Genomic DNA, 90,270 nt, shown 5'->3' on the forward strand with positions numbered 1-90,270 from the left:
CCCCCGTCGGGCCCTACACCAGGCCCGGGGTGGGGCAGAGCCCCCCCCCCCCCGTGGCGGCGCCGCCGGGCCCGCCCCCCCAGGGGGCGGGCCGTCCGGTCGTCACCCGCCGAGCTCGACCGGCGGGTCCCGGCTGGAACGGCCGCGGCGGCGTCGTCGGGGGTGATCCCCGGGCGGGGGCGGTGCCACGGCGGCCCGTACACTGTGGGGACGACCTCGCGTGAAAGGGATTATCCGTGTCTGACAACGTGCCCACCGCCCTCATGGACAACCCGTTCGGTTTCACCGGACTGACCTACGACGACGTCCTGCTGCTGCCCGGCAACACGGACGTGATCCCCTCGGACGCCTCGACCAGGACCCGGCTCTCGCGCCGGATCACGCTGGAGGCGCCGGTGCTCTCCGCGGCCATGGACACCGTCACCGAGTCCGCGATGGCCATCGCCATGGCCCGCCAGGGCGGGCTGGGCGTGATCCACCGCAACCTGTCCATCCAGGACCAGGCGGACCACGTGGACCGCGTCAAGCGCAGCGAGTCCGGGATGATCACTAACCCGGTGACCGTGGCCCCGGACGCCACACTCGCGGAGCTGGACCGGCTGTGCGGCTACTTCAAGGTCTCGGGGCTGCCCGTGGTGGACGAGAACCAGAAGCTGCTGGGCATCATCACCAACCGGGACACCCGCTACCTGCCCGAGAGCGACTTCGAGACCCGGCTCGTGCGCGACGTGATGACCCCCATGCCGCTGGTCACCGGCAAAGTGGGCATGAGTAAGGACGAGGCCCACAAGCTGCTGGCCACGCACAAGATCGAGAAGCTGCCGCTGGTGGACGAGCAGGACCGGCTGACCGGTCTCATCACGGTCAAGGACTTCACCAAGGCGGAGCAGTACCCGCTGGCCACCAAGGACGATGAAGGCCGGCTGCGCGTGGGTGCCGCCGTGGGGTTCTTCGGCGACGGCTGGGAGCGCGCCATGACGCTCGTGGAGGCCGGGGTGGACGCCCTGTTCATCGACACCGCGAACGGGCACTCCCAGGGCGTGCTGGAGATGATCGCACGTCTCAAGAAGGAGTCCGCCGCGGACCACGTGGACGTGATCGGAGGCCAGGCCGCCACCCGTGCTGGAGCCCAGGCGCTCGTGGACGCCGGCGCGGACGCCGTAAAGGTGGGCGTGGGCCCGGGCTCCATCTGCACCACGCGCATCATCGCGGGCGTGGGTGTGCCCCAGGTGACGGCGATCAACGAGGCCGCGCAGGTGACCATCCCCGCGGGCGTGCCCCTGATCGCGGACGGCGGTCTGCAGCACTCCGGGGACATCGGCAAGGCGCTGGTGGCCGGTGCGGACTCCGTGATGCTGGGCTCCCTGCTGGCAGGCTGCGACGAGTCCCCGGGGGAGCTCGTGTTCGTGGCGGGCAAGCAGTACAAGGCCTACCGCGGCATGGGGTCCCTGGGCGCCATGCAGTCGCGCGGCAAGAACACCTCCTTCTCCAAGGACCGCTACTTCCAGGCGGACGTCTCCGACGACGAGAAGCTCATCCCCGAGGGCATCGAGGGCCAGGTGCCCTACCGCGGGCCGCTGGCCTCCGTGCTGCACCAGCTGGACGGCGGGCTGCGCCAGACCATGTTCTACGTGGGCGCCCACGACGTCGCGGAGCTCAAGCAGAAGGGGCGCTTCGTGCGCATCACCCCGGCGGGGCTCAAGGAGTCCCACCCGCACGACATCACCATGACGGTGGAAGCCCCCAACTACCGGCGCTGATCCGCCCGTGACACCCCCGCGCCCGGCGCGGTGAAAGGACCCCTCGTGAGCTACGACATCGAAATCGGGCGTTCCAAGCGCGCGCGCCGCACCTTCAGCCTGGACGAGATCGCCCTGGTCCCCTCGCGGCGCACCCGGGACCCGCAGGACGTGAGCACCGCGTGGCAGATCGACGCCTACCAGTTCGACATTCCCGTGGTGGGTGCGCCCATGGACTCGGTGATGTCCCCGGCCACGGCGATCGACCTGGGCCGTGCGGGCGGGCTGGGCGTGCTGGACCTCGAGGGGCTGTGGACCCGCTACGAGGACCCGCAGCCCGTGCTGGACGAGATCGCGGACCTCAGCTCGGAGAACCTCCCGCAGGCCACCCGGCGCATGCAGGAGCTCTACTCGGCCCCCATCCAGCCCGAACTGATCACCGCGCGCCTGGCGGAGATCCGCGAGTCCGGTGCGATCGTCTCCGGCTCCCTGTCCCCGCAGCGCGTGGTGGAGCACTACCGCACCGTCCTCGAGGCGGGCGTGGACCTGTTCGTGATCCGCGGCACCACCGTCTCCGCGGAGCACGTGTCCCGGACGCAGGACCCCCTGGACCTCAAGCAGTTCATCTACGACCTGGACGTCCCTGTGATCGTGGGCGGCGCCGCGGGCTACACCCCGGCCCTGCACCTCATGCGCACGGGGGCCGCGGGCGTGCTCGTGGGCTTCGGCGGCGGCGCGTCCCTGCGCACGGAGTCCATCCTGGGCATCCACGCCGCCATGGCCTCGGCCATCTCGGACGTCGCGGCCGCCCGCCGCGACTACCTCGACGAGTCCGGCGGTCGCTACGTCCACGTGATCGCCGACGGCGGTCTGGGCACCTCGGGCGACATCGTCAAGGCCATCGCCATGGGCGCCGACGCCGTGATGCTGGGCACCCTCCTGGCCCGCGCGGAGGAGGCTCCCGGGCAGGGCTGGCTGTGGGGCGCGGAGGCCCACAACCCCCACTCGCCCCGCGGGGTTCGCACCCACGTGGGCACCGTGGGTCCCCTGGACGAGCTGCTCAACGGGCCCGCGCGGCACGTGGACGGCTCCTCCAACGTGATGGGCGCGCTGCGCCGCGCGATGGCCACAACGGGGTACTCGGACCTCAAGGAGTTCCAGCGTGCGGACGTGGTGATCCGCAGCTGAGGCCGCTCCCGGGGGTTGGGAAACCCTCAGGACCGACCAGTAGTGTTGAGGGGTGCTCAGAACCGCGCTGCGTCCCCGCTCCCTGGCCTTCCTGGCGGTAGCCCTGCTCGTGGCGGTGCTGTTCGTCTCCCTGAGCCGCTGGCAGCTCAACGCGTCCCTGGAGTCCACCACCGTGGCGGACCCCGCCAAGGACCGGGTGAGCGCCCTGGAGAAGGTCGTCGTCCCCGGGGAGGCCACCTCCGCGCAGCAGGCGGACCACGTGGTGGACACGGTGGGCACCTACCGTGCCGATTCCACGGTGCTGGTCCCCGGGCGGCTGCAGGACGGCGTGTCCGGGTACTGGGTGGTCACCGAACTGGTGATCCCGGACTCCCGGAAGCGCTGGGCCGCAGCGGACGGGGACCTCGGCATCGCCGTGGCCCGGGGCTGGGTGGCCGCCGCGGACCGTGTGCCCCGCGCCCCCGCGGGGGAGATTCGCGTGACCGGTCGCCTCATGCCCACGGACTCCCCGGTGCCCAGCCAAAAGGTCCCCGCCGGGCAGGTGGCCTCCGTGTCCTCCGCCCAGCTGGGCAACCTGTGGAACGCCCCCCTGTACTCCGGCTATGTGGCGGCGTTCGCCGAGACCCCGGCCGCGGACCCGGCGCCCGTCACCGGAGACGGGACCGTGGCGGCGTCGGCCCGTCCCATGGGGGAGGGGCTCGCGCGGCTGCAGATCGAGCAGCAGCCCACCGACACCTCCATCCACGCGCTGAACCTGTTCTACGCCGTGGAGTGGGTGGTCTTCGCGGGCTTCGCCTTCTTCCTGTGGTGGCGTTTCGTGCGGGACGAGCACCTGCGTCGGCTGAACCCCGAGCAGTACTACTACTTCGACGGCGCCTACTTCTGGGACGAGGACGCGCAGTCCTACTACTACTGGGACGCCCAGGACCGGTGCTACTACTACTTCGACGACCAACCCGCCGTGGCCGCGCGCTCCCGCACCGAGGAGGCGCACCCCGCGCAGCGAACCGACAACGGAGCCCACGATGACTGATTCCACGCCGCAGCACGATCCGCAGCCCCGCCCGGTGCGCCGCACCGACGGTGTGCGGGTCACCGCCCCCGAGGACGCGAGCCCCGAACGTGCCACCGTCCCGGACAGCGTCCGTGCGAAGGCCGCGGCCCTGAAGCCGCGCCGTCGCTTCGGCGGCACGGAGGCGCAGATCCGCTCCGCACTGAAGCTCTACAAGGTGTGCGCGTGGGTCTCCGGCACCTTCCTGCTGCTGCTCGTGGCTGAGATGATCACCCGCTACGCCCTGGGCTTCGACCTCATCGCCGGCGGCACGGACAAGGCCACCGGGCAGAGCGTGGCCCTGGGGTGGCAGAACCTGGACCTGGAGAACCTCTCCGGCGGGGTGAACCTCTCCACGTGGGTGCTGATCGTCCACGGCTGGTTCTACGTGGTCTACGTCCTGTCCTGCCTGCGGGTGTGGTCCCTCATGCGCTGGCCCTTCCCGCAGCTGGTGGTCATGGCGCTGGGTGGTGTGGTGCCCTTCCTGTCGTTCATCGTGGAGCGCAAGATCCACCGCTCCACCGAGGCGGAGCTCGCGGCCAATCCCAAGGCCGCCAAGCGCTACTGAGCCCGGGCGGGGGCTGGGCCCTCGTGTCCTAGACTTGGGGGCGTGACTGAAACCCCTGACAACCTGAGCGAACTGGAGCAGCGCCCGGTACTCGTGGTCGACTACGGTGCGCAGTACGCGCAGCTGATCGCCCGCAGGGTGCGCGAGGCCAACGTCTACTCCGAGATCGTCCCGCACACCTGGTCCACCGAGAAGATCATGGCGCGCAACCCCGCCGCCCTGATCCTCTCCGGCGGCCCCGCGTCCGTCTACGCCCCCGGCGCCCCGCAGCGTGACGCCGAGCTCTTCGAGGCCGGGGTGCCGGTGCTGGGGATCTGCTACGGGTTCCAGGTCATGGCCAGTGCGCTGGGCGGGACCGTGGAGCGCACGGGTGCGCGCGAGTACGGCGCCACGGCGGCGGCGCTCACCGGAACCGGCACGGGCAGCGTGCTGGACGGCACGCCCACCGCGCAGACCGTGTGGATGAGCCACGGCGACTCCGTCACGGCGGCGCCCGAGGGGTTCACCACCCTGGCAACCACCGAGGGTGCTCCCGTGGCGGCCTTCGAGGACCGCGAGCGCCGGCTCTACGGCGTGCAGTGGCACCCGGAGGTCAAGCACTCCGCGTACGGGCAGAAGGTCATCGAGAACTTCCTGTTCGAGGGCGCGCAGCTGAGCCCCACGTGGTCCACCGGCAACATCATCGAGGAGCAGGTGGCCGCCATCCGCGCCCAGGTGGGCGACGGCAAGGCCCTGTGCGGTCTCTCCGGAGGGGTGGACTCCGCGGTGGCCGCGGCACTCGTGCAGCGCGCCATCGGGGACCGCCTCACGTGCGTCCTGGTGGACCACGGGCTGATGCGCCAGGACGAGGTGGCCCAGGTGGAGAAGGACTACGTCGCCGCCACCGGCATCAAGCTGCACGTGGCCCGCGAGCAGGACCGCTTCCTGGGTGCACTGCGCGGGGTCACGGACCCGGAGGCCAAGCGCAAGGCCATCGGCCGGGAGTTCATCCGGGCCTTCGAGGCCGCGGAGGAGAAGGTGCTGCGCGAGGAGGCCCAGGACGGCGAGCCCGTGCGGTTCCTGGTCCAGGGCACCCTCTACCCGGACGTCGTCGAGTCCGGTGGCGGCGAGGGCGCGGCCAACATCAAGAGCCACCACAACGTGGGCGGACTGCCCGAGGACCTGCAGTTCGAGCTCGTGGAGCCCCTGCGCGCCCTGTTCAAGGACGAGGTCCGTGCGGTGGGCCGCGAGCTGGGCCTGCCCGAGAACATCGTGGGCCGCCAGCCCTTCCCCGGCCCCGGCCTGGGGATCCGGATCATCGGCGAGGTCACGCAGGAGCGCCTGGACGTCCTGCGCCGCGCGGATGCAATCGCGCGCGAGGAGCTCACCCGCGCGGGCCTGGACGACGAGGTGTGGCAGATGCCCGTGGTCCTGCTCGCGGACGTCCGCTCGGTGGGCGTGCAGGGCGACGGCCGGACCTACGGCCACCCCATCGTGCTGCGCCCGGTCAGCTCCGAGGACGCCATGACCGCCGACTGGTCCCGCCTGCCCTCCGAGCTGCTGGCGCGGATCTCCAACCGCATCACCAACGAGGTGGAGGAGATCAACCGGGTGGTCCTGGACGTCACCTCCAAGCCCCCGGGAACCATCGAGTGGGAGTGAGCCCCACCCCCTGAGGACCACCGTCAGTCCCGGTGCGCCGGTCCGCTCCACCCCCGTGGCAGGCAGACCGGCGCACTCGTGAGTAGGAGCACCATGTCGACACCCGCACCCCAGGACAGCCCCCGAGAGACCCCCCAGGAACCGGGTGCCGCACCGGGGCCGCGGGAGCACCCGCGGGTGTCCCTGCGGTCGTGGACCCAGCAGATGGACGCCTACACGGGACCGGACACCCTCCTGGACTTCAACCAGGTGGACAACGTGTGCATCGACCTCACAGAGGCGAACTCCTCCGGTCAGGCGCAGCTGCTGATGCAGCGCCCCACGCGGCTCTCCACGATGGTCCACCGTGATTCCCCCGCCTACGAGCGCGCCGTGCGGGCCGCCCGGGCGCTGCGGACCAAGATCCACGAGCTGTCGGTGGGCCACGGTCTCGACGCCGCCTACCTGGCCGCGGGCACGGCATCCTGGCTCGCCGACCCCGTGGCCGACGGGCTGCGCCGTTTCATCGCCCCGGTCCTGCTGGCCCCGGTGAGTTTGAAGCTGCGACCCGACCAGCAGGACTTCGAGCTGCACATCGTGGGCCCGGCGCACCTCAACCCCGCCCTGGTGCGGCGGCTGCGCGAGGACCACGGGGTGGAGCTCGCCACCGCCGAGATGGCCCGGCTCGCGTACGGCACCCGCAAGCTCGACCCCGCCCCGGTGCTGGAGACCCTGCGTCAGCTGGCCGTGGACGTGCCGGGAATGCACGTGGAGCACCAGCTGGTGGTCTCCACCTTCGCGGACCTCCACGACCGGCCCGCGGACGAGCACGTGGTGGCACGCACGCAGCTGGTGGAGGACCTCGCCCGTCTGAAGAACCCCGAGGTGGGCAAGCTGCCGGTGGTGCGCGAGCTCACCAGCCGGGCCCCCGCGCTGGACTCCCGCGACCCGGCGGACGAGCTGCTGCTCACGGACCTGGACGCGAACCAGCAGGAGGTCGTGGACCTCGCCGAGCAGGGGGAGAGCTTCGTGGTGGGCACCCCCGTGGGCACCGCCGCGGTGGACACCGTGGTCTCCACCGTGGGCGCCCTGGTCCACCGGGGCCGCAGCGTGCTGGTCCTGGGTGAGTCCCGCACCACGCTCGCCGCGTTCACCCGGGCGTGGAACCGCACCGGCCTGGACACCCTGGTGCTGCCCCTGGGCTCCCACCTCAGTCCCGACGACGTCGCCGAGCGGCTCGTGCGCGCCGTGGCCCGCAACGAGCGGGCCGGGGAGCCGAGCACGGAACAGGTCTTGGACGCGCTGCGCCAGGCCCGTGAGCAGCTGCGCGCGCACGAGGACTCGCTGCACGCGCCGCGCCCGCGCTGGCAGGCGTCCCCGTACGAGGCCATGCAGGCGCTCGCGGAGCTCACGGCCCGGGAGCCCGGTCCGCAGACCACGGTCCGCTTCCGCCGCTCGGTGCTCGACGCCGTGTCCCACCGCGGCGAGGTGCTGCGGCGGCTGCAGCGGGCAGCCGCCCTGGGGGGCTTCGACGCGGGCACCCTGGCCAGCCCCTGGCACGGCGCCCGGCTGGTCAACGACGACGAGGCCCGCCAGGCGCACGACCTCGCCAAGTCCCTGCTCCTGGAACTGACCACCCTGAGCACCGCCATGCGCCACGTCCTGGGGGTCTCCGGGCTGCGGGTGGGGACCACCGTGGCGGAGTGGGAGCAGCAGCTGGAGCTCGTGATCGACGTGGGCAGCTCCCTGGAGCACCTCACGCCGGACATCTACGACCGGCCGGTGACGGACCTGATCGCGGCCACGGCCTCCGCGTCCTGGCGGCGCGAGCACGAGATCGAGCTCAGCGGGCTGCAGCGCTCGCGGCTGCGCAAGGCCGCCAAGGAGTACATCCGCCCGGGGGTCCACCTCTCGGACCTGCACGCCGCGCTGGTGAAGGTGCAGTCCGAGCGGGACCGGTGGCGCCGGTGGGCCACCACCCTGGAGCAGCCGGCCGTGTCCGAGCGCGCCGAGGAGTCCCTGCGCACGCTGCGCCGCTTCTCGGAGGACCTGGAGGGTCTCGCGATCGCCCTGGAGGGATCGGCCACTGCCCGGCGGCTGGAGACCGCCACCGTGGACGAGCTGCAGCAGATCCTGGACGAGCTCATCAACGACGAGGCCCACCTCACCACGCTCCCGGAGCGCACGGTGCTCCTGGACGACCTGCGGGCCCGCGGTCTGGGGGAGTTCCTGGAGGACCTGGAGGCTCGCGGCGTGGGCCCGGAGCAGGTGAAGGACGAGCTGGAGCTCGCCTGGTGGCAGTCCGTGCTGGAGGCCATGATCAGCGGTGACGACTTCGTGGCCATGCCGGACGGCTCCCGGCTGCGGGCGGCGGAGTCCGCGTTCCGCCGGGCGGACTCGGCGCACATCGCCTCCGCCCCCGCACGTCTGGAGCACGAGCTGGCCACCCGCTGGGCGCGCGACTCGCGCCGCTTCCCCCGGGAGGCCCACCAGCTGCGGGACATGCTGCGCGCCGGTCGCGTGCGGACCGAGGAGCTGGACCGGGTCCAGCACCTCACGCCGTCCCTCGTGCCCGTGTGGACCGCCAGCCCGCTGGTGCTCAGCGCCACGCTGGGCGAGGAGCTGGACGTGGACACCGTGGTGATCCTGGACGCCGAGTCAACCCCCCTGGCGGCGGCCCTGCCCGCGATCGTCCGGGCCCGTCAGGTGATCGCCTTCGGCGACCGCCACGCCGGGGGTCCGCAGCCGTTCACGGTGGCGCCCCACGCCTCCCTCCGTGAGCTGCCGCACCCGGTGGCGGAGGTGGACTCCGCGTACGAGGCCCTGTCCCGGGTGGTGGACTCCCGCACCCTGACCTCGGTGCGCCGGCCCCTGGACCCGCGCCTGTTCGCGTACCTGAACGAGGCCTTCTACGACGGCGCGCTCACCCGCGCGCCGTTCGCCTCCGAGCTGATGAGCGCCACCACGGGGATGTCCGCCGAGTACGTGGTGGACGGCGTGGGAGTACTCACGGCCGGCGGTGAGGGCGTGCAGGCCCCTGTGGCGGAGGTCCAGCGCACCGTGGACCTGGTGTTCGCGCACGCCGCCCGCCACCCCGAGCGCTCGCTCGCCGTGGTCACCGCGAGCGCCATGCACGCCGCCCGGGTGGCGCAGGCCGTGCAGCGGCGGCTGCGCGAGACGGGCGAGTCGGCGGAGTTCTTCGCCCCGGGCCACGAGTCCTTCCGCGTGGTGGAGCTGCACCGTGCGGCAGGCATCGAGCGGGACACGGTGATCTTCTCCCTGGGCTTCGGGCGCACGACCTCCGGGCGCAGCACCCCGCAGCTGGGAGCGCTGTCCGAGCGGGACGGCCGCCAGGCGTTCGTGCGGGGGATGACCCGTTCCCGCCGGCACACGCACATCGTCACGTCCATCCACCCGAAGGACACCGAGCCCCGGCGCCTGCAGTACGGCGCGAAGGACATGTACCACATGCTGGAGGTGCTCTTCGGGGACGAGACCACCTCGGAGCGTGCTCCGGCGCAGGACGTGACGGAGGCTCCGGACGCGCTCGTGGCCGATCTCGCACGGCGGCTGCGCGAGGCCGGTGCCACGGTGCTCACGGGATACGCCCACGCAGTGGACATGGCCGCCCACGCGGAGGCGGAGTCGCTGTCCGCGGGCGCGGTGGTGCACGGGGGTGCACCCGACACCCCGGTGCGGATCCCCGTGGCCCTGCGCTCCGACGGCTCCGAGCGCAGCCGCGCCCTGAGCGTGCGCGAGCGCTCCCGCCTGATCCCCCAGCAGCTTGAACGCGCCGGGTGGAACTACGTGAGCCTGTGGTCCGTGGAGGTCTTCACCGATCCGCAGACCGTGGCCGGACTCGTGCTGCGCTACCTCGGACTCGGGGAGAGCTCCGGTGCCGGGGGTCCCGTGTCCGGCGGGGGTGCGGGTCGGGGCCGGGCCGCGCACACCGGTGTCCCGGAGGGCCCGGGCTGGGAGGGCGGCGCCGGTCGTGGCCGCTGAGCGCGGCGGACCCTGGGACGGGACCGTCGGCGACGGCACGACGCACGGGCCGGATTCCGCGGTCGACGGCGAGCGGGCGGCGTCGTCCGCCGGCGGCACCACGGGCGCGGGACGCACGGCGTCCGGTCGGCAGGATGCGGTGTCCCCCGAACGCACCGGCGCGCGGCCGTCCGGGCGGCGTCGTGGCACCCGCCGCCGCGCCACCGGTGGCACCGCCCCGGACACCGAGCGGGCCCTGCGACCCGCGGAGTGGGACGCCACCGCCCGGCAGCTCGGTGCCGACGCCCCGGAACCGGGGGACGGCGGCGGGGGAGCGGGCCACGAGCAGTGGCTGCGGGAGCAGCGCCCTCCGCACTGGGGCTGAGAACAGGCCGGAGTCACGTGCACGGCGCTCACCGCGAGACCAGGACCAGGGAGACCCGGCCAGAGCCCTCCAGCGTGGCCAGCTCCGCCGCGGTCTCCCGCGGGGCCGCGAGCACCACCAGACCGGCGTCCGTGTCCGAGGCGCCGGTCCCCAGGACGGAGGCGTCCGCTCCGGAGGGTGTGGCGGCCGCCCACAGGACCGTCACCGCACGGGCGGCGGTGCGCCCCGGGGCGGAGCGGTCGTCGTCCGCGTGGTGGACCACGTCCACGGCGTCACCCGGGCGCACGTGGCGCAGCGTGGCGGGATCGCTGACCCGCACGGTGGCGGCCGTGGTTCCGGAGGGCTGGCCCGTGAGGACCCCGGGACCCAGGACCGTGGAGGGTGTGACGGGCTGGCCCGCGGTCAGGCCCACCGTGGTGGTCTGACCCTCGGCCTCCCCGGTGCTGGCCAGCGCCCCGGCAGGCGCGACGTCCACGGGAAACTGCACCACGGTGAGGTCGGCGGCCGAGAGGGGTTGTCCGGCAGGGACGTCCGCCGCGGCGGTGACCACCGGCGACGTGCGCTCCCCCGGCGGGGCGAGGCGGAGGACCACGAGGGTCAGGGCCAGCGCGCACAGGGCGGCTGCCACGAGACGGTGGCGCCTGCGCACCGCGGTGCGCAGGCGCAGACCCAGGGGATAGCGCGGGCGGCGTCGGGAGGACATGCTCGGACGCTACGCACCGCGCGGTGCTCTGCCCGGACAGTCCCTGCGCCGGTGGAGATCGGTGCGGCTCCGGGGACCGGTATGTGGGCCTGTGCAGTGCGGATGCCGCGGCGCACCGGAGCGGCGGAGCCTCAGCTCCCCGTGGAGCCCGACCCCGTGCTGGACGCGGCGGAGGAAGTTCCCGACCCGGAGGACGTGCCCCCGGCGCCCGAGCCCGTGCCGGAACCGCTCCCGCCGGAGTGGGAGGCACCGGAGGTCTTCTGGTCCGACCCGCCGGAGGACGACGTCCCGGAGGTTCCGGACCCCGATGAGTCCGTGGTCCCCGAACCGGAAGAGGCGCCTGGGCCCCCGGTGGACTCGGACCGGGAGTCCGTGCGGTAGAAGCCGGAGCCCTTGAACACCACGCCCACGGAGTTGAACTTCTTGCGCAGGTGGCCGCCGCACTCGGGGCAGACGGTCAGGGCGTCGTCCGAGAAGGACTGGCGGATGTCGAAGGCGTGCCCGCAGTCCTTGCAGGCGTAGGCGTAGACGGGCACGGTGGTGCTCCTTCGGAGTGGGTTCGGGTGGTGGATGACCGGGGCCTCATGCTACTCGCGCCCCGCGGGCGAGCGCGCACGTCCCGCGGGGTGGAGCCCTCAGGCCCCTGGCGCTGACGGCCCGGTGGCGGATCCGGGCCCGGCGGCAGCGTCGTCACCGCCCAGCCGCACGGGGCCGCGCTCGGTGAGGGCCTCGGCGAGCACGGCGTCGTGGGGCTCCCGCGGGACGGTCCCGGCCGGCAGGACCTCGTCCGCGAAGCAGCAGGCCACCACCTCGGGCGCGTGGCCCGCCGCGGCGAGCCGGGGGAGGAACCGGTCGTAGTAGCCGCCGCCGAAGCCCAGCCGGACCCCGTTCCCGTCCACGGCCACCACGGGCACCACCACGAGCCCCACGGTCGCGAACGCGTCCAGGCCGTGGCGCTCACCCGCCGGTTCGAGCAGCTCCGGCAGAGTGCCCGGCACCAGCGGAACCTCCGGGTGCCAGCGCACCCAGCTGAGCTGCCGCAACGGCTCCACCACGGGCAGCCACACCCGGTGGCCGCGGCGGTGGGCCTCCGCCAGGGCGGGCAGCAGCGGGGGTTCGCCGGGCAGGGGGAGGAACGCGGCGACGTCGTCCGCGCCCGCCCGCGAGAGCAGTCCGGCGAGGTGGGTGACGAAGCCGGCCTCCGCCGCACGCCGCGCCGCAGCACTGCGACGACGACGCCGCCCCAGCACCTCGGCGCGCAGCCGGGCCTTGGCCTCGGCGTCCGGTGAGTCGTGGGTCACGTCCTGCTCCTGGTCCGGGTGTCCGCTCTTGGGAGTACAACCGGGTGGTTCCCGCCTGCACACGCTGCCGGTGGGGCCGCCGCCGATGCCTCGTCGTCTACCCTAAGTGCATGACCTCACAACAGACTCCGCGCGTCCACAAGGCCGTCGTCCCCGCCGCAGGGCTGGGGACCCGATTCCTGCCGGCCACCAAGGCCATGCCCAAGGAGATGCTGCCGGTCGTGGACCGCCCGGCCATCCAGTACGTGGTGCAGGAAGCCGTGAACGCCGGTCTGGACGACGTCCTCATGATCACCGGGCGTTCCAAGCGCGCGCTCGAGGACCACTTCGACCGTGTGCCGGCGCTCGAGGCACAGTTGAAGGAGTCCGGCAAGGACGCCCTGCTCGCGGAGGTGGAGCACGCCTCGGACCTCGGAGAGATCCACTACCTGCGCCAGCAGGACCCCCAGGGCCTGGGGCACGCGGTGCTGCGCGCCAAGACCCACGTGGGCGGAGAGCCCTTCGCGGTGCTGCTCGGTGACGACCTCATCGACGAGAAGGAGGACCTGCTCGCGCAGATGATCGAGGTGCAGCAGCGCACCGGTGGCTCCGTGGTGGCCCTCATGGAGGTGCCGCGCGAGAGCATCGGCGCGTACGGCTGCGCGGACGTCACCGCGGTGGAGGGCCAGGACCACGTGCGGGTCAACGGCCTGGTGGAGAAGCCCGCTCCGGAGGACGCCCCCTCCAACCTGGCGATCATCGGCCGCTACGTGCTGCACCCGGAGATCTTCGAGATCCTGGAGCACACCGCACCGGGCCGCGGGGGCGAGATCCAGCTCACGGACGCCATGCAGACCATCGCGGACCGTGGCGAGGACGCCCACGGCATGTACGGGGTGGTCTTCAAGGGCCGCCGCTTCGACACCGGCGACAAGCTCTCCTACCTCAAGGCGAACATCGAGCTCGCCTGTGAGCGCGAGGACCTCGGCCCCGGGCTGCGGTCCTGGATCAAGGACTACGCGCAGACCCTCGACGCCTGAGGGACCGCACCGGGTGAGCGCGACGACCGGGTGGCCCGTCACCGTGCAGTGGGCGCAGCTGATGCTGCGTCCACTGTCCACGAGTGACCGCGGGGAGTGGGACCGGGTCCGCTACCGCAACCAGCAGTGGCTCGAGCCCTGGGAGGCCAGCAACCCTGAGCCCCACGCCGGGGCGCCCTCGTTCCGGAGCTTCGTGCGGCACATGCGCGAGCAGGCACGGGCGGGTCAGGCCCTGCCCTGGCTGATCACCGAGCTGGCCCCCGGAGCCCGCCACCAGGAGCTGGTGGGCCAGCTGACCGTCTCGGGAATCACCCTGGGCTCCTCGCGTTCCGCCACCCTGGGCTACTGGGTGGACGGCGACCAGGCGGGGCGGGGGATCGCCCCCATGGCCGTGGCCATGGCCACCGACTACTGCTTCCAGCACCTGCGGCTGCACCGGATGGAGATCAACATCCGCCCGGAGAACGCCAAGTCCCTGCGCGTGGTGGAGAAGCTGGGGTTCCGGGACGAGGGGCTTCGCGAACGGCTCCTGCACATCGACGGCCGCTGGGCGGACCACCGCAGCTTCGCCCTCACCGCCGAGGAGGTCCCCGAGGGGCTCGTGCGCCGGTTCACCGGCAGCGAGGACGGCATCACGGTGCGCCGGGCGCCGCGCTGAGCGGAACCCCCAGAAGCCAGTTCCGGCTCCGCCCGGTGGTCTGGGTGGCGCCGGGAGTGACGGGGAGCCGTGATGGCCCCCGGGACTCCACGGGCAGGAATGCGGCGCTGGTCTTTTCCATCGAAAGTCGATGATTTCCGCAACACACGCATTCCGTCCAGGGAATCCTTCCCGCCTGGCCTACCCTGACAGGGTGGGATTGTCATGGGTGAGCAGCTCGCTGGTGCTGGCGGTGGTCGTCGTGCTGTGCGCGCTGTGGTTCGTCCCCCGGATGGCCAGGCGTTGCGACGCCCCGGTGCAGGCGCAGGTGGACGCCCCGGACCTGCAGCTGCATTCCGCCCTCCACACCACCCCCCACGAACGGCCCTCGCCCAGTAGAGTGGTCAGCGACGACCCCCCACCCCTTCACGAACGGGAGACGACAGCCATGGACACGACGGCACCCGCGCCGACCGCCCTTCCCGTTCAGCAGGGGTCCCTGGCGGGGTTGCGCATCCGGTGGGACCGCACCATCGTCTTCGCCGCCGGGTTGCTGATGCTCGCCGCGGCACTGCTCACGGCCCTCGCGGCGCCGTTCACAGCCGTCACGTGGGCCGTTCCCGTGGTCCTGCTCCTGCTGGGCGCCGGGTGCGTGGCCGGACTGCGCTACCTGGCGGTCACCGACCGCGCCCAGCGTGGCGCGGTCCGCACCTCCGCCCGCCCCACGACGGCCGCCCCTCAGCACGCCATCTTCGACAACGAGGACGAGGCCCGTCAGGAGCTCGCCGCCCAGCAGCAGGAGTCGTCGGCCGTCGTCGCCCCCGCTGAGGAGGCGGAGCAGAAGTCCGGGCAGCCGTCCCGTCCCGTCGTGGAGCCCACGTACACCGTGGCGGAGCTGCGCGCCATGGCCCTGAAGGTGGCCGGGTCCGAGACCGCAGGGGCCAGCACCTGGCAGCCCGTCCCCGTGCCCAAACCGCTCTACACCGAGGCGCCCGTGGTCCACCGCAGCGCACCGGAACCCCTGCGCGTGCCGGAGCGCCCCGCCGCCAGGACCACCACGCTCAAGGACGCCGTGCGCGCCGGAGAGCGGGAGAGCGCCGCACTGAACCTGGACGACGTCCTGAAGCGGCGCCGCGCCTGACGCCCCACCCACCATCCAGATGACAGCAACGCGCCGCGGGACCCGGACAGGGCCGCGGCGCGTTTCACACAGGGAGCACCATGGTCACCCAGCAGGTCGAGATCGAACGCAAGTACGACGTGGCGGGCCGCAAGAAGCCCAAGCTGAAGCTGCACAAGCTGGAGCGTTTCACGGCGGGTGAGCCCGTGGAGCACCACATGTCCGCCACCTACTACGACACCGCGGACCTGGCGCTCGCCCGCGCCGCGGTGGCCGTGCGGCGTCGCACAGGGGGCAGCGACGACGGCTGGCACGTGAAGTACGAGACCGGCTCGGCGCGTGGCGAGCTGCACCTGGAACCGCTGAAGACCGCCCCCGCGCGCCTTCCCGCGGCACTGCGCAAGCTGCTGCTGGGGCTCACCCTGGGGGCGGAGCTGAGCCCCGTGGCCACCGTGGACACGCACCGCACCGTGTACCCGGTGCTGTCCGAGGGCGAGCAGCACGCGGAGCTGTGCGTGGACCGTGTGGCGGCACGCGACGAGCGGGCCGGGGTGGTTCGAGAGTGGACGGAGTGCGAGGTCGAGCTCTCCCGGGACGACCTCACCCCCAAGCAGACCAAGGCCGTGTTCCAGGCGCTGGAGGGCGTCCTGTTCGCCGCGGGCGCCGTGCCGTCCTCCTCGGCGGCCAAGATCGCCCGCGCGCTGGGCCAGGACGGCGAGGACGTGGTCCGCGTGGTCTCGGGGCCGCAGGAACCGGCGGATCCGGCCTCGCACGACGCCGCCCACGAGGGTGCAGTGGCGGCGGCGTCGGACTCTGAGGATGCCACGGCGGCGGACGCCGGGAAGGACGGCGCGGGCGGAGCCCCTTCGAAGGCCGGGAAGTCCTCCAAGACCCCGACGTCCTCCAAGAGCGCCAAGAAGAAGTCGGCGGGGAAGGCCGAGAAGAAGAGCGGGAAGAAGGGGCAGGGGGCCGACGAGTCCCCGGAGCGCACCGGTGCGGACGTGCTGGCCGAGATGGTCTCGGGCCTCACCGTCCAGCTGCAGCGCTGGGACCTGGGGGTGCGGATCGGCGCGGAGGACTCCGTGCACCAGATGCGCGTCCGCTCCCGGGCGCTGCGCAGCGTGCTGCGCGCCTCGCAGGGGTTCGTGGTGGAGGAGACGGCCACGGACCTGGCGCAGCGTCTCAAGGAGCTCGCCCGTGTGCTGGGGGACGCGCGCGACCAGGAGGTGGCGCTCGAGCGGTTGGACGTGCTGCTGGCGGGCCAGCCCGCGGGCGTGCTGAGCGCTGCCGCCACGGCCGAGCTGCGCGAGGCCGCCGGTGAGCTGGGCGCGGACACCGGCCGCGCTGTGCGCCGCGAGCTGGACAGCGCCCCGTACTTCCAGCTGCTGCGTGACCTGCAGGCCCTGGGCCGCGGGGAGGGAGTCACGGCGGAGGCTGCCGCGCTGTCCCCGCGGAAATTCGCCAAGGAGGTCCTCGGAACCGCCCTGGAACGGGTCGTGACCTGCGCCCGGACCCCCCTGCCCGAGCCCGGGACCGAGGCGGAGGTCAGCCCCATGGCCGAGGACGTGGGCCGGCGGATCGCTCTTCCGGGCAGCGATCCGACCCGCACGGCCGCGGCGTTCGACGTGCTGCACGAGACCCGCAAGGCGGCGAAGTCCGCTCGCTACGTGGCGGAGGCCCTCGCGGCGGCCCACGCCACCCCGGGGAAGAAGCGGGTGCGCGCCGCCGCTGTGGCCAAGGACTACCAGGACGATCTGGGCGTGATCACGGATGCCGCGGTGATGGAGGAGTGGCTCGCGCGGGCCGCCCGCTCGTTCCAGCGCACCGGCCGGGACCGGTACGCGGTGGGGGTCCTGCACGGGATGGAGCTCACGGAGCTGCGCACCGGCATGCTGGAGACCCCGGAGATCCTGGAGGACCTGGTCGCGGACCTGCGGGACGCGCTGCCGGCCCAGGACTGACGCACCGACCCGTCACGGGCACGGTGGCGGGCACGGCGGGAGAGTCGTACCCGGCCGAACGACCAGACTCCGACCAGCGCGGGTGCTCACCGGGTGCCGGTGGATCCCCGACCCTCTCTCCGGACGCTGCGAGTACGGCCGGGGGAACGCGCAAGGGGCCGGTCGCGCGGGACGATCTCGTCCCGCGTGACCGGCCCCTTGTCCATCTCCACACGTCGTGCGGAGGGGTCGGCGCCCGTGTCAGGCGCCCCGACTCGGGTGCTCCGGCTCAGGCGCGGTGGCGCGGTGCCCTGCGGCGGCCGTGGCCGGAGCCGCGGTGCCGGTGCGACGCGGCGGCCTCCGCACCGGCACCGGAGTGCGTGGTGCCCTGCGCGGTGGTGTGCGAGGACCCGCTGGCCAGGGACGCCTGGGCGGTCTGGGACTCGTCCGTGGTCAGACGGGCGGGAGCGGGATCCACGGCGGGCATCTCGCCCGTGGCCAGGTCCACGCGGGTGGACAGCGGCTTCTCCTCCACGAACAGGAGCATCGCCAGGGCGATCAGCGCCAGGGGGATCATGTAGAGGAAGATCGGCAGCAGGGCGTCGTTGTAGGACTGGATCACCGGGTCCCGGAACATGGGGGGCAGCGCGTGCACCGTGGTGGGGGTGAACGAGTTCGCGTTCATCGAGCCGCCGGCCGCCTTGCCGGGAACCTTGGGCATGTTCTCCACGAGGAGGTCCTTCAGGCGGGAGATGAACAGCGAGCCCACCACGGCGGAGCCCACCGTGGCGCCCACCTGGCGGAAGAAGTTGCTGGAGGCGGTGGCGGTGCCCACGATCCGGTTGGGCACGGAGTTCTGCACGATGAGCACCAGGATCTGCATGCTCAGGCCGATGCCCGCGCCGAACACGGCCAGGAACAGGCACATCTTCCAGGTGGGGTCCGAGACCTCCAGGGTGGACATCAGCCACAGGCCCACGGCCATGATCACCATGCCCACCAGGGGGAACATCTTGTAGCGCCCGGTTCGCGAGACGATCTGGCCGGAGGCGATGGAGGTCAGCAGCAGGGCGCCCATCATGGGGGTCATCAGCAGACCCGCCTCGGTGGCGTCCACGCCCTTGACCATCTGGATGTAGGTGGGCATGTAGCCGATCGCGCCGAACATGGCCACGCCCACGGCCAGCCCGGCGAGGGTGGTCAGGGTGAAGTTGCGGTCCTTGAACAGGGACAGCGGGATCACCGGGCTGCTCGCGCGGGTCTCGGCCACCACGAACGCCACGGCCCCGGCGAGGGTGGTGGCGCACAGCAGCAGGATCTGCGGGGAGTTCCAGTCGTACTGGGTGCCGCCCCAGGTGCACACGAGGATCAGGCAGGTGGTGGCGCCGGCCAGCAGGATCATGCCCAGGTAGTCGATGCGCTCGCGCTCCTCGCGGGGGCGCTGGGGCAGGCGCAGGAACACGGCCACGGCGATGATGGCCAGGATTCCCAGCGGGATGTTGAAGGAGAACGCCCAGCGCCACCCGGGTCCCTCCGTGATCCAGCCGCCGAGCAGCGGGCCGGCCACGGAGGACACGGCGAAGACGGCGCCCATGACGCCCATGTACTTGCCGCGCTCACGGGCGGGAACGACGTCCGCGATGGAGGTCTGGGCGAGGATCATCAGACCGCCGCCGCCCAGGCCCTGGACCACGCGGGCGGTGATGAGCCAGCTCATGGTGCTGGCCGAGGCACCCATGATGGAGCCCACGACGAACAGCACGATCGCCGCGATCAGCACGGGCTTGCGGCCGAAGAGGTCCGAGATCCGCCCGTACACGGGCATCATCACGGTGGAGGCGAGGATGAAGCCGGTGATGACCCAGCTCATGTGGTCCACGCCGCCCAGGTCTCCCACGATGGTGGGCAGGGCGGTGGAGAGGATGGTCTGGCCCAGGGACGCGAGCAGCATCACGACCATGAGGCTCGCGAACAGGAGTCCGAGGTGGGGTGGTTTCTCTTCCGTGTCGGGGCTGACCTGAGCCCGGGAAGCAGTGGCGGTCATGAAATCTCCTTGAGGGCGGTGCGGAACACGCAGATGGCGTGGTCGAGTGCGTGCTGGATGGCGGCGTCGTCGCGGGACGCGGCTGCCAGGTGGGAATCGGTGCGGAACGCGAACTTGATGACGGAACCGGCAAGCAGGACGAAGGCGTGGGAGGTCTCCTCGGTGCGCGGGCTGGCACCGCGGGAGGACTCCTCCGCCACCGTGGTGACCACCAGGTTCTCGGCGGTGTTCACGTGCAGACCGATGCGGCGCTTGAGCTCCGGGTGGGTGTCCACGAGTTCCCGCCGCTGCTCCATGAACTCGAACGGGCCGGTGGCGTCCCGCAGCACGTCCATGAACAGGCGCACGGTGCGGGCGAACTCGTCCCCCGTGGTGTGGTCCGTGTAGCGGGCGCGGGCCTCGTCCGAGATCTGGGGCGGCGTGATCCCGAGGATCGCGTCTTCCTTGCTCGCGTAGTAGTTGAAGAACGTGCGCCGGGAGATGCCGGCGCGCTCGGCGATGGCGTCCACCGTGACCTCGGAGCAGCCGCCCTCGCCGACCAGGTCCAGGGCGGCCTGGTGGATCTCGGCGAGGGTGCGGGCGCGGTGGCGTTCGCGCAGGGACGGTGGGGTGGTGGTCACCGGGAAAGATTATGCACCTGTGCAAAATTGCACAAGTGCACCCTTTGCCCTGCGGGTATGATTCTGCTCACGTCGGCCTGTGCCCGAGCCGTTCTGCGTGTCCGGGGGCGCCGTTAGAGTGAGTGCGTGACAGCACCGCTCCTGGCCTGCGTGGGCCCCGCCCAGCACGGCGTCCGCATGCACGCGGAGAACCTGGCCTCCCGCACGCCGCAGGCACCGTCGGTGTGCGGTGAGTGGCCCCAGCTGCGCGACGAGCTGCGGCGCGGCACCTCCGCCGTGCACCTGCACGTGACGGACCGGATCTTCGGCACCTCTCCTGCTCTCGCCGCGGAGGCCCTCACGGGGCTCGCTCGCTCCCGGCCGCTGTCCGTGACCCTCCACGACATCCCCCAGCCCTCGGACGGCCACGCCTTCGAGGCCCGCCGCGCGGCCTACGCCGCCATTGTGGACGCCGCGCGCCTCGTGGTGCTCAGCAGCGACTCGGAGCGCGCGCAGCTGCACCGGCACGTCCCCTTCACCACCACCCCTGAGCTCGCCGTGGACCCGCTGCCCGTGGACCCGCCCGAGCCCCGGCAGTGGCACGAGGCCCGGCGCCGCGCCGCGCACCCGGCCGACCCCACGGTGGGTGTCCTCGGCTTCCTCTACCCGGGCAAGGGCCACGACCGGGTGGTCGGCGCGCTCGCAGGCGTGTCCGGACCGGTGGAGGTCCTCGCGCTCGGGCGGGCCTCGGACGGCCACGAGGACCTCGTCCCGGAGCTGGACGCCGCCGCTCGCGCCCACGGGCATTCCTTCCGCGCCACGGGCTTCCTGGACGACGCCGCCCTGACCCGTGCCGCGCAGGCCGTTACCGTCCCGGTGGTCGCGCCCTCCCACGTCTCCGCGTCCGGGTCCGTGGGGCGCTGGATCGCCGCCGGGCGCCGGCCGCTGGTCACCGCCCACCCCTTCTTCGAGGAGCTGGCCGGGCGTGCACCCTGGGCGCTCACGCTCACCGAGGACCTGGAGGCGGCACTTGCGCGGGCGCTCGCGGATCCCCTGAGCACCTGGATCGACCCGGCCGCGTGGCGGACCGAGGACCTGCCGTCCACCGAGCTGGCCGCCGCGGTCCAGTGGGCCCGCGTCACGGGTGCTCACCACCCGGGCGCGCACCACCCGGGGGAGACGGCGTGAGCGCGCCGAGGGTGAGCGTGGTCATCCCCTACTTCGAGAACCAGACGGGACTGGACCGGGCGCTGGCCGCTCTGGCCCGCCAGGAGCTTCCCCCGCAGGACATGGAGGTGGTGGTCGCCGACGACGGCTCCGCCACCCCGCCGCGGCTTCCGTCCACCCCGTTCGCGTGCCGCACGGTGTGGCAGGAGGACCGGGGGTTCCGGGCGGGCGCCGCGCGCAACCTGGGTGCCCGGGCGGCGTCGGGCGCGGTGCTCGTGTTCCTGGACGGGGACATGATCCCCGAGCCGGGCTTCCTCCCCGCCCTGCTCGCGGGGCGGCGTGAGGCCGACGACGGCCACGGTGCCCTGGCGGTGGGCGCACGCCACCACGCGGACCTCGCGGCGTGCACCGTCCCCGACGTGCTGCGCTGGGTGGCCGGGGAGGAGGTACCGGGCGTGGAACGGCTCGCGGACCCCGCCTGGCTCGCGGACGGGTACGCCCGCACCGCGGACCTGCGTGAGGCGGGGGTCGAGGACTTCCGCCTGGTCATCAGTGCGCTGCTCGCGGTGGACCGCGCCCTCTTCGAGCGCTGCGGCGGCTTCGACGAGACCCTCGTGGGCTACGGCGGGGAGGACTGGGACCTCGCGTACCGGTGCTGGCAGCTGGGGGCCCGCTTCCGCCACGTGCCAGGCGCCGGGGCCTGGCACGACGGCCCGGACCTGGCCGGGCGCACCGCCACCCGTGGCGTGAAGGACGCCGAGACCCTCGCGCTCGCGCAGCGGATCCCGCTTCCCAGCACGCGTGGGGCGGGCGTCGTGCACGAGCAGCCGTGGGCCGTGGTGCGCGTGCACGGCCACCGTGAGGACGCCGAGGCCTACCTCACGGCCTGCCACCTGCTGCGGGACACGGACGCCGGGGTCTGGTTCACGGACCGGGCGGACCTGCCTGCCGCCCTCCGCGCCGATCCCCGGATTCGTGCGGGCGCCCCGCCACGGCCCGTGGAGCGGCGTGCGGTGTTCACCGTGGACGTGCACGCGCCCCTCACGCTGGACGTGCCCCTGCGGCAGTGGTGCGACCGGGGGGAGAGCCAGGTGCCCGGACTGCTCACAGTGCGCTCCGTCCGGGCGGTCCACCGGGGGGAGTCCCTGCCGCAACCCTTTTCCGGGGACCAGCAGGGAATCCCCGTGCACGCGGCGCGCACCGACCGACGACTGGAGGACAGGGTGGGACACCATGACTGAGCTGGGCTTCGACCCGCACGATCCGGGCCGCCGCGCCCACTACGGGGAGTTCTACGGACTCGCCGAGCTGCCGGACGTGCCCCTGTTCGCGGTGCACGGCAACTGCCAGGCGGAGTCCCTGAGGGTGCTGCTCCACGGCGCCCTGGGCGGGCACTGGCACGGCGTGCGACTGCCCCCGGTGCACGAGCTGCTCGCGGAGGACCTTCCCCGTCTGCACGCGCTGCTGCCGCGGCTGGACCTGCTGGTCACCCAGCCCGTGGTCGCGGGCTACCGCGGCCTGCCCCTGGGCACCGACGACGTCCAGGCCCTGCTGGGTGCGGACGCCCGGGTGGTGCGCATCCCGGTGATGCGCTGGACCGCGCTGATGCCCACCCTCGCCATCGTGCGGGCCCCGGGCGTGGGGGATCCGCCCGTGGCGCCCTACCACGACCTGCGGGTGCTCACCGCTGCCGCACGCGGCGAGACCCGGGTGCACCTGACCCGTCCGTCCGGGGCGGCCGCACGGATCGCCCGTGAGGAGTCCCTGAGGCAGCTGCGGCTGCGCCAGGAGGTCCACCGCACGGTGGATGCGGCCTCCCTCCTGGACGCCGCCGGGCCCAACGCCGTGCACGTGATCAACCACCCGGGCAACGGCGTGCTGCGCGCGGTGGCGGGTGCGGTCCTGGACGAGGTGGCGCTGTCCGCGCCGGTCCCGGACCCCGGACGGGTGCTGCTCGGTGGCATCCGCGCGCCCATCCACGCGAGCACCCTCACGGCCCTCGGCCACGACCCCGCGGAGCTGGCGGGCGGGCCCCACGACGACTGGATCATCCACGGGGAGCACGTGTCCGAGGAGGACGTCGCCGCGGAGCACCTGCGCTGGTACGCGCACCACCCGTCCGTGGTGGCCGCCGGGATGGCGCGCCACGCGGACCTCATCACCCGGTTGGGGCTGCACGCATGAGCACGGAGGACACTGCCACGGACGTCCGCGGGGGCGCCCCCGCGGACGGGGCGAGCGGGGCGGAGAAGGCGGCGGCAGCGGCGTCGTCGGCCGGCCCGGAACGCACCCCGGACGGGCACCACATCGTGGTGAAGGGGCGCAAGTGGCGTGCCACGGACACCGGGATCCCGGAGAACTTCCGGGAGGAACTCGTGAAGGAGCTCATGGCAGCCCGGCGCGCCGTGAAGACCCGGGACGAGCACGCCCGGAACCGCGTGCAGGACGCGAAGGTGGCCCTGGGAGAGCGTGGTGAGCCGTGGTGGGAGACCCCCTCCGAGGAGGGGCTGCTGGCGCGGGAGGCCGCAACCGTGAGGGCGCTGCTGCGCCACCGCGCGGGGAAGACCATCTGCCCCTCGGACGTGGCGCGCACGCTGGGAGGGGAGGACTGGCGCGATTTGATGCCCCAGGTCCGGGACGTGGCCGCCGCAATGGCGGACACGGGCGAGATCGTCGTGCAGCAAAAAGGTGAGACAGTGGACGTCCGTACAGCCCGCGGCCCCGTCCGGCTCGCACCCGGTCCGGCGCTCGCGGGGATGCCCGCGGACGGGTGAGCCCGTCCGCCCAGACCGAGGAGTCCCCCGTGAGCTTCCTGGAGGATGCCCAGCCGCTGCACCCGGAGCTGGTGGCCCTGCGCCGCACGCTGCACACGAACCCGGAGGTGGGAACCCAGCTGCCGTGGACCCAGCAGCAGGTGCTGCGGGCGCTGGAGGGGCTGGGCCTGGAGCTCACCACGGGAGAGTCGCTGACCTCCGTGACCGCGGTGCTGCGCGGTGGCCGTCCCGGACCCACCGTGCTGCTGCGCGCGGACATGGACGGGCTGCCGGTCGTGGAGCAGACAGGGCTGGAGTACGCCTCCACCAACGGCGCGATGCACGCGTGCGGGCACGACCTGCACACCGCGGCACTCGTGGGGGCGGCCCGGCTGCTGAGTGCGCGCCGCGCGGAGCTGCCCGGCACCGTCACGTTCATGTTCCAGCCGGGGGAGGAGGGCCCCGGTGGGGCGGAGCCCATGATCCGCGAGGGTGTCCTGGACGTGACCGGTGAACGGCCCGTGGCGGCGTACGGGATCCACGTGAACCCCGGACCCCTGGGGGTCTTCAGCTACCGGCCGGAGACCGCCATGGCCGGCGCCAACAACCTCTCCGTCACGTTCCACGGCCGCGGCGGTCACGGCTCCCAGCCGCACACCGCCCTGGACCCGGTGCCCGCCGTGTGCGAGTTCGGCACGGCGCTGCAGGCCATGGTGACCCGCCGGTTCGGGGTGTTCGACCCCGTGGTGGCCACCATGACCAGGCTCAGCGCGGGCGAGGCCGGCAACGTGATCCCGGACAGCGCCTCGATCTCCGGGGACGTGCGCACCCTCTCCCGCGAGACCACCGAACGCTTCCCGCGCCTGGTGCGGGAGCTCGCCGAGGGCATCGCCGCGTCCCACGGGCTGCGCGCCCAGGTGGAGTGGGCCGAGCTGTACCCGCCCACGGTCAACGACCCCGCCGAGACGGACCTTGTCAGCGACACCCTCACCCGCATGGTCGGCGCGGAGCGGGTCACCCGCAACAGGGACCCCCGCATGGGCTCCGAGGACTTCTCCTTCGTGCTGCGCGAGGTCCCCGGCTGCTACTTCTTCCTGCACTGCACCCCGCCCGAGGTGGACCCCGCGGCCGCCGGGTGGAACCACTCGCCCACGGTCCTGTTCGACGACGCCGTCCTGGGCACCCAGGCGGCCGCGCTCGCCGCGGTCGCGTGGGAGCGGCTGGCGCGGGGCTGAGTTCCCGGTGCCCGGGCGGGATCGCCCGGACACCGGGCCCTCGGGACCGGGCCCTCGCCGGACGGGGGAGTGATCAGGCGTGCAGGACGTCCTCGGACTCGGCATCCCGGATCTGCACGGTCTCGATCTGGAACGTGGAGTGGTGCACGGAGACGTCGAAGTGCTCGGCCACGCAGGTCTTCACGTCCTGGAGCAGCTGCGCGGCGTGGCCGTCTCGGAAGCACTCGTCCTCGACCACCACGTGCGCGCTGATGGTGGGCAGGCCGGTGGCCACGGTGGAGGCGTGGACGTCGTGCACGTCCACCACGTGGTGCAGTCCCAGCACGTGGGAGCGGAAGAGCTCCAGGTCCAGGCCCTCGGGCGTGAACTCCATGAGCACGGCCGCGGTCTCCCGCATGATGGCCACGGCGCGGGGGAGGATCAGGGCCGCAATGAACAGGGCGGCCACGGTGTCCGCGCGCTGGAAGCCGGTGGTGGCGATGACCACCGCGGCCACGATGACACCCAGTGACCCCAGGGCGTCGTTCGCCACCTCCAGGAACGCCGCCCGCATGTTGAGGTTCGAGCCCCGCCCCGAGGCGAGCACCAGGATGGCCACCACGTTGCACGCCAGCCCCACGGCGCCGAAGACCAGCAGCTCCGTAGGCGGCACCGCCCGGGGCTGCGAGAGGCGGTGGATGCCCTCCACCACCGCGAAGACCCCCACCCCCAGCAGCAGGGTGGCCTGGGCCAGGGCGGCGATCACCTCCCCGCGGCGGAACCCCCAGGTGCGGCGGGAACTGGCTGGTCGGCGCACCAGGTAGGCGGTCGCGAGTGCCACCAGCAGTCCGAGCGCGTCCGTGAGGGCGTGGACGGTGTCCGTGAACAGCGCGAGGCTGCCGGTGAGCACGGAGCCCACGGACTGCGCCACCACCATCCCGGCCGTGAGGCCGAAGGCGATCCACAGCCGGCCGCGGTGGTCCCCGGCGTCGTGGCTGTGGCCGTGGGAGTGTCCCGCGCCCATCAGCGCCCTCTCCGCAGCGGCGCGATGCGCCGCGCGCTGGTGCGTCCCGCGCGGAACGAGGCGGGCTGCAGGGGACACCGGCCGACGTCGCCCGCGGTGGCGGCCAGCGGAGCCAAGGGTGCGCGGCGCGGACGGATGGGCTCACGAACGGGGGTCACCATGGCCCGATGATATCGCCGGGTCCGGGAGGCGGCATTATCTAGGTAGACTGGTCTAACTAACAACTGGAGGGAGCCTCATGCCCATCACTGCCCGGGGATCCGCCCGGTCCCGACTCCTGGAGGCCGCGTCGCGGCTCTTCTACGCCCACGGCATCACCGCCACCGGCATCGACCGCGTCACGGCGGAGGCCGGCGTGGCCAAGATGAGTCTGTACAACAACTTCGCGTCCAAGGAGGAGCTCGTGGCCGCGTACGTGCAGGAGCGGCACGAGGAGTGGCTCGCCCTGTACCGGGCACGCTGCGAGGGGCGGACCAGCCCCCGGGAGCGCGTGCTCGCCGTCGTGGACGCATACCTGGACCACGCACGGTGCGCGTACGAGCACGGTTTCCGCGGCTGCGGGCTGCTCAACGCCGCCGCGGAGCTGCCCGCGGGTGCGCCGGCACGCGACAGGGTGAGGGAGCACAAAGAGCAGGTGGAGCAGATCCTGCGGGAGCAGCTTGCGGAGGCGGAGTGCGTCGATCCCGCTGCCACGGCGGAGCATGTCTCCTTCCTCCTGGAGGGGGCCATGACCAGGGCCGGGCTGGAGGGCACCGACCACAGGCTGCGCACTGCCCGGGCGATGGTGGAGCAGCTGCTCACCACCGGGAAGAACGCCACGTGAACCGGCACCGCGCCGCGGGTCTCGCGGCACTCACCCTCACCGCCGTGCTGTGGGGGACCACGGGAACGGCCGCCACCTTCGCGCAGGGTGCGGGACCCCTCGCGATCGGCGCCGTCGCGCTGGGTCTCGGCGGCATCCTGCAGGGGGTGATCGCCGTTCCCGGGCTGCGCCGGGACTCAGATGCTCTGCGCCGGGGCGCAGCCACGGTGGCCGCAGGGGCAGTGTTCGTGGCGGTCTACCCCCTCGCGTTCTACACCTCCATGCACCTGGCCGGCGTGGCCGTGGGCTCCACGATCTCCCTGGCCTCGGCTCCCCTGGCCTCGGGGCTGCTGGAGCGCCTCGTGGACAAGACCCCCCTCGGAGGCTGGTGGGCCCTCTCCGCGGTGCTGGGGGTCGCGGGCAGCGCCATGCTGTGCGTGGCCACCCTGCAGGGCGGCGCCACTTCTGCCGGCGCGACCGTCCAGGGCGTTCTGCTGGGTCTCGTGGCCGGTGTCAGCTACGCCGCGTACTCACGGGCGGTGCAGCGCCTGCTCGCCCGCGGAGTCCGCCGCGACGCGGCCATGGGCTCGGTGTTCGGTGCCGGGGGACTGCTGCTGATGCCCGTCCTGGTCCTCACCGGAGCACCGCTCGTGGCCTCGCCCCAGAACGCCTGGGTGAGCGCGTACATGGCCCTGGTCCCCATGTTCTGCGGGTACGTCCTGTTCGGTTTCGGGCTCACCCGCGTGCCCGCCAGCACCGCCACCACGGTCACCCTCCTGGAACCAGCCGTCGCCACCGTGCTCGCGGTTCTCGTGGTGGGGGAAAGGCTCTCCGTCACGGGGTGGGCAGGCCTGGGCGTGCTCGCGGTGGTGCTGCTCATCCTGGTCCTGGCGCCGGAGCCAACGACCGCCGACGCCTCCCGGGGGCCCGTGCGGCGTCTTTGACACGCGGGGACCGCGGTGCCACGCTGACCCCCTGACGACGCGATGACCTGCTCGTTCCCGCTTCCGTGGCCTCGAGGCGTCGTCCCCAGGACGCTTCGACAGAACGAGGACAACCGTGACCGAGCACGCACCATCCGCGGGCCCCACCGGGAGACGAGAGCCCCGCGCGGACCCCGCACCGACCCCGGGGCCCGGGAAGACGCCGGGAACCCGCTCCCGCAACGTCGCCATCTGGTTCTTCGGGGCCCTCGGCGGCATCCTGTGGGGCTACGACACCGGGGTGATCGGCGGCGCGCTGCTGTTCATCCCGGACGAGATCATTCCCACCCCGCTGATCGAGGGTCTGGTGGTGAGCGGCCTGCTGCTCGGCGCCATGGTCGGTGCCCTGGGCTCGGGACGGCTGTCCGACCGGCTCGGACGCAAGAAGCTGATCCTCATCGGTTCCGTCATCTTCGTCCTGGGGTCCGCGGGCGCCGCGCTCGCGGTCAGCTCACTCATGCTGATCCTGTTCCGGTTCCTGATCGGTGTGGGCGTGGGCATCGTCTCCGTGATCGTGCCCATGTACCTCAGCGAGCTGGCGCCCAAGAGCATCCGCGGCGGCCTGGCCTCCCTCATGCAGCTCATGGTGACCACGGGCATCTTCCTGGCGTACCTGGTGGACCTCGCGTTCCAGGACGCCGGGCTGTGGCGGTGGATGATCGGGCTGGGTGTGGTCCCGGCGATCGTGCTGATGATCGGCATCATGACCCAGCCGGAGAGCCCCCGCTGGATCATCGCCTCCCACCGTGGCGAGGAACCGGCGCTGCGCACCCTCGAACGGCTGCGCGGGGACCGGGGCGAGGCGGAGCGCGAGCTGGCGGAGATCAAGGCCTCCGTGGCCGCCGAGGAGGCGGAGCCGGAGCCCCTGAAGCTCGGGGACCTGCTCAGCTCCCGGTTGCGGATCCTGCTGGTGATCGGCGTGCTGCTGGTGTTCTTCCAGAACTTCGGCGGGATCAACACGATCATCTACTACTGCCCCACGCTGCTGTCCAACATCGGCTTCAACCCCCAGCAGGCCCTGCTGGCCAATGCGGCGATCGGCCTGCTCAACATGCTCATGACTCTGCCGGCCATCAAGCTCATCGACAGGATCGGGCGCAAGAGGCTGCTCATCGTCGGGGCCGCCGGCATGTGCGTGGGCATGCTCTTCCTGGGCGTCATGACGGTGCTGGGGCTCACCACCCGGCAGGGCGGGCTGGCGGTCACCGTGACCCTGGTGGGCATCGGCATCTACATCGCGTCCTTCGCGATCTCCTGGGGCCCGGTGCAGTGGGTCATGCTCCCCGAGCTGTTCCCCCAGAGCATCCGCGCGGGTGCCATGGGCGTGGCCACCACGCTGAACTGGCTGTTCAACCTGACCGTGGCGCTGATCTTCCCCACGTTCCTGGCCGTGTTCGGCGCGGCCCCGAACTTCTTCTTCTTCGCTGTGATGACGTTCCTGGCCCTGATCTTCGCGTGGCGGCTGCTGCCCGAGACCAAGGGCCGGTCCCTGGAGGAGATCGAGGCGCAGCTCACCGGCCGCATCCCGGCCGTCCCCGCGGCGTAGGCACGGTGCTCCGGGGGAACGCTGTTTCCCACCTGGGCCTGCTGCACCGTCAACCCCGGCGACGACGAAGGGCCCCACCTCTCGGTGGGGCCCTTCGTCATGGGACCCGCTATCCGGGTCGCAGTTCAGGGGCACTGATCTCCTGGCGGAGCGGCTCAGAACGGTTGTGGTCGTGCTTCCCCCGCGACCGTGCGCACCACGGCCGCCAGCCCACGCACGAGGTCGCCAAAACTCAGCGCTGACTGCGCGGGGGCGCCGTCCGGGTCGGTCTCCGCGCCGATTCCCGCCAACCCACGTGATCTGACCGCGGGCACGTGGATGAAGGCGGCGGTCAGATCCGTTCCGTGCAGCGCGGTCCAGAACACCGCATTGCACAGGAACGCGCCGGCATCGCTGGAGATCTCGGCGGGCACGCCCGCGTCCCGGACGGCACGGGTGAGCGCCGCGGGGTCGATGCGGGACTCGAGGCGATCGGGTCCACGCGTGAGCGGACCACGGCTCCGGACCACGCCGTCGTTGTCCGGGATGCGCCCGTGACCCACGTTCTTTGCCCAGCGCTCGGGGGTGACTGCCGCGCGACCACCTGCTTCCCCCGCCGCCACGACCGCGTCCGGCCGGTGGGCCGCGACGGCTTGCAGCAGCGCGGGGCCCGCCCCGGACCACGTCACGGGGAGGATCGCCGTGACGACCTGTGCGCCGTCGACGACGCCGGTGCCCCCGAGCCGGTGGACGGCGACGCCGCTCGCGTTCTCCCGCTCGCCGCCGAAGGGCTCGAAGCCGGTCACGAGGATCTTCATGGACGCACCCTATCCTCGCACCGGGCACCACGTCGTTCTTGATGCCCGCTCGCGAATGGCGGCCCCCGCGAGGCACGGCAGGAGATGGGAACAGGGGCAAAAGCATGTCTTAGCATCCTCCGCCGGGGTCAGAGCCCGCTAAGGTACAGCCATGTCCCTCATGAACGCTCTTCGACGCGTTGCCGACCTCCCCGGAATTCGCGCGGTAGTGCTGCGGCCGGGAGTGCGCCGCAGGATCGCTCGGGTGCTGGCAGCGCGTTTCTTGGTCGGGGCGTGGTGCACCACGACGCCGTGGACCGTTCTGCGTCGCGAATTCCTGGACGCGGGCACCACACACCTCTACGTGCTGCGCCGCACAGGGTTGCCGATCGCGCTCCAGCATGGGCGGGACATGGAGGCACTGTTCGAAGTCTTCGTCCGTGGGGAGTACGAACCGCCGAGCGAGCTGCGGGCGCGCCTGACGAACCCGTCCGTCGTCCTGGACATCGGCGCGAACATCGGGGCGTTCTCAGCGTGGGCACGTGGCCGCTGGCCTCAGGCCGACATCGTCGCTGTGGAGCCGGTGGCCGAGAACGCTCGCGTGTATCGCGCCTGGGCCACGACTGCCCAGGACACCCTCCGTCTCATTGAGGCGGCTGCCGGGACGGAGCCGGGGCACGCGGTGTTCGTGCAGGGGATGGGCGGTGGTGACCGGCGCGCCTCACCCGATGACATGCAGGGCGACCAGCAGACCGTGGGGACGGGGTTCGTCACGGTCCCGGTCGTGGACATCCTTCCGGTCATGGCGGATGCCGATGTCATCAAGATGGACATCGAGGGCGGAGAGTGGCCCATCCTGGCCGATCCGCGCCTGGCGGACCTGCGCTCCGTCACCCTGGTCATGGAGTACCACCGCCATGGCGCCCCGTTCCTGCCGGCCGCGGACGCCGCGCGGCAGCTGCTCACGAGGGCAGGCTTCCGCACGGGCTTCGCTCGACCGAACCACTGGGGGCACGGGATTCTGTGGGCGTGGAAGGACTGAGCCGCGGTTTCACGTGGCCGGGTTAGGACACGTCGGGCGCAACAGATCCGCCGTGGGCTGGCACCCACGAAAAAGATCCCGTGCCTGGAAAGGCACGGGATCTTCGGGGTGGAGCCTAGGGGAATCGAACCCCTGACCTTTTCATTGCGAACGAAACGCTCTACCAACTGAGCTAAGGCCCCGGACAACAGGCATCACTGTAGTCCCCCCGCCCGGATTTCGCACATCAGCGCCGCACAAGTGCCCGACACATGACCCGTGCGGTCGCCGCGGGCCCGGACCGGCAGCGGTCAGGAGACCTCTAGGGTGGGGGCATGACCTCAGCTGAGCCCGCCCCGCCCGTGCCCGCCCCGTCCGACGACGCCGCCGGCCCCGCCTTCACGGTCGGCTACGTCCCCGGCGTGATGCCCGGCAAGTGGTTCGGGAGGTGGCGCGAGCGCAGGCTCAAGCCCGTTCTGCGTGACGAGCTGCTCCCTGCTGGCGGGTGGCGCGCCGCGCTGGAGGACGCCACCGTGACCGCGTGCTTCGTCCGCCTGGGGTGGGCTCCCGGTGACCCGAGCCCGGAGGAGCTGCGGAGCACCCACCACGCGGTGCACCTCTACGACGAGCGCCGGGTGGCGGTGCTGGGCACGGACGACGTCCTCGGGGTCCTGGACACCCTCACCACCGCCCAGCTCACCGAGGAGGCCACACCCCAGGCCCACGCGGACATCGACGACGCCGCCATGGCCGTGGAGCTCGCGGCCGCCGGTGTGGGTCCGGTGGTGCTGCCCATGTCCGTCGCCCGGCTGCACGCCCGCAAGGACGTGACCACGCGCGAGATCACCGATGCACCGCCGGTCCCGGTGTTCCTGGTGTGGCCCCGGGGTCTGGAGGAGGAGACAGAGGACGCCGTGCAGCGCTTCGTGGGGGTCGTCCGCGGCCGCCGGGAGGGCAGTGGCAGGGAGGCCGGGGACGCAGAGTCCACCGGCGGGGAACCCGCCCGTCGTGACGAGGGGGCGCGGGCGGCGTCGTCCTCCGAAGCGGCGACCCGCGGTGCGGGAACCGGTGCGCGCCCGGCTCAGGAGACCGCCGCCGCGGCGGAACCGGCAACCGCCGCCGCCGGGAAGGGAGCCGCGAAGGGCCGTTCCGGTGGGTGGGCCAAGGCGGGAGCGAGCACCAAGCCCGGGCTGCGGCGCAAGCCCGGGAAGAAGGTCAAGAACGGGCGGAACCGGAAGCGGCGCTGAGCCCGGCTCAGCCGTCCCCGCGGCGCTCGGCGGAGGAGGTGCCCTCGCCGCCGTCGTCCTTGCTGGGGGTGCGGCCGTCGAACGTGTGGGTCTCCGTGGTGGGGGAGGACGGGTGCACGGGCGTGGTGCGCACGCTGCCCGCGGTGGGCACGCGCGGCACGGGGAACGAGGTGGTGGGTATGTCCGCGCGGGTCTCCGGCTCGGAGCCGGCGCGCACGGTCACCTGGGTGGTCAAGGGGATGCGCAGCCCGTCCCGGTCCAGCATCTTCTTGATCCGCACGCGCATCACACGTGCCACGTCCCACTGCTCCAGCGGCGCGGTCTTCACGGCCAGGCGGATGGTGATGCTCTCGCCCGTGACGCTCTCCACGCCCCAGACCTCGGGGTCGGCCACGATGCTGGGGCCCACGTCCGGGTCGTCGCGCACCAGCAGCGCCTCGTGCTCGATCATGTCCGCCACGAGGTCGATGTTCGTGTCGTAGGGCACCGGGATGTCCAGCACGCAGCGGGCCCAGCCCTGCGACTGGTTGCCCACCCGCAGGATCTCGCCGTTGCGCACGTGCCACAGGGTGCCCTTCATGTCCCTCACCTGGGTGACGCGCAGGCCCACGTTCTCCACCGTGCCCACGGCCTCGCCCAGGTCCACGGAGTCCCCGATGCCCAGCTGGTCCTCCGCGACCATGAAGATGCCCGAGAGGTAGTCCTTCACCAGGGACTGCGCGCCGAAGGACAGTGCGACACCCGCGATCCCGGCGGACGCGATCACGGGGGCGATGTTGAAGCCCAGCTCGGAGATGATCATCAGGATCGCGATGGCCCACACGATGACCGTGGACACCGAGGAGAGCACCGCCCCGATGGTGCGGGCCCGCAGCGACTGGCGCTCCGCGGCCACTCCCACGTCCTTGACCCACCGGGCCTGGCCGCGGTCGATCCGCCGCACGATCCGTGTCTGGGTGCCACGGGCGATGCCGCGGGTGACCTTGCGGATCACCAGCCGGATCACGGCGGAGAGGATCGCGGCCCCCACGATCACCAGGACCACACGGAAGGGTTTGTCGAGCCAGAATTCCAGAGTCTGCATCACCCTCCACGATATCTGTGCCGGGTGGGTGTCCGCTCGGAGCCCCCGGTGCGTTCCGTGCGGGACCGGGGCGGGCGACGTCGCTCCCTGCGCGGGCGCGCGGCGTGCCTGCTCAGTGGGCGGGGATCAGAGCCAGTCCTTGCGCTTGAACACCACGTACAGGACCAGGCCCACCAGGACCATGAGCCCGAGGGACATGGGGTAGCCGTACGCCCACTCCAGCTCGGGCATGTCCTTGAAGTTCATGCCGTAGATGGAACCCACGATGGACGGGGCGAAGAGGATGGCCGCCCAGGAGGAGATCTTCTTCATCTGGTCGTTCTGCACCATGGCGGACTCGTTCTGCCGGGCGGTGGTCAGCGTGGAGTCCAGGCTCATGGCGTCCGTGAGGGAGGAGCGCATGGACTCGAGCTTGCCGCTGACCTGTATCACGTGGTCCAGCACGTCCCGCAGCCGGTGCTGGAGCTCCTCGGGGGTGCCGTACTTGCCGAAGCCCGCGAAGTAGCGCTGCATCACGGCGCTGAGGGGCGCCACGCCGCGGTGGAAGTCGTTGATCTCGCGGGCGAGCTCGTAGATCCGCTGGGACACGCTGGACTCCCCGGCGAACAGGCCGTCCTCGATCTCGTCGATGTCGTTCTCCAGCCCCGAGAGCACGGGGAAGTAGTCGTCCACGATCTGGTCCAGGAGGGCGTAGAGGACCCCGTCCGGGCCGAAGCACAGCAGCTCGGAGTCCGCCTCCACCCGTTTGCGCACCCGGCCCACGCCGCTGGACTCGGAGTGGCGGATGGTGATCACGAAGTTCGGGCCGGTGAAGATGTGGATCTCCCCGATCTCCACGGTCTCGGTCTCGTCCTGGTACACGGCCGGGCGGATCACGGTGAACAGCGTCTGCCCGTAGCGCTCCATCTTGGGCCGCTGGTGGGCCTGCACGGCGTCCTCCACGGCGAGCTCGTGGAGCCCGAAGTGCTGCGCCAGCGAGTCGATCTCCGTGGCGGACGGACGGTACAGCCCGATCCACGCCAGCACGGTGTCCTCGCCAGACGGGTTCTCCGCGGGCTGGTCCACCACCCGCTGCAGGAGGGAGTATGTCTCCTCCAGGGAGTCCGGGGACTCCACCTTGGTCCCGTTGCGGTAAATGGCGTTCTCCACGATGCTCACCCGTCCATTATGGGGGTCCGTGCCGTCCCGGCCCCGCCGCGCACGCACCCCCGGCGGGCCCAGGGGGCGTGCGGGCGCACCACTACACTGGCGGCATGAGCCAGCCGTTCGATTCCCGCGTGGGCGCCTACGCCCTGATCACCCGTGACGACCACCTGCTGCTGACGCACTGGAACCCGCGCCACCCGGACTTCGAGGGCGCGTGGACCCTGCCCGGCGGCGGCATGGAGCCGGGGGAGCAGCCGGAGGAGGCCATGCTGCGCGAGGTGTTCGAGGAGACCGGCTACCGCGTGGCCTCCGACGGCCTGGTGGGCGTCCACAGCTACTGGATGACCCCCGAGCAGCGCCTGGACCCCACCACGCGCGGCAACCACGCCTGCCGGGTGCTCTACACCGCGCACGTCACCGGCGGGGAGCTCGCCGTGGAGCAGGACGGCTCCTCGGACGACGCCGCCTGGTTCCCCCTCGCGGAGGTCGGCGCCCTGCCGCGCCTGGACCTGGTGGACCAGGGTCTGCGCCTGGCCGGGCTCGCGGACCGGGTCACCGAGCGCACCCCACCCGCCGCGGTCGCGGAGCAGGACGTCTCCACCGAGCCCGGTCACGAGCGGTGAACCACCCCCTGCGCCTGCGGGCCGCCGCCGTGCTGGCCGCGGGGACACTGGCGCTCGCCGGCTGCGGGGCAGGCGGGGAGCAGGCCAGGACGGACACGACCGGGGCGAGCGCGGCGGCGTCGTCCCCCGGCGGGAACACCGTGACCATCGCCACGGGCGTGGACACCCAGACCCGTGTGCTCGCGAACTACTACCAGCAGCGCCTGGCGCAGGACGGCGTCGCGGCGCGCGTGGTGGACGTGGGCTCCACCCGGGAGGAGATCTTCGCGGCGCTGAAGGCGGGGCGGGTGTCCGCGGTGCCCGACTTCACCGGCGACCTCTACGTCTACGCGCGCGAGCACGAGCAGCCGGCCGGGCAGCCGCCGAGTCCCTCGCCCTCGGCCACCGCGGACACGGACGCCCCGCGCGGGCTGCTGGACTCGCTGGGCCAGCTGCTCGGCATCACGGGGGAGACGGGCCCCTCCGACGACGACGTGTACCGCGCCCTGCCCGACGCCCTGCCCGAGGGGCTGCGGGTCCTGGACAGCTCCGGGGCCCAGCGCACGGACCGGATGGTCGTGACCGCGGCGACCGCCGCCCAGTACGACCTGGGGAGCCTGGACTCCGCGGGCAAGCAGTGCGGGAAGCTGTCCGTGGGCATGGCCTCCGGGTACTCGGACGGCGCCCAGGGCGAGCGGGGGCTGAAGGCGTACTACGACTGCGCGCCCAGGGCCACGCCCGAGTACGCCACCACCGGAGAGCTCGTGGACGCCCTGCTCACCGACAAGGTGCAGGCCGCGGTGCTGCGCTCCTCCGAGCCGGTGATCGCGGACGACGGGCTCGTCACGCTGGACGACCCCGACCGGCTGTTCCGGCCCGAACGGGCCGTGGTGCTCGGCTCCGACACCCTGGAGGACCGGGCGGTCTCCTCCCTCAACGCCGCGTCCGCGGACTTGCGCAGCGAGGACCTGACCACCATCACGCGGCTCACGAGCGGCTCCTCCCCGGCGATGAGCCCGGAGAAGGCCGCGCAGTTCCTGCGGGAGCAGCCGCGCTGACCCGCGGGGGTGTCACGCCCGGACCCGCCGAGGGGGCCCCGAGTACGCTGGCCCCATGGCAAAGGTGAAGCAGTCCGACAAGCTGAAGAACGTCCTCTACGACATCCGCGGGCCCGTCCTGGAGCAGGCGGAGAAGATGGAGGCGGCCGGCCAGCGCATCCTGCGCCTGAACATCGGCAACCCCGCGCCCTTCGGCTTCGAGGCACCGGACGCCGTGCTGGTGGACATGATCAAGAACCTGCCCAACGCGCAGGGCTACTCGGACTCCCGCGGGATCTACTCCGCGCGCACCGCCGTGGTGCAGTACTACCAGACGCGCGGGATCATGAACCTGGACACGGACGACGTGTACCTGGGCAACGGCGTGTCCGAGATGATCACCATGACCCTGCAGGCGCTGTGCAACCCGGGGGACGAGATCCTGATCCCCTCCCCGGACTACCCCCTGTGGACCGCGTCCGTGGCGCTGTCCGGGGGCACGCCGGTGCACTACCGGTGTGACGAGGACAACGGGTGGAACCCGGACCTGGCGGACCTGGAGTCCAAGATCACGGAGCACACCAAGGGGATCGTGATCATCAACCCCAACAACCCCACCGGGGCGGTGTACTCGCGCGAGACCCTCCAGCGGATCGTGGACCTGGCCAAGGAGCACGAGCTGATCCTGTTCTCGGACGAGATCTACGAGAAGATCACCTACGACGGCGCGGAGATGATCAACACCGCGAGCCTCACGGGTGAGGACGTGCTCTGCCTGACGTTCTCGGGGCTGTCCAAGGCGTACCGGGTGGCCGGCTACCGCGCCGGGTGGGTGGCGATCACCGGCCCCAGCTGGCGGGCGGAGTCCTACCTGGAGGGCATCAAGCTGCTGGCCAACATGCGCATGTGCGCGAACGTGCCCGCGCAGCACGCCATCCAGACCGCGCTGGGCGGCTACCAGTCCATCAACGACCTCATCCTCCCGGGCGGGCGGCTCAAGGCGCAGCGGGACATCGCCCACCGCAAGCTCAACGAGATCGACGGCGTCACGTGCGAGCAGGCCTACGGCGCGCTGTACCTGTTCCCCAAGCTGGACGTGGAGAAGTTCGGGATCGTGGACGACGAGCGCTTCGCCCTGGACCTGCTCAAGGAGCAGAAGATCCTGCTCAGCCACGGCACGGCGTTCAACTGGGACAAGCCGGACCACTTCCGCCTGGTCACGCTGCCCCCGGTGGACATGCTGGACACCGCCCTGGACCGCCTGGGCGAGTTCCTCTCCACCTACCACCAGTAGGCGCCGCCGCCCGCTCGGCTCACTCCGTGTCCGACGCCGCCTGGTCCCGGTTCTCCCGCCGGGCCCGGGCGGCGTCGAGCCGTTCCCGGGCGCCGTCGAGCCACTGCTCGCAGCGGGTGGCGAGCGCCTCGCCGCGCTCCCACAGCTGCAGGGACTCCTCCAGGGTGGTGCCGCCCGCCTCGAGGCGGGAGACGACCTCCACGAGCTGCTCGCGGGCCTGCTCGTAGCCGAGCTGGTCCACGTCCGAGAGGTCCGGCGCACTGCGCTGGGTGCCCTGCTGGGAGTCGGGGTTCTGGTGCTGCTGTGCCACGGTGTTCCTTCCGGTGGGTGACTGGTGTGCGGGGACGTGCTGGTGCGGGGCTCGTGCGACCCCCGGCTGCCCGCCGAGCGTTGGGTGCCGAGGTGGGCGGGAGGGCGTCAGTGCTCGCCTGGTTGGCGTGAGCTGGTCTCCGTGACGGCCACGCCGAGCTCCCCGGCGGCGAGCCGGACGGTGAGCGGCTGGTCCACCTCGGCGCGGGCGGCGTCCGTGAGCACGGAGCCGTCGGCGGTCTGCACCACGGCGTAGCCGCGGTCCAGGGTCTGCTGGGGGGAGAGGGCACGGACGCGGGCGCGCATCTGGACCACGGAGTCCTGCGCCCGCAGGGTCAGGGAGTTCGCGGCGGACCACGCCCGGGAGCGCAGCCGGTCCAGCTCCTCCTCACGCATCAGGATCATCCCGTCCGGCTGTGCGAGGGCGGGGCGGGAGCGCACGGTCTCCAGACCGCGCTCCTCCCGCTCGATGAACGCGGCCACCGCCCGGTCCAGGGCGGAGCGGGCCTGCGCGAGCCGCAGCCGCTCGTCCTGGACGTCCGGGACCACGCGCTTGCCGGCGTCCGTGGGGGTGGAGGCCCGGACGTCCGCGACCCAGTCCAGCAGCGGCTGGTCGTTCTCGTGGCCGATCGCGCTGACCACCGGGGTCCGGGCCGCGAAGACCGCGCGCAGCAGGGACTCCTCGCTGAAGGACAGCAGGTCCTCGAACGCGCCGCCGCCGCGGGCGATCACGACCACGTCCACCTCGGGCGTCCGGTCCAGCTCCTCCAGCGCCCCGATGACCGCGCGCGCGGACCCGGCGCCCTGAACGGCGACCTCGCGGATCTCGAACTGCACGCCCGGCCAGCGGTTGGTGGCGTTGCGCACCACGTCCTTCTCCGCGTCCGAGTTGCGCCCCGTGACCAGACCCACCCGCCGGGGGAGCACCGGCAGCGGCTTCTTGTGCGCGGGGTCGAACAGCCCCTCGTCCGCCAGCGCCCGCCGCAGCCGCTCCAGGCGTTCCAGCAGGTCCCCGAGGCCCACGGGGCGGATGTCCCGGCCCAGCATGGACAGCCGCCCGGTCTTGACGTAGAAGTCCGACTTCAGGTTCACGACCACCCGGCTGCCGCGCTCCAGGGGCCGCTCCAGCCGGGCCATCTCCTTCTGGAACAGGGTCACGCTCACCGAGGCCTCCTCCTGCAGGTCCCGCAGGGTCAGGTACGTGACGCGGGCGCGCTGGTTGACCTCGATCACCTGGCCCTCCACCCAGGCGTCCGGGGCCTTCTGGATCCACCCGTGCAGCGCGTGGGAGAGCCTGCTCAGCGGCCAGGGGTTCTCGGGGGAGGTGTCCCGGGCGAGGCGCGGCAGCTCCTGCTGCGCGGGTGCGTTCGCGGGCGCACCGGGGGCGCTCGCGGGGACCGCGGCGTCGGAGGGGAACGAGGTGTCCATGGCACATCAGTATCACCCGCCGGGGACACGCACAGGCGCTCCTCCCTACAGTGGGACGGTGACCTCCTCCGCCGTGTCCCGCCCCGCCCCCCTCGCCCGCAGCCTGGCCGCCGCACTGTGCGCCATCCTGGCAGGGGCCGGGTTCGCCCTGTGGCTGGGCCTGTCCTGGACGCAGGAGCACATCCTCTCGCCCTCGGGCTTCCAGGACACCACGGCCTCCGTGGTGCTTGACAGGCAGTTCCAGGACCAGCTGGTGAGCACGGTGCTGGACCGGGTCTCCGTGGGCAAGGACGTGCACACCGGCATCGGGGCGGTGGACGACGCCGTGCAGCGGGTCCGCGACTCGGCGCTCGACGCCGTCCGCTCCTGGCTGACCGCCACGGAGCAGCAGGGAACGTGGATCAGGATCCTGGACGACACCCACGACGCGAACGTTCCCCTCACGCCCTCCGCCGGGCACGCCCCCGACGAGCTCGTGGTGGACGCCAGTTCCCTGGGGGACGCCGTGGACCGGCAGGTCCAGGACACCGTGGGCATCTCCCCGGGGCTCTCCGCGCAGGAGCTGCGGATCACCGTGCCCGGCGCACACACGGGGCGGGTGCTGGACGCGCTCGTGTGGGCCGCACAGTGGCGCTACGTCCTGCCCTGGCTCGCGGGCGGACTGGCCGTGCTCGCGGTGGCGACGGCGCCGCGTCGCCGGCTCGCGCTCGTGGGCGTGGGTCTGGCGGGGCTCGTGTGCGCGGGCGCGATGCTGGCCGTGGTGCTGTCCGGCGCCCAGGCGGTGGTGGACGCCTCCGCCGCGGACCCGGTGGCCCACCTGGTGACGGACCGTGTGGTCTCCGTGCTGTGGGAGTCCTTCGTGGGAAGCGCCGTCACGGGCATGGTCTGGGCTGCGGTGGTGGCCCTGGCGGGGGTGGTGCTCTCCGTGGTGCGCGTCAGAGCGGTCCCCTACCATGGAGGGCATGTCCACCGTGGTTGATCTGTCCATGCCCACCGTTCCCCGGGTGCGCCGCACGCCGGAGGAGGTCGCGGCCGCCGCTCCCGTGCACGGTGAGCGCAAGGTGCTGCTCGCCGCCCCCCGCGGGTACTGCGCGGGCGTGGACCGCGCGGTGATCGCCGTGGAGAAGGCCCTGGAGCACTACGGCGCGCCGGTGTACGTGCGCAAGGAGATTGTGCATAACAAGCACGTGGTCGCCACCCTGGAGGAGCGCGGCGCGGTGTTCGTGGACGAGACGGACCAGGTGCCCGAGGGCGCCATGCTGGTGTTCTCCGCCCACGGGGTGTCCCCGGCGGTGGTGCAGTCCGCGCAGGACCGGAACCTGAACACCATCGACGCCACCTGCCCGCTGGTCACCAAGGTGCACCGCGAGGCCGTGCGCTTCGCGAACAACGACTACGAGATCCTGCTGATCGGCCACGTGGGCCACGAGGAGGTGGAGGGCACCTTCGGCGAGGCACCCGAGCACATCCAGATCGTGAACTCCCCGGAGGACGTGGACACCCTGGAGGTGCGCGACCCGGACAAGGTGGTGTGGCTCTCCCAGACCACCCTGAGCGTGGACGAGACCATGGAGACGGTGAACCGGCTGCGCGCCAAGTTCCCGAACATGATCGACCCGCCCAGTGACGACATCTGCTACGCCACGTCCAACCGGCAGGCGGCCATCAAGAAGATCGCCCCGCAGGCGGACCTGGTGATCGTGGTGGGCTCCGCGAACTCCTCCAACTCGGTGCGGCTCAAGGAGGTGGCCCTGGAGTACGGGGCCGCGCGGGCCGAACGGGTGGACTTCGCCAACCAGGTCGACGAGTCCTGGTTCGAGGGCGTGGCCACCGTGGGTGTGACCTCCGGCGCGTCCGTTCCCGAGGTGCTGGTGCGGGAGGTCCTGGATCTGCTGTCCGAGTACGGCTACGGCGCCGTGGAGGAAGTGGTCACCGCCCAGGAGGACATCCTGTTCTCCCTGCCCAAGGAGCTGCGGGCCAAGCTCGCCGAGGACGGCGACAACTCTCGCCGACTGGGCGGACGAGGGGCCAAGCCGAACCGCTGACCCTTCCGGAACACAGCCCTCCGGGGGCTCAGTCCCCGGGAGTTCAGCCGAATCGCTGACCCGCCGGGAACTCAGTCCTCCGAGGGCTCAGCGCGGCCGGTTCGGGAGCTCAGTCGTTGAGGAACTCCGCGGCCGTGACCGGGCGGGGGACCGAGTCCACGGGCCGGGTCTCCAGGGCCTCGGAGTCCGTGGCCGTGGGGTCAAGCTCTGCGATCTTTCGGGCCGAGGGCAACACGCGTGACTCCAGGGAGCCCACGAGCTTGTTGTAGCCCTCCACGGAGCGCCGCAGCGAGCCTCCCATGTCCGAGAGGTGCTTGCCCACCGCGCCCATGCGGTCGTAGAGCTCCCGGGACAGCCGGTACAGCTCCCGCGCGTTGTCCGTGAGTGTGGCCTGGCGCCAGCTGAACGCCACGGCCTTCAGGGATGCGAGCAGGGACACCGGGGACACCAGTGCCACGTTGCTGCGGGCTGCGTGGTCCAGCAGGGAGGCGTCCGCGTCCAGGGCGGCGGCCAGGGCGGACTCCACCGGCACGAAGCACATCACCAGCTCGGGGGAGTTCTGCTCCGCGGACCAGTACTTCTTGGTCCCTAGCGTGTTCACGTGGGAGCGCAGCGCCTTGGCGTGGGCGGCCAGCAGCTGGGCGCGGCGCTGCTCGTTCTCGGGAGAGCCGTCCGCGGGGACCGCCTGGGCGTCCAGGTAGGAGGTCATGGGGGCCTTGGCGTCCACCACCACGGACTGGGCGCCCGGGAGGTTGATGACCATGTCCGGGCGCTGCACACCGCTCTCCGTGCTGCGGACGGCCTGCTCCGTGAAGTCCACGTGGCGGGTCATGCCCGCGGCCTCCACCACGCGGCGCAGCTGCATCTCACCCCAGGCACCGCGGGCGGTGGTGGAGCGGAGAGAGGACTCCAGGGAGCCGGTGGCCTCCAGCAGCTGCCGGTCCGTGGTCCGCGCGGCCTCCAGCGCCTGCGCCACGGCGCCGAACTGCTCGGCGCGGTCCCGCTCCAGCTGCGTGAGGTGGCGGCCCACGATGCTCAGCTGGTCGTTCAGGGGCGCCAGGGCGCGCATCACGTTCTGGTCCTGCACGGAGCGGGCCTCGAGCGAGTCCACCCGCTGCTGCAGCTGCTCCTGGGCGGAGCGGGCCGAGGCGGCGTCCTGCACCGCGGCGAGGCGCTGCTCCTGGGACTGGTTCAGCTCCACCTCCAGCTCCCGGGCCTTCCGGGCCGCCAGGATGTAGCCGAGCACCCCGCCCACGACGAGCGCGAGCAGCGCCCACAACCACCACACCTGCGACATCACGGAAGCCTCCATGCGGTCACTGTGACAAGGTGCTCCGACACGCACAAGCTTCGTGGACGGGCCCCTCACCCGAGCCGTGCCTGCCGCCCACTTGCACGGTGGGGGCGCGGCGATGCCGAGCGGCTCAGGCCGAGGGTCGGCATCGTGCAGTGTGGACGCGCGGCTACAGCCACCCGTTGCGCGCCGCCACGGCGACCGCCTCGGCGCGGTTGCGGGTCCCCGTCTTGCCGATCGCGGAGGAGAGGTGGTTGCGCACCGTGCCCGCTGACAGGTGCAGGGCCCGGGCGATCTGCCCCGCGGAGACGCCGCCCGACGCCTCACGCAGCACCTCCCGCTCCCGCGCGGTCAGGGGATTGGGGCCGGCCAGCAGGGACTTCTCTGCCAGCGCGGGGTCCACCACCCGCAGCCCGGCGTGCACCCTGCGGATGGCCTCGGCCAGCTCGGGCGCGGGGGTGTCCTTGACCACGAAGCCGGACGCCCCGGCGTCGAACGCGCGGCGCAGGTACCCGGGGCGATCGAACGTGGTGACGATCAGGCACCGTGTGCCGCTTCCCGCGGCGACGATCTGCTCGGCGGCCTCCAGGCCCGTGAGGTCCGGCATCTCGATGTCCAGCAGGGCCACGTCCACGCGGTCACGGGCGGCGAGTGCCACGGCCTCGTGCCCGTCCGCCGCCTGTGCCACCACGGTGAGGTCCGGCTCCAGGTCCAGCAGGGCGGCGAGCCCCGCGCGCACGAGGGCCTGGTCGTCCGCGACCAGCACGCGGATCACGTTCATGCCCGGAACACCTCCACGGTCGTGCCGCCCCGGGAGTTCCGGGTGACGGTCACCTCACATCCTGCCGCCCGCGCCCGCTCCCTCATGCCGCGGATCCCGTTGCCCTCGCGCAGTTCCGGCGCCCAGGCCTGCACCTCCTCGTCCCCAGAGGGCGACGCCGCGGCGTTGCGCGACGCTGCCCTGCCCGCCCGGGCGCCGTCGTCCGCAATGCGCAGCGACGCGCCCGTGACCGTGACCCGGCAGTGGGAGGCGCCCGAGTGGCGCACCACGTTGGTGACCGCCTCGCGCAGGATGCCCGCGAATGCGGAGCGCGTGGTCGCGTCCAGGGGAGGCGCGGACAAGGGCAGGTGCGGGGTGATGCCCGCGGCGCGCAGGGCGGCGCGTGCCTGGACGAGTTCCACGTCCAGGTCCAGCTCGCGCATCCTGCCCACCGTGGAGCGCACATCGGCGAGGGCTTCTCGGGACAGGGCCAGGACGTCGTCGAGCTCGGCGACGGCGCGCTGCGGGTCGTTCTCCACGAGCCGCCGGGCGAGCTGGGCCTTGACCGTGATGACGGTGAGGGAGTGGCCCAGGATGTCGTGGACGTCCCGACCCACCTCCTCGCGCTGCCGGGAGATGGCGAGCTCTCGGGTGAGGCGTTCGTGGGCCTCCGAGCGCTCCATGGCGAGGCGCGAGGCCAGAATGATGAGCCAGCCCGGGAGCACCCCGACGAGGGGCCACACGACCTGCTCCCTCGGCAGCAGAAGGAGAGCGGGGAGCAGGGCGAGAGCCACGACTGCCACGGAGGCGAGGGCACCGTGGCGCAGGGGCAGCCGGAAGACGAACAGGGCCACGAAGAACGGCGCGGTGTAGGTGAAGCCCCACGGCGAGGCGGGGACCACCAGCAGGAGCGCCAGAACCAGAACGAGGCTCCAGAGCGCGGCGTTGAGCAGTGGGCTCAGCCGGGGAGCCGGGATCTGACGGATCCAGGACGCGGTGTACAGCACCGCGAACAGTGCGAGGCCCGCGCAGCCCAGGGCCCGGATGCCGGGGCCCGCGGGACTCTGCAGAACGGCGGCCGCGGGAAAGAAGAGGAACACGAGCCACACCACGGCGTAGAGCAGGTCGGACCTCTGGTGCTGGGGCTCCGGGGTGCGCTCCCTGCGGGGTCGGTTCGGCAGGGTGCTCACCGGCGGGCCGTGGCCTTCCGCGCGGCCAGCAGGGCGGCCACGCCGAACACGATGGCCCACACCGCCGTGTTGGCGAGCAGCAGCCACACGCTGTCGGTCTGCGGAGTGCCGTCCATCGAGGCCACCGACCCTTCCGTCACGGGGTACCGGACGAGTCCCACGATCCCATACATGGGGGTGAACCGAGCCACCTCCAGCAGCCCGCCCGAGAGCGGCATGAACACGTTGCCGAAGAACCCCAGGATCACGAGGCACCCGCTCGCGGCCCCCACGGCGGCGTCCGAGCGGAAGAGCAGACCGGCGGCCAGGCCGTAGAGCGCGAACACGGAGGACAGCACCACGGCCAGGACTGCGCTCAGCACCCACCGCCAGGCGCCGTCCATCGTGGCGTTCGTGAACAGCCCCACGGCGAAGACGACGACCACGGGCACCACCGCAGTGGTCATGGCCACCGCCACCTTCGTGGCCGCGTACCCGGCGGTGCCCATGGGAGTGAGCGCCAACTGGCGGCCCCAGCCCTGCAGGCGTTCCACCGCGGCGCTGCCCGCAATGCCCGTGGTCGCGGTGATGGCACCGTAGGCGGCCATGGTGACCATCACGGAGGCGGAGACGTTGCCACCGGGCAGGGGCTCCTCGGACCACCCCTGTGCCACTCCGAAGAGAATGAAGAGCACGCTGGGCAGCACGGCCACGAAGAACATGCTGGAGACGGCACGCAGGTGCCGCAGGACGTCGTAGGCGGTGTAGGTCAGTGACACGGGGTGCCTCCTGGGGCGGTCGTTCGTTGTTCGGGGTGGATGGCCCGGCATGGCCCGGTGGCCGGGTCGTGGCCGGGGACGGTGCGTCCGGAGAGCTCGTCGCCGTGTGGTTGCCCTGCACGGTGCGCTCGCGGTGAGGCGATGTGGTGGTGAAGTGCTGCGATGGCGGGGCGCTGCGACGCGGGCAGGGTCACGTGGCGTCGTCGTCGTGGCGCAGCAGCACGGCGAAGGCCTCGTCGAGGCCGCCGCGCGAGATCTCCAGCTCGCTCGCGGCGGTGCCGGTGAGCAGGGCTCGGGTGACGGCGTCCGGGTCCTGCGTGCGCAGCCGCACCCTCCCGGCCGAGCGAGTGGTCTCGGTGACACCCGGCAGCTGCGGCAGCGGCTCCGACCGCGGCCACGCGAAGCTGACCGTGTGGTGGCGGGACGTGCTCCGCAGCTCGTCCACGGAGCCGTCGAACGTGATGCGCCCGGCGTCCATGAGGACCACGCGGTCCGCCATCTGCTCGGCCTCCTGCAGGTAGTGCGTGGCGAACACGACCGTCACGCCGCCCTCGGTCTGTGCTCGCAGCGCGTCCCAGAAGGCGGTGCGGGAGGCCACGTCCATGCCGGCGGTGGGCTCGTCCAGGACGAGCAGCTCGGGGCGGGGGAGCAGGGCCAGGGCGAAGCGCACCCGCTGCTGCTGACCGCCCGAGCACGTGGAGATCTTCCGGCCGGCGAACTCGGCGGCACCGGAGCGTTCGAGGGCCTCGGTCACGGGCAGGGGGTCCGGGTAGAGGGACGCGACCATCGTCACCGCCTCGCGCACGGAGACGTCCGGGAGTAGCCCGCCCACCTGCTGCACGGCACCCACCCGGCCGTGCGACGTCGCGCTCCGGGGCGGCTCCCCGCACACTGCCATGGTTCCCGCGGTGGGGTCCGTCATGCCCAGGACCATGTCCAGCAGGGTGGTCTTCCCCGCGCCGTTCGGGCCCAGCAGGGCGACGACGGCGCCGCGCGGGATATCGAGCGAGACACCCTTCACGGCGTGGACCGTCTCGGAGCGGGTCCGGAAAGTCTTGACGACGTCGCGGACCTCGATGGCGGGGTCAGTCGATTTTCGCGGGGTGGTGGCTGTGCCGGAGCGGTTCATGCCTCCAGAGTCGCCGCCGGGGGAGCGGTGGAGAACTGTCGGTTGTCACGAGTGGGGCGTGACATGTGTCAGGGGTGGGACGTGCCGACGGCCCGCGCGGAGAGACGCGGTGGGGCGCGGAGTCGCGTGGCGACGTCGTCGGGCGGCGCCGGTAGGATGGCGGACCGTGGCTCTTACTATTGGAATCGTCGGTCTGCCGAACGTCGGAAAATCAACCCTGTTCAACGCGCTCACGCGCAACACGGTGCTCGCCGCGAACTATCCGTTCGCGACCATCGAGCCGAACGTGGGCGTGGTGAACCTGCCGGACGAGCGGCTGGACAAGCTCGCGGAGATGCACGGTTCGCAGAAGATCGTGCCGGCCACGGTGTCCTTCGTGGACATCGCGGGCATCGTGAAGGGCGCGTCCGAGGGGGAGGGGCTGGGCAACCAGTTCCTGGCCAACATCCGCGAGGCGCACGCGATCGCCCAGGTGATCCGCGTGTTCGACGACCCGGACGTGATCCACGTGGACGGCAAGATCGACCCGGCCTCGGACCGCGAGACCATCAACACCGAGCTGATCCTCGCGGACCTGCAGACGCTGGAGAACGCGATTCCCAAGCTGGAGAAGCAGGTCAAGATCAAGAAGGGCTCGCCCGAGCAGCTCGCGGCGTACCAGGCCGCGGAGAAGGTGCTGGCCGAGGGCCGCACGATCTTCGAGGCCGCCGGGCCCGAGAAGCTGGACACCGACAACCTGCGCGAGCTGAACCTGCTCACCGCCAAGCCGTTCATCTACGTGTTCAACGCGGACGAGGGTGTGCTGTCCTCGCCGGAGCGCCAGGCCGAGCTGGAGGCGCTGGTGGCGCCCGCGCAGTGCGTCTTCCTGGACGCGAAGCTCGAAGCGGATCTGGTGGAGCTCTCCGAGGAGGAGGCCCGCGAGATGCTCGAGATGGAGGGCCAGGACGAGTCCGGCCTGGACAAGCTCGCCCGCGTGGGCTTCTCCACCCTGGGCCTGCAGACCTACCTCACCGCCGGCCCCAAGGAGGCCCGCGCGTGGACCATCAACCAGGGCGACACCGCCCCCAAGGCCGCCGGGGTGATCCACTCGGACTTCGAGCGTGGCTTCATCAAGGCGGAGATCGTCTCCTACGACGACCTCATGGCCGCCGGGTCCATGGCCGATGCCAAGGCCGCGGGCAAGGTGCGCATGGAGGGCAAGGAGTACGTGATGCAGGACGGGGATGTGGTGGAGTTCCGGTTTAACGTCTAGGGGTCTTCTCGACCAAGTAGGCACTGTTTGTCCATGGCGGTTGACACGGTCGATTTGCAGGGCGGCGCGAGTGGTCGGCGTGGGGTCATAATGCACATCCTCGGCGCAGATTCAGGCGAGGACTGCCAGCTCCAATCTGTGCCCGCGACCGCTGGTCGAATATGGAATCAGTGTTGGCACTATGCGGTGAACGAGAACGCCTCATCGCCACCCGGGGTGCGTAACGTCTCGGATTCTGCTATCAGGGTAGTTCCTCGCCGCAGGCTACGTTACCCGGGTCCGACACGATTCGATGTTGCCGGCTTGCCGCGTGTTCGAGGTTTCGTGTGACAGCATGAAAGGCATGTCACCAACACACCCTGGTATTCGCTTCCCGGATCGCGCCGAGGCGCTGATCAGTTTCGAAGGGTATCGAGTCTTCCTCGATCCATGGGAGCCGATCGCTGACACGTTGCGGTCCCATTGGAGCGGCGTCGCACTTCGGGGTGAATCTGGAATACTTGGAATTTTCGGCACTCAAGGCACAGGGAAAACGCTACTCGCGCAAAAGCTTTGGACTGACTTCAACACGACCAAGAACGCCAAGGGTCAATTCGTGGTTGATAAAAATAACTTCTGGCATCGCGTAGCGGGAGGGCGGTCCCTTGATCCGACCCTCATTGATACGGCCACCAGTGAGACTGAGTTCCATAAGGTCGAGAATCAAAAAAGTTGGACCGAAGATGCGGCGGGCTTCGCGAAGGGACAGCAGCGTTCTCGCGCCAGAGTCCTTATTGCGGATAACGCGGAGCGCGCTTATTTCCGTCAGGGACTTGTTGAGATGAGCGATATCGAATATATGGAAGTGGCAAATAACCCAGCCTTGAACCGCCTCTCGGCTGAGCGTCTCGTCGACAAGCTGCGGACCCAATTGCGAGGCACCCTTTTGGTCGTGCTGAGCAACAACGAGCAATTCCTATTGGGACTGCAAGAGGAAGTGGAGGCGCAACACGCTGGTCTCATGAGTATAGCGAACCTGACTCTTGCAGATCCGCGTACCAAGGAAACAATAATCCGGGTCAATACTAATCGACTGAACCCCGCATCATATTGGTCGGCTATTGATCAGGCTGCCGAAAAAGATAGGTTGGCGCTCAAACGCGCGCTGTCGAGCGACAGCACCTTCCCCGAATCTTTCCGTGCGGTAGATAATGCGTCGATTAATCGAATCGGGCGCCCCGCAAAGAAAAACGTTATCACTCTAGTTACGCTCGCAACTATTGAAGATGCAAGTTGTGTTACCGTTGGGGATCTAGGTAAGATTAAACGAAGAGATCTTGACCACAAATGGATGTCCCTCACTACCTACGAGGAAGGATGGGCTCCTCGGTCACTTGGCGAACGCGAGGCGGGCCTGCTCGAGTCGGAGTGGGTACTTAGGCTCTGCGTTTTAGGCGATCCGTTTGTTCGAAGCTTACTGGAAGCAGAATCGGGCAATGTTACGCAGCAAAACCAGGTTCAGGATCTTCTGGACAAGTTAAAAATTTACCGAGGTCCTGGGACTCAAGAGCAGACTCGCGCTAACGATGCCGTTCAATACACGCGTTGTATTGATGAATGGGAAATTCCGGTGGCCGACTCGAGGGATTTTTGGAGATCTGGGCAGCATCGATCCACCACATATGAGCGCGCGCTCAAATCCATATTGCCCGGATACGATACTGCGGCCGACGGGTTTTTGACTTACCGTCCAGACTTTGTGGTCACAGATTTTACCCCTGCCTCCCTGCTCAGTTCGCTCAGTGACGATCCTGCGGCGATCCGTACCGCTATACGGCGATCTGCGCATGTATTTGAGTTCACGGCTATAAACGACACCAGTACGCAGAAAATCAAAGGGTACCTGGAATCCAAATTGGGGAATTATGTTAGCGTGACCCAAGAGCAGTAGGGATTATTTATCGGGTGCATGGAGTAGCTGCTCGTATTCTTTGTCGTCACTTGGCCCGGAGGGGATCGTCTGACTCTCCTGCAACTACCCATAAGAAGTCATCGTGTCGAAAATTGAATGGCGGTCGGCAAAGGGCCAGCATGTCCCCGAGGACGTGGCCCGGTTGCTGGCCACCGTCCCGGAATGGTTTGGCCAGCCCGAGTCTAATGCCGAGTACATTAATGCGGCCCGCAACATGTAGACGTGGACTGTCCGGGACACCGCGAACAATGCCGTTGGCGTGACCCTTGTGGACCGCCACTTTCCCCACGTAGCCGAAATCCACCTCACGGTCGTGGATCGAGCCGTTCACGGCCAAAGCGTAGGCACTGCCATGATGGCCGCCATTGAACCTGACTCCACAGCACGCGGAGTCAGACTCCTGGAAGTCAAGACACTCGGCGCATCGGACCCTGATCCCGGATACGCGCGCACCAGACATTTCTACGAGAAGTGGGGCTTCTTGCCACTGGAGGAAACCGATCTGTGGGGTGAGGGGACGCCCTGCCTCATCATGGTGAAGCCGCTCAACACCCGGTGAACCGCGGCCCGCACCGCGGAACTGTGCTAGACATGTGACCGTCCACACGGGAGCCCCAGACGCGGGGGCTGAGATCGGGCCAGCGCTGCCCGAGACCGTCGAACCTGAACCGGGTCATACCGGCGTAGGAAGTGAGGAACGGCCATATCTGCACATGCCCCCACACAGGGCACCCCCAAGAACCAGTCCGAGCAGCACGAGTCCCACCACCTCGCCTGGCTGGAGGACACGGAGCACGGCATCCAGGTCCCCGTCACGGAGATCCACCAGGTGGACTCCCCGGACGGCACCCCCAACGAGCCGTTGCGCGTGTACCGCACCATGGGCCCGGGCAGCATTCCGGAGGAGGGCCTGGAGCCCTGGCGCGCCGAGTGGATCGAGGCCCGCGGGGACACCGAGGTCTACGAGGCCCGCGGCAGGAGATTCGAGGACGACGGCCGCGGCGCCGTCCGTCGTGGCGCCCCGCAGCAGCACTGGCGGGGGAGTAAGCCGGAACCCCGGCGGGCCCTCCCCGGCAGGTGCGTGACCCAGATGCACTACGCGCGCCGCGGCGTCGTCACCCCGGAGATGCGCTTCGTGGCCCTGCGCGAGCAGTGCGACGTCGAGCTCGTGCGGGAGGAGGTCGCCGCCGGCCGCGCCGTGATCCCCCTGAACGTGAACCACCCGGAGTCCGAGCCCATGGTCATCGGGCGGAAGTTCCTGGTGAAGGTGAACGCGAACATCGGCAACTCGGCGGTGACCAGCTCCATCGGCGAGGAGGTGGCCAAGCTGGAGTGGGCCGCCAAGTGGGGAGCGGACACGCTCATGGACCTCTCCACGGGCAACGACATCCACACCACGCGCGAGTGGATCCTGCGCAACTCGCCCATCCCCATCGGCACGGTGCCCATCTACCAGGCCCTGGAGAAGGTGGACGGGGACGCCAACGCGCTCACGTGGGAGATCTACCGGGACACCGTGATCGAGCAGTGCGAGCCGCACACGACCACACCGGAGCGCTCATGGCCAGGATCAGCGCCGCCGCCTCGCCTGCACCCCACCTCCCGTCCCCTCCGTGCGGCGGAGACTCCGGACGACCTGACGGCGTTCCGCTCTGATCCGGCGATATGCTGGCAGATTATGGTCACCACCCTGCCCGAAGCGGGGGAGTACGTGCGGGGTGTGACGGGTCCGGACAGCCGCGTCGTCTGGGCAGTGTGCAGCGAGGCGGGCGTCGTGCGAGCTGTGGGGCTGCACGTGGACCGCCCCACCAGGAACGGATGGTTCTGGTACTGAGTGACCACCGGAGCTCGCGGCCGGGGGGCTTGCCTGACTGCTACAACCAGTGGCGGACTGGGCGCTCACCGCGGGAGCGCTGGAGCGGCTGGAGCTGGGACAGCGGGCGAACAATTCGGCGTCCGGCGCGGTGGCGCGCGGCTGATTTTCTAAGGGAGGGCACGGAACGGGGAAGGTTCTCGATCGGCGGTCACCGGGTGGTTGTGCGCACCTACGATTGAATCTGCTCAGACCCCAGTCCCAGATAGCAGCTCTGCTCTTGGGTACGTGAGGGCCGAAGGAGGCGCTCTGGCGGGGGAGGTATCCACGCGAAAACCGCTGCCCAGTATGAAACTATGGTGATGCGTGACACCATCACTTCATGAATACGCATATAGATGGGTGCTTGCTGTGGCCCACTGAAGACGGTCTGCTCCTTCTGGGGGAGTCCGATGACGTGGCGGACATGGCGCGTACCGCACCCCATCTGGGGCAGGAGGTTCCGGCCTCGATCTTGGGCAGGATCGCGGCGGTAATCCAGGGGGTCGAAGGCCTGGAACTGCAGCGTGGGCGATGGTTCAAAGCCGATGCTGAGAGCGCAGAATGGCTTGCCAAGAATGGCGTCAAGAATCTCGGCTCCGGGGTGGTCCGCATCAAGGACATTTCTGGTGCCCCCGGTAATCCCGGCCAGATCGCCAAGCATCTTACCGTGATGCCAGCAGGGCTGCTGACCCCGGCGGCACCGGCAATCCTCGCGGCGGCGGCGTTGCAGCTCTCCTTGCAGTCATCTCTGGACGCCATGCGCATGTACCTGGAATCCATGGACCAGAAACTGGACGATCTACTACGGCAGCGCAAGATCGAAACGGTCGGTCAGCTGAACGGGATCTCGTGGATACTCCAGGAAGCCGCCGAGCTCTGCGAAGGCACCGGTCAGGTGACCGCCATGAGCTGGTCCACGGTCCAGGGCACGGGATTGGCGCTGGCCACTGCTCAGGCCGAATGCCTGGGCCAGCTCAAGGACGTGGCCGTCAGGGTGGGCAGACACCGCGGGGACACGGATGCGCTGGCCGGTGCGATCGCCACTGGACAGCAGGACGTGACGTTCTGGCTCGCCGTCCTGGGGCAAGCAATGAAGCTGCAGGACCAGTACCACGTGCTGCAGCTGGCGCGGATCACCACGCAGGAGCCCATGGAACTGGACGACAGCCGCCGGGCCATAGCCACCAGCAGGACCAAGCGGGGAGAGCAGGTGGTGGATGCCGTCCGGGACATTTCGTCCACCCTCCAACAGCTCTCGGATCTCTCGGACTTGAACAGGGTGGCCAACCCTCTGACGTCCCGGCGGGTGACCCGCGCTGCGAACGCCATCGCTTCCGACCTAGAGAAGTTCGTGGAGTATGCAGATCTGGGGGTTCTGGGCGCAACGTTCCTGGAACCACCATCGTGGGGTGGGTCAGCGAAGAAGGTTCTCCACAAGGGCGTGAACCGGGTCGAAATGGCGGGCACCAGCATGGTGGGCCAGGCCAAGACCATGACCTCTCGTGTGCGCGGACGGCGGGAACAGGCAACGCTGAACAGGGCGGAGAAAATCATGGCGCGCCGTCAACGCGCCCTGGAACGAACGGACAACCCGTCACCCGACCAGGACGACGCTCCCGCACCCTGAACTGGCATCACTCTTAGTCATGTGGGGTCATTCACGGAGCCAGACGTCGTCATTCCCGAGAGCCCTCTCTGGAATCGCGTGGAACACGGGCGCACCGGTCGTGTGATGTCTCGGACACTTCTACCCGGCGGCGCGCCGACCTGTGACGGCGTTGCGCGCCCGCCCTAGGGTTGTCCTTGGCATGTGTTCCACACCAGGACGACTTCCGGAGGCAGCAATGTCCGGCCAACAGGTTGGTTCAGCAACGACATCCACAACCATGAGCCGGGAGAAAATCTCGATGCTGTGGAAATTCGGGCTGATGCTCGTCATTGCCGTGGTGATCTTCGTCATTCCCGCTCCCGCGGGCGTGGACCCCCGCGGCATGCACATGCTCGGCATTTTCGTGGCCACCATCCTGGGCCTGATCCTGCAGCCCCTGCCCACTCCGTCGGTGGCGCTGATCGGTCTGGCGGCTGCCATGATCACGGGCGCCATGGACGTGAGCGGGGGAGAGGCCCTCAGCGGGTTCTCGAACCCCGCGGTGCTGCTGATCGTCGCGGCGTTCTTCATCGCGGACGGCTTCCTGCTGACCGGGCTGGGGCGGCGCATCGCGCTGATGTTCCTCACCGTTCTGGGCAGGTCCCCGCTGGGCATCGCCTACGGCATGGCCGTCACGGACCTGCTGCTCTCCCCGGCCACCCCCTCCAACACCGCTCGCGCCGGTGGTGTGGTGTACCCGATCGTCCGCTCGGTCGCGGAGGTCCAGGGGTCCACCCCTGAGACGGACGAGTCGCGGCGTCGTCTCGGTTCGTACCTGGCGTTCACCGCGGCCCACGTGAACGTGATCACCAGTGCCATGTTCATCACCGCCATGGCGGGCAACCCGCTGGCCGTGGACGCGGCGGCCAAGCTGGGCGTGCAGATCTCCTGGGGCCAGTGGGCCCTGGCCGCCCTGGTGCCCGGCCTGGTGAGCCTGGCCGTGGTGCCGTGGCTGCTCATGAAGATCTACCCGCCCACGCTCAAGGAGACCCCGGAGGCTCCCGCCATGGCCCGGCAGGAGCTGCAGAAGATGGGCTCCATGACCCGCGGCGAGATCGTCATGGCCGCCACCTTCGTGCTCCTGCTCCTGCTGTGGGTGTTCGGCAGCATCATCGGCGTCAGTGCCACCACGGCGGCCTTCGTGGGCATCGCGGTGCTGCTGCTGACCAAGGTGCTCACCTGGAGCGACATGGCCAAGAACGGTTCCGCGTGGAACACGCTCATCTTCTTCGCCGTGCTGGTGGGCATGGCCGAGAACCTGAACAACCTGGGCGTGATCGACTGGATCGGGAAGGTGGTGTCCGGGGCCGTGGGCGGCATGCCCTGGGGCGTGGCGTTCGTGGTCCTGGCGCTGGTGTACTTCTACGCGCACTACATGTTCGCCTCGAACACCGCGCAGATCGTGGCCATGTACTCGGTGTTCCTCGGCGCGGCCATCAGTGTGGGGACCCCGCCCATGTTCGCGGCGCTGGTCCTCGGGTTCATCGGCAACCTGTTCGGCGCCATCTCCCACTACGCCTCGGGCCCGTCCGGCGTGGTTTACGGCTCCGGCTACGTGAAGGTCTCCGAGTGGTTCAAGGTCGCGTTCATCATGTCGGTGGCCATCCTGGTCATCTGGGGCGTGGTGGGCACCGGCTGGATGTGGGTCCTCGGCGACCTCGCCGTGTAGCCCGCCGGCTGTCCCCTCCCCGTACGACGACGCTCGGTGCCCTCCCAGGGACACCGAGCGTCGTCGTACGGGCACCGGCTGGAAACCGCGCCCAGCCACGGAACGGGCGCCGTGCGGTCTGCACGGCGCCCGTCGTCTGTGGAAAGCGGGGTGGCTCAGCTGTCCCGGTCGCGCAGCACCTGCCGCAGCTTCTCCCGGTTGAGCCCGGCGATCGCGGTCAGCGGGATCCCCGCCGGGCACACCTCCGCGCACTCGCCGTACACCGAGCAGGGGCCAAACTCCTCCTCCGCGGCCCGGGTGATGTTCTTGGCCCGACGGCTGCGCTCCTTGGCCCCGGCGGGCAGGGTGGCCAGGTGCATGGTCTTGGAGCCCGCGAACAGCTGCGCGGAGCCGTTGGGGCACGCCGCCACGCACGCCCCGCAGCCGATGCACGCGGCCAGGTCCAGGGCCCACTCGGCAGCCTGGTGGGCCACCGGGATCGCGTCCGCGTCCGGGGCCGTGCCCACGGAGGTGGACACGAACCCACCGGCCTCGATCACCCGGTCCAGGGCGCTGCGGTCCACCGCCAGGTCCTTCACCACGGGGAAGGCCCCGCTGCGGAACGGTTCGAGCTGCACCGTGGCGCCGTCCTCGAAGGACCGCAGGTGCTGCCGGCAGGACGGCGTCCTCTTCACCGGACCGTGCGGCCTGCCGTCCACGGTCACGCCGCACGCGCCGCAGATGCCCTCGCGGCAGTCCGAGTCGAAGGCGACCGGCTCCTCGCCGCGGGCCACGAGGTCGTCGTTGAGCTTGTCGAGCGCCTCCAGCAGGGAGAACTCCGGCCCCACGTTCTCCAGGAGGTACTCCTCGAAACGGCCCTCCTCGGCGCCGGACTCCTGGCGCCAGACCTTCAGCGTGAGCTTCATGAGGATCGTCCTCTCATCGGTAGTCGCGGGTCTCGGGTGGAACGGTGGGGAACTCCAGGTGCTCCCGGCGCCGCACGTAGCGCGGACCGGGCGCCGCGGCGTCGTCGCACCCCACGCGCTCCCAGGCGGAGGCGAAGAGCCAGTGGGCGTCGTCGCGCTGGGCCTCTCCACCCTCGGTCTGGTGCTCCTGGCGGAAGTGGGCGCCGCAGGACTCGTCCCGGTCCAGGGCGTCCAGGCACATCAGCTCGGCCATGTCCAGGTAGTCGGCCACGCGGCCCGCGCGTTCGAGCTCCTGGTTGAAGCCGTCCGGGCGTCCCTGCACGCGCAGGTCGGACCAGAACTCCTCCCGCAGGGCGCGGATGCCTTCAAGACCCTCCGCGAGCCCCTGCGCGGAGCGGGTGACCCCGCACGTCGAGTAGAGCAGGTCGCCCAGTCGCCGGTGGAACCGCTCGGGGCCCTGGGTGCCGTGGATGTCGAGCAGTGCCTGCACGCCCGCCTCGGCCTCGGCAACCGCGGCCCGCGCCGCGTCGTCGTCCGGGGAGAGCTTGGGCTTGCCCAGCAGTGGCGCGAGGTAGTTCGGCACGGAGTAGGGCAGCGTGAACCACCCGTCCACGCACGCGGAGAGCAGCGAGTTGGCGCCCAGCCGGTTGGCCCCGTGGTACCCCCAGCCGGCCTCGCCGCCCACGAACAGGCCGGGGACGGACGTCATCATGTCGTAGTCGCTCCACAGACCGCCCATGGCGAAGTGCGCGCCGGGTGCGATCCTCATGGGCTCCCGGTAGGGGTCCTCGCCGGTGGCGTCCGAGTACATCTCGAACAGGTTGCCGTAGCGCTCCGCGATCACGTCCCGCCCCAGCCGCTCGATGGCGTCCCGGAAGTCCAGGTACACGGAGTTCTTCAGCGGCCCGACGCCGCGCCCCGCGTCGATCTCGGTCCGCGCCGCCCTGCTGGCGACGTCGCGCGGCGTGAGGTTGCCGTACGCCGGGTAGCGGCGCTCCAGGTAGTAGTCGCGCTCGTCCTCCGGGACGTCGTTGGGGGCGCGGTCGTCCCCGGGCCTCACGGGAACCCAGATCCGCCCGTCGTTGCGCAGGGACTCGCTCATCAGCGTGGTCTTCGACTGCCACTCGCTGGAGACAGGCAGCGCCGTGGGATGGAACTGGATGAAGCACGGGTTGGCGAACAGCGCCCCGCGCCGGTGGGCCCGGAACGCGGCGGTGACGTTCGAGTTCTTGGCCAGCGTGGAACGGTAGTACACGTTCCCGTACCCGCCCGTGGCCAGGACCACGGCGTCTCCGGTGACCGCGGAGATCTCCCCGGTGACCAGGTCCCGGACCACGATGCCCTGCGCGCGGCCGTCCGCGACGATCAGGTCCAGCATCTCGGTGCGCGTGTGCAGGTTCACCTGGCCCGTGGAGACCTGGCGCAGCAGCGCCTGGGCCGCGGCCACCTGCAGCTGCTGCCCGGTCTGGCCGCGGGTGTAGTAGGTGCGGGAGACCTGCACGCCGCCGAAGGAGCGGGTGGCCAGCTGGCCCCCGTACTCGCGGGCGAAGGGGGCGCCGATCGCGTTCATGTGGTCGATGACCCGCACGCTCTCCTCCGCGAGCCGCCAGGCGTCCGCCTCGCGACCCCGGAAGTCGCCGCCCTTCACGGTGTCCTTCACGAACCGGGCGATCGAGTCGTTGTCCACCTTCCGGGCGCGGGCTGCGTTGATGCCGCCCTGGGCTGCCACCGAGTGGGCGCGTCGCGGGGCGTCGTGGAACGTGAAGGACTCCACGTTGTACCCCAGCTCGCCCAGTGCGGCGGCCGCACCGGCCCCGGCCAGGCCCGTGCCGACAACGATCACGGTGAACTTGCGCCGGTTCAGCGGGGACACCAGGCGGTAGTGCAGCCGACGGTCCGCCCAGGTCTCGGCCCCGGAGACCTGCGAGTCCAGACCGGGGAGGTCCGGGCCCAGGGTGCGCATCTCCTCCAGCAGGGCCTGCGGGGAGGTGGATGTGGACGCCTTCATCACTGAATCACTCCCAGGAGAACCATGATGGGGATGGAGATGTTGCCCAGGCAGATGGCCACGGCGACCAGTCCGGCCACCCACGCCGCGACCTGACGCAGCCGCTTGCCGGTGGCGCCGAGGTCGTTGGCGGCCGTCCATGTCCCGTGGGCCACGTGGGCGGTGAGCACGAGCATGGTGAGCATGTAGAAGGCGGCCACCAGCGGGCGCTGGAAGCTGGCCACCAGGTTGGCGTAGGCGGAGCCCCGCTCGAACGCGCCGGAGGCGGCGGGCTGCACTCCCAGGGTGAGGTCCAGGACGTGGAAGACCACGAACAGCAGGAGCACCACGCCGGTGCCCAGCATGTACCGCGCCAGCAGTGCGTCCGGGCGGCGCAGCCCCTTCCGGGGGAACGCCCCGCGTGCCCGGCGGGCGCGCGACCACAGCAGGATGCCGAAGCCCACGTGCAGGAGCAGACTGACCAGCAGCACCACCCGCAGGATCCAGAGCACGCCCTCGTAGGGAACCAGGGGCATCAGGATCTCGCGCAGCCAGTGGGCGTAGTGGTCGAACTCCTCCTGCCCGCGGTAGATGTGCAGGTTTCCGTACATGTGGACGAACACGAAACCCACGAAGATCAGCCCGGTGACGGCCATGGTGGTTTTCGCCACGAAGTTCGACACCGGGAGCCGTCTGCGTGCTCGCACGGGTGGGATGGGCTGGCGTTGCGCGGTTGCCGTCATGTTCGTTCCTTCTCAGAGCGGAAAAGAGTTTTTCCCGACCTCGTGCCTGTGCTTTCCAATCTACTACCGGCGGGTAAAAGAATGCGGGAAATTTTCATGTCTGTGCGTGTGGTGTTTGTGCGGGCAATTGCGCCAGGTATTTAGGACACGCACATATCTTTTATTTCCGCGGTACAGCTCTGTGGGTCCGGGGCGCCGGGCCGTGCTCACCGCGTCGGATGCCCCCGGTCCTCCGGGGGGGGCGAGGTCACCGTTGACTGTCATAAGTAGTATTTTATATGCTAAATATACAGCGGTCCGTCCGAGGTCCGTCCGGGAGAACAGGAAACAGCCATGACGCACACCGCACCGGCCCGGTCGCAGAAGGGCCCCTCGGGTCACGGTGAGGGAGCGGAACCCACCGGGGGCACCGCCACCCTGGCGGAGACGGTGGGCCGCAGCGAGCCGCGGCACGGCCATCCGTCCGCCACCACGGTCCTGGACGAGGACGGTGTGCGGATCGTCGCGTTCGAGTTCGGTGCCGGCGACGCACTGAAGGAGCACGCCACCCCTCATCCCGCCCTGGTGCAAGTGGTCCGCGGCCGCGTGAACTTCACGCTTCCGGACGGCGTCCTGGAGCTCGGCCCCGGCCGCGTCCTGCACCTCACCGAAGGCCTGCGCCACGCCGTGGATGCCGTGGAGACCACCACTCTCACGGTCACGCTGCTGCCCAGCGCGTCGTCCTCCACGACACCCACCACCTGCGCGCCGTGACCGTCGCGGCGCACACTCCTGAGCAGCAGAGGAGCACCACGTGAGCATCGTCAAGATCAACGCCCTGCACGTCCTGGAGGGCCACGGGGAGGAGCTCGCGCAACGCTTCGCGGGGCGCAGCGGCCTGGTGGAGACGCGGCCCGGCTTCGAGGGGTTCCAGGTGCTGCGGCCGAACGACGGGCGTGGCACCTGGCTGGTGGTCACCCGCTGGACGGACGAGGCCTCCTACGACGGCTGGTACTCCCAGCGCCCGCGGCGCGACCCCAGCACCGTCACCTACTCGGACGGCTGGGAGCTGTGGTCCTTCGACCTGGTGGAGGATGTGGCCCCCGCCGGGTCCTGACCCGCGACGAGTCTGGGAGCGCGGACCGGGGCCGCGAAAGTGCTGGAGGGCGCTCCTGCGAGCACTAGGATCGGCCACCATGGAAACCGAGAGCACGTCACTGCACACCTTCCTCGTGCGCCTGGAGCACCCGGACGAGGCCGGGTGGAAGACCTGGGTCCGCCCCCACGCGGAGTGGATTTTTGCCCAGCTCGCCGCCGGGACCATCGTGGCCTCGGGGCCGTCGGTGGGAACGCAGGTGCGCCAGGGGTGGCTCCTCATGCGCGCCACCTCCGAGGTGCAGCTCCATGAGGTCCTGGCCACGGACCCGTTCTGGGAGCACGGGATCGTGGAGAACCTCCTGGTCGTGGAGTGGGACCCCATCTTCGGAAACCTGGCGGAGTTCTCCTCCCGCCCCGACGGCGTGGCCGGCTGAGGAGTGCGGGTGGCCCACTCTGATACCTCCGCCCACGGCGGTGAGCCGCCCGCCCCGCGGCTGCGACCCCTTCGCCTGGCCGACGCTCCAGACGTCCTGGCCGCCTTCCTCTCAGATCCCGCCATGGCGCGGCAGGGAACGGCGCGCACGCTGGCGGAGGCTGAGACGTACGTGCGACGGGTGAGTGAGCCGCCCCGCGGCATCGCCCGTGCAGTATGCGTGGAGGACCGGGCGGTAGGGCTGGTGGGGCTCACCGTGGACCGTGAGAACGCCAGCGGCTGGTTCTGGTACTGGATGACGGCCGACGCCCGGGGCCGGGGTTGGACCTCGCGTGCAGCGGCCACCGTTGCGGACTGGGCCCTGACGGACGGCGGACTGGCGCGGCTGGAACTGGGCCACCGGGTGAACAACCCCGCCTCCGGGGCGGTGGCGAGGGCTGCGGGTTTCGTGCGCGAGGGGACCGAGCGGGAGAAGTTCCTGGTGGACGGCCACCGCGTGGACGTGGCCATCTACGGCCGGCTCCGCACCGACCCCTGGCCGGTGTACTGGGCCATGCCCACGGCCTCCGACGACCGCTGAGAGACGTGGCCGGGTGCGGCGCCGGACACCATCCCGTGGAACCTGCGAGACCCACCGGGATGACACCGTGCCGACCGGGAAGAAAGTCTCTGAGTGTCGAGTGTCACCCGTGTGTCGGAGGCCCGGCGGGACTAGCGTTGACACCATGATCAAGGACTCGAAACTCACCGTCGTCGGAGCCGGAGCCGTGGGGTCGAGCGTGGCGTACGCCTCGCTGATCCGGGGGTCCGTGCGCCACATCGCCCTCTACGACATCGCGTCCGCGAAGGCCGAGGCGGAGGCCCTGGACCTCGCCCACGGCTCGCAGTTCGCCGCGCACACGGACATCGTGGGCGGCGGCTCGGACATCGGCCTGACCGAGAACTCGGACGTGGTGGTCATCACCGCGGGGGCCAAGCAGAAGCCCGGGCAGACCCGCCTGGAGCTGGCCGGGACCAACGCCAAGATCATGTCCCAGCTGGTCCCGCCGCTGCTGGAGGCCTCCCCGAACGCGATCTTCGTGGTGGTCACCAACCCGTGCGACCCGCTGACCACCCTGTCCCAGCAGGAGACCGGACTGCCCCCGGAGCGGATCTTCGCCTCCGGCACCGTGCTGGACACCTCCCGCCTGCGCTGGCTGATCGCCCAGAAGGCGGGCGTGGCCACCAGCAGCGTGCACGCGCACATCGTGGGGGAGCACGGTGACTCCGAGTTCGCCGTGTGGTCCACCGCCACCATCGGCACCGTGCCCATCCTGGAGTGGACCCGCAACGGGGAGCGGGTGTTCACCCGTGAGGACCTGGACCACATCCTCGCCGAGGTCCGCGGCGCGGCCTACAGGGTGATCGAGGGCAAGGGCGCCACCAACGATGCCATCGGCCTGTCCAGCGCACGGATCGTGGAGGCCATCACGGGGGACCAGCACGCCATCCTCAACGTGGCGCCGGTGCTCTCCGACTTCCACGGCATCGACGGGATCGCCATGTCCGTGCCCAGCGTGATCGGCGCGGACGGCGCACACCCCATCCTCGAGACCCCGTTCTCCGAGGACGAGCTCAGCCGCCTGACCGCGTCCGCGCAGACCCTGCGCGGCGTCGTCGACAGCCTGAGCTGACCACCCCGCCGCACCGCCCTCCCGGAGACCGCCATGTGGACCCAATCCCTCGATGCCCTGGGCAGCCTGCCCCTGACCGCGCTCGTGGCCGCCGTGCCGATCGTCGTGTTCCTCGCGTGCATGATGCTCCTCAAGCTCACGGGCCTGAAGTCCGGCGTGGTCGCGCTGGTCGTGCAGGTGCTGGTGGCGCTGCTGGTGTTCAGGATGCCCGCCTCCGCCGTGGCGGGCGCGGGGCTGCTGGGTCTGCTGACCGCGCTGTGGCCGATCGCCTACATCATCATCATGGCGGTGTGGCTGTACCGGCTCAGCGTGCGCTCGGGCCGCTTCGACGTGATCCGCTCCTCGATCGCGAACGTCTCCGCGGACCAGCGCATCCAGGTGCTGCTGATCGCCTTCGCGTTCGGGGCGTTCCTGGAGGGCGTTGCGGGGTTCGGGGTGCCCATCGCCATCTGCGCGGCGCTGCTCGTGCAGCTGGGCTTCCCGCCCCTGCGCGCCGCGGTGCTGTGCCTCGTGGCGAACGTGGCCGCGGGTGCGTACGGGGCCATCGGCGTGCCCGTCCTGGTGGGCGCGCAGGTGACGGGCATGGACGTCCAGGACCTCTCCCGTGCCCTGGTGGTCCTCCTGCAGCCGCTCACGTTCCTGGTGCCGTTCCTGCTGGTCTGGATGGTGGACGGCGTGCGCGGGCTGCGCGAGACCTGGCTTCCGGCGCTCGTGTCCGGCGCGGTGTTCTGCGTGGTGCAGGGCGGGCTGCTGTGGTTCATGGGTCCCGAGCTCGCGGACCTGGCCGCCGGGCTGCTGGCCATGGTCTCCCTGTTCGTGCTGTGCCGCGTGTGGGCCCCGCGGCACGTGTCCCGCGCCCCGGAGGCCCCCGAGACCGCCGAGGCCGCGCACCCCGCTGGTGAGGTGGTCCGCGCGTGGAGCCCGTTCTACATCCTCACCATCGTGATCCTGCTCTGGTCCGTGCCCGCGGTGCAGGCCCTCTTCACCAAGGGCGCCCTGGGGTTCACCACGTTCAAGGTCCCCATGCCGGGGCTCACCGGCCACGTGACCACCGCCGCCGGGACCGTGGTGAACGCCACCTGGAACTTCTCGATCCTCGGGGCCACGGGCACCGCCATCCTGATCGCCGTGCTCATCACGTTCTTCACCACCCCGCAGCTGCACGCCAGGGAGCTGCTGGAAGAGCTCTCCGGCGCCGTCAAGGCCCTGGGCCCGGCCATTGTGCTGATCGCGGTGATCCTGGTGCTGGCGAACATCGCCAACTACTCCGGCGGGTCCACGGCCATGGGCACCGCGCTCGCGGCGACCGGCCCCGTCTTCCCGCTCATCGCTCCGGTGATCGGCTGGATCGGCGTGTTCCTCACCGGTTCGGTGGTCAACAACAACACCCTGTTCGCGCCGCTGCAGGTGGCCACGGCCGAGGGGATCGGGGCGAGCCCCGCCCTGCTCGTGGGGACGAACACCGCCGGCGGCACCACGGCCAAGGTGATCTCCCCGCAGTCCATCGCCATCGCGGCAGGTGCCGTGGGCCTCAACGGGCGCGAGGCGGAGATCATGCGCGGCTCGCTCTTCTACAGCCTGGGGATGCTCGTCGTCATCTGCGTGTGGACGTTCGTGCTCGCCCTGGTCTGAGTCCGCCCGGTCACGGGGGAGACGGTTCTCCCTGGCAGGTGGCACCGGGCAGATGTTGACTGGAGGTCGAACACGAAGTGCGGCTGCTGCCCGGCGGCGTCGGCATGCTTCTGGGGCCACCACGCACGGTGGACCCCGGAGCGGCTGACGCCCTGCGCAGTACCAGCCGTGGACGAGGAGGACGACATGACCGATACCATGCGAGCCCTGCTGGCGGGACGCGGACCCCTGTGGGTCCTGGAGGATGTGCCCGTGCCCACCCCCGGGCCGGGAGAGGTGCTGGTGCGCAACCGCGCCGCGGCCGTGCAGAACGCGGACGTGCCCATGCTGGCGGAGAACGATCCCACCTCCGGGGGAGACGGCACCGTGAAGGTGGCCGGCCACGAGTTCGCCGGGGAGGTCGCCGCGGTGGGATCGGGCGCTGGCGACTGGGCCGTCGGCGACGCCGTGATGGGGCTGTACCCGGGGTCATTTGCCCAGTACGTGGCCGTGGACCACCGCTTCGTCATGCCCCGCCCGGTGGGACTCCCTCCGGAGCGGGCGGTGGCACTGCCCACCGCCCTGCTCACGGAGTACGGCGCCCTGCTGGCAGCCGGTTTCACGGCCGGGCAGAGCGTGCTGGTCACGGGCGCCACCACCGGCATCGGCCTGGTGGGGGTGCAGATCGCCAGGGCGCTGGGCGCATCCACGGTGATCGGTACCACCCGCAGCGCGGGGAAGCGAGAGCTGCTGCTGTCCCTGGGCGTGGACACCGTGGTCGTCACCGCAGAGGAGGACATGACGAGCGCCGTCCTCGCAGCCACTCACGGGGACGGTGTGGACGTGGTCCTGGACCATGTGGCGGGCCAGACGTTCGCCCAGTCCCTTCCGGCCACGCGTCACGACGGTCACGTGGTGAACATCGGCCGGCTGGCCGGGCCGGAGTCCACCATTGACATTGACGCCCTCTCCTTCCGCCACCTCACCGTGCACGGCGTGTCCTTCGGGTTCGCACGTGAGGAAACCCCGCGCATCATCGCGGGGCTGCGGGACACCGTGCTGCCTGCCGTGGCGCGCGGGGAGATCCGCCCCGTGATCGACTCCACCCTGCCCCTGGGCGACCCTGCACCGATCGTGGCGCGGATGACGTCCGCGGATCTTGCTGGCAAAGTGGTGGTGCTCGTCGACGAGTGACCCGTCATCAGCGGACGCACTCTCATCCCTCGGAAGGAACCCACCCATGACCCCGCAGGACCAGCAGCCCCTCCACTCCGGTTTCGACGCCACCACGGACGCGGACGGCGTTCTGGACGGGGTGGACCTCCACGGCAAGGTGGTCCTCGTGACCGGTGGCTCCTCCGGACTGGGTGCCGAGACCGTGGCCGCCCTGGCCCGCGCGGGTGCCTCGGTGATCGCGCCGGTCCGCTCGGCGGGCTCGGTGACCCCCGCGGAGGGCGTCCGTGAGGTGCCGGGGCTGGACCTCGGGGACCTGGGCGCCGTCGCCGCCACGGCGGAGACCGTCCGCGGGATGACCGAGCACCTGGACGCCGTGATCGCCGCGGCCGGGATTATGGCCACACCCCTGCAGCGCATCGGACCGGGCTGGGAGAGCCAGTTCACGGTGAACCACCTGGGGCACTTCGCGCTGCTCACCCGCCTGTACCCCCTGCTCGCGGCGCGGGGTGCGCGCGTGGTCACCTACAGCTCCGCCGGGCACCACCTCTCGGACGTGCACTGGGAGGACCTGCACTTCCTGCGCGGCTACGACAAGTGGCAGGCGTACGGCCAGTCCAAGACCGCCACCAGCCTGCTCGCCGTGGGCCTGGACCGGCGGGGCCGCGAGGACGGCGTGCGTGCCTTCGCAGTGCACCCGGGCGGGATCCTTACGGGCCTGCAGCGCCACCTCCCCCGCGAGGAGCAGGTGGCGCTGGGGTGGGTGGACGAGCACGGCGAGATCGCGGCCGAGGGTTTCAAGTCTCCCTCCCAGGGCGCGGCCACCGGGCTGTGGGCGGCCACCTCGCCCCAGCTGGAGGGCCGCGGGGGCCTGTACCTGGAGGACTGCGACGTCGCCCGGGTCGCCACGGGGGGCCGCGCCGTGGACGGCGGGGTGGCGCCGTACGCCGTGGACCCGAACGCCGCCGAGCAGCTGTGGCGGCTCTCCGCCGCGATGACGGCCAGCGACCTCCCGGCCTGAACCACTCCTGGTGCGCTCGTCCGCGGGGGCGGGTGCACCATGGAGGCGGATCCTCCTGTTCTGGAGAGCGGTCCACCGCCAGTCACCCGGAGGACAGGAGTCCCATGCGTCTGATCACCACCGAAGAGCACGTGGTCCAGCCGGAGGTCGCCCGCGCCGGGGCGGCCGCGAACAGGGCCCTGAGCCCGCACTTCGCGGAGACCTACGATCCTTCCCACGGGCTCAGCGCGTCTCCCACCGTGGAGCAGCTCACGGACCTGGGGGAGGGCAGGATCGCGGACATGGACACCCACGGCATCGACACCCAGGTGGTGTCCGTGCTGGGGATCCAGTTCCTCCCCGGTGACGTGGCGCTGGAGCTGTCCCGCGCTGCCAACGACCGTCTGGGTGCCGCCGTCCGCGAGCACCCGGGCCGCTTCGCGGCGTTCGCGGCGGTGCCCACCACCGCCGGGGGAGCCGTGGCCGCGGACGAGCTCTCCCGCGCCGTGGGCGAGCTGGGCGCGGTGGGTTCCATGGTCTTCGGCCGCACCGGCACGGACTTCCTGGACGCGCCCGCGCTGGAGCCCGTGCTCGCGGCCTCCGAGCGCCTGGGGGTGCCCGTGTACCTGCACCCCACCCCGCCGCCGCGCGGGATCAGCGACCTCGCCTACGCGGGCCTGGACCCCCTGGTCTCCGCACGGTTCGAGACCGCCGGGTGGGGCTGGCACCTGGAGACGGGCGTGCACTTCGTGCACATGGTCCTCTCCGGTGTCTTCGACCGCCACCCGGACCTGCAGGTGGTGCTGGGCCACTGGGGTGAGACCGCCCCGTTCTTCATGGAGCGCTTCGACGAGATGTTCCCGCAGGAGCTCACCCGCCTGGAGCGGCCCGTGTCCGAGTACTTCCGGAGCAACCTGTACATCACCCCCAGCGGGATGTGGAGCGCGGCCCAGCTGAGGTTCTGCCGCGAGCTGGTGGGCGTGGACCGCATGATCTTCTCCGTGGACTACCCGTTCATCCCGCACGAGGGCGCCCGCGAGTTCCTGGAGGCCGCGGACCTCACGCCCCAGGACCGGGAGAAGTTCGCCCACGGCAACGCGGAGCGCCTCCTGGGTCTGTGACCCGCCCCAGGGCCTTGCGCACCACCACGTGACGTCCCGTTCGCCCCGGACCGCGTCCGCGTTCCGGTTTCCACCACTTCCGGGGGTACTCCCGTGCTCGACTCACCCGAGGCGTTCCTGGCCGCCTGCTCCATCGATCCCGCGGTGCACGCGCTGCGCCCGGACTACCGCGCCCTGCTCATGGTGGTGGAGGGCCTGGACGCGGGCGCGGCCTCCGCGGTGGCGGACGAGATGATCGCCCGTGCCGAGACGCACGCCCGTGACCTGATGGCGGAGACCCCCGTGGAGGAGCTGCCCCACATCGCCGCGTGGCGCGAGGCGTACCGGGCGTTCGGGGCCAAGCCGCAGCGCACGCGCAACAGCCTGGAGGCTCTCACCCGCCGCGCCGAGGGCGGGCTGCCACGGGTCAATGCGCTCACGGACATCTACAACGCGGTCTCCGTGCTCCACCAGATTCCGCTGGGCGGTGAGGACGTGGCCCTGTACCAGGGCCCGGCGCGCCTGGTCCGCGCCACGGGAGACGAGCCGTTCGACACGAGCGCCCACGGCGAGGACGTCGTGGAGCACCCGGACGCCGGCGAGGTGGTCTGGCGGGACGATGCCGGGGTCACCTGCCGCCGGTGGAACTGGCGCCAGGGCCGACGCACCGCGCTCTCGGACGGGACCCGTTCCGCGCTGTTCATCATGGACGCCCTCGCCCCGGTGGACGACGCCGCCCTGGCCGCCGCCGCGGACGAGCTCGCCGCCGCACTGGCCACCCTGGGCGAGGGGGTCACGGTGTCCCGCAGGGTGCTGGGCGCCGACTGAGTCCGGGGGCGGTCCGCGCGGACGGTGGTGCCGGGAGGGACCCCGCCCCGCGGCGTCGTCGGCCGGTGGTGGCTCAGGCGAGGTAGAAGGCGGCGGCGTTGTCCCAGAGCACGGCCGCGACCTGCTCGGGCTCCAGCGCGTCGACGACTGCCGTGAAGTCCTCGTCACGGAAGGGCCGCCGCGCACGGGTGGAGGGCAGGTCGGTGCCCACCATGAGGGCGGTGGGATCCACCGCCACGATCTGCCGGATCGCGCTCACGGGGTCCAGGTGCACGCGCCCGAAACCGGTGGCCTTGACCTTCACCCCCTGCTCCACGAGCCGCAGCAGCCCGGGCAGACCGTCCTCGTGCATCCCCAGGTGGTCGATGCTCACGGCGGGCAGCGCGGCGATCCGGCGCGAGAGGTCCTCGTCGATGGTGCTCGCGTCGATGTAGAGCTCGGTGTGCCACCCGGCCAGGCGGTGCACGCGGCGGGCCAGGCGGTCGAGGTCCTCCAGCGCCGCCGAGCCGCCGCGGGCCACGTTGAAGCGCACGGCACGCACACCCGCCTCGTGCAGGCGCTGGATCTCGGCGTCGTCGGTGTCCGCGGGGATCTGTGTGACGCCCACGTAGGACGGGCCGAGCGCGGCGAGCGCGTCCACCAGGTATCCCTGGTCGAAGGCCTGGAACGAGCCGGAGACCACGGCCCCGCCCCTGATGTTCAGCCCCTCGATGCGCCGCTGGTAGTCGGCCACGGTGAACGGGTCGGGCATGAACCCGTTGTTCTCCACGAGCGGGTGGGCGGGGTCGACGATGTGCAGGTGGGCGTCGAAGACGGGCTGGTTCACGATGGGACTCCTCGGGGTGCTGCGGTGGGAAGGAGCACCCGGACGACGGCGCCCGCCACGGCCAGGGCGCCCGCTGCCGCGAGCGCGAGCACCGCGTGCTGTGCTCCGAACGCGCCGCCCACCGCATAGCCCGCGAGCAGGCAGCACGTCACGGTCCAACGGTACGCGGCCCACCCGCGGGCCTGCTCGGTGAGCGGCAGGGCCGTGAGCAGGGTGCGGGAGACGGCGGCGTTGAACGCACCGTTGGCGGCGCCGCCCACGAGGAACAGCGCCGCCCCCGGGCCGAAGCCCGGCAGCGCCAGGGCGAGCACCAGGAAGACGGTTCCCATGGTGGCCGCCCCGCAGACCAGGAGCGTGGTCCGGTGCCCGCGGCTCCGCCCGGCCAGCTGTCCGCCCACCACGACACCCGCTCCCCACAGCCCCCACGCGGACCCCACGGCCGCGGGGGACCACTGGGCGGGGCCGGTGAGCACGAAGACCCCCACGACCCCCTCCACGGAGGTGGCGAACACCGTCCAGACCAGGAGCAGCAGACCCGCCGGGCCGAACGCGCCAGGCTGCGCGAGGCGCCGGAAGCCCAGTAACACACCGCGTTGCGGGGAGGGGTCCAGGACCACGGGTGCGCGCCGCGTGACCGCGAGGGCCGCGAGGGCCAGCACCGTGAACGTGGCCGCGTTGGCGCACAGCAGCGGGGCGATGCCGTTCACGCCGAAGGCGATCCCGCCCAGCGCCGCGCCGCAGGCCTGGGACAGGCCGTTGACCGTGGCCAGGTGGCCCCCGGTCCTTGCGTGGTCCTGGCTGTGCTGGGCCACCAGTTTGTTCCCCACGGGCCCGGTCACGGCGGACACCGCGCTCGCACCCGCCACGCAGGCCACGACCACGGGGTCGGACGCGGTGACCGCCATGAGCAGGAAGAGCCCGCCCTGCACGAGCAGGGAGGCCGGCCACCACCACCAGCGCAGGGACCGGTCCGCGAGGACGCCCCCGAACAGGCCGAGCGCCACGGCGGGCAGTGCCTGCGCCAGCAGGATCGCCGCGAGCAGCCGCGGCGCGCCCGCCTCCGCCGCCCGCAGGGAGAAGGCGATGGCGGCGACGTCGTCCCCGCAGGCCGAGAGGAGCAGGCCCGCGAGCAGCACCGTCAGCCGCGGGTTCACATGTCTCTGCGCGGTTCTCACGGGTTGTCACGCCGCAGGTGGGCGGGCAGCCACACGGCCTCCCACGCGGGGATCTCCTGGCGGGTGTTGCGGTCCCGGGCGGGGGCCTCCGCGGGCAGCCAGTAGCGGCCCGTCTCCCGCTGCAGGTACCCGTACTCCACCAGTTCGCGGCGCCAGAACGCCCAGTCGTCCACGACGCCGCGCAGCACCTCGTTCACCTCGGGTTCCCGGTACGTGCGCCCCGGGTGGAAGAGGGCCACGAGGTGGAGCAGCACGAACACCCGGGCCCGGCGCCGCGCGGGGACGGAGACCACCCGCCCGTTCCGCACGAACCGCTGGAGGGTGCGGCGGTACTCGGCGTGGGCGCGGTGCCACTCGTCGGAGTGGCCCGTTGTCGCCGTGGTCTCGGGGGAGGGGTGCGTGGGGTCCTGGACGTCGGGACCGGGGGTGGCCGTCGCTCCCGCGGGCGAGGGCGCGGAGTCCTGCGGTGGGGGCGCGGCGGCGCCGTCCCGCTCGCGCAGCAGGTCCGCGCGGGCCGCGGTGTAGGGCTGACCGGTGGCGCGCATGCGGGCGCGGACCAGGTCTTTGAAGTCGCTGTGACGGGTCATCTCGTACCTCGGCCGCGCAGCGCACCCCCAGCATGACCACCCGGCCGGACGAGGACCGACAACTCTGCACCGCCCGAGGATTCCCTCCCCTTCGCCGCTGCGCGGGAGCTGGGGTCCGGGCGCAGGCTGGGCGCTGGGCGCGCCGTCTGAGGAGAGTATGCCACACGGTGTGACGTGCACCGCAACACACGGTGCCACAACAGCACCTAGCGCTACCGGCCGCTCTCGTCCTGGCGCTGCAGATCGGACAGCTTTTCCCCGAGCCGCTGCTGCTCCTCCTCCGAGATCTCGATCCCGCTGGTGCGCTGCGCGTCCCGTGCCAGATCCGGGGCCATGGACTCGCCCAGCTGCTCAGCGGGGAGGTTGGACCCGTCCACGGCCTGCACCAGGGCGTCCGCGTGGCGGGTGGTCCAGCGCTCGTGGGGGTCCAGCCCGTGGAGGACCAGGGCGCGGATCCTGTCCCTCCGGCGGCCCTCGGCGCTGATTCCGGTGCGCCCGTTCACCAGCCAGGTGCCCAGCAGCACCGCCACGAACAGCACCCCGAGCCAGCCGATCACGGGGAACACCCTGTTCACCAGGGCCGTGAAGGGCAGGAAGCTCAGCGCGAAGCCCACCAGGGTGACTGCCGCGAACACCCAGCGGTGCGCCGCGGGGCGCGGGGCGGACAGGCGCCTGCCCAGGGAGTAGAAGACGCCCAGCGACGTGCTGAAGATCATCAGGTAGGTCCCCACGGACGCCACGACACCCAGGACGGGGTTGATGGAGTCGATCAGAGCGAGGGTGGGCAGGTCCGCGTCGTGAACGGTGCGGATGCTCAGCAGCAGTGCCACGGTCATGAGCAGGAGCAGCCCGCTGAAGATCAGCCCTCCCAGGAAACCTCCCCACCCGGCGGCCCGGGGACTCCAGTTGGAGCCGCCGATGATGATGGCCATGGCGATGCCGCTGAACATGGACAGCCCCGTGTAGTTCACGGTGGCCAGGAACCAGTTGCCCAGGGCGGGCTGGCCGTGCTCCAGCGCGAAGTCGTGGACGCCCTGCAGCGTGCCGTCGAAGGTGACGAAGGAGTAGACCACCGCGCACAGCAGCAGGACGATCATCAGCGGGGTGATCCCGCCGATCAGGTTGCTCACGCGGTCCGTGTCCAGCATCCCGGCCAGGAGCACCAGGACCACCATCAGGGCGGCGCCCACCCACAGGGGCAGCCCGAACTGCTGGTGCAGGTTGGACCCGGCGCCGGCCAGCATCACGAAACCCACGCAGAACTGCGCCACGGAGAGCCCGTAGTCCATGAACCGGGCCACCACCATGGACGTGATGGAGTGGAAGACCTTGCCGTGGGACTGCGCCCGGAAGTAGCTGCCGTACTGCAGGATCGCCATGGCCGTCAGGGGCATCACCAGGAGGTTGACCACCGCTCCCGCCACGCCTCACCAGCCGTAGGAGACGTAGTACTGCAGCATCTCCTGGCCGGAGGCGAACCCCGCGCCCACGGTGACCCCGAAGTATGCCAGGCCGATCATCAGGACCCGTCGAAACATTGCTGGCTCTCTCCCTCGCGTGGCGTTCTGCCGAGCTCCTCGTGGGTGCGGCCGGTGGGGACGCGCCCGGCTCAGCCGTGCCGTCGATCCCCGACCCTGCCACACGGGTCCGCAGCGCGACGCATCCGCCACGGCCCGTGCGGCCCCCGCAGAGCTGGGGCAGACCGGGGGAGGGGCCACGCCGGTGGCAGTCCCGGCGGGCACGCCGGCACGGTGCCACGTCCGCGCGGTGCTATGCGGATGCGGTGCCACGCCGGCGCGGTGCGCGGCGGCAGGGGTGGCGGCCGGGGCGGCGTTGTCGACGTGACGGCCCACCCCGGGCACGAGCCGTGTCAGGCGAGCGGGTCGCCGGAGGTGCGCACGAGCGCCACCCGCACCAGTGCCGAGGCCAGCGCGGGCAGCCGGTCACCGGGCACGAGCCGTGCGAGGGCCTGGGGGTCCCGCGGCAGCCCGAGCCGCGCGGCCCCGTCCAGTGCCTTCCTGTCCAGGAACGGCGAGACCTCCGGCCACACCCCCTGCACCTCCCGCGCGAAGATGGCGGCGCCCGTGGGCCCGATTCCGGGGAACTCCGGCAGTCCCCGCAGCAGCCCCGTGGTGCTCGACGACTCCGCCCGCAGCTGCCGCAGGTCACCGTCCCAGCGCCGCACCAGCAGGTCGGCGGCGTCGCGCAGGATGGTGGCCGTGCGCTCGTCGTAGCGGCGGTACCCGCCGCGCCCCAGGGCCGCGATCACGTCCCGCCGCGGCGCTCGCAGCACCGCGCGCGGCTCCGTGAGCCCGGCGGCGAACAGCTCACGCGCCGTCGTCACCGCGGCGGACGCCCCGATCCGGGTGGACAGCAGGTTGGCCAGGACGAGCAGCTGGTGCAGCTCGCGGGGCTCGTCCCGCAGCCCGATCCCAGCCTCTTGCGCGTAGGTCCGTCCGAAGCGCGCCAGCAGCCGCTCCACCGTCTCCGCGGGGTCCGCCCCTGCGCCGGTCTCCGAGAGTTCATCCACGGGAATAGTGTCGCACCGCCGCCGCTTCCACCCGGTGACGGACCCCGCGGACGACGCCGCCGGGCGGGGCCTCGGACCCGGCACTCGCCCGGGTGCCCACGAACGGAAGGCAGAACCATGAAGATCGGGATCGTCGGAGCCACCGGCCGCGCCGGGTCGGGCATCACCCGCGAGGCGCTGCGCCGCGGTCACGAGGTGGTGGCCCTGGTGCGGGACAGCGCGAAGGCCCGCGAGATGTTCGGGGAGTCGGTCTCCGTGCTGGAGCGCGACGCCCTGGCACTGACCGCGGCGGACCTCGACGCCCTGGATGCGGTGGTGGACGCGTTCGCCACCCCACCGCAGCACGTCTCCCAGCACCTGGTGCTCGCGGAGAACCTGCTGCGCTTCGCCGCCTCCGGCTCACCCCGCCTGCTGTTCATCCTGGGCGCCGGCTCCCTCACGGCCGGGGACGACCACCACCTCTACGTGGAGGACATCCGCGCCACCCCGGGGGCGGAGCACTGGATCGCGATCCCGGAGACGCAGCTGCGCCAGCTGGACCTCCTGCGGGCCTCCGAGGGACCCGACTGGGTGGGCGTCTCGCCGCAGGCGGTGTTCGAACCGGGACCGGCCACCACCCCGGTGCTGGGCGCGGACGAGATCATGCTCGGCGCGGACGGGGAGTCCCACACCACCACCGGCACCATGGCCGTGGCCGTCCTGGACGAGCTCGAGGACCCGCGCCACCACCGGACGCGCTTCACCGTCGGGGACGCCTGAGACTGGGCGTGCCCACCCCGAAAACGGTTCCGCTCGTGGCCGACACGCTCGTGCCCGTCGGGGATGATTCGTAGACTGACGACCACGACCGGGCGCCCACGGGGCGTGCAGCGGTCCTTCCGAGCAGCACGCTGAAAGGATGTGCCATGGCAGAGAACCACGACAGCATCGACAAGGTCCGGAGCATCATCAAGGGCACCCGCATCGCCATGCTCACGCACGTGGACGACGACGGCCACCTGGTGTCCAAGCCCATGGCCACTCAGGAGGTGGACTTCGACGGCACCGTGCGCTTCATCGCCGAGCGCTCGTCCGAGCAGGCCCTGAGCATCACCCAGCGCCCCGAGGTCAACGTGGCCTACTCCGGCAACGGCGCCTGGGTCTCCCTGCGCGGCAAGGCACGCATCGTCAACGACACCGACAAGCTGCGCGAGCTGTGGAGCTCCTTCTCCGGCTCCTGGATGGAGGGCGGGCCCGAGAACCCCAACAACATCCTCATCGAGGTGGACGGCGACACCGCCGAGTACTGGGACACCCCGGGCAGCAGCAAGGTCACCCAGGTGGCCAACCTCCTCAAGTCCAAGGTCACGGGCGAGTCCGTGGACGGCGAGAACGGGGTCGTGGAGCTCTGACTCCACCCCGAACCACCGCAACGGGCTCCCTGCACCAGCAGGGAGCCCGTTGTCCGTCCCGGGGTCCGGATCCCATGCCGGAAGCCCGGGAGCTGGGGCGGGAGGTCAGGGGCGCACGTCCGGGGCATCCATGGTCAGAGGCAGGCCCGCCGCGGACCACGCCTCGAAACCACCCACCACGTCCGTGGCCCGGGATAGGCCCATCTGCCGTAGGTTCCACGCCGCGAGCGAGGTGGCGAAGCCGTGGCGGCAGACCAGGATCCAGCGCTGGTCGGCAGTGACCGCCTCGGGGATGCTCCACTCGAAGTCCGGGTCCAGCCGCCAGGGCAGGACCGTGAGGTCGATGACCAGTGAGCCGGGGATGTGTGGGCCGTCCCGCCGGTGGATCTCGGTGCGCACGTCCACGATCCTGGCGCCGGCGAGCTGCTCGCGGTGCGCCTCCTGGGGCGTGAGGCGGTCGAGGTGCTCCCGCACCCGCCGAAGCAGGTTCAGGGAGCGGGGTTCGGGGACGTCCGGGGATGCGGTCATGTGCCGACGCTACGCTCCCACTGCCGTGCAACGCGCCACGTGGGCCTGGCATGGGGCGATACGATCCACAGGTGCCCCCCACGCAGATCCTCTCGGTCATCATCCCCACCCTTCAGCGCGCTCGTGAGCTGCCCGAGCTGGTGGAGCTGTGCGCCGAGCACCCCGCCGTCCGGGAGGTGATCGTGGTCAACAACCACCAGAGCCCCCTGGACTTCGGGCGGGAGAACGTGCGGGTGCTCCAGCAGGAGCAGAACATCTTCGTGAACCCCGCCTGGAACCTGGGTGTCCGGGAGGCCGTGGCGGACCACATCGCGCTCATCAACGATGACGTGCTGTTCGATCCCGTGGTCCTGGACATCGCCGCGGAGTTCGTGCTGAAACCTCGGCGCGGCATCCTGGGTCTGGAGGGGACGTTCATCAACAGGCAGCAGGCCACGCCGGCGAAGCTGCGGATTGCCGGCAGGGACCACATCAGCAGCAGTTTCGGCATGTTCATGTGCCTGCGCAAGGAGAACTACGTGCCCGTCCCTGAGGACCTGCTCGTGTGGTGCGGCGACGACTGGCTGTTCCTCCAGCAGCCGTGGCCCAACTGGGTGCTCATGGGGCCGCTGGTGCGCAGCGAGGTCAGTGTCACGAGCTCCGCCGGGGAGTTCCAGCGGATGGTGCGCCGTGAGACGGAGCTGGCTGACACGTATCTGCGTCAGGTGTACGGAACCCGGTGGTGGCACAGGCCCGTGGACGTGCTGGTGGCGGCCCGGCGTCAGCGGGCGAGACTCCGGAGCATTCTCGCGCGTCTCCTCTGAGGGCTTCTAAGGGGGGCGCCTCATGGAACCGCCCGTCATCGTGGGTGGGCAAGCCCAGGGAGGCAGATTGAGACGACGACGGGGATGCTGCGGCGGAAACTATCCGGTGTGGCTTCCTCGGTGGGCGGCCGTGGTGCGAGCGGAGGAAGTGTGAGGCGCGGTATCAAATAGCGGATTGTGGAGAGCTCAGATGCTCTCCTCGGGTGTCCAGGGCGGCCCTGGATAGGATCGGCCCATGACACGCCCCCCGATATTTTCTGTCATCATTCCCACGTTGCAGCGATCCCGCGAGCTCCACGACCTGGTGGCCCTGTGTGCCGCGCATCCGGCGGTTGGGGAAGTGCTCGTGATCAACAACGCCCCCGAGCCCCTGGAATTCGGGCGGGACAGTGTGAGGGTGCTACAGCAGGAGCGCAACATCTACGTCAACCCGGCGTGGAACCTGGGGGCCAGGGAAGCGCGGTACGAGTCCCTGGCCATCATCAACGACGACGTGCTGTTCGATCCCGTGGTCCTGGACATCGCCGCGGAGTTCGTGCTGAAACCGCGGCGCGGCATCCTGGGTCTGGAGGGGACGTTCATCAACAGGGAGCAGGCCACGCCGGCGAAGCTGCGGATTGCCGGCGACAACCTGATCGGCAACAGCTTCGGCATGTTCATGTGCCTGCGCAAGGAGAACTACGTGCCGATCCCCGACGACCTGCTGGTGTGGGGCGGGGACGACTGGCTGTTCTTCCACCAGAAGTGGCCCAACTGGGCGCTCCTGGGCCCCCTGGTGCGCAGCCCGGTGAGCGCCACCAGCTCGGAGGGGCAGTTCCAGCGGATGCTGCCCCCCGAGTACGCGCGCGCCAAGGAGTACGTCCGGCGGATCTACGGCACCCGCTGGTGGCACCGGCCCGTGGCCGCGCTGGTTCGGCTGCGGGTTGCGCGGGGCCGGATCCAGCGGGCTCTCGGTCGGTAGCTCTGCTCCGGCGCCGCCTCTGGTGCGGAGCGGAGGGCGACGCCGCAGGACCGTTTCCCCGCGGGCGTCACCTGATCGCGCCGTGCCCTGCCGTCAGCCGATGCCGGGAGGCCACTCGCCGGCGTGGTCGATCGATTCGGTGCTCTCGTTCCAGGTGTAGGTGGAGATCGCCCGGCCCTTGGCCTCCGCGTTGCTCTCGTCGCCTTCGACGTAGGTGTACGTGACCCGGATCGAGGAGTCGGACAGGCGGGTCGTGGCGGGGGTGAATCCGATGGCCTTCGACGTGGTGGTGCCCAGGTACTTCCCGTAGTGGAAGAGCATCTGAGTAGCGGGGCTGGATGCTGTGGCTCCCCGGATGTTGAGCGTCACCCAGGACAGCGCGGCGCACGGATCGTAGGTGCTCTTGTCACTCGCGAACCACGCCGTCGTCTCGTCCTGACGATCGGGGAAGGCCGCGGGAACCTTCGAGATGTTGTCATCCACCGCGCTCTGCGCGCTGTCCGTGCCGCACGAGTCCGAGGGCTCCGGCGATTCCGAGGCGTGCTGCTTGGCCACAGCCTCACCCGCGGGGGAAGCCATTTCGGTCTGCCGGTCTGTGACCTCCGGTTCGGGAGTGGAGTCGTCGGCGCTGCCCGTGCTGGTGCCCGCGGAGCTGCGGGGTGCGGCGGTGGCGGCTTGGGAGCGGATGCCGGAGGTGGGCCTGCCCTCCGCGGCGGAGGTCGCCGCGGGCCGCGAGTCCTGGGAGGAGTCGTTGCCGCACGCGGTCAGCGACCCCGCCGTGAGCAGCGTGAGCGCCAGTGCCGTGGCGAGTTTCCGGGAACGGTTCATGGGGGGGCCTCTCGCGCGGGTCTGCGCCCGCGTTCTCACGGGCGGTCCTCAGCGTGCCCGGTTTCATTCGCTAGTGCAACATTCGCATGCATGTGCATCGGCATGTGTCGCCGTCCCGCACGCGGCGGGACCCACGGACCGGAACGCGGGCGCGGAGACCCGGCGCTGCGGCGTCGTCGTCGGGGTGCCACACCGCACCCCGGCTACTGTGCGCACCGCGCCCTTCGTGGGTGGAGGCGTGAGGCGCACGCGCCGTAGTGTGGGCGTGCGCGTGACCGCGCGCCGGTCGAGAACCAGGCAAGGAGCACACCATGACGCAGCCCATCCCTGACCCCAACCCGCTCGACAACCCCGAGGCCGTGGAGGACACCTTCCGCGAGGACGAGCTCATCGAGACCACCGGGGACGAGGACTCGGCCTGGGAGGAGGACGCCGCCCAGTGGGGCGAGGACGCGGACCCGCTGCGCCGCCCGGAAGAGGCGGACGTGGAGCAGATCGCCGAGGAGGAGACCATCCCCGAGGTCGCCACCGTCCCCGAGACCCAGGACCCGGAGGTCGAGGCGCTCGTCACGGACCCCCAGGCGGACCGCGAGGTGAACCGGTCGCTGGAGGACGGCGCGGCGCAGGACACCGACCCCATGGAGTGAGCGTCCCCGCGGAGTGAGCGTGGGCCCGGTGCGCCCGGGCTTCGTGTGCACCGAACGGGCGGCCGGAACCACAGGATTCCGGTCGCCCGTTCCGTGTGTGGAGCCCGCAGCGGCCGTTGGCGCGGGGGCGCCGGGACATGCGTGTCGGGGGCTGGGGCTATTGTGTTGTGCATGCCTCGATTCAGCCCCCTGGAGTGGCCGGTCATCCGCCAGCTCCGCACCGGGGACCACACCGGCCGCAGCTCGGCCGTGCAGTCCCAGCACACGCGGGAGATCACCCCGCGCACCGCCACCGCGGACCGCGTGGTGCAGAGCGTCTGCCCGTACTGCGCCGTGGGGTGCGGCCAGAAGGTGTTCGTCAAGGACGAGAAGGTCATCCAGATCGAGGGTGATCCGGACTCCCCGATCTCGCGCGGTCGGCTGTGCCCCAAGGGCTCCGCGAGCGAGCAGCTCGTGAACTCCCCGGGCCGACAGACCCAGGTGCTCTACCGCGCCCCGGGGGCTGCCGAGTGGCAGCCGCTGGAGCGCGAGACGGCCATCGACATGATCGCGGACCGCTTCCTGGAGGCGCGACGCCGCGGCTGGCAGGACACGGACGACCAGGGCCGTCCCCTGCGCCGCACCATGGGAGTCGCCTCCCTGGGCGGGGCCACCCTGGACAACGAGGAGAACTACCTCATCAAGAAGCTGTTCACCGCAGCCGGCGCGGTGCAGATCGAGAACCAGGCCCGGATTTGACACTCCGCCACGGTTCCCAGTCTGGGAACCTCCTTCGGCCGCGGTGGCGCCACGCAGTCACTGCAGGACATGGCCAACGCGGACTGCATCGTCATCCAGGGATCCAACATGGCCGAGTGTCACCCGGTGGGATTCCAGTGGGTCTCGGAGGCAAAGGCACGCGGTGCCCGGATCATCCACGTGGACCCGCGCTTCACGCGTACCTCGGCGGTCGCTGACCGGCACCTGCCCATCCGGGCCGGCTCCGACATCGTCCTGCTCGGTGCGCTCATCAACTACGTGCTGAGCAACGACCTCTGGTTCCACGACTACGTGGTCTCCTATACGAACGCCGCGACCCTCATCAGCGAGGACTTCGAGGACGCGGAGGACCTGGACGGGCTGTTCTCCGGCTACGACTCCGCGACCGGCTCCTACCACCTGAAGTCCTGGGGATACCAGACCGAGGACGAGGGCGAGGGCCACACGGCGGACGCCAAGCACAACCAGGGCGAGGAGGAGCGCGCCAGGGCCGGCGGGCAGCAGTTTGGCAGCGGTGGTGCCCCCGTGGGCGCCGGGAAGCCGCTGCAGGACAAGACCCTGCAGAACCCCCGCACGGTGTTCCAGATCCTCAAGCGCCACTTCTCCCGGTACACCCCGGAGATGGTGCAGGAGACCTGTGGCATCTCCACGGCGGACTTCGACTACCTGGCGCGCTCCGTCACGGAGAACTCCGGGCGGGACCGCACCACGTGCTTCGCGTACGCGGTGGGGTGGACCCAGCACACCCTGGGCGCCCAGTTCATCCGCACCGCTTCCATCCTCCAGCTGCTGCTGGGCAACATGGGGCGTCCGGGCGGCGGGATCATGGCGCTGCGCGGTCACGCCACCATCCAGGGCTCCACGGACATCCCCACGCTGTTCAACCTCCTGCCCGGCTACCTGCCCATGCCCTCGGTCACGGCGCAGACGTTCCAGGAGTACGTGGACGGCATCCGCACCACCACGCAGAAGGGCTACTGGGCGGAGGCCGAGGCTTACACGGTCAACCTGCTCAAGTCCTGGTGGGGGGAGGCCGCCACCGCCGAAAACGATTGGGCGTACGACTACCTCCCCCGGATCAACGGGGCGCACGGCACCTACCAGACACTGATGTCCATGCTCAAGGACCAGGTGGACGGCTACTTCCTGCTGGGCCAGAACCCCGCCGTGGGCTCCGCGAACGGACGTCTGCAGCGCCTGGGCATGTCCCACCTGAAGTGGCTCGTGGTGCGGGACCTCAACATGATCGAGTCCGCCACGTGGTGGAAGGACGGCCCGGAGATCGCCTCCGGCGAGCTGCGCACCGAGGACATCGACACCGAGGTCTTCTTCATGCCCGCCGCCACGCACGTGGAGAAGTCTGGGTCCTTCACCCAGACGCAGCGCCTCGTGCAGTGGCGCCACCAGGCGGTCGCACCGCCGGGGGACGCCCAGAGCGAGCTGGAGTTCTTCTACGAGCTCGGCAGGCGCATCCGCGACCGCGTGGCGGACTCGGACGATCCCAGGGACCGCCCGCTGCAGGACCTCACGTGGGACTACCCCCTCAACGAGGCGGGTGAGCCGGAGCCCGAGGCCGTGCTCGCGGAGATCAACGGGAAGTTCCTCACGGGCCCGGACGCCGGCACGCCCCTGACCTCCTACACCCAGATGAAGGCGGACGGCAGCACCGCCGGCGGCTGCTGGATCTACACGGGCATCTACGCGGACGGTGTGAACCGCGCCGCCATGCGCGTGCCCGGGCAGGAGCAGGACGAGATCGCCTCGCAGTGGGCGTGGGCCTGGCCCGCGAACCGCCGCATCCTCTACAACCGGGCGTCCGCGGACCCCCAGGGCAGGCCCTGGAGCGAGCGGAAGAAGCTCGTGTGGTGGGACGAGGAGAAGAAGACCTGGACCGGCAGGGACAACCCGGACTTCCCCCTGGACCGCGAGCCCGGCAGCACGCCGGACCCGCAGCAGGGCGGTCCGGCCGCGCTCGCCGGGGACGACCCCTTCATCATGCAGGCGGACGGCAAGGGCTGGCTCTTCGCCCCCAAGGGCATGCTGGACGGGCCGCTGCCCACGCACTACGAGCCGCAGGAGTCCCCGGTGGACAACCCGGTGTACACCCAGCAGCAGAACCCCGCGCGCATCATGTTCCCCCGGGAGGACAACCTGTCCGCCCCGAGCGGTGCGGCGCCGGGAACCGAGGTGTACCCGTTCATGTTCACCACCTACCGGCTCACGGAGCACCACACGGCCGGCGGCATGAGCCGGTGGCTGCCGTACCTGTCCGAGCTGCAGCCCGAGATGTTCTGCGAGATCTCCCCGGAGCTCGCTCAGCTGAAGGGTCTGGAGCCGTACGGGTGGGCCACGATCGTCTCGCCGCGGGCGGCCATCGAGGTCAAGGTGCTCGTCACGGACCGCATGAAGCCGCTCACGGTGGGTGGCAAGACCATCCACCAGATCGGCCTGCCGTACCACTGGGGTGCGGGCACGGACGCGGTGGTCACGGGCGACGGCGCGAACGACCTGCTGGGCATCACGCTGGACCCCAACGTGCAGATCCAGAACTTCAAGACGGGATCGTGCGACATCCGCCCCGGCCGACGGCCTCGCGGTGCGCAGCGCGAGGAGCTGGTGCGCGAGTACCAGCGGCGCGCGCAGCTCACCGTCATGACCGGCATGGAGCGCATCACGGACCCCGAGCACGAACTGAACGAGGACCCCCTGCGGGCACGCGACAGCGGGGACGTCGCCGGGCAGTCCACGGCCTACCGGCCGGGTGCCACGGCCACGGACCAGGAAGTAGAGAAGTGAGCATCCACAGCATGACGCCCACCCCGGCGTTCGCGGACGACACCCACTGGGAGCATCCTCACCCCCGGCGCGGGTTCTTCACGGACACCTCCATCTGCATCGGCTGCAAGGCCTGCGAGGTGGCCTGCAAGGAGTGGAACCGCAATCCCGTGGACTCGGACTACGAGATCCTGGGCTCCTCCTACGACAACACGGGCGGTCTCGGCGCGGACACGTGGCGCCACGTGGCGTTCATCGAGCAGCCCAAGGAGCGCATCGAGGAGGCCCGGGAGTCCGGGCGTGCCCTGGTGAGCCTGGGCATGCCGCGCGTGGGTCCGCCCGCGGCGTCGCCGGCCCCGGCTGCCGGTGGATGCGCGTGTGGTTCTGCGGCACCGGCCTCGGGGGACGCCGCCGGGTGCGGCTGCGCGGCACCCTCCGCAACCGCTGCGCCGGCCACCGGTGGCTGCGGCTCCGCGGGCGGCTGCGGCTGCTCCTCCGGGGGTGGCTCGGGGTCGGGCGTCGGCGCGGACGGCTCGCCCGTGCTGGACACCCCCGACTTCCGCTGGCTCATGTCCTCGGACGTGTGTAAGCACTGCACCCACGCCGGGTGCCTGGACGTGTGCCCCACGGGCGCGCTGTTCCGCACCGAGTTCGGCACCGTGGTGGTCCAGGAGGACATCTGCAACGGCTGCGGCACGTGCGTGGCCGGGTGCCCGTTCGGGGTGATCGAGCGCCGCAACGACGGCCTGGTGGAGCCCAAGACCCAGCGCGGCGCGCCCCCCATGCCGGACACCGTGAAGGTCCCGCAGGACGGCATCGCCCAGAAGTGCACCCTGTGCTACGACCGGATGAAGGAGGACCAGACCCCGGCGTGCGCCCAGGCGTGTCCCACCACCTCCATCAAGTACGGGGAGCGTGAGGCCATGCTGGAGTCCGCGCACCAGCGGGTGGCCCAGCTGCACGAGCAGGGCAGGACCGAGGCACGGCTCTACGGCGCCAACCCCAAGGACGGGGTGGGCGGCACGGGCTCCGTGTTCCTGCTGCTGGACGAGCCCGAGGTGTACGGACTGCCGCCGGACCCCCGGGTTCCCACCGCAGACCTGCCGCGCATGTTCAAGCGCGCCGGCATGGCGGTCGCGGGCATGCTGGCCCTCGGGGCCGTGGCGTTCACGGCGGGTGATCGCGCGTGAGCCTCTCTCCCTACGACAGCTACCGCCCGCCGGAGGAGCCGCGCCGCAGGCGCCGCCGTCGCAACCGCCCGCCCGGAGGGGGCGCGTTCCGCCGCGGGGGAGGGGACGGCTCCCGCGAGGTTGCCATGGTGCCGGAGCCGGAGTTCACCTCCTACTACGGCCGCCCCATCGTGAAGGCCCCGCCGTGGGACTCCAAGATCGCCGCGTACCTGTTCCTGGGCGGGCTGGCCGGAGGGTCCTCGATCCTCGCGCTGGGTGCCCACCTCACCGGGCGCGAGGCCCTGCGCCGCAACAGCCGCCTGGGTGCGCTGGGCGCGGCGGGGCTCGGGACCGTGGCCCTCGTGCTGGACCTGGGCCGCCCGGAGCGCTTCCTCCACATGATGCGCACCTTCAAGCCCACCTCTCCCATGAGCCTGGGATCCTGGCTGCTCGCGGTGTTCGCCACGAACGCTGGCGTGGCCGCCGCCATCGAGGTGGACCGCATGACGGGTGAGCGCCTGCCACTGGGCCCGCTGCGTCCCGCGGTGCACCTCCTGGAGCTGCCCACGAGCATCGGCGCCGGCGTGCTGGGCGCTCCGCTGGCCGCGTACACCGCCGTGCTGCTCGGGGACACCTCCGTGCCCACGTGGCACGAGATGCACGGGCACCTGCCGTTCGTCTTCGTCAGCTCGGCGTCCCTGGCCTCCGGGGGCATGGCGCTCGTCACCACGCCGGTGGCGCAGACGGGACCTGCCCGCCTGTTCGCCGTGGCCGGTGTGGCCGGGGAGCTCGTGGCCATGCGGGTCATGAAGAGGCACATGGACCCGGTGGCCGTGGAACCGCTCGAACAGGGCAAGCCCGGCACGTGGCTGGAGTGGAGCGAGCGGCTCTCCATCGCCGGCGGTCTCGGCGTGCTCCTGGGCGGACGACGCCGCTGGGTCGCCGCCGCCTCCGGGGCCGCCCTCATGGCGTCCTCCGCCCTCACCCGCTTCGGCGTGTTCTGGGCCGGGAAGGAGTCCGTGAAGGACCCCAAGTACACCGTGGTCCCGCAGCGCAACCGCCTCAACAGGCGCCGCGCCGCGGGCATCACGGACGACTCCATCACCACCGGCGTGTGACGAAGGCGGGTGCGGTGCCACCATGACGACCGCGCCGCACCCGCCCGGCCCGCCGCTCTCAGCGCACCGTCACGAAGATGTCCGCGCCCTCGGGGAGTACCGTGGTCTCGCCGATCACGGGGTAGCCGGGAACCTCGCCCACCACCAGCAGGCCGCCCGAGGTCTGGGCGTCCGCGAGCAGCAGCAGCTGCTCCTCGGTGATGCCGTCCCCGGCGCCCAGGTGCGGTCGCACCCAGTCCAGGTTGCGCCGGGTGCCGCCGGAGACGAACCCGTCCCGCAGGGCCTCGGCCGCGCCGTCTACCAGAGGCACGGCGGAGGCGTCCAGGGTGGCGGCCACACCGGAGGCGCGACACATCTTGTAGAGGTGGCCCAGCAGCCCGAAGCCGGTCACGTCCGTGGCGGCCTCGACACCCGCGGCCAGTGCGGCCCGAGAGGCGTCCCTGTTCAGGGACGTCATGGTCTCGATGGCCGCGGGGAACACCTCACCCGTGGCCTTGTGGCGGTTGTTGAGCAGCCCCACGCCGATCGGCTTGGTGAGGGTGATGGGCAGACCCGCCCGGGCGGCGTCGTTGCGCATGAGCCGCTGGGGGTCCGCCGTGCCGGTGACCGCCATGCCGTAGGTGGGCTCCGGGGCGTCGATGGAGTGCCCGCCGATCACCGGGCACCCCGCCTGCGAGGCGACGTCCAGCCCGCCCTGCAGCACCTCGGACATCAGCTCCATGGGCAGAAGCTCGCGCGGCCACCCCACCAGGTTGATGGCCACCACGGGCGTGCCACCCATGGCGTAGACGTCCGAGAGCGCGTTCGCGGCGGCGATCCGCCCCCAGTCGTGGGCGCTGTCCACCACGGGGGTGAAGAAGTCCGCGGTGGAGAGCACGGCGAGGTCGGGGCGCACCAGGACGGCCGCGGCGTCGTCGCCGTCGTCCAGGCCCACCAGGACGTCCGGAGCGTTCTGGCCGGTGAGCCCGCGCACGGCCTCCTCCAGCTCGCCCGGCGGGATCTTGCACGCGCACCCGCCCCCGTGGGCGTAGCTCGTGAGGCGGCCGGTGCCCCCGGGGGAGCCCTCCGGGTGGGTCGTGGTGTTCGCGGGGGTGGGGTGTGGGCCAGTCATGGCTCCAGCATAGGAACCGGGTCGGACAGCCTGCTGAGCGTCCGTCCGGGGGCGGTGATACATTCGCTGGCGGAGGCGTCCGTGTCCTGGTGGGCGCCCCGGTCTTCAAAACCGGTGAGACCGAGCAGCTCGGTCTGGCGGGTTCGATTCCCGTCCGCCTCCGCCAACCATCCGGCCCCGGGCCACCTCCGCCCGGGTTCACCGTGCCGGTCACCACCCCCAGGCCCGCAAGGAGCTCCCGTGAGCGATGAGGACCCCCGCCGCCGCGTTCCCCGCACCGACCGCGTTCTCGCGGACGAGCGCGTGGTGCGTGCGGGCGCCTCGCTCGCCCCCGCCGCCGTGCGGGCCGCGGTCACGGCGGCCCAGGCCCGGGTGCGCGCCGGGGAGATCGCGCCCGACGACGTCGTCCCAGCCGTGGTCGCCGAGCTCACCTCTCGGGGCGCCTGCTCCCTGACGCCCGTGCTCAACGCCACGGGCGTGGTGGTGCACACCAACCTGGGACGGGCGCCGCTGTCCGAGGCCGCGCGCCAGGCCCTGCTGGACGCCTCCGGGTACGTGGACGTGGAGCTGGACCTCGCCACGGGCCAGCGCTCCCGGCGGGGAGTGGCCGCCCGCGAGGCCCTGCTGGAGGCCTGCCCCGCCGCGGAGGACGCCCTGGTCGTTACCAACGGCGCGGCCGCCCTGGTGCTCGCGACCACCGCCCTGGCCGGGAACGGGGAGGTGGTGATCAGCCGCGGGGAGTTCGTGGAGATCGGTGCCGGGTTCCGGCTCTCGGACCTCATGGAGTCCACGGGCGCGCGGCTGCGCGAGGTGGGCACCACCAACCGCACCCACCCGGAGGACTACCGCGCCGCGCTGGGCCCGGAGACCGGCTGCCTCCTGAAGGTCCACCCCAGCAACTTCCGGGTGGAGGGCTTCACGTCCTCCGTGCCGCTGGCCGAGCTGCGCGCGCTCGCCGACGAGTTCCACGTGCCGCTGGTGGTGGACGTGGGCAGCGGGCTCCTCACCCCGGATCCGTCCCTCCCGGACGAGCCGAGCCTGTCCGAGGCCCTGGAGGCGGGTGCGGACGCGGTGATCGCCAGCGGCGACAAGCTCTTCGGCGGGCCCCAGGCCGGTCTGCTGCTGGGGCGTTCGGAGACCATCCAGCGCCTGGCGCGCTTCCCCCTGGCCCGCGCCGTGCGGGCGGACAAGCTCACGCTCGCGGCGCTGGAGGCCACGCTGCGCGGCGGCCCCGCACCCGTGGCCCGTGCGCTGCACGCGGACCCGCGGACTCTCCACGCCCGGGCGCAGCGGCTCGCGGATGCGGTGGGCGCGGAGGTGGTTCCGCACGACGGCCGCGTGGGCGGCGGCGGGGCCCCGGGCGTGCCCCTGCCGGGCTGGGCCGTGCGGCTGCCCGAGGCCGCCGCCCGCGCCCTGCGCCTGGGCACCCCCGCCGTGCTGCCCCGCGTGCACGACGGCGCGTGCCTCGTGGATCCGCGCTGCGTCCCGGAGGCGGAGGACCCGGTCCTGGAACGGGCCGTCTCCGCCGCCCTGGACGGGGTGCGCTGATGCACGTGGTGGCCACCGCCGGGCACGTGGACCACGGCAAGTCCACCCTGGTGCGGGCGCTCACGGGCATCGAGCCGGACCGCTGGGACGAGGAGAAGCAGCGCGGACTCACCATCGACCTGGGCTTCGCGTGGACGGAGCTCCCCTCGGGGAAGCACGTGGCGTTCGTGGACGTCCCCGGCCACGAGCGGTTCCTGGGCAACATGCTGGCCGGTGTGGGGCCCGCTCCGGTGGTGGTGTTCGTGGTGGCCGCGGACGAGGGCTGGCAGGCCCAGTCCTCCGACCACCGGGACGCCGTGGCCGCCCTCGGCATCCGGCACGGGCTCATCGTGGTCACCAAGGCCGACCGTGCGCCGGAGCGGGTGGACGCCGTCGTCGCCCAGGCCCGTGCCCAGCTCGCGGCCACCGGGCTCGGAGAGGCGCCCGCCGTGGCCGTCTCCGCGCAGCACGGAACCGGCCTCGACGACTTCCGCGCGGCGCTCGACGCCGTCCTCACCCGCGTTCCCGTGCCCTCGCCCGACGCCCGGATCCGGTTGTGGATCGACCGTGCCTTCACGATCTCCGGCGCCGGCACCGTGGTCACCGGAACCCTCACCGCGGGGACCCTGCGGGTGGGGGAGCGCATGACGCTGCGCGGACCGGAGGGGGAGCGGAGCGTCACCGTGCGCTCCCTGCAGAGCCAGAACACGGCGGTGCAGCACATCGGGCCCACCAACCGGGTGGCGGTGAACCTGCGGGGGGTGGACAAGCAGCGCATCCACCGCGGGGACGTTCTGCTGACCCCGGACTCCTGGCCCGCCACGGACCTGCTGGAGGTCCGCCGCGACCGCGGAGCGCCGTTCACGGAGGTTCCCGAGGAGCTCGTGGTGCACGCCGGGACCGCCGGCGTGGGCGCGCGCCTCCGCCCCCTGGACGGCGACCACGCCCGCCTGCGGCTGGACCACGCCCTCACGCTCGTGCCCGGGGACCGGCTCGTGCTGCGCTACCCCGGGGCGCGCGTCGTCGTGGGCGGTGCCCGCGTCCTGGACGTGGACCCGCCCGCGCTGGACCGCCGCGGTGCGGCCGCGCGCGAGGCAGCCCGGCTCGCGGCCATCCCGGCCACCGGTGATCCCGTGGCCGAGACCGTCAAGCACGGCGCGGTGCCGGTGTCCCGGCTGCAGCTGCTGGGGTTTTCCGTGACGGGAGCGCCGCCGGCCGACGTGCTCGCCGCCCAGGGCTGGTGGATCCACGCCCCACACCTGCGGGAGTGGGCGCAGTCGCTGACGCGGGCCGTGAGAGCCGAGCACGAGCGCGACGCGCTGTCCCGAGGGCTGTCCCGCGGTGCCGCTGCCGCGGTGCTCGGGGCCCCCGCCGCCGAGGTCCTGGACACCGTGGTCGCCGCCGCGGGTCTCGAGGAACGGGACGGCCACCTCACCGTCCCCGGCCGCACCGCGGGTCTCGGCGCCGCGGAGCGCGGGGTCGCGGAGGTCGAGCACCGGCTGCGGGCCCGCCCGTTCGCCGCACCCGAGGCATACGAGCTCGACGCCCTGCGCCTGGGCCCGCGCGAGCTCGCCGCGGCGCAGCGGACGGGCAGGCTGCTGCGGCTGCCGGGCGACGTCGTGCTGCTGCCCACCGCGCCCGCGCTCGCCATGCGCGAGCTGGCCCGGCTGCCGCAGCCCTTCACCACAAGCCAGGCGCGCCAGGCGTGGCAGACCACGCGCCGCGTGGCGATCCCCCTCCTGGAGCACCTGGACGCCAAGGGCTGGACGCGGCGCGAGGACGGGAGCAGGCGCAGCATCGTCCGGTGACGGAATCTCCCACCGCACGCGGCGGAGAACGCGCCGTGAGCGAAATCCTCTCCCCGGAGAAGCCGCGTCCGGTTAGCGTCGTGGTTACGACACGGCGCACCGCTGCCGCCGGCCCCTCCAGGGCCGCGGGCGGATGCCCACTCCACGACCGCACGAACCGGACCCCCGGTCCGGACACACCCAAGGAGCAGTCATGACCGAGACCCCCGCACAGAACCCGCAGGACCAGAACGCGCAGCCGCCGCTGGAGAACGGCACCCCGGACGGCTCCGTGCCGCAGGCGGCCGCCCAGACCGGTGCGCCCCAGAACGCGGGCGCCCGGAACGGTGCCGCCCAGGGTGGCGCTGCGCAGAACGGTGCGCCCCAGGGCGAGACCATCGGCGCCACCGGGGACGCCCAGGACTCCACCCTGGAGAAGGACCCCTCGGAGTGGGTCAGCGGGGACGAGCCCATGACCGCGGCGCAGAAGTCCTACCTGGACACCCTCGCCAAGCAGGCCGGGGAGGAGCTGCCCGCGGACCTCACCAAGGCGCAGGCTTCCGAGCACATCGAGCGGCTCAAGGGCTCCTCGAACTGAGCTCCTCCGCCCGCAGCGCCCCGCTGTGCCCGCCCAGGGCGCCGCGGGGCGCTGCCGTCTGCACCGGACGCGGCGGCGTCGTCGGCTTGGGCGTGGTCCGGGCGGGGCAGTAGATTGACCCGCGTGCCACAGGATGCGAAGCCCACGTTGCAGACCACGCTGATCGGATCGGGGGAGCGCCGTCTGGTGTTCCTGCACGGGCTGTTCGGGCGCGGCAAGAACTTCACGAACATCGCCAAGGGGCTGCAGCCGCAGTTCCAGTGCCTGCTCGTGGACCTGCCCAACCACGGGGGCTCGGCGTGGACGGAGACCTTCGGCTACGCCGCCATGGCGGACACCGTGGCCGAGGAGCTGCGCGGCGGGTTCGCGGCGGAGGGCCCCGTGGACGTGCTCGGGCACTCCATGGGCGGGAAGGTCGCCATGGTCCTGGCCCTGCGCCACCCGGAGCTGGTGCGTCGGCTCGTGGTGGAGGACATCGCCCCCGTGGACTCCCTGGAGGCGGACGCGGCGTCCTCGCGGGGGAACTTCGAGCACCTGCTCGGCTCGCTCAAGCGCCTGGACCTCACCGGCCTGACCCACCGCTCCCAGGCCGACGCCGCTCTGCGCGCCGACGTCCCCAGCGACATGGTCCGCGGCTTCCTCCTGCAGAACCTGCGCCACCGCGAGGGCGGCTTCGCCTGGCAGCCCAACCTGGACCTGCTCCACGCGCAGCTGGGCGCCGTGGGCGGCTGGCCCGCCCAGGACGTGGCGGGCCGGACCTTCACCGGACCCGTGTTGTGGATGGCCGGGGAGAACTCCCCCTACATCCAGGAGGCGGACGTGCCCGTGATGCGGGCGCTGTTCCCGAGGACCGTGCGGATCACCGTGCGCGGCGCGAGCCACTGGGTGCACGCGGACCGTCCGGACGAGGTCATCATGGCCCTGCGCTCCTTCCTTCTCGCCGAGCGCTGACGGCGGCGGGACCTCCGGCCCGAACCGGGGACGGCGGCTGGAGCGGGCACCGCCCCTGCCGTTGGTGCTCCACGGGCCGCCCGCACGCTCCCACCCGCGAGGGCGTCGGCGGCGCCGCCTACCATGGCGACCCATGGGATTCTCACGCGCCGAACTCGACTCCTACCGGGACCGCACCGTCCCGGACCTGCTGCCGGACCCGCTGCGGCTGCTGTTCGTGGGCATCAACCCCGGGCTGTGGACCGCCGCCACCGGGGCGCACTTCGCCCGGCCGGGCAACCGCTTCTACCCCGCGCTGCACCGGGCGGGTGTCACGGACACCCTGATCGACGCCGCGGATGGCTACCGTCCCGAGGACCTGGTGCAGCTCACCGGGCGGGGCATCGGGATCAGCAACGTGTGCCCCCGCGCCAGCGCCCGGGCCGACGAGCTCACGCGGGAGGAGCTGCACGAAGGGGGCCGACGGCTGGACCGGCTGGTCGGCGAGAGGAAGCCCGCGGTGGTCGCGGTGCTCGGCATCACCGCCTACCGGGCCGCCTTCGACCGGCCCAAGGCCCGCACGGGGCGGCAGGACTCGCCCTGGCCGGGCACGGAACTGTACGTGGCACCGAACCCCAGCGGTCTGAACGCACACTCGTCCCTGGATGACCTCGCCGGGGCGTACGGGGAGATCGCCCGGGCCGCGGGCATCGCCACGTCCTGACATTTCCGCCCCGGTCCGCCAGCGGTGGTTTGCGGCGGCGCCCGGGGGGGGGCGGGACGGACCTCGCACCGACACCTCGCACCGGCA

At 71.4% G+C, this 90,270-nt stretch carries 80 protein-coding genes, 2 tRNA genes, 2 pseudogenes and 1 riboswitch; of the genes and pseudogenes, 56 read left to right on the top strand and 28 right to left on the bottom strand.

Annotated elements, in window-relative coordinates:
• Positions 1–263 precede the first annotated feature (263 nt).
• From guaB to Q4A22_RS04350, 7 genes are all read left to right on the top strand, one after another.
• Complete coding sequence (gene guaB / locus Q4A22_RS04320; RefSeq protein ID WP_303177658.1) at positions 264–1,760, top strand: IMP dehydrogenase; 1,497 nt, start codon at positions 264–266, stop codon at positions 1,758–1,760.
• A gap of 45 nt (positions 1,761–1,805) precedes the next feature.
• Positions 1,806–2,927, top strand: coding sequence for a GuaB3 family IMP dehydrogenase-related protein (locus Q4A22_RS04325; protein ID WP_303177501.1), 1,122 nt, complete (start codon positions 1,806–1,808; stop codon positions 2,925–2,927).
• A 52-nt stretch (positions 2,928–2,979) separates the two neighbouring features.
• Positions 2,980–3,960, top strand: a complete 981-nt coding sequence (locus tag Q4A22_RS04330; RefSeq protein ID WP_303177502.1) for an SURF1 family protein — start codon at positions 2,980–2,982, stop codon at positions 3,958–3,960.
• A complete protein-coding gene (locus tag Q4A22_RS04335) occupies positions 3,953–4,546 on the top strand; it encodes a DUF3817 domain-containing protein (protein ID WP_303177503.1) in 594 nt (197 codons plus the stop codon). Before Q4A22_RS04330 ends, Q4A22_RS04335 begins: the two co-directional genes overlap by 8 nt.
• Positions 4,547–4,588: 42 nt before the next feature.
• Positions 4,589–6,187, top strand: coding sequence for a glutamine-hydrolyzing GMP synthase (gene guaA / locus Q4A22_RS04340; RefSeq protein ID WP_303177504.1), 1,599 nt, complete (start codon positions 4,589–4,591; stop codon positions 6,185–6,187).
• Positions 6,188–6,280: 93 nt separating this feature from the next.
• Entirely contained in the window at positions 6,281–10,168 is a 3,888-nt protein-coding gene (locus tag Q4A22_RS04345; RefSeq protein ID WP_303177505.1) for a hypothetical protein, read from the top strand.
• A gap of 139 nt (positions 10,169–10,307) precedes the next feature.
• Positions 10,308–10,532: a hypothetical protein gene (locus tag Q4A22_RS04350; protein WP_303177506.1), complete on the top strand. Its 225-nt coding sequence runs from the start codon at positions 10,308–10,310 to the stop codon at positions 10,530–10,532.
• A 28-nt stretch (positions 10,533–10,560) separates the two neighbouring features.
• On the opposite strand, the gene cpaB is transcribed toward Q4A22_RS04350, so the two are convergent.
• The 3 genes from cpaB to Q4A22_RS04365 form a co-directional block, all read right to left on the bottom strand.
• A complete protein-coding gene (gene cpaB / locus Q4A22_RS04355) occupies positions 10,561–11,235 on the bottom strand; it encodes a Flp pilus assembly protein CpaB (RefSeq protein ID WP_303177507.1) in 675 nt (224 codons plus the stop codon).
• 131 nt (positions 11,236–11,366) lie between these two features.
• Complete coding sequence (locus Q4A22_RS04360) at positions 11,367–11,771, bottom strand: FmdB family zinc ribbon protein (RefSeq protein ID WP_303177508.1); 405 nt, start codon at positions 11,769–11,771, stop codon at positions 11,367–11,369.
• A gap of 99 nt (positions 11,772–11,870) precedes the next feature.
• Positions 11,871–12,536, bottom strand: a complete 666-nt coding sequence (locus tag Q4A22_RS04365; protein WP_303177509.1) for a 5-formyltetrahydrofolate cyclo-ligase — start codon at positions 12,534–12,536, stop codon at positions 11,871–11,873.
• A 110-nt stretch (positions 12,537–12,646) separates the two neighbouring features.
• Between Q4A22_RS04365 and galU the strand changes: the two genes are divergently transcribed.
• From galU to Q4A22_RS04385, 4 genes are all read left to right on the top strand, one after another.
• Entirely contained in the window at positions 12,647–13,555 is a 909-nt protein-coding gene (galU, locus tag Q4A22_RS04370) for a UTP--glucose-1-phosphate uridylyltransferase GalU (protein ID WP_303177510.1), read from the top strand.
• A 61-nt stretch (positions 13,556–13,616) separates the two neighbouring features.
• The gene (locus Q4A22_RS04375; protein ID WP_303177659.1) at positions 13,617–14,213 is read left to right on the top strand and encodes a GNAT family N-acetyltransferase; all 597 of its coding nucleotides are present in this window, start codon (positions 13,617–13,619) and stop codon (positions 14,211–14,213) included.
• 193 nt (positions 14,214–14,406) lie between these two features.
• A complete protein-coding gene (locus tag Q4A22_RS04380) occupies positions 14,407–15,333 on the top strand; it encodes a hypothetical protein (RefSeq protein ID WP_303177511.1) in 927 nt (308 codons plus the stop codon).
• An 80-nt stretch (positions 15,334–15,413) separates the two neighbouring features.
• Positions 15,414–17,273, top strand: coding sequence for a CYTH and CHAD domain-containing protein (locus Q4A22_RS04385; protein ID WP_303177512.1), 1,860 nt, complete (start codon positions 15,414–15,416; stop codon positions 17,271–17,273).
• Positions 17,274–17,541: 268 nt separating this feature from the next.
• Here the strand turns inward: Q4A22_RS04385 and Q4A22_RS04390 are convergent, their stop codons facing one another.
• Together Q4A22_RS04390 and Q4A22_RS04395 are read right to left on the bottom strand one after the other, a co-directional pair.
• Positions 17,542–19,296 (bottom strand): MDR family MFS transporter, encoded by a 1,755-nt coding sequence (locus Q4A22_RS04390; RefSeq protein ID WP_303177513.1) that lies wholly within the window; start codon positions 19,294–19,296, stop codon positions 17,542–17,544.
• The gene (locus Q4A22_RS04395; RefSeq protein ID WP_303177514.1) at positions 19,293–19,916 is read right to left on the bottom strand and encodes a TetR/AcrR family transcriptional regulator; all 624 of its coding nucleotides are present in this window, start codon (positions 19,914–19,916) and stop codon (positions 19,293–19,295) included. The genes Q4A22_RS04390 and Q4A22_RS04395 overlap by 4 nt, the downstream gene beginning before the upstream one ends.
• A 126-nt stretch (positions 19,917–20,042) precedes the next feature.
• Between Q4A22_RS04395 and Q4A22_RS04400 the strand changes: the two genes are divergently transcribed.
• The 5 genes from Q4A22_RS04400 to Q4A22_RS04420 are packed head-to-tail and all read left to right on the top strand — an operon-like array spanning position 20,043 to position 25,050.
• Positions 20,043–21,083 carry a hypothetical protein gene (locus Q4A22_RS04400; RefSeq protein ID WP_303177515.1) on the top strand — a complete coding sequence of 347 codons (1,041 nt, stop codon included), beginning with the start codon at positions 20,043–20,045 and terminating at the stop codon, positions 21,081–21,083.
• Positions 21,080–22,303: a glycosyltransferase gene (locus Q4A22_RS04405; protein WP_303177516.1), complete on the top strand. Its 1,224-nt coding sequence runs from the start codon at positions 21,080–21,082 to the stop codon at positions 22,301–22,303. The genes Q4A22_RS04400 and Q4A22_RS04405 overlap by 4 nt, the downstream gene beginning before the upstream one ends.
• Entirely contained in the window at positions 22,296–23,246 is a 951-nt protein-coding gene (locus tag Q4A22_RS04410) for a WcbI family polysaccharide biosynthesis putative acetyltransferase (protein ID WP_303177517.1), read from the top strand. The genes Q4A22_RS04405 and Q4A22_RS04410 overlap by 8 nt, the downstream gene beginning before the upstream one ends.
• Positions 23,243–23,836 (top strand): DUF3253 domain-containing protein, encoded by a 594-nt coding sequence (locus Q4A22_RS04415; protein ID WP_303177518.1) that lies wholly within the window; start codon positions 23,243–23,245, stop codon positions 23,834–23,836. The genes Q4A22_RS04410 and Q4A22_RS04415 overlap by 4 nt, the downstream gene beginning before the upstream one ends.
• Positions 23,837–23,865: 29 nt before the next feature.
• On the top strand, positions 23,866–25,050 hold the full coding sequence (locus Q4A22_RS04420; RefSeq protein WP_303177519.1) for a M20 family metallopeptidase: 1,185 nt from the start codon (positions 23,866–23,868) through the stop codon (positions 25,048–25,050).
• 73 nt (positions 25,051–25,123) lie between these two features.
• Here Q4A22_RS04420 and Q4A22_RS04425 read toward each other — a convergent pair whose 3' ends face one another.
• Positions 25,124–26,053 carry a cation diffusion facilitator family transporter gene (locus Q4A22_RS04425; RefSeq protein WP_303177520.1) on the bottom strand — a complete coding sequence of 310 codons (930 nt, stop codon included), beginning with the start codon at positions 26,051–26,053 and terminating at the stop codon, positions 25,124–25,126.
• A gap of 238 nt (positions 26,054–26,291) precedes the next feature.
• Between Q4A22_RS04425 and Q4A22_RS04430 the strand changes: the two genes are divergently transcribed.
• The 3 genes from Q4A22_RS04430 (at position 26,292) to Q4A22_RS04440 (ending at position 29,384) form a co-directional block, all read left to right on the top strand.
• Positions 26,292–26,876: a TetR/AcrR family transcriptional regulator gene (locus Q4A22_RS04430; protein ID WP_303177521.1), complete on the top strand. Its 585-nt coding sequence runs from the start codon at positions 26,292–26,294 to the stop codon at positions 26,874–26,876.
• Positions 26,873–27,799: a DMT family transporter gene (locus Q4A22_RS04435; protein ID WP_303177522.1), complete on the top strand. Its 927-nt coding sequence runs from the start codon at positions 26,873–26,875 to the stop codon at positions 27,797–27,799. Before Q4A22_RS04430 ends, Q4A22_RS04435 begins: the two co-directional genes overlap by 4 nt.
• A 115-nt stretch (positions 27,800–27,914) precedes the next feature.
• On the top strand, positions 27,915–29,384 hold the full coding sequence (locus Q4A22_RS04440) for a sugar porter family MFS transporter (protein ID WP_303177523.1): 1,470 nt from the start codon (positions 27,915–27,917) through the stop codon (positions 29,382–29,384).
• Positions 29,385–29,539: 155 nt separating this feature from the next.
• Here the strand turns inward: Q4A22_RS04440 and Q4A22_RS04445 are convergent, their stop codons facing one another.
• Complete coding sequence (locus Q4A22_RS04445) at positions 29,540–30,181, bottom strand: pyroglutamyl-peptidase I (RefSeq protein ID WP_303177524.1); 642 nt, start codon at positions 30,179–30,181, stop codon at positions 29,540–29,542.
• Positions 30,182–30,332: 151 nt separating this feature from the next.
• On the opposite strand from Q4A22_RS04445, the gene Q4A22_RS04450 reads away from it, so the two are divergent.
• Positions 30,333–31,202 carry an FkbM family methyltransferase gene (locus Q4A22_RS04450; protein WP_303177525.1) on the top strand — a complete coding sequence of 290 codons (870 nt, stop codon included), beginning with the start codon at positions 30,333–30,335 and terminating at the stop codon, positions 31,200–31,202.
• Between the two features lie 109 nt (positions 31,203–31,311).
• Here Q4A22_RS04450 and Q4A22_RS04455 read toward each other — a convergent pair.
• A tRNA-Ala gene (locus Q4A22_RS04455) sits at positions 31,312–31,384 on the bottom strand.
• A gap of 132 nt (positions 31,385–31,516) precedes the next feature.
• On the opposite strand from Q4A22_RS04455, the gene Q4A22_RS04460 reads away from it, so the two are divergent.
• Positions 31,517–32,428, top strand: coding sequence for a LysR substrate-binding domain-containing protein (locus tag Q4A22_RS04460; RefSeq protein ID WP_303177526.1), 912 nt, complete (start codon positions 31,517–31,519; stop codon positions 32,426–32,428).
• Positions 32,429–32,435: 7 nt separating this feature from the next.
• Here the strand turns inward: Q4A22_RS04460 and Q4A22_RS04465 are convergent, their stop codons facing one another.
• Entirely contained in the window at positions 32,436–33,512 is a 1,077-nt protein-coding gene (locus Q4A22_RS04465; protein ID WP_303177527.1) for a mechanosensitive ion channel family protein, read from the bottom strand.
• Positions 33,513–33,638: 126 nt separating this feature from the next.
• Entirely contained in the window at positions 33,639–34,670 is a 1,032-nt protein-coding gene (gene corA / locus Q4A22_RS04470; protein WP_303177528.1) for a magnesium/cobalt transporter CorA, read from the bottom strand.
• Between the two features lie 95 nt (positions 34,671–34,765).
• On the opposite strand from corA, the gene Q4A22_RS04475 reads away from it, so the two are divergent.
• Genes Q4A22_RS04475 through Q4A22_RS04485 form a run of 3 tightly spaced genes read left to right on the top strand, consistent with a single transcriptional unit; the run spans position 34,766 to position 37,591 of the window.
• The gene (locus Q4A22_RS04475; protein ID WP_303177529.1) at positions 34,766–35,281 is read left to right on the top strand and encodes an NUDIX hydrolase; all 516 of its coding nucleotides are present in this window, start codon (positions 34,766–34,768) and stop codon (positions 35,279–35,281) included.
• Positions 35,278–36,318: a glycine betaine ABC transporter substrate-binding protein gene (locus Q4A22_RS04480; RefSeq protein ID WP_303177530.1), complete on the top strand. Its 1,041-nt coding sequence runs from the start codon at positions 35,278–35,280 to the stop codon at positions 36,316–36,318. The genes Q4A22_RS04475 and Q4A22_RS04480 overlap by 4 nt, the downstream gene beginning before the upstream one ends.
• A gap of 55 nt (positions 36,319–36,373) precedes the next feature.
• Positions 36,374–37,591, top strand: coding sequence for a pyridoxal phosphate-dependent aminotransferase (locus Q4A22_RS04485; RefSeq protein WP_303177531.1), 1,218 nt, complete (start codon positions 36,374–36,376; stop codon positions 37,589–37,591).
• A 19-nt stretch (positions 37,592–37,610) separates the two neighbouring features.
• Here the strand turns inward: Q4A22_RS04485 and Q4A22_RS04490 are convergent, their stop codons facing one another.
• Together Q4A22_RS04490 and xseA are read right to left on the bottom strand one after the other, a co-directional pair.
• Complete coding sequence (locus Q4A22_RS04490) at positions 37,611–37,901, bottom strand: exodeoxyribonuclease VII small subunit (protein WP_303177532.1); 291 nt, start codon at positions 37,899–37,901, stop codon at positions 37,611–37,613.
• 107 nt (positions 37,902–38,008) lie between these two features.
• Complete coding sequence (gene xseA / locus Q4A22_RS04495) at positions 38,009–39,328, bottom strand: exodeoxyribonuclease VII large subunit (protein WP_303177533.1); 1,320 nt, start codon at positions 39,326–39,328, stop codon at positions 38,009–38,011.
• 58 nt (positions 39,329–39,386) lie between these two features.
• On the opposite strand from xseA, the gene Q4A22_RS04500 reads away from it, so the two are divergent.
• Complete coding sequence (locus Q4A22_RS04500) at positions 39,387–40,307, top strand: hypothetical protein (protein ID WP_303177534.1); 921 nt, start codon at positions 39,387–39,389, stop codon at positions 40,305–40,307.
• Positions 40,291–41,373, top strand: coding sequence for a 4-hydroxy-3-methylbut-2-enyl diphosphate reductase (locus Q4A22_RS04505; RefSeq protein WP_303177535.1), 1,083 nt, complete (start codon positions 40,291–40,293; stop codon positions 41,371–41,373). Before Q4A22_RS04500 ends, Q4A22_RS04505 begins: the two co-directional genes overlap by 17 nt.
• Before the next feature lie 109 nt (positions 41,374–41,482).
• On the opposite strand, the gene rmuC is transcribed toward Q4A22_RS04505, so the two are convergent.
• The 5 genes from rmuC to Q4A22_RS04530 all read right to left on the bottom strand — a co-directional run bounded on the left by rmuC (position 41,483) and on the right by Q4A22_RS04530 (position 46,504).
• Complete coding sequence (gene rmuC, locus Q4A22_RS04510) at positions 41,483–42,685, bottom strand: DNA recombination protein RmuC (RefSeq protein ID WP_303177536.1); 1,203 nt, start codon at positions 42,683–42,685, stop codon at positions 41,483–41,485.
• Positions 42,686–42,836: 151 nt separating this feature from the next.
• Complete coding sequence (locus Q4A22_RS04515) at positions 42,837–43,448, bottom strand: DNA-binding response regulator (protein ID WP_303177537.1); 612 nt, start codon at positions 43,446–43,448, stop codon at positions 42,837–42,839.
• Positions 43,445–44,617: a sensor histidine kinase gene (locus Q4A22_RS04520; protein ID WP_303177538.1), complete on the bottom strand. Its 1,173-nt coding sequence runs from the start codon at positions 44,615–44,617 to the stop codon at positions 43,445–43,447. The genes Q4A22_RS04515 and Q4A22_RS04520 overlap by 4 nt, the downstream gene beginning before the upstream one ends.
• Positions 44,614–45,375, bottom strand: a complete 762-nt coding sequence (locus Q4A22_RS04525; protein WP_303177539.1) for an ABC transporter permease — start codon at positions 45,373–45,375, stop codon at positions 44,614–44,616. Before Q4A22_RS04525 ends, Q4A22_RS04520 begins: the two co-directional genes overlap by 4 nt.
• Positions 45,376–45,565: 190 nt before the next feature.
• Positions 45,566–46,504, bottom strand: coding sequence for an ABC transporter ATP-binding protein (locus Q4A22_RS04530; RefSeq protein WP_303177540.1), 939 nt, complete (start codon positions 46,502–46,504; stop codon positions 45,566–45,568).
• 166 nt (positions 46,505–46,670) lie between these two features.
• Between Q4A22_RS04530 and ychF the strand changes: the two genes are divergently transcribed.
• From ychF to Q4A22_RS04560, 6 genes and pseudogenes are all read left to right on the top strand, one after another.
• Entirely contained in the window at positions 46,671–47,756 is a 1,086-nt protein-coding gene (ychF, locus tag Q4A22_RS04535; RefSeq protein ID WP_303177541.1) for a redox-regulated ATPase YchF, read from the top strand.
• A gap of 334 nt (positions 47,757–48,090) precedes the next feature.
• Positions 48,091–49,686, top strand: a complete 1,596-nt coding sequence (locus tag Q4A22_RS04540; RefSeq protein ID WP_303177542.1) for a hypothetical protein — start codon at positions 48,091–48,093, stop codon at positions 49,684–49,686.
• 271 nt (positions 49,687–49,957) lie between these two features.
• Positions 49,958–50,266, top strand: a pseudogene (locus Q4A22_RS04545) (GNAT family N-acetyltransferase); the annotation flags it as partial.
• A 36-nt stretch (positions 50,267–50,302) separates the two neighbouring features.
• Positions 50,303–50,414, top strand: a riboswitch (TPP riboswitch).
• Positions 50,411–51,241 (top strand): annotated as a pseudogene (locus tag Q4A22_RS04550) (phosphomethylpyrimidine synthase ThiC); the annotation flags it as partial. Its footprint overlaps the riboswitch before it by 4 nt.
• 685 nt (positions 51,242–51,926) lie before the next feature.
• Entirely contained in the window at positions 51,927–53,189 is a 1,263-nt protein-coding gene (locus Q4A22_RS04555; protein ID WP_303177544.1) for a hypothetical protein, read from the top strand.
• Between the two features lie 259 nt (positions 53,190–53,448).
• Entirely contained in the window at positions 53,449–54,879 is a 1,431-nt protein-coding gene (locus Q4A22_RS04560; protein ID WP_303177545.1) for an anion permease, read from the top strand.
• A gap of 155 nt (positions 54,880–55,034) precedes the next feature.
• Here Q4A22_RS04560 and Q4A22_RS04565 read toward each other — a convergent pair whose 3' ends face one another.
• From Q4A22_RS04565 to Q4A22_RS04575, 3 genes are read right to left on the bottom strand one after another with little or no spacing between them, the layout of a single operon-like run.
• The gene (locus Q4A22_RS04565; protein ID WP_303177546.1) at positions 55,035–55,784 is read right to left on the bottom strand and encodes a succinate dehydrogenase/fumarate reductase iron-sulfur subunit; all 750 of its coding nucleotides are present in this window, start codon (positions 55,782–55,784) and stop codon (positions 55,035–55,037) included.
• 13 nt (positions 55,785–55,797) lie between these two features.
• A complete protein-coding gene (locus tag Q4A22_RS04570; protein WP_303177547.1) occupies positions 55,798–57,792 on the bottom strand; it encodes a fumarate reductase/succinate dehydrogenase flavoprotein subunit in 1,995 nt (664 codons plus the stop codon).
• Positions 57,792–58,514: a succinate dehydrogenase cytochrome b subunit gene (locus Q4A22_RS04575; protein ID WP_303177548.1), complete on the bottom strand. Its 723-nt coding sequence runs from the start codon at positions 58,512–58,514 to the stop codon at positions 57,792–57,794. Before Q4A22_RS04575 ends, Q4A22_RS04570 begins: the two co-directional genes overlap by 1 nt.
• A gap of 333 nt (positions 58,515–58,847) precedes the next feature.
• On the opposite strand from Q4A22_RS04575, the gene Q4A22_RS04580 reads away from it, so the two are divergent.
• The 10 genes from Q4A22_RS04580 (at position 58,848) to Q4A22_RS04625 (ending at position 67,409) form a co-directional block, all read left to right on the top strand.
• Complete coding sequence (locus tag Q4A22_RS04580) at positions 58,848–59,267, top strand: cupin domain-containing protein (protein ID WP_303177549.1); 420 nt, start codon at positions 58,848–58,850, stop codon at positions 59,265–59,267.
• A 40-nt stretch (positions 59,268–59,307) separates the two neighbouring features.
• Entirely contained in the window at positions 59,308–59,610 is a 303-nt protein-coding gene (locus Q4A22_RS04585) for an antibiotic biosynthesis monooxygenase (RefSeq protein WP_303177550.1), read from the top strand.
• Between the two features lie 79 nt (positions 59,611–59,689).
• Positions 59,690–60,025: a YciI family protein gene (locus Q4A22_RS04590; protein WP_303177551.1), complete on the top strand. Its 336-nt coding sequence runs from the start codon at positions 59,690–59,692 to the stop codon at positions 60,023–60,025.
• Between the two features lie 9 nt (positions 60,026–60,034).
• Positions 60,035–60,604, top strand: a complete 570-nt coding sequence (locus Q4A22_RS04595; RefSeq protein ID WP_303177552.1) for a GNAT family N-acetyltransferase — start codon at positions 60,035–60,037, stop codon at positions 60,602–60,604.
• Between the two features lie 145 nt (positions 60,605–60,749).
• The gene (locus Q4A22_RS04600; RefSeq protein WP_303177553.1) at positions 60,750–61,697 is read left to right on the top strand and encodes an L-lactate dehydrogenase; all 948 of its coding nucleotides are present in this window, start codon (positions 60,750–60,752) and stop codon (positions 61,695–61,697) included.
• A 33-nt stretch (positions 61,698–61,730) separates the two neighbouring features.
• Complete coding sequence (locus tag Q4A22_RS04605; protein WP_303177554.1) at positions 61,731–63,329, top strand: L-lactate permease; 1,599 nt, start codon at positions 61,731–61,733, stop codon at positions 63,327–63,329.
• Positions 63,330–63,515: 186 nt separating this feature from the next.
• Positions 63,516–64,502 (top strand): zinc-binding dehydrogenase, encoded by a 987-nt coding sequence (locus tag Q4A22_RS04610; RefSeq protein ID WP_303177555.1) that lies wholly within the window; start codon positions 63,516–63,518, stop codon positions 64,500–64,502.
• A 46-nt stretch (positions 64,503–64,548) separates the two neighbouring features.
• A complete protein-coding gene (locus tag Q4A22_RS04615) occupies positions 64,549–65,502 on the top strand; it encodes an oxidoreductase (protein WP_303177556.1) in 954 nt (317 codons plus the stop codon).
• 104 nt (positions 65,503–65,606) lie between these two features.
• A complete protein-coding gene (locus Q4A22_RS04620; protein ID WP_303177557.1) occupies positions 65,607–66,602 on the top strand; it encodes an amidohydrolase family protein in 996 nt (331 codons plus the stop codon).
• Between the two features lie 93 nt (positions 66,603–66,695).
• Positions 66,696–67,409, top strand: a complete 714-nt coding sequence (locus Q4A22_RS04625) for a B3/4 domain-containing protein (RefSeq protein WP_303177558.1) — start codon at positions 66,696–66,698, stop codon at positions 67,407–67,409.
• 73 nt (positions 67,410–67,482) lie between these two features.
• On the opposite strand, the gene Q4A22_RS04630 is transcribed toward Q4A22_RS04625, so the two are convergent.
• The 5 genes from Q4A22_RS04630 to Q4A22_RS04650 form a co-directional block, all read right to left on the bottom strand.
• The gene (locus Q4A22_RS04630) at positions 67,483–68,235 is read right to left on the bottom strand and encodes an amidohydrolase (protein WP_303177559.1); all 753 of its coding nucleotides are present in this window, start codon (positions 68,233–68,235) and stop codon (positions 67,483–67,485) included.
• Positions 68,232–69,389 carry an MFS transporter gene (locus Q4A22_RS04635; RefSeq protein WP_303177560.1) on the bottom strand — a complete coding sequence of 386 codons (1,158 nt, stop codon included), beginning with the start codon at positions 69,387–69,389 and terminating at the stop codon, positions 68,232–68,234. The genes Q4A22_RS04630 and Q4A22_RS04635 overlap by 4 nt, the downstream gene beginning before the upstream one ends.
• 17 nt (positions 69,390–69,406) lie before the next feature.
• Positions 69,407–69,997, bottom strand: coding sequence for a DUF2087 domain-containing protein (locus tag Q4A22_RS04640; protein WP_303177561.1), 591 nt, complete (start codon positions 69,995–69,997; stop codon positions 69,407–69,409).
• 212 nt (positions 69,998–70,209) lie between these two features.
• Positions 70,210–71,421, bottom strand: a complete 1,212-nt coding sequence (locus Q4A22_RS04645) for a hypothetical protein (protein WP_303177562.1) — start codon at positions 71,419–71,421, stop codon at positions 70,210–70,212.
• A 446-nt stretch (positions 71,422–71,867) separates the two neighbouring features.
• Complete coding sequence (locus Q4A22_RS04650) at positions 71,868–72,527, bottom strand: endonuclease (protein WP_303177563.1); 660 nt, start codon at positions 72,525–72,527, stop codon at positions 71,868–71,870.
• Between the two features lie 117 nt (positions 72,528–72,644).
• Between Q4A22_RS04650 and Q4A22_RS04655 the strand changes: the two genes are divergently transcribed.
• Positions 72,645–73,286 (top strand): NAD(P)-dependent oxidoreductase, encoded by a 642-nt coding sequence (locus Q4A22_RS04655; RefSeq protein ID WP_303177564.1) that lies wholly within the window; start codon positions 72,645–72,647, stop codon positions 73,284–73,286.
• A gap of 146 nt (positions 73,287–73,432) precedes the next feature.
• The gene (locus Q4A22_RS04660) at positions 73,433–73,918 is read left to right on the top strand and encodes a pyridoxamine 5'-phosphate oxidase family protein (protein WP_303177565.1); all 486 of its coding nucleotides are present in this window, start codon (positions 73,433–73,435) and stop codon (positions 73,916–73,918) included.
• A gap of 105 nt (positions 73,919–74,023) precedes the next feature.
• On the opposite strand, the gene Q4A22_RS04665 is transcribed toward Q4A22_RS04660, so the two are convergent.
• Complete coding sequence (locus Q4A22_RS04665; protein WP_303177566.1) at positions 74,024–74,446, bottom strand: rhodanese-like domain-containing protein; 423 nt, start codon at positions 74,444–74,446, stop codon at positions 74,024–74,026.
• A 71-nt stretch (positions 74,447–74,517) separates the two neighbouring features.
• On the opposite strand from Q4A22_RS04665, the gene Q4A22_RS04670 reads away from it, so the two are divergent.
• Positions 74,518–75,249, top strand: a complete 732-nt coding sequence (locus Q4A22_RS04670; protein WP_303177567.1) for a glycosyltransferase family 2 protein — start codon at positions 74,518–74,520, stop codon at positions 75,247–75,249.
• A 235-nt stretch (positions 75,250–75,484) separates the two neighbouring features.
• Positions 75,485–76,210, top strand: a complete 726-nt coding sequence (locus tag Q4A22_RS04675; RefSeq protein WP_303177568.1) for a glycosyltransferase family 2 protein — start codon at positions 75,485–75,487, stop codon at positions 76,208–76,210.
• A gap of 93 nt (positions 76,211–76,303) precedes the next feature.
• On the opposite strand, the gene Q4A22_RS04680 is transcribed toward Q4A22_RS04675, so the two are convergent.
• Complete coding sequence (locus Q4A22_RS04680; RefSeq protein WP_303177569.1) at positions 76,304–77,038, bottom strand: LppP/LprE family lipoprotein; 735 nt, start codon at positions 77,036–77,038, stop codon at positions 76,304–76,306.
• A gap of 311 nt (positions 77,039–77,349) precedes the next feature.
• Here Q4A22_RS04680 and Q4A22_RS04685 point away from each other — a divergent pair, with 311 nt between their 5' ends.
• From Q4A22_RS04685 to nrfD, 4 genes are all read left to right on the top strand, one after another.
• Positions 77,350–77,685: a hypothetical protein gene (locus tag Q4A22_RS04685; protein ID WP_303177570.1), complete on the top strand. Its 336-nt coding sequence runs from the start codon at positions 77,350–77,352 to the stop codon at positions 77,683–77,685.
• A gap of 171 nt (positions 77,686–77,856) precedes the next feature.
• Positions 77,857–81,240, top strand: coding sequence for a formate dehydrogenase (fdh, locus tag Q4A22_RS04690; RefSeq protein WP_303177571.1), 3,384 nt, complete (start codon positions 77,857–77,859; stop codon positions 81,238–81,240).
• A gap of 11 nt (positions 81,241–81,251) precedes the next feature.
• Positions 81,252–82,409 (top strand): 4Fe-4S dicluster domain-containing protein, encoded by a 1,158-nt coding sequence (locus Q4A22_RS04695; RefSeq protein ID WP_303177660.1) that lies wholly within the window; start codon positions 81,252–81,254, stop codon positions 82,407–82,409.
• Positions 82,406–83,506, top strand: a complete 1,101-nt coding sequence (gene nrfD, locus Q4A22_RS04700) for an NrfD/PsrC family molybdoenzyme membrane anchor subunit (RefSeq protein WP_303177572.1) — start codon at positions 82,406–82,408, stop codon at positions 83,504–83,506. Before Q4A22_RS04695 ends, nrfD begins: the two co-directional genes overlap by 4 nt.
• A gap of 58 nt (positions 83,507–83,564) precedes the next feature.
• Here the strand turns inward: nrfD and selD are convergent, their stop codons facing one another.
• Positions 83,565–84,617: a selenide, water dikinase SelD gene (gene selD / locus Q4A22_RS04705; RefSeq protein WP_303177573.1), complete on the bottom strand. Its 1,053-nt coding sequence runs from the start codon at positions 84,615–84,617 to the stop codon at positions 83,565–83,567.
• Positions 84,618–84,688: 71 nt separating this feature from the next.
• Here selD and Q4A22_RS04710 point away from each other — a divergent pair.
• The 6 genes from Q4A22_RS04710 to Q4A22_RS04735 all read left to right on the top strand — a co-directional run bounded on the left by Q4A22_RS04710 (position 84,689) and on the right by Q4A22_RS04735 (position 90,183).
• Positions 84,689–84,783 (top strand) — tRNA-Sec (locus Q4A22_RS04710).
• 74 nt (positions 84,784–84,857) lie between these two features.
• Positions 84,858–86,165 carry an L-seryl-tRNA(Sec) selenium transferase gene (selA, locus tag Q4A22_RS04715; protein ID WP_303177574.1) on the top strand — a complete coding sequence of 436 codons (1,308 nt, stop codon included), beginning with the start codon at positions 84,858–84,860 and terminating at the stop codon, positions 86,163–86,165.
• Complete coding sequence (gene selB / locus Q4A22_RS04720) at positions 86,165–87,952, top strand: selenocysteine-specific translation elongation factor (protein ID WP_303177575.1); 1,788 nt, start codon at positions 86,165–86,167, stop codon at positions 87,950–87,952. The genes selA and selB overlap by 1 nt, the downstream gene beginning before the upstream one ends.
• 376 nt (positions 87,953–88,328) lie before the next feature.
• Positions 88,329–88,529, top strand: a complete 201-nt coding sequence (locus Q4A22_RS04725; RefSeq protein WP_303177661.1) for a DUF3072 domain-containing protein — start codon at positions 88,329–88,331, stop codon at positions 88,527–88,529.
• A gap of 123 nt (positions 88,530–88,652) precedes the next feature.
• Positions 88,653–89,480 (top strand): alpha/beta fold hydrolase, encoded by an 828-nt coding sequence (locus tag Q4A22_RS04730; RefSeq protein ID WP_303177576.1) that lies wholly within the window; start codon positions 88,653–88,655, stop codon positions 89,478–89,480.
• Positions 89,481–89,613: 133 nt separating this feature from the next.
• Positions 89,614–90,183, top strand: a complete 570-nt coding sequence (locus Q4A22_RS04735) for a mismatch-specific DNA-glycosylase (RefSeq protein ID WP_303177577.1) — start codon at positions 89,614–89,616, stop codon at positions 90,181–90,183.
• The last annotated feature ends 87 nt before the right edge of the window (positions 90,184–90,270 follow it).

Source organism: Kocuria sp. (assembly GCF_030530945.1).
Taxonomy (GTDB): Bacteria; Actinomycetota; Actinomycetes; order Actinomycetales; family Micrococcaceae; genus Kocuria.

What these genes read in the sequence shown, in the direction of transcription:
- guaB (WP_303177658.1), top strand. Translation starts at nt 264, where the DNA reads ATGGACAACCCGTTCGGTTTCACCGGACTGACCTACGACGACGTCCTG.
- Q4A22_RS04335 (WP_303177503.1), top strand. Translation starts at nt 3,953, where the DNA reads ATGACTGATTCCACGCCGCAGCACGATCCGCAGCCCCGCCCGGTGCGC.
- Q4A22_RS04345 (WP_303177505.1), top strand. Translation starts at nt 6,281, where the DNA reads ATGTCGACACCCGCACCCCAGGACAGCCCCCGAGAGACCCCCCAGGAA.
- cpaB (WP_303177507.1), bottom strand. Translation starts at nt 11,235, where the DNA reads ATGTCCTCCCGACGCCGCCCGCGCTATCCCCTGGGTCTGCGCCTGCGC.
- galU (WP_303177510.1), top strand. Translation starts at nt 12,647, where the DNA reads ATGACCTCACAACAGACTCCGCGCGTCCACAAGGCCGTCGTCCCCGCC.
- Q4A22_RS04375 (WP_303177659.1), top strand. Translation starts at nt 13,617, where the DNA reads ATGCTGCGTCCACTGTCCACGAGTGACCGCGGGGAGTGGGACCGGGTC.
- Q4A22_RS04385 (WP_303177512.1), top strand. Translation starts at nt 15,414, where the DNA reads ATGGTCACCCAGCAGGTCGAGATCGAACGCAAGTACGACGTGGCGGGC.
- Q4A22_RS04390 (WP_303177513.1), bottom strand. Translation starts at nt 19,296, where the DNA reads ATGACCGCCACTGCTTCCCGGGCTCAGGTCAGCCCCGACACGGAAGAG.
- Q4A22_RS04410 (WP_303177517.1), top strand. Translation starts at nt 22,296, where the DNA reads ATGACTGAGCTGGGCTTCGACCCGCACGATCCGGGCCGCCGCGCCCAC.
- Q4A22_RS04415 (WP_303177518.1), top strand. Translation starts at nt 23,243, where the DNA reads ATGAGCACGGAGGACACTGCCACGGACGTCCGCGGGGGCGCCCCCGCG.
- Q4A22_RS04425 (WP_303177520.1), bottom strand. Translation starts at nt 26,053, where the DNA reads ATGGGCGCGGGACACTCCCACGGCCACAGCCACGACGCCGGGGACCAC.
- Q4A22_RS04430 (WP_303177521.1), top strand. Translation starts at nt 26,292, where the DNA reads ATGCCCATCACTGCCCGGGGATCCGCCCGGTCCCGACTCCTGGAGGCC.
- Q4A22_RS04445 (WP_303177524.1), bottom strand. Translation starts at nt 30,181, where the DNA reads ATGAAGATCCTCGTGACCGGCTTCGAGCCCTTCGGCGGCGAGCGGGAG.
- Q4A22_RS04450 (WP_303177525.1), top strand. Translation starts at nt 30,333, where the DNA reads ATGTCCCTCATGAACGCTCTTCGACGCGTTGCCGACCTCCCCGGAATT.
- Q4A22_RS04460 (WP_303177526.1), top strand. Translation starts at nt 31,517, where the DNA reads ATGACCTCAGCTGAGCCCGCCCCGCCCGTGCCCGCCCCGTCCGACGAC.
- Q4A22_RS04465 (WP_303177527.1), bottom strand. Translation starts at nt 33,512, where the DNA reads ATGCAGACTCTGGAATTCTGGCTCGACAAACCCTTCCGTGTGGTCCTG.
- Q4A22_RS04475 (WP_303177529.1), top strand. Translation starts at nt 34,766, where the DNA reads ATGAGCCAGCCGTTCGATTCCCGCGTGGGCGCCTACGCCCTGATCACC.
- Q4A22_RS04485 (WP_303177531.1), top strand. Translation starts at nt 36,374, where the DNA reads ATGGCAAAGGTGAAGCAGTCCGACAAGCTGAAGAACGTCCTCTACGAC.
- xseA (WP_303177533.1), bottom strand. Translation starts at nt 39,328, where the DNA reads ATGGACACCTCGTTCCCCTCCGACGCCGCGGTCCCCGCGAGCGCCCCC.
- Q4A22_RS04505 (WP_303177535.1), top strand. Translation starts at nt 40,291, where the DNA reads ATGTCCACCGTGGTTGATCTGTCCATGCCCACCGTTCCCCGGGTGCGC.
- rmuC (WP_303177536.1), bottom strand. Translation starts at nt 42,685, where the DNA reads ATGGAGGCTTCCGTGATGTCGCAGGTGTGGTGGTTGTGGGCGCTGCTC.
- Q4A22_RS04515 (WP_303177537.1), bottom strand. Translation starts at nt 43,448, where the DNA reads ATGAACGTGATCCGCGTGCTGGTCGCGGACGACCAGGCCCTCGTGCGC.
- Q4A22_RS04530 (WP_303177540.1), bottom strand. Translation starts at nt 46,504, where the DNA reads ATGAACCGCTCCGGCACAGCCACCACCCCGCGAAAATCGACTGACCCC.
- Q4A22_RS04540 (WP_303177542.1), top strand. Translation starts at nt 48,091, where the DNA reads ATGAAAGGCATGTCACCAACACACCCTGGTATTCGCTTCCCGGATCGC.
- Q4A22_RS04560 (WP_303177545.1), top strand. Translation starts at nt 53,449, where the DNA reads ATGAGCCGGGAGAAAATCTCGATGCTGTGGAAATTCGGGCTGATGCTC.
- Q4A22_RS04565 (WP_303177546.1), bottom strand. Translation starts at nt 55,784, where the DNA reads ATGAAGCTCACGCTGAAGGTCTGGCGCCAGGAGTCCGGCGCCGAGGAG.
- Q4A22_RS04570 (WP_303177547.1), bottom strand. Translation starts at nt 57,792, where the DNA reads ATGAAGGCGTCCACATCCACCTCCCCGCAGGCCCTGCTGGAGGAGATG.
- Q4A22_RS04575 (WP_303177548.1), bottom strand. Translation starts at nt 58,514, where the DNA reads ATGACGGCAACCGCGCAACGCCAGCCCATCCCACCCGTGCGAGCACGC.
- Q4A22_RS04580 (WP_303177549.1), top strand. Translation starts at nt 58,848, where the DNA reads ATGACGCACACCGCACCGGCCCGGTCGCAGAAGGGCCCCTCGGGTCAC.
- Q4A22_RS04590 (WP_303177551.1), top strand. Translation starts at nt 59,690, where the DNA reads ATGGAAACCGAGAGCACGTCACTGCACACCTTCCTCGTGCGCCTGGAG.
- Q4A22_RS04600 (WP_303177553.1), top strand. Translation starts at nt 60,750, where the DNA reads ATGATCAAGGACTCGAAACTCACCGTCGTCGGAGCCGGAGCCGTGGGG.
- Q4A22_RS04605 (WP_303177554.1), top strand. Translation starts at nt 61,731, where the DNA reads ATGTGGACCCAATCCCTCGATGCCCTGGGCAGCCTGCCCCTGACCGCG.
- Q4A22_RS04610 (WP_303177555.1), top strand. Translation starts at nt 63,516, where the DNA reads ATGACCGATACCATGCGAGCCCTGCTGGCGGGACGCGGACCCCTGTGG.
- Q4A22_RS04615 (WP_303177556.1), top strand. Translation starts at nt 64,549, where the DNA reads ATGACCCCGCAGGACCAGCAGCCCCTCCACTCCGGTTTCGACGCCACC.
- Q4A22_RS04620 (WP_303177557.1), top strand. Translation starts at nt 65,607, where the DNA reads ATGCGTCTGATCACCACCGAAGAGCACGTGGTCCAGCCGGAGGTCGCC.
- Q4A22_RS04640 (WP_303177561.1), bottom strand. Translation starts at nt 69,997, where the DNA reads ATGACCCGTCACAGCGACTTCAAAGACCTGGTCCGCGCCCGCATGCGC.
- Q4A22_RS04655 (WP_303177564.1), top strand. Translation starts at nt 72,645, where the DNA reads ATGAAGATCGGGATCGTCGGAGCCACCGGCCGCGCCGGGTCGGGCATC.
- Q4A22_RS04660 (WP_303177565.1), top strand. Translation starts at nt 73,433, where the DNA reads ATGGCAGAGAACCACGACAGCATCGACAAGGTCCGGAGCATCATCAAG.
- Q4A22_RS04665 (WP_303177566.1), bottom strand. Translation starts at nt 74,446, where the DNA reads ATGACCGCATCCCCGGACGTCCCCGAACCCCGCTCCCTGAACCTGCTT.
- Q4A22_RS04675 (WP_303177568.1), top strand. Translation starts at nt 75,485, where the DNA reads ATGACACGCCCCCCGATATTTTCTGTCATCATTCCCACGTTGCAGCGA.
- Q4A22_RS04680 (WP_303177569.1), bottom strand. Translation starts at nt 77,038, where the DNA reads ATGAACCGTTCCCGGAAACTCGCCACGGCACTGGCGCTCACGCTGCTC.
- Q4A22_RS04685 (WP_303177570.1), top strand. Translation starts at nt 77,350, where the DNA reads ATGACGCAGCCCATCCCTGACCCCAACCCGCTCGACAACCCCGAGGCC.
- Q4A22_RS04695 (WP_303177660.1), top strand. Translation starts at nt 81,252, where the DNA reads ATGACGCCCACCCCGGCGTTCGCGGACGACACCCACTGGGAGCATCCT.
- selD (WP_303177573.1), bottom strand. Translation starts at nt 84,617, where the DNA reads ATGACTGGCCCACACCCCACCCCCGCGAACACCACGACCCACCCGGAG.
- selB (WP_303177575.1), top strand. Translation starts at nt 86,165, where the DNA reads ATGCACGTGGTGGCCACCGCCGGGCACGTGGACCACGGCAAGTCCACC.
- Q4A22_RS04735 (WP_303177577.1), top strand. Translation starts at nt 89,614, where the DNA reads ATGGGATTCTCACGCGCCGAACTCGACTCCTACCGGGACCGCACCGTC.